Here is a 114,751-nt window from a genome sequence, read left to right as displayed (position 1 = left end):
GGTGCCCGGCTTGCGGATGCGCACCGGCAGCGGGCGCAGCCCGGCGGTGAGCAGCGGGATGGCCAGTGCCAGCACCGTGCCCAGCACGAAGTGGCCCGCGCTCAGGCTGCGGTTGAGCAGCAGCCACAGGCCCAGGAGCGCCAGCGAGAGCAGCGGGGCCGGCACCAGGCGCCGCAATGGACCCGGGCGTGGCGGCATGGCGGGGGCGTTGGACGCCGCAGGTTGAGCAGGTTGGGTCATGGCTTGTCCCCCGGTGGCGTGGTTTCAGGCATCGCCGCAGGCGAAGCCGCGACGGGAGCAGCGGTCATCACCGCACGCACGTAAGTGCTGGGCGCATGCAGGGCATCGGCCGTGGCCTGGGCGTAGCGCATCACCGCCCCAGCCTGCCACACCAGCGCCACGCAAGCCAGCAGCAGCAGCGCAATGGGCAGCCCCTCCAGCACCAAAAGCTGCGGTGAAGCACGGCCCTGGGCCGACCAGAAATGGCGAATGCCCGCGCGTGTGAGTGCCAGCAGCGCCAGCAGCCCCGAGCTCACCAGCAACGCCACCAGCATCCAGCCCGCAGCGCCCAGGCGGATGCCCTGGGCCGCGCCCAGCCCCAGCGGGTTGAGCAGTGCGTGGATCATGGCGAACTTGCCCACAAAACCGGGCAAGGGCGGCAGGCCCGCAATGACCAGCGTGCAGGCCATGAACGCCAGGCCCAGAAAGGCCGCTGCGGCGGGGATGACCTGGCCGATCAGCGCCTGTTCCTTGTCGTCCAGGTTCATGCCCTCGGTGGGCACCAGGTCGGCCGACAGAAAGGGTGCGTCGTCGGTCTGCTCATACGGAGCGAGGTTGGCACCGTTGTTGCGCCAGCGGTCGATCAGGTCGGTGAGCAGGAACAGCGCACTCACAGCCAGGGTAGAACTGAGCAGGTAGTACAGCAGTCCACCCGTGAGCAGGTTTTGCCCAAAGCCCACGGCGGCCAGCAGGGTGCCCGACGACAGCACGGCGCTGAACCCTGCCAGGTGCCCCAGCCGCTGCGAACCCAGCATGCCAATGGCACCAAAGGCCATGGTCAGCATGCCGCCGCCAATGAGCCACTGGCTGCCAAACAGCGCGGATTCACCGGCCTCGGCGCCAAACAGCAGCGTCCACAGCCGCAGCACGCTGTACACGCCCACCTTGGTCATGAGCGCGAAAAGCGCACCCACGGGTGCCGTGGCCGCGCTGTAGGCAGGCACCAGCCAGAAGTTGAGCGGCCACACGGCGGCCTTGATGAGGAACGCGACCGCCAGAATGGCCGCGGCCGCATGCAGCAGCCCCCGGTCTGCCACGGCCACACCCGCAATGCTCTGGGCCAGGTCGGCCATGTTGAGCGTGCCGGTGATGCCGTAGAGCATCGACACCCCGATGAGGAACAGCGAAGAGGCGGCGAGGTTGATGGCGATGTAGTGCAGCCCCGCCGACACGCGCGGGCGGCCCGAGCCATGCAGCAGCAGCCCGTAGGACGCCGCCAGCATGATCTCGAAGAACACAAACAGGTTGAACAGGTCGGCCGTGAGGAACGCGCCGGCCAGCCCCATGAGCTGGAACTGGAACAGCGGGTGAAAGTGCACACCCGCCCGGTGCCAGCGCGCGGCCGAGAACAGCACCGTGGCGAGCGCCACGGTGCTGGTCAGCACCAGCATCATGGCCGACAGGCGGTCGATGACCAGCACGATGCCGAACGGCGCCGGCCAGTTGCCCGGCAGGTACACGCCCAGGCTGGTCTGCACGCTGGGCTCCTTGGCCTGCACCAGCAGCAACACAGCCACCACCAGGCCGACCAGGGTCGATGTGATGTTGAGCGTGACCTTGGTGCGCTGGCGTTCCTCGCGCAGCAGCAGCATGAGCCCGGCCGTGAGCAGGGGCAGCGCAATGGGCGCGAGGATCAGGTGCGGCATGAGCCGCTCAAGCAGCATGTGCATGAATGTCATGTCATTTGTCCAAGGCGCTGCGCATGAAACTGGCACGCCCCAGGCCGGGGCAGCCAAGCAAGGGCCGCCCCGCAGCGAGGGCTGCGTCCCCCTGCCCGCAGCGCACAGCGCTGCGAGAGCGGGGGGAAGCGGCGAAGCCGCTCAGGGGGGTGTTCTCTAGTCATGGCATTTCCTGCACGTCTTTACCCTTGGTGCCGTCCACATGGTCGGTGCCCGCCATGCCACGCGATGCCAGCAACACCACGAGGAAGAGGGCGGTCATGGCAAAGCCGATGACGATGGCCGTGAGCGTGAGTGCCTGGGGCATGGGGTCGGCATAGTGGGCCAGGTCTTGCGGCACCCCGGGCTGCAGCACGGGCTCTTTGTCAATCGCGAGGCCCAGGCGGCCCATGCTGAAAATGAAGAGGTTGACCGCGTACGACAGCAGCGACAGGCCCATGATGACCTGGAAGGTGCGGGGCCGCAGCAGCAGCCACACGCCGGAACCTGTGAGCACGCCGATGGCCAGGGCCAGTATCAGTTCCATGGACCTTCTCCCGGTGTGGCGGCGGCCTGGGCTTCTTCGGCCGCGCGTGCGTTGTTGTAGCGGTGGCTGCGCACCGACTGATGGGCAATGCCGGTGAGGATGAGCATGGTGGAGCCCACCACCAGGGTGAACACGCCGATGTCGAAGAACAGCGCGCTGGCCACGTGGATCTCACCCACCACGGGCAGCGAAAAATGCGCCGTGTGGCTGGTCAAAAACGGATAGCCCCAGGCCAGTGCGCCCAGGCCCGTGGCCAGTGCGGCGAGCAGGCCCACACCGATCCAGCGGCGCGGGTACAGCGGCAGATGCGCCTCGACCCACGAGGTGCCCGAGACGATGTACTGCAGCAGCAGGGCCACCGAGAACACCAGCCCCGCCACAAAGCCGCCGCCGGGCTCGTTGTGGCCGCGCATGAAGAGGTAGACCGCTACCAGCGTGGCAAACGGCAGCATCAGCCGCACCAGCACGGCGGGCACCATGAGGTAGCCCACGGCGGTGTCGGCAGTCTGGCGTGGGTTGGCGAGGTCGGTGTCCACATCGGCGGGCAGTGCGCGCTGCTGGGGCGGCAGGTCCATCACCTCGCGCGCAGGGCGGAAGCGCCGCAGCAGCGCATACACCGTGAGCGCCACAATGCCGAGCACCACGATCTCGCCAAAGGTGTCAAAGCCCCGGAAGTCCACCAGCATGACGTTGACCACGTTGGTGCCGCCCCCTTCGGAAAGCGCACGCTCCAGGAAGAAGGTGGAGGTGCTGTCGGGGAAGGGGCGGCTCATCATCGCGAACGACAGCAGGGCCATGCCACCCCCTGCGGCCAACGTCAACGCCATGTCGCGGTAGCGGCGCAGCTGGGTGCGGCGCTCTTCGGCCAGCGTGGGCACGCGCAGGCTCTCGTCGCGCCGCGGCAGCCAGCGCAGGCCCAGCAGAATGAGGATGGTGGTCACCACCTCCACCACGATCTGTGTGAGCGCCAGGTCGGGCGCCGAGAACCACAGGAAGGTCAGGCACACGCACAGCCCGGAGCCACCCAGCAGCGTCAGTGCCGCCAGCCGGTGGTATTTGGCCTGCCAGGCTGCCGCCACGGCGCACACGGCACCCAGCAACCACAGCAGCGCAAAGGCGGGGGACAGCGGCAGCTGCATCCGGTCGCCAATGGGCAGGCCCCGCGCCCACAGGGGCAGGGTGCCCGCCACCAGCGCAGCGCACACCAGCCACAGCATCTGCCACTGCAGGCGACCAGTGCCCAGCAGGCGGCGGCCATTGCGGCCCATCAGGCTGAGCACGGCCAGCGTGGCCTCAAAGGCCCGCTGGCCGCTGATGCGGCGCATGACGGGTGGCGCATCGATGGCACCCTTTTCGCGCTGCCAGCGCAGCAGTGCGTAGAGCGCGATGCCCCCGCCCAAAGCCACCAGGCTCATCACAAAGGGGGTGTTGAACCCATGCCAGACCGCCAGGCTGTACGTGGGCAGCTCGCCCCCCACCACGGGCCGCGCGGCAGCGGCCAGGTAGGCCCCCACCGACCACGCGGGCAACGTGCCCACCACGAGGCAGGCCAGCACCAGCAGTTCGACCGGAACGCGCATCCAGTGCGGCGGCTCATGGGGCGGGCGCGGCAGGTCGGTGGCGGGCGGGCCAAAGAACACATCCACCGTGAAGCGCAGCGAGTACGCCACGCTGAACATGCCGGCCACCGTGGCGGCCACCGGCAGCAGCCATTCGAGCAATGGCGTGGTGTTCACGTACACCGTCTCGGCAAAGAACATTTCCTTGGACAGGAAGCCATTGAGCAGCGGCACGCCCGCCATGGCTGCACTGGCCACCATGGCCAGGGTGGCGGTGATCGGCATCATGGTGCGCAGGCCCGACAGGCGCCGGATGTCCCGCGTGCCGCTTTCATGGTCCACGATGCCCACGGCCATGAACAGCGAGGCCTTGAAGGTGGCGTGGTTCATGATGTGGAACACGGCCGCCACGGCGGCCAGCGGGCTGTTCAGGCCCAGCAGCAGGGTGATGAGGCCCAGGTGCGAAATGGTCGAGTACGCCAGCAGCCCCTTGAGGTCGTTCTGGAACATGGCCGCGTAGCCGCCCACCAGCAAGGTGGCCAGGCCCGCGCCGCCCACCAGCCAGAACCACTGCTCGGTGCCCGCCAGCGCGGGCCACAGGCGCGCCAGCAGAAACACGCCCGCTTTGACCATGGTGGCCGAATGCAGGTAGGCCGACACAGGGGTGGGCGCAGCCATGGCGTGGGGCAGCCAGAAGTGGAAGGGGAACTGCGCGCTTTTGGTGAGCGCGCCCAGCAGAATCAGTACGAGCGCGGTGGTGTACAGCGCGTGGTTCTGGATGAGCTGGCCGGCGGCGAGCACATGATCGAGGTCGTAGCTGCCAACGATGTGCCCCAGCACCAGCATGCCCGCCAGCATGGCCAGCCCCCCTGTGCCGGTGACGGTGAGCGCCATGCGCGCCCCGCGCCGCGCATCCTTGCGGTGGTGCCAGTAGCCGATCAGCAGGAAGGAAAACAGGCTGGTCAGCTCCCAGAAAAACGCAATCTGGATGATGTTGCCCGACAGCACCACGCCTGCCATCGCACCCATGAAGGCCAGAAAAAACGAGAAGAAGCGCGGCACCGGGTCGGCCGCAGACATGTAGTAGCGCGCATACAGCACCACCAGGCTGCCCACGCCCAGCACCAGCATGCAGAACATCCAGGCAAAGCCGTCCATGCGGATGACGAGGTTCAGGCCCAGCGCGGGCAGCCAGGCCAGCTCTTGCCGGATCACGCCGCCGTCTGCAATCTGCGGGAAGTAGAGCGCCACCTGCACGGTGCAGAACAGGGCGATGAGTCCTGCCAGGGTGGACTCGGTATTGCGGGCGTTGGAGGGCAGAACCGCTGCCAGCAGGCTGCCGATGAAGGGAAGAAGGATGAGCGTGATCAGGGGCATGCGCGATTGATTCTAGGGCGTGTCCCCCTTCAATTCCCCCACGCGCTGGCGGTGCAATGCGGATGGATGCCCGACAAAGCAGACGCCGCATTGCGCAGCCAGCCCGAAGGGAAAGCCGGCCAAGCCACACATTGCGTCGTTGCCCTTCGCTTGTGTAGCCACGCTACACGGCGCTCAGGGCGCCTGGCACTGCACGGCCTGGATGGCTTTCGCGTGGGGGAATTGAAGAGGAACACGCCCTGGGGGCAGCGCCTAAAAACCCTGCCCGCCCCTTGCTGTCGCGCATGCCCTGCCGCAAAAAAACAAGCCCGCTGGAGCGGGCTTGCTACTTGTGAAGCGTGCTTAGTTTTTGCTAGCGCCGGTTGCCGGTGCTGGCGCGGCCGGTGCCGCAGTCGCCGTGGCGGGTGGTGTGGCTGGCGTGGTTGCCGTTGCGGCCTCCTTGTCAGCGCTGCCACGGGCCTTGCGGTCTGCTGCCTGGGAGCTGCTGTGCTTTTTACTGGATTTGGCTTCTGCCTTGGCGGCGGCTGCTGCGCTGTACTTCTTGCCGTTGACGGTCAGGCCCTCTTTGGAGAAGTTGACGGCACTCTTGTTGCCCACGCCGCCCACACGGCCGATGAAGTCGGCCCAGTCCTTGAAGGGGGCACTCTGGCGCTCCTGGAGGATGCGGCCCGACAGGCCGGGCCCGATGCCCTTGATTCCGTCCAGTTCGGCCTCGGTGGCGGTGTTCACATCCACGGCGGCCCAGGTGGCGGTGGCGAGCAGCGTGGCAACCAGCAGGGTCAGCAGTTTCTTCAGCATGGCAAGGGTCTTACAGCGTTGGGGATGAAGGCTTGGGTCAGAGTTCTTCGACGCGGCGTGCGGGGTAGCTGTCCCAGGTCTGGCAGCCGGGGCATTGCCAGAAATGCTGGCGCGCCTCGAAGCCACAGGCCGCGCATCGGTAGCGGGTCAGGGGCTTGACGGCATGGTCCAGGGCACGTTGAACCTGGGGGTGGAATTCTTCGTGTTCCAGCTTTTCGGTAGCCAGCCATTTGGCGGCAGCGACCAGGGAGCGCTCCTTGTCCAGGTGCTCCACATAACGCTGGCGGGCGGATGGGCGGGTGGCCTCGTCGGCGGCTTCCATGGCCACGATGCTTTCCAGCACGTCCAGCGAAGGCGCTTGCGCATAGTGCGCCTGCAAAAGGGCATGCACTTCCTGGGTGCGGCCGGTAGCGGTGGCAGCCTCGACCATCAGCGGGGCGGCCAGGGGCAGCGCTGCGGGGTTGCGCTCGCCCAGCGCCTTGAGTGTGGACAGCACGGCAGCCGGCTGACCCATCAGGCGTTGCAGGCGCGCCAGTTCAATGCGCGCGCGCGCGGCCTCGGGAGCCGCGGCCACTGCCTGGTCCAGCAGGGCCTGAGCGCCCGGCAGGTCGCCTTGCGCGCTCAGCGCCAGCGCCTGCTCGCACAGGTAGTGGGCTTGCCGGGTGCTGAAGTCGCCCTGATCGGCGTCGTGCATCTTGCGGGCAATGGTGGCGGCATGGGGCCAGTCGCGCGAACGTTCGTAGATGGCCAGCAGCGCCAGGCGGGCCTGGGCCTCGAACGGGGTGCCCTCCAGGCGCTGCAGCGCATCTTCGGCGCGGTCGAGCAGCCCGGCCTTGAGGAAGTCGAGCGCCAGCGCATGCTGGGCGCGTTCGCGGTCAGTACGGCTCAGGTCGCCGCGAGAGAGCAGGTGCTCGTGCACACGCACGGCACGGTCGTATTCGCCCCGGCGGCGAAACAGGTTGCCCAGGGCGAAGTGCAGCTCGGAGGTGTCGGGGTCGTTCTGCACGGCCTCGATGAAGGCGTCGATGGCTTGGTCCTGCTGCTCGTTGAGCAGGAAGTTCAGACCCTTGAAGTACGCCTTTGGGGCGCGGCGGTTTTCGGCGCGCAGCTGGCGCAGGTCAAACCGCGACGCCAGCCAGCCCAGCACAAAGGCCAGGGGCAAGCCCAGCAGTATCCAACTCAGGTCAAATTCCATGGATCGAAGGCAGGTCAGGAGGTGGTGGGGGCGCTGCCGGGGTGGCGCTGGCGGCGGGGGCCGTTACGGGCGTTGGTGCAACCACGACTGCTGCCTGGGCGCGGCGTGCAGCGTTGCGGTGGCGCCACCAGCGCGGCACCATGCCCAAGGCCCCAACGACCAGACCTGCGGCAAATGCGGTCAGCACCACCAGCACCAGCGGCGCACGCCATTGCGTGCCAAAGAAGAAATGCACGGTCGCATCCTGCTGGTTGTTCAGCGCGAAGGCGAAGAGCGTAAAAAAAATGGCTGCCTTGAGCAGCCACAGGAGGTATTTCATCGGTCTCCCCAGTGGTGGGGCGATTCTAAGAGCTTGGCGCAGGGGGCCTGTGGATGCCGTCTCTCAGGTCAATACAAGTCAAAACGGCAGCAGGCGCTAGTGAATCATGCGCTTGCCGCTATCAATTTGATATCAGTTGCCCAGGGTGCCCGTTGCGGGCGGTGCCTTTTCTTCCATTTCGGCCGTGCGTTTGTCGACGGCTTCGCGCAGGGCCTTGCCCGGCTTGAAATGGGGCACACGCTTTTCGGGAATGGCCACGGCCTCGCCGCTGCGTGGATTGCGGCCCATGCGGGGAGGGCGGTGGTTGACCGAGAAGCTGCCAAAGCCCCGGATCTCGATGCGGTGCCCGCGCACCAGGGCCTCGCCCACGGCGTCCAGAATGGTCTTGACGGCGTATTCGGCATCGCGGTGGGTGAGCTGGCCGAAACGGGCGGCCAGTTCTTCGACGAGGTCTGAGCGGGTCATGGAATCTTGGGACATAGGCAGTCTTGGCTGAAAAAAGAGCGGGCGCCGAGGCGCCCGCTGTCTGACCGTTTAACGGGTCAGCGCTTTACTTTTCCGAGTTGTCCAGCTTGGCGCGCAGCAGGGCGCCCAGGCTGGTCGTGCCGGCGCTTTCGCGGCTCGATTGCTGGCTCAGGTTGGCCATGGCGCCTTGTTCGTCAGCCATGTCCTTTTGCTTGATCGACAGCTGGATGTTGCGGGTCTTGCGATCCACGTTCACCACCACGGCCGTGACTTCGTCGCCTTCCTTGAGCACGTTGCGGGCATCTTCCACGCGGTCGCGGGAGATTTCCGAAGCGCGCAGGTAGCCCACGATGTCTTCGCCGAGGTCGATTTCAGCGCCACGGGCGTCCACGGTCTTGACCTTGCCGGTCACCGTCTGGCCCTTGTCGTTCACGGTCACGAAGGTCGTGAATGGGTCGCCGTCGAGCTGCTTGATGCCCAGCGAGATGCGTTCGCGGTCCACGTCCACGGCCAGCACGATCGCTTCCACTTCCTGGCCCTTCTTGTAGTTGCGAACAGCGGCTTCGCCGGGTTCGTTCCACGACAGGTCAGACAGGTGCACCAGGCCGTCGATGCCGGCAGCCAGGCCCACGAACACGCCGAAGTCGGTGATCGACTTGATCGGACCCTTGACGCGGTCGCCGCGCTTCGTGTCCTGTGCGAATTCTTGCCATGGGTTGGCCTTGCACTGCTTCATGCCCAGGCTGATGCGGCGCTTGTCTTCGTCGATTTCCAGAACCATGACTTCGACTTCGTCGCCCAGCGAAACCAGCTTGGCGGGAGCGATGTTCTTGTTGGTCCAGTCCATTTCAGACACGTGCACCAGGCCTTCGATGCCGGGTTCGAGTTCCACGAATGCGCCGTAGTCGGCAATGTTCGTGATCTTGCCGAACAGGCGGGTGCCTTGGGGGTAGCGGCGGTTCACGCCCATCCATGGGTCGTCGCCCATTTGCTTCAGACCCAGCGAGACACGGTTCTTTTCAGTGTCGAACTTCAGGATCTTGGCAGTGATTTCCTGGCCAGCGGTCACCACTTCGGAGGGGTGACGCACGCGGCGCCATGCCATGTCGGTGATGTGCAGCAGGCCGTCGATGCCGCCCAGGTCCACGAACGCACCGTATTCGGTGATGTTCTTGACCACGCCTTGAACGATGGAGCCTTCCTTCAGGGTTTCCATCAGCTTGGCGCGCTCTTCGCCCATGGAGGCTTCCACAACAGCGCGGCGGCTCAGCACCACGTTGTTGCGCTTGCGGTCCAGCTTGATGACCTTGAATTCCATGGTCTTGTTTTCGTACGGCGTCAGATCCTTGATCGGACGGGTATCGATCAGCGAGCCGGGCAGGAATGCGCGGATGCCGTTGACCAGAACGGTCAGACCGCCCTTGACCTTGCCGCTGGTCGTGCCAGTGACGAATTCGCCGGATTCCAGGGCTTTTTCCAGGCTCATCCAGGAAGCCAGACGCTTGGCGGTGTCGCGCGACAGGATGGTGTCGCCGTAGCCGTTTTCGATGGAGCCAATGGCCACCGACACGAAGTCACCCACTTGGACTTCGACTTCGCCCTTGTCGTTCTTGAACTCTTCCAGCGGCACGTAGGCTTCGGACTTGAGGCCAGCGTTCACGACCACGAAGTTGTGCTCAACGCGCACGACTTCAGCGGTGATGACTTCGCCTGGGCGCATTTCCGTGCGCTGCAAGGATTCTTCAAAAAGGGCGGCAAAAGATTCGGACATGTGTTTCCTTGCCACAAACAGGATTCCGGCAGCACCATTGCTACCGTTTTTATAGCTGCTTGCGGTGGTTTTTTGCGGCAGAGCCGCGGGTTAGGTTATCGATCCACACAACCTGCGCGCTGACGCGCGATGGGGGCTGCGTGGGCCTGTGGCAAGGCCTTTCGGCACTGCCTGGAGCCCGAAGGCTCCACGTTGTCAGCGCTGCGCAGAAGCTGCGAAGGGCTGGCGCTCCTGCCACCAGGCCAAGACCTTTTCGACGGCTTGTTCAATCGTCAAATCGGAGTTGTCCAGGACCAGAGCGTCTTGCGCGGGCTTCAAGGGAGCAACGCTGCGGGAACTGTCCCGGGCGTCGCGCGCCTCCAAATCTGCGCGAAGGTCTTCGATACTAGCCGAAAAACCCTTAGAAATCAACTGCTTATAACGGCGTTCCGCGCGGCAGGCGGCGCTGGCCGTGAGATACACCTTCAACGGTGCCTCGGGGAAGATCACGGTGCCCATGTCGCGACCATCGGCCACCAGCCCCGGCAGGCGCTGGAAGCTATGTTGCAGGTCCACCAGCGCCGTGCGCACGGCAGGCAGGGCGGACACGCGGGACGCGTTCATACCGGCTTCTTCGGTGCGGATGGCCTCGGTCACGTCGTCGCTGCCCAGCCACACCTTGCCACCCTCAAACCGCACCGGCAGCGTCTGGGCCAGGGTGGCGATACGGGCTTCGTGGTCCGCATCGATGGCGAAACCCGCCCGCAGCGCGGCGAGGGCGGTGATGCGGTACATCGCGCCGGAATCCAAAAAGCGATAGCCCAGCCGTTGCGCCACCGCCGCCGCCACCGTGCCCTTGCCCGAGGCTGTGGGGCCGTCAATGCAGATCACCGGGATGTGAGAGGTTTCGACCTGGGCGACCGAGAACAGCGCCTCGAAATAGTCCGGGAAGGTCTTGGCTACGCACTTGGGATCTTCGATGCGCACCGGCAGACGCGCCGGATTGAAGGCGGCCAGCGAGAAGCACATGGCCACGCGGTGGTCGTCGTAGGTGTGGATGCTGGCGGCTTTCCAGTCAGCGGACTGGGCGGGAGGCGTCACGCGGATGTAGTCCGCACCTTCCTCCACCGTGGCGCCGAGCTTGCGCAGCTCGGTGGCCATGGCGGCGATGCGGTCGGTTTCCTTCACGCGCCAGCTGGCGATGTTGGTCAGCGTGGTCGTGCCCTCGGCATACAGGGCCATCACGGCCAGCGTCATGGCCGCATCAGGGATGTGGTTGCAGTCCAGGTCAATGGCCTTGAGGGGCCAGGCGCCGCGTTCGATCTGCAGCCAGTTGGGGCCCCCGGTGATCACCGCGCCCATGGCCCGGGCCGCTTCGACAAAGCGAATATCGCCCTGGATCGAGTCGAGGCCCACGCCTTGTATCTTGATGCCGGATTTGGCATCTTTTTGGCCAGTAGCACCAGTCGCTATTGCTCCAAGCGCTATGAAATAGCTAGCGGATGAGGCGTCTGCCTCCACATGAATACTGCCGGGCGACTGGTAGCGGCTACCCGCCGCGATGGTGAAGCGCTGCCAGTTCTGGTGCTCGACCACGATGCCAAACCGCGCCAGCAGCTGCAGCGTGATGGCGATGTAGGGCTTGGAGATCAGCTCGCCCACCACCTCGATCACGATGGCCTGCTCGCCGGCCGCCAGCGGCAGCGCCATGAGCAGGGCAGTGAGGAATTGGCTGGACACATCGCCGCGCACGCGGATGGGCTCTGCCAGCGCCAGCGAAGGCACGCCCTGGCCGTGGGCGATCCTGAGTGGTGGGTAGCCGTCGTTGCCCAGGTAGTCAATCTGGCAGCCCAGCTGGCGCAGCGCATCGATGAGATCGCCAATGGGGCGCTCGTGCATGCGCGGCACGCCAGACAGCTCGAACTCGCCGCCCAGCAGCGCCAGCGCCGCCGTGAGCGGGCGCATGGCCGTGCCCGCATTGCCCAAGAACAGCTTGGCGGGGGATTGGGGCAGGAGGCCCCCCAGGCCCGTGATGCGCACGGTGCTGCCCGCTTCATCCACTGTGCACCCGATCTGGCGCAGAGCGTCCAGCATCACGCGCGTGTCGTCGGACGCGAGCAGGTCGTGCACGGTGGTGGTGCCATTGCTCAGCGCTGCCAGCAGCAGCACCCGGTTGGAGATGCTCTTGGAGCCCGGCAGGTGGACTTCGCCTGCAGCGGCTTGCAGAGGGGGCAGATCAAGGAATGCGGTGCTGTACATCAGTGTCTTTCGTCCATTTGCGCAAGTGCCCGCCGCAACTGGCGCGTCCAAGGCCAGTGCCACCGTGGAGCTGGCTTTGCCAGCCCACGGGTGGCGTCCCCCTTGGGGGAAGGCGCCGCAGGCGACTCAGGGGGTTACTTCCGCTTCGCGCCCATGCGCCAATGCGCACGGGTTTCGCTGGCCAAGGTCAGCATGTCTTCAAGCGCCTGGGCATTGCCTTTTTCCATGGCCTGCTCGATGTTGCGCAGGGCCTGCTGGAACAGCTTGGACTGGGCAATCAGCTCGTCCCGGTTGGACAGCAGGATGTCGCGCCACACCTTGGGGTCGCTGGCGGCAATGCGGGTGAAGTCGCGGAACCCGGGGCCTGCGAGGGACAGAAAGTCGTCACCGTGCGTCTGGCCCGTGATGCTGTTCATCATGGCAAACGCCAGCAAATGGGGCAGGTGGCTGACGGCGGCAAAGGCCGCGTCGTGCGACTCCGGCGACATGCTGGTCACGCGGCAGCCCAGCGCAGTCCAGATCTTTTCGGCGTCCTGCAGCTGGGCCGTCAGGGTGCGCTCGGTGGGAGTCAGGATCACCTGGCGCCCGCTGTACAGGTCGGCTTCGGCGTGTTCCACCCCTGACACTTCCCGCCCCGTGATGGGGTGTGCGGGCACGAAGGAGCCCACCTGGTCCCGCAGCGAACGCTGTGCGGCCTGCACTACATCGGACTTGGTCGATCCCACGTCCATGATGAGCATCTGGGGGGTGACAAGGTGCTTGATGGCCTTGAGGGTGGCCTCGGTGGCTGCCACGGGGACTGCCACCAGCACAATGTCTGCGCCCGCCACGGCCAGTAGCGCGGAAGGCGCCTCGACGTCGATCACGCCCAGCTGGCGGGCGCGGTCGGTGGTTGAGGGCGACTTGCTGTAGCCCACCACGCGTTTGACCAACCCGGCCTTCTTCATGGCCAGGGCGAATGAGCCTCCCATGAGCCCACAGCCGATCAGTCCCAATTGTTCAAACATGGCGGCCGCTCCTCAGGATGACACGGGGTAAGTGCCCAGGACCTTGTAGAACGCACACAGGCTGCGCAGTTCTTCCAGCGCCCGTGCCACGTGGGGCTGGGCGGGGTGGCCGTCGAGATCGATGTAGAAGTAGTACTCCCACTGGCCCGTGCGGGCAGGGCGCGACTCAAAGCGCGTCATGGACACGCCGTGCGTCTTGAGCGGCACCAGCAGGTCGTGCACGGCGCCGGGGCGGTTGGGCACCGACACCACGAGGCTGGTGCAATCCTTGCCCGAAGGAGGCGGCGTCTGCAGCGTGTGGGGCAGGCAGATGATGGCGAAGCGGGTACGGTTGTAGGCGTCGTCCTGGATGGCGTGGGAGACAATGTGCAAGCCAAACTGGGTGGCCGCACGCTCGCTGGAGAGTGCTGCCCAGGCCGGGTTGGTGGTGGCCAGTCGCGCACCTTCGGCATTGCTGGACACCGGGCGGCGCTCGGCATGCGGCAGGTGCTTGGACAACCACGCCTGGCACTGTGCGAGTGCTTGCGGATGGGCCAGCACCACCTCGATGCCTTCGAGCGAGTTGCTGGTGCGCAGCAGGTTGTGGCGCACCAGCAGGCTGACCTCGCCCACCACATGCGTAGGGGTGTGCAGGAACAAGTCCAGCGAGCGTGTGACCACGCCCTCGGTGGAGTTCTCTACGCCCACCACGCCATATTGGGCACTGCCCGCCGCCGTGGCGTGGAACACCTCGTCGAAGTTGGCGCAGTACATCAGGTCGGCGGCACCGCCGAAGAATTCAATCGCGGCCTGCTCGCAGAACGTGCCCTCGGGGCCCAGCACGGCCACACGCTGGGGTGATTCGAGGGCCAGGCAAGCAGACATGATCTCGCGCCAGATCGCCGCCACGTGCGCACCCTTGAGCGGGCCCGGGTTGGCGTTGGTGATCTTGTCGATGACCTGCGCCACACGGTCGGGGCGGAAGAAGGGCGTGCCTTCACGTTTCTTGACTTCACCCACCTGTTCGGCCACCAGCGCCCTCTGGTTCAGCAGCGTGAGCAGTTGCTGGTCGATGCTGTCGATCTGCACGCGCAGGCTGGCGAGGTCGGGTGAGGCTTGCGGATTGTTCATGGACGGTGGGGTAGCGGTGCGTGCTCTGGGAGCCGTTTTTTTGTTGCTGTCGTATCGGGTGCGCGCTCAGGCGTGCTTTTGCTCAAATTCTCGCATGTAGTCCACCAGCGCCTGCACGCCCGCCAATGGCATGGCGTTGTAGATGCTGGCGCGCATGCCTCCCACGGACTTGTGGCCTTTGAGCTGCAGCAGCCCGCGCTCCTTGGCACCGGCCAGGAATGCGTCGTTACGGCTTTCGTCACGCAGGAAGAACGGGACGTTCATGCGCGAGCGGCAGTTGGCCGCCACCTTGTTGACGTACAGCTGCGATTGGTCGATGGCGTTGTATAGCAGCGTGGCCTTGGCAATGTTGCGCTGCTCCATGGCGGCCACGCCGGTCAGGCTGCCTTCTGTCTGGCGCTTGAGCCACTGGAAGGTCAGCCCAGCGACGTAGATGCCCCAGGTGGGTGGCGTGTTGTACATCGACTGGTTGTCGGCCACGATTTTGTAGTCGAAAGCGCTGGGGCAGGCGGGCAGGGCATGGCCCAGCAGGTCCTCGCGCACGATCACCAGCGTGAGGCCTGCGGGCCCCAGGTTCTTTTGCGCTCCGCCAAAGGCAAGGCCCACGCGGCTCCAGTCCACGGGCCGCGAGGCCACGTGCGAGGAGAAGTCGATCACCAGCGGCGCATCGCTGCCCAGCGCCTTGAGGTCGGGCAGCTGGTGGAACTCGGTGCCGTGGATGGTTTCGTTGCTGCACAGGTGCAGGTAGCTCGCGCCCCGACTCACTGTCCACGAAGCTGGGTCCGGCACGGTGGTATAGCCCGTCTCTTCACCCGTGGCAACGATGTTGACTTCGGACGCATATTTGCGTGCTTCCTTTTGCGACTTCTGGCTCCAGCTGCCGGTCACCACAAAATCGACCACGCCGGCACGCGACAGGTTGAGCGGAACGATGGCGTTTTCGGCCAAGCCACCACCTTGCATGAAGAGGATCTTGAAATGCGACGGCACGGCCAGCAGCTCGCGCAGGTCGGCTTCCGCCTTTTCGTAGATGGACAGAAACTCCTTGCCGCGGTGGCTCATTTCCATCACGCCCATGCCGCTGCCGTGCCAGTCCAGCATCTCGGCGGCGGCTTGTTGCAGGACTTCGGAGGGGATGGCGGCGGGGCCTGCGGAGAAGTTGTAAGGGCGTGTCATGTTAGGGACTAAAAATGCATCAGGCGCTTATTCAATAAGCGCCTGATGCTTTGCTTTTGATAGCATTGGCGGGGCGTTTTCACGCCCTGCGGTGGTCAGGCGTCGGGGGCTTCAGGTGCGGAGGAATTGCCACCGTCCGGGCTTGCATCCCCATCAGCTTCTGCATCCGTCACATTGGCGTCGTTCTCAACAATGCGCTGCAAGCCACTGAGCTTGGAGCCTTCGTCCAGTGCGATCAACGTCACGCCCTGCGTGGCACGACCCAGTTCGCGGATCTCGCTCACGCGGGTGCGCACCAGCACGCCCTTGTCGGTGATCAGCATGATCTCGTCGTCCGCGTGCACCAGTGTGGCGGCAACGACCTTGCCGTTGCGCTCGCTCTGCTGGATGGCGATCATGCCCTTGGTACCACGGCCATGGCGGGTGTATTCGGTGATGCTGGTGCGCTTGCCGTAGCCGTTTTCGGTGGCGGTCAACACACTCTGCGTTTCGTCTTCGGCGACCAGCATGGCGATCACGCTCTGACCGTCTTCCAGCATCATGCCGCGCACGCCACGTGCCGCACGGCCCAGGGGGCGCACATCGTTTTCGTCGAAGCGCACGGCCTTACCACCGTCGCTGAACAACATCACGTCGTGCTTGCCATCGGTGAGGGCGGCACCGATCAGGTAGTCGCCGTCATCCAGGTTCACGGCAATGATGCCGCCCTTGCGCGGATTGCTGAACTCGTCCAGTGCCGTCTTCTTCACGGTGCCCATGCTGGTGGCCATGAACACGTAGCGGTCCGCAGGGAAGCTGCGCATGTCGCCGGTGAGCGGCAGTACCACGTTGATCTTTTCGCCGTCCTGCAGCGGGAACATGTTGACGATGGGGCGGCCACGCGAGCCGCGCGAGCCTGCCGGCACTTCCCACACCTTGAGCCAATACAGGCGGCCACGGTTGGAGAAGCACAAGATGTAGTCGTGTGTGTTGGCGATGAAGAGCTGGTCGATCCAGTCGTCTTCCTTTGTCGCGGTCGCCTGCTTGCCGCGTCCGCCACGCTTTTGGGCACGGTATTCGGACAGGGGCTGGCTCTTGATGTAGCCGGTGTGGGACAGCGTCACCACCATGTCGGTGGGGGTGATCAGGTCCTCAGTGGAGAGATCCTGTGCGCTGTATTCAACGATGGAGCGACGTGCGCCCAGCTTGTGCTGGCCGAACTCCTGCTTGATGGAGGTGAGTTCGTCGCCGATGATGACCGACACGCGCTCGGGCTTGGCCAGGATGTCCAGCAGGTCTTCGATGACCGCCATGACTTCCTTGTACTCGGCGACGATCTTGTCCTGCTCCAGGCCTGTCAGGCGCTGCAGTCGCATCTGCAGGATTTCCTGGGCCTGCGTTTCCGACAACCGGTACAGGCCGTCCTGGCCCATGCCGAATTCCTTTTCCAGGCCGTCGGGGCGATAGTCGTCGGCGTTGATCACACCGCCATCGGCACGCGTGCGCGTGAGCATCTCGCGCACCAGCTTGCTGTCCCAGGGGCGGGCCATCAGCTCAGCCTTGGCCACAGGCGGCGTGGGCGCGTTGCGAATGATGGCGATGAAGTCGTCGATGTTGGCCAAGGCCACGGCCAAGCCTTCCAGCACATGGCCACGGTCGCGTGCCTTGCGCAGCTCGAACACCGTGCGGCGAGTCACCACTTCGCGGCGGTGCTGCAGGAAGACGCTGATCAGATCCTTCAGGTTGCACAGGCGGGGCTGGCCGTCAATCAGCGCCACCATGTTCATGCCGAACGTGTCCTGCAGCTGCGTCTGCTTGTACAGGTTGTTGAGCACCACCTCGGGCACTTCACCGCGCTTGAGTTCGATCACCAAGCGCATGCCGGATTTGTCCGACTCGTCCTGGATGTGGCTGATGCCTTCGATCTTCTTTTCGTGCACCAGCTCGGCCATACGCTCCTGCAGCGTCTTCTTGTTGACCTGGTAGGGCAGCTCGTCCACGATGATCGCCTGGCGCTGGCCGCGGTCGATGTCCTCAAAGTGGCACTTGGCACGCATCACCACCTTGCCGCGTCCGGTGCGGTAGCCATCCTTCACGCCGTTGATGCCGTAGATGATGCCGGCGGTGGGGAAGTCTGGGGCCGGGATGATTTCCATCAACTCATCGATGGTCGTCTCGGGATTGCGCAGCATGTGCAGGCACGCATCGACCACTTCGTTGAGGTTATGTGGCGGAATGTTGGTGGCCATACCCACCGCAATACCTGCCGATCCATTCACCAGCAAGTTGGGCAGCTTGCTGGGCAATACCAACGGTTCTTTCTCGCTGCCGTCGTAGTTGGGGCCGAAATCGACCGTTTCCTTGTCAATATCTCCCAGCATTTCATGGGCGATTTTGGCCAGGCGGATTTCGGTGTATCGCATGGCCGCAGCGTTGTCGCCGTCCACGGATCCGAAATTACCTTGTCCATCCACCAGCATGTGGCGCAACGAGAAGTCCTGCGCCATACGCACAATGGTGTCGTACACCGCAGAGTCCCCGTGCGGGTGGTATTTACCGATCACGTCGCCCACGATACGAGCCGACTTTTTATATGGCCGGTTCCAGTCGTTATTGAGCTCATGCATGGCGAAAAGAACGCGGCGGTGCACAGGCTTCAAGCCGTCACGCGCGTCGGGCAGTGCACGACCCACAATCACGCTCATCGCGTAATCGAGGTAACTGCGCCGCATCTCTTCTTCGAGGCTGATCGGCAGGGTTTCTTTGGCAAACTGGGTCATTGGGACGGCGGGGGCGGCAAAGGAGAGCCATTTTAGGCGTAAGACCGTGTAGCGACGGCGCAACATATCGAAGCAATTCAGGTTTTGTCCTACGGGCCCCGACCAGCGCGCGCAGCTTTTGCCCTGTTACGTATGGCACAATCGTTTGAACGCTTAGGGTGGTGGTCACCCCAGGCGTCCTGATTCGCAGCGCGGCTGCGGCTTTTTCCCCAAGAGGAGAACCATGAAGAAACTGAACAAAGTGGCGATGTTGTTTGCCTCTGCAGCGCTCGCAACCGCCGCTGGCGCACAAACCGTTGACAACTGGCGCGATGCTTCTGGCCAACTGGTCTGGAAGAACGGTACCAACGAATACTGCTGGCGCGATGCCAACTGGACGCCTGCTACGGCAGCTCCTGGCTGCGACGGCGCAATCGCTGCTCCCGCTCCTGCCGCTGCACCAGCTGCTGCTGCTCCAGCACCCGCTGCCGCCCCTGCACCTGCTCCCGCACCAGCTCCTGCAGTCGCCACCAAGGTGACCTACGCTGCTGACGCCTTCTTCGACTTCGACAAGTCGGTGCTCAAGCCAGAAGGCAAGGCCAAGCTGGACGACCTGGTTTCCAAGGTCAAGGGCATCAATCTGGAAGTGATCATTGCTGTGGGTCACACTGACTCCGTCGGCTCTGATGCTTACAACCAGAAGCTGTCGGTGCGTCGTTCGGAAGCCGTGAAGGCTTACTTGGTGTCCAAGGGCATCGAAAAGAACCGCGTGTACACCGAAGGCAAGGGCGAAAAGCAACCCGTGGCTGACAACAAGACCGCCGAAGGCCGTGCGAAGAACCGTCGCGTGGAAATCGAAGTGGTTGGCACCCGCGCCGCTCAGTAATCTTCGGATTGCTTCACAAAAAAGCCCCGCTTGCGGGGCTTTTTTGCGTCTGGGGCTTTTCGCGCTCTCCCTTCATGGACAATCAGCGACATGATCGAAACCGTCAATGCAGATCCGGCCGAACTGGCCAAGTTTTCCGAATTGGCCCACCGATGGTGGGACCCTGACAGTGAATTTCGTCCCTTGCACCAGATCAACCCGCTGCGGCTTGACTGGATTCATGGGCTGAGCGCCTTGACCGGCAAGCGTGTGCTAGATGTGGGCTGTGGCGGGGGCATTCTGACCGACTCCATGGCGCGCAAGGGGGCAGATGTGCTGGGTATTGACCTGGCAACCAAGGCGTTGCGCGTGGCGCAGTTGCATGCTCTGGAGGCTGGAACCCAAAACGTGCAGTACCGTGAGATCAGCGCTGAAGCGATGGCCTTGGAGCAACCTGCTGGTTTTGATGTGGTGACCTGCATGGAAATGCTGGAGCATGTTCCGGATCCCGCCTCGGTGGTCCGCGCATGCGCCACCTTGGTCAAACCCGGGGGCTGGGTCTTCTTCTCCACCATCAATCGCAACGCCAAGGCGTTTATGCTGGCCATTGTGGGCGCGGAATACGTGCTTAACATGCTGCCGCGCGGCACCCACGAATACGCCAAGATGATCCGCCCCAGCGAGCTTGCAGGGCATTGCCGCAGTGCGGGCTTGGATGTTCTGCACACCAAGGGCCTGGAATACAACCCCCTCACGCGTCGCTATTGGCTCAGCGCCAACACCAGCGTCAACTACCTGTTTGCCGCGCGTCGCCTGGGCTGATATGGCTACCGTTTTTCATGGCATTCGCGCAGTCCTTTTTGATTTGGATGGGACTCTGATCGACAGCGCACCAGACTTGGGGGCGGCCGCAGACAAAATGCGCACCGACCGAGGTCTGCCTTCGCTGCCCCCGGCCCGATATCGCCCGATGGCGGGAGCAGGCGCCCGCGGCATGCTGGCAGAAGCCTTTGGCATGGGGCCAGATCACCCAGACTTTGCCGTCATGCGCGAAGAGTTTTTCGTGAACTATGAAACTCGCATGACCGAGCAGACCACCATTTTTGAAGGTGTGCCTGAATTGGTTCGCCAGATTCTCGAACGTAACATGACGTGGGGTGTGGTCACCAACAAGGCTGCCCGCTTTACCGAACCCCTGACCCAGGCCATTCCGCTGTTTGCCACCGCTTCGGCAGTGGTCAGTGGCGACACCACGCCACACGCCAAGCCCCATCCAGCACCCCTGCTGGAAGCGGCTGCGCGGTTGTGTGTGCCGCCGGAGCAGTGCATTTATGTGGGTGATGACGAGCGTGACATCGTGGCAGGTCTGGCGGCAGGCATGGGTACAGTGGCCGCCATCTACGGCTATTTGGGCGCCAGGACCGACCCTGCAGAGTGGGGCGCGCACGCCGCAATTAAATCTCCCAGCGAGCTCTTGCAATTGCTCGCGAACACCTAAAATAAGAAGTCTAGGGGCTGTCCTGGTTTCGACGTGGGTTCGGGATCAGTGTGGTGCATGTCGAGCTTGAGTCACGCTCGTAAATCTCGATTTAACAAACTAACTGCAAACGACGAACGTTTCGCACTCGCTGCTTAATTGCCAGTGAGCCTTGCAACAGTTGGCCGATGGGCTGGGCAAGGGGGTTCTGAGCAATCAGTGCCTCCCGGCTGCAAGGATAATTACATGGGCTGGCTTCCATCCGGGTACCTTGGGTGGAGGCGAGAAAATAGGGTGCTGGCGGCCCATGTAGCGTGCGACTGCGCGACATGGGTAGCGAGATCCAAATCAGACCGCTAAACATGTAGATCTGCCTGACGAAGGCTTGCGGACGCGGGTTCAATTCCCGCCAGCTCCACCATAACCCCATCCAAGGGCGTCCACACTAATCCAGTGGACGCCCTTTTTCTTTGGTGAATCAATGACTTGCAGTCCATGGCCGTCTACAGCCGTCCATGCCCAGCCAAGCAAAAGTGGGGGTACAAGTGGGGGTACAAACGCAGAAATCTGGTGAAATCGGTGTTTTGTACCCCCACTTTCCCTCTGTAGAAGGGGGTTCGCCATAGGGGAATCTGTACCCCCACCGGCTACCTTCATCCATCGTTTTGTACCCCCATGCTGACTGACCTTGAGTGCCGCAACGCCGTATGTCCCCCCGAGCGCAAGCAAGCGCGATTTAGTGATTCGGCCGGGCTCTATCTTCAAGTCAGCCCGAACGGCTCCAAGCGCTGGTTTCTCAAGTACCGGGTCAACAACAAGGAAAAGCAGCTCGCTTTGGGCAGCTACCCGGCTGTTTCCCTGACGGCTGCACGCCGGGCCAGGGATGCCGCCAAGCACCAAAAGGCCACCGGGGTCGATCCGGTGCAGGCCCGAAAAGTGGAAAAGCTCAAGGCGACCAACCCCGAGGGAGACTCTTTTCAGGTGGTCGCGCTGGAATGGCACACCAAACAGAGCCCAGTTTGGAGCGAAGGGCACGCTGCACGAGCGCTTCGCCAGTTCGAGCGCGATCTGTTTCCGTGGTTGGGCGAGCGCAGATTGGTCGATATCAAGCCTGTAGAGTTGTTGGCCACCCTGCGAAAGATCGAAGAACGTGGTGCGATAGAGACAGCAGACCGGGGTTTGATGCTGGCCAGACAGGTGTGGCGCTACGGCGTGGCCACAGGACGGGTAGGGCGGGACATCACTGGTGACCTCAAAGGGGCGCTGTCGCCATACCGGGGGCGGCATTTTGCGGCCATCACCGACCCGACCAAGCTGGGGGAGCTGTTGCGCGCCATACAGGCGTACCGGGGCGGGCCTGTCGTGCGCGCTGCATTGCAGCTTGCACCCCTTCTGTTCCAGCGACCGGGCGAACTACGTGCCGCCACCTGGGCAGAAATCAATTTCGACGCGGCGTTGTGGACGATCCCCGCCGCTCGCATGAAGCGCGGCAAGGATGGCAAGGAGCATGGCGAGCCACATCTGGTGCCTTTGCCCAAGCAAGCCGTGGCCGTCTTGCAGGAGCTGCACCCGTTGACCGGCCGGGGTGCCATGGTGTTCCCAGGCGAGCGCAACCACGACCGCCCCATCTCTGAAAACTCTGTGCGTACCGCATTGATCTCCATGGGCTACACGCCCGATGTGCACACATGGCACGGCTTCCGGGCCACAGCCCGCACCATGCTCGCGGAGCGCTTGGACGTGGACCCCTTGGTGATCGAGGCCCAACTGGCCCATGCCGTGAAGGATGCCAACGGCCGCGCGTACAACCGCACGCAGTACATGGCCCACCGCACAAAGATGATGCAGCGCTGGGCCGACTACCTGGACGAGCTGCGCGCCGGTTCGGCCGAGGGCTGATCTGTCGGCCGCAGCACGCGCCGAACCCCCACACCATCCACCTATAACGCCTGTTGTTACCTGCCCTGGCCAAGCTCCTGCACGTGCGGGTGGGGCAGGGCGGCCCAGGCCCCCTCAAGGTGAGCGCAACCCTTGGCGCGCTGTCGAGACCCCGCCGCGCCTGCTGGCTTCGTGCGTTGATTTCGTCGGGGGTGCCGCCTGGGTGCATCGCCAAGCCTGACGCGGGCTTGCGGGACGCTACAGGGCTCCTTTTGCTGTCGGGAATTGACGGAGTTTTGAGGCCGTGTGTCGGGTGGCTCCGGAGCCTGTGACGTAACGGGAAGAACCTTTTTCAAACTAGAAATACTTGGAATCAACTACCTACAAACACACCAATGAAGACCAGTTTGTAGGCTTTGTAGGTAGTTCTTTTCGGGTATCTCAAATTTGAATTGGTATGGGTTCCCGCAGGGTCTAGTCCGGTGCCCTGGGCAAAACACTTGCTCGCGCTTCGACGGTCGGTAAACCCTCCAAAGCCTACAAACCCCACCAAGCGGCGGCCACCCGGAAGGTTTGGCGATGGCGTCTCCGGGTGTCTCGAATTTGATTTGGTGCAGGTTCCGGCGGGGTGCAGGCCGGTTCCTTGCGCAAAACACTTGCTCGCGCTTCGATGGTCGGTAAACCCTCCAAAGCCTACAAACCCCACCAAGTGGCGACCACCCCGAAGGTTTTGCAGATGGCGTCTCCGGATTTCTCGAATTTTATTTGGTGCAGGTTCCGGCGGGGTGCAGGCCGGTGCCCTGCGCAAAACACTTGCTCGCGCTTCGACGGTCGGTAAACCCTTCAAAGCCTACAAACCCCACCAAGCAGTCGAAGGCACTGACCTGGCGCGGTTGCTTGTTTCCATTTGCGCGCGTTTTGTCGGAAAAAAACCCTTCAAAACCCACCAAACCCACCAAGGCCGAGCCGCGCTACCATCCCACTATGATTGGTTCAACGTCATCTTGGCTGCGCTGGGTAGGGTGTTGTAGGTGAAGGCTAAACAACCGGCACGCCGGGTGGTCGGTCTGCTGTCCCCATGAGCACATGGCAAAAACCGACAAAATTGTGACCAGCTCGAAGCGCATGGCCCGTTCTGCGTAAAGCAAGGGTGAAGCGACTTCATCTGCACTTGGACTGCATGTTGCAGCGATCCTGGCTGTGGAATCCGGCGTCGTGACGCAGAGAATTTTCACCGTCCCATGTGCAGATATCTCTATCTAACGACTGCGGACGGTGATCTGTAGTGAGCGTCAGGCCGAGTCCTAACTCATTAAATAATCAAAGATGCCTCCGTCTCTGCTATGGAGGCATTTAGCCGAACGCTGGCTATATTTTCTAGATCAGGCCACCGCAGGTGCCTCTTGTTTCGCTTTAAACATGGCGGACTCATCGACATCGAGCACGCCGGAAAAGAAAATGGAACTCTCTGACATAGGACGCGGATAAAAATGGTACGTCAGATGATCTTTTATGAGCTCCAACTGAGGTGGGCTGGACAGGTATGCAAGTAATTCTTGGGAAGTAGGGCGCTCTCCTGACCAGAGTCTATGGATAACCTTCCTCACCTTTTTAATACCGTTCTCCCAGTGGAACTCGGAAATGGTACTTTCTTCGAAGAATTTTCCTAGTGCTGAATAATCGGAAACATAGACGTCGTCCACGGGCGTTCTGGAGTAGGTCATGGAATTCAATATCATTGGCACCACCTTCAGATCGGAGAGCTTCCGTGCGAATAGCGACTCAACTACCTCAGGACGGGAATTTAATCCATATTCTAGGCGTTTAACCTGTTTAACTGTATCGTCGATAAATTTACTATAGCGCAGTGCCTGCACCTCGCTATTTCCCGACAGTGAAGTGTTCTTGCATTCGATTATAAATAAAGTGTCGTCCAGCAAAAGTAAAGCATCGTATTCGTAAGGAGCGTTATCTACGCTGAAGTTGGCCGCTTTACATGGGTAGCCTCGCGCCTGGAAGAACGAGACCACCTTATTTTCAAAACCTTTCCCTTTTTTTTCAAACTGCGTATCGAGTGAGCTCAATCTGGAAAAAAGTACGTTAGGAACGTTTGCGGATATGAAGGCATCTGCGAGTAATGAGTATTTTTCGTCCTGCGAGTAGATTAAGGGTGAGTCGTAGAGATCACGGCTGTCCTGACCGAATGTTAAATGTTTAATAAGTGTGGAAATACATGCGTCGGGAATTTGGTAATCGCTGAAACCCCGCTCCAGGGCTATTTTGTCAAGTGTTACCAAGCAGGAGTCGGTCCGTTTTTCATCTGCAATCAGTTTTAGTGAGCAGTATCCTCGTACCCACTCCCGCAGCGTCAGTCCGTGATAGCGCGTTTGATCTGAAAAAACGTCAAACGACAAAATATCTGCTAATGCCGCAAGGGTAATTGCTTCTTCCTCTGAAACGAATAGCCCCTCTGATAGCTTGGGCGCTGTCGCTCCTTCGGTCATAACGGGAATTTTTGAGCCCATCCCTTGTGTAAGCCGAACTGTGTTCTGCATTGCCCAAGAATGAAGTCTACGGTTTGCCATGTAGTCGTAAATCTCAACGTCAGTAGGTGTACGATGAAAAACTATAGGGTCCCCGAATTTCGAATAGATGCCTTCTGGAAGAGTGTTACGAGGGATGCTAGATTTTTCTATGCTGGTGATTTCGCCACCAAAGAACAGCGTTCGGTTTGCGATGTCCTCAAGAGCGCTCCAGGTGATCGCGTAGAGTTGAATGGAGCCTGCTTTGAAAACATGCTCATCGGTGATCGTGACTTTCGGTGGCGCGACCAGCGTGCCTCCTATAAGCAAACTGTGCTCAAAAGAGAGCATTTTCAACGTCAAGCTCGACGTGGTGATGATGTTGGAATATGCAACATCCAGATTTATTTCATTGCCGTCTGGATCTTTGAAAATTACCATTTCTGGCATCGAAAACGGCGTCTTGCTCTTAGCCTTCGCGCTAATCTGTTCCATCGCCCGATCGCGTGCATCGCGGAGAATGTTGAACTCTTGTGATGCTCTTTCGATATGGCTCCAGAATTGAATATCTTTTGGAAAATTAGAGATGTCGCACTTTGGGAGCGACGAACGAGTTTCATCAAAGCACTGCTCAATTTTTTGAATCTTGTCGCGCAGATCCAGGGCAAACGCCCGTGCCTCCGTGTGTTGGCTAGTTATGGCTGGAGCATTAAGGAGCGAGTCGTAAAATTTATTGCGCTTAGCACGATTTCCGCGAATCTGAAAAGCCCCGGGCTGTTTTAGTTTTGCTGCCAATGCAGCTGCAACAGCTTTAGTGCTGAGGTGTTTCGCAGCCTCAAGTGCTTGAGATAATTCAAAATTTTCAAGAGCTTTTTTAAAATTGTTAATGTGTTCATCGTAATCAGTGTTCATTAATTTTCCCTAAATTTTGATGTGTGTAGACAAGGCGACTACCCAGCCTGTCTGTATATAAATGTCTTCAGGGTGAGTGTCCGGGAGTCTCTAGCTCTCTGGCTTGCAGCCTGAGGCCCACGCCTCAGTTAAGGCGATTGGAAAACGACGTGCAGCGCTGCTGCCCACGTCCATTTTCATCTATACATCCACCGCATTTTTAACGCCTTCAACCCCATCTCGCGAACAGCAACGGCAGCAGCTAGTGCTGCATCACTGCAAGACTGTCTGGGGTTGTTTCAGGCTGGTCACCCAGAGGGGCTGATGGATCGTTGGTGACCGTACTCGTCGAGCCTACTCTCTCACTCCGAAGCTCATTTGACTGCATTGCGCTGAGTGCGCGACCACGGCGCGCCCGTCGTTTTCGCGGCCACTTTCTCCACCACTAACTGTGGGGAGCGCAGCCACAGCATAGGTTTCTTGGCTTTCAGCAGTCCACACAAGACCATAGGGACATGCAAAGAACAGCCACGCAAACCACACCCATCCAAGCCGGTCCCGGCCCGTCCGATGTGCGCCCGTACCGCGAGCGCTTGCTACGTATTGACGATGTGTGCTTTATGACCGGCCTGGGCCGCAGCACCATCTATGCCAAGGTCAAGGCCGGAGACTTCCCCAGCGCCGTGCAACTGCACGGCACCTGCGTGGCGTGGCGCGAAACCCAGGTGGATGCATGGATCGCGGCACGGCCTGCAGTTCAGACACAGGGGGCCGCATGAGAGCCACCTCGATGTTCTACCGCTGCCCGCACTGTCAGGCGCCTTCGACCATCCGGCACAGCGCCCAATCGTCCGCGATCCTGCGCGAGATGATTTATCAGTGCACTGACGCTGAATGCGGCCACACCTTCGTCGTACATGCCGAGGCCGTCCGCACGCTGTCGCCATCGGCCAAGCCTGACCCGCTGGTGTACCTGCCCATCAGCGAAAACACGCGCCGCGCGGTAACCGAGCAGCCCTCGATTGCGCAGCCAGGCGGCGCGCCGGGTGTGCGCGTCGCGGCAAAAATTAAGGAGGCCAGACGTGCTGCTCCCCTCTGATCGCTGCCACCTCGTTGCACAAAACATTGCGCGGCACATGCGAGCCGGGCTACACTGCCGCGTCACGTCAAAAAAAGGCGTGATCGGGATTGGCGTCCCGGTGCACCTCTGCGACGCAAGCCGCAGACTCTCCCGCAGAGTACCTGCGGCTTGTTCGTTCGTGCCTCCAGTTTTTGGCGGCTCGGACAGGGAGCCGCAAGGCTCGCCGGTTCTCGCAAGAGGTGCCCGGTACGCCAACCTGTTCGAGCTGCCGCCCTCCATTGGCGTGGGGGTCGGTGGTTTTTGCAAACCGCACCTCTTGGAGGCCATCATGGCTGACCGCATCCCCGCACGCGCACCTGCCGCGTGCACACCCTCGCCCGAACTGGGCACCCCCGACCCCATCCAACTGCACGCCACCGCGCACAACGCGCTGGGCACTGCGCTGCACCACCTGTGCCAGCCGCACGTGGACGCCGCCCGCGCACGCCGCAAGGTGATGCAGGCCCTGGCCGCACTGCGCGGCCTGGACGTGGCTTTGAGCCTGGAGGGGTAACCATGCACACGACCACCCACAACGCTGCCCGCGAGGCAGTGCAGGCGGAGCTTTGCCTGCCGCAACTGGTGCTCGAAGCCCAGGACTTCACCGAATCCCTGCGCACCGTGCTGCGCGCCTGCCATGCCGTTGCATCGCTGGCCGCAGGCGTCACCAATCCACACGCCACCGTCAACATGGACGGCCTGGGCGAGCTGCTGCACCTGCATAGCGACGTCATGGAGCAGCGCCTGGACGCCATCGGCGTGCGGCTCGATGCAGTACGCACGGCCACCGGCGGCCGCGACACCAGCGACCGCGCCCGCCATCTGGCCATGGACGCGAGCGACCAGCACACCCACATGTGCCAAGCCCAGCTTGCGTTCGAGGCCGTTGCCGACATGGCGCCGTGCGCGGCCGACACCCTTACCGGCGAGAACCTTGCGGCCGCGCTGCGCCTGCTGGCCGATGCCATGGCCGAACGCACCGCTGCCATGGACGACATGCTCGACGCACTGCACGCCGTGCTGGTGCAGGAAGGCCAGCCAGCATGAGCGCAGCAGGCGCAAGGCACGCCTACGAAGTGAACCGGGCGCGCATCGCCAGCCTGTGGGCCGAAGCGCGGCCGGTGTCGGCCGACGATGCGGCCAGCCGCTACCTCGCCCGGAGTGGTGTTGCGCTGGGAGCGTGGCCACAAGCCTTGCGCCTGCATCCTGCGCTCGACTACTGGCACATGCAGGCCGACCGCAAGCCGGTGTGCCTGGGCCAGTTCCCCGCGCTGTTATCGCTGTTCGAGGTGGACACCTACCCGCGCGGCTTGCAGGGCGCACCAGTTCCTCACGCGGTGGCGCTGCAGCGCATCTACCTTGCGGCCGATGGATCGCTGGCACCCGTGCCCGCGCCCATCAAGCTGACCGGCAAGGCAGGCCCGGCGCTGGGCGCGTGTGCCCGGCTGGCCCCTGCAGACGGCGCCAGCCGCGTGATGGGCATGGCCGTGGGCATCGCCACCGCGCTGCGCATCGCCCAGGCCGCACGCATGCCGGTGTGGGCCGTGCCCGATGCGGCGCTGCTCGCGCATGCCCGCTGGCCCCGTGGCCTGCGGCACCTGCATGTGTTCGTGGACACCCGCGACCCCGGCCAATGGCGCAGCGCGGCCGAGCTGGCGCGCAAGGCCACCGCCTGCGGCCTGCAGGTCTTCCCGATGGTGGCCGACATGGCCCACGCCGAAGGCGACCACACCGTCCCCCAATTCACCGCCACCCGGCTTTAGAAAACGATCCCCCCATGGCTACAAAGAAGGCCAGCGCACCAAGCACGGGCGCTGCAAAAAACACCCCATCCGCGCCACCCGCTGGCGCCCTGCAGTTCACCGTCTTCACCGCCACGGTCCCCGACCGATTGACCAAGGTTCTGACCCTGGCCCCCGATGGCACGCTGCACAAGGAAAGCGCCGCCAACATGATGCGCGGCAGCGCGGTGCGAACGGTTGCGCACGGCCTGCAGGAACTGGCCGATGTGCTCGAAGGTTTGGACCCCGCCCAGGCCACGAGCTGGGGCGTGTGCGATGGCAGCGTGGGCAAGCCGTTGCCCATCGTGCCCGAGCGCGAAGTGGCAGAAACACCCGGCGCCATATCGCGCACCCGCAGGCACTTCGCCTACCCAGTCGGCCCCGGCGTGCTGATGCTCGACCATGACGGCGCACCCGATGGCGAGCTGTCTGCGGATGTGTTCCGCCAGCGCCTGATAGAAGCCTGCCCGGCGCTGGCCGATGCGCCCATGCTCTGGCGCCCGAGCTGTTCGGCAGGCGTGTGCACGGCAGATGGCCGCGAGCTGTCTGCGATGACCCGGCATCGTTTGTATATCCCCGTGCGCGACGCCTCGCGCATCCCCGAGGCCGGGCGCGCTCTGGTGCAATTGCTCTGGGCTGCAGGCCATGGCTGGTTCGACGTAGGCCGCGCCGGGCAGGCGCTGGAACGCACCCTGATCGACGCCAGCGTGTGGCAGCCTGAGCGGCTGGACTTCTGCGCGCCGCCGCTGCTGGGCAAGAGCCTGCAGCGGCCGCATGCCGCGCCCCGCATCTTTGGCGACCCGCTGGCCCTGTTCGACCTCGCGCTGATCCCGCACGATGCCGACACCCACAAGCAGGCCCAGGCGCTCAAGAAGGCCGCGCGGGTTCAATTGGCAGGCCAGTGCGCAGCCCAGCGCGAGCGCTGGGTGGCGACCAATGCCCCCGCCCTGGCCAAGCGCCGGGGCATCCCCGTGGACAAGGCCCGCGACGTGCTGCAGCGCGCCAGCGCCCAGCGGGTATTGATGGGCGACTTCGTTCTGATGGCAGAGCAGGGCAAGCCCGTCTCCGTGGGTGAAATCCTTGACCGCCCCGAGCGCTGGCACAACGCCCAGTTTGCCGACCCGCTGGACCCGGACACCGACACCCGCGTGGCGGTTGTCAACCTCAAGAGCGGGCAGCGCCCCTACCTGTTCACCCACCGCCACGGCGGCATGCGCTTTGAACTGCTGCGCCAGAGCGCCCGCATTCAGGTGGGGCGCGGCATGCGCGTGGCCACGACCGATGCGGTCCTGGCGGTACTGCAGGACCGCGGCGAGCTGTTCGACTACGGCGAGGGCGCTGTGGCCTATGTGAGCGACGGCAAGGCCCGGCCTGTCACGCCTGACTGGCTCACCGACCATATGGGCCGGGTGTGCGAGTTCTATTCGATGCGCCACCGCCGCAAGGCCGATGGCGAGGAAGCACCCGAGGAAGGCCCGGAAGATGCGCCCCTGAGCGTGGCCCGCGCCATCCTGGCCAAGCATGGCGAGCGAGGATTCAAGAAGCTGGTGGCCGTGGTGACCGCGCCCACCCTGCGCATCGACGGCAGCATCCTGGACCGCCCTGGCCACGATGAAAACTCCGGCCTGCTGTTCTACTGCGAACACCCGAACCCGCCGCGCGTGCCGGTCAAACCGACCGTGCAGGACGCCCTGGCCGCGCTGCGCTTCTTGTGGGCACCGCTGGCCCTGTTCCCGCTGGTGGATGCCGTGGCCAACGGCGTGGCGCTGCACGGCCTGCTATCGGCAGCGCTGCGGGCCAGCCTTCCGACTGCGCCCGGCGTGGGCTTTGATGCGCCTGCGGCCGGGAGCGGCAAGACCTTGCTGGCTCGCTGCATCGGCATCCTGGCCATGGGCTCTGAGCCTTCGATTCTTCCCCCGGCCGACACCGACGAAGAAACCAGAAAGCGCCTGTTTGCGGTGCTGCGCGAAGGCCAGCGCGTAGTCCTTTGGGACAACGTGCGCGAGCCCTTGGGCTCTGCATCGCTCGATGCCTTCCTGACCGCCCCCACGTTTGCCGACCGGGTGTTGGGCAGCAGCGAAACCATCACCTTGCCCAACCGGGCCTTGTTCATTGCCACGGGCAACAACCTGCGCATGACTTCGGACACCTGCCGAAGGGTGCTGACAGCCCGCATCGATGCGCAGAGCGAGACACCGTACACGCGGGACTTCTCGTTCGACCCAGCGCAGATGGTGCAGACCGACCGGCTGGCCTACGTGGTGGCTGCGCTGACCATCGTGCGGGCCTACATCACCGCAGGGCGCCCCAAGATGGCCAAGGGCCGCACGGCCAGCTTCGAGCATTGGGACGATCTGGTGAGGCAGCCCATCTGCTGGCTGGCGCAGCAGGTGGCCACCCTGGCAGGAACGCCCGAAGCACAGGGCCTGCCAATGCTGGCCGACCCCATGGAAGCGGCCGCCCGCGCCTTCGAGCAAGACCCGGAAACCACCAAGCTGCGCGCGCTGGTGGAGGCATGGTTTGCAGCGTTTGGGCCGGACCAGACCACGGTGGGCGGCGCCATCCGGCGCAGCGATACCGATGCGCTGCTGGCCATGGCCATGGATGACATTGCAGGGCAGGCGGGCAAGATCAATTCGCGCATGCTGGGGCGCTGGATCGAGCGCATGCAGGGGCGCATCGTGGACGGCAAAAGGTTCGTGCGCATCGGGCACCGTGCAGGGTTGCTGCACTGGGCGGTGCACCAGTCGGCAAGCCGGAACCTTGCGGCCGAGGCTATGCCTGCGGCCGACGACGTGGCCACGTTCTGAGGGGGCGGCATGAGCGACACCAAGACCGCCGCCGCTGCGCTGCTGGAACGGCTGCGCCACAAGGGCCTGCACCTGTCGGCCACGGCCGAGGGCTCGCTGCAGGTGTGGCCCGCCGTGTGGCTCGATGAAGCCACCAGCGAACTGATCCGGCAGCACAAGCCCGGGTTGCTGGCGCTGCTGTCGGCCGCAGCCGTGGATGTGCTGGAGGACGACCGCCACCGCTGCCGCGACTGCTACCACCTGCAGCGCAAGGGCAACTGCGCCATGGCCGCGCAGGGCCGTCTGCCGGGCGTTCCCGAGTGGTACACGCCGCACAAGGACGTGCTGCAGCGCTGCCATCGGTTCTGCGCCCTGCCGTACTGAGCATGGCCATGCACACCGACAAGCCAACCCCCATGACGGATGCAGAGCGGCAGCGCAAGCACCGGCTCAAGCGCCAGCGCGAGCTGCAGGCGCTGCGCGCTGTGGTGCCCGCCACCGCGCAGGAACGCGAGAGCGTGGCCCAGGTGCAGCGCCTTGCGGTCCAGCTCGACAAGGCCACGCGCACTGCGGCCGCGCTGCAGGCGCGTGTTCAAGCGCTGGAGGTCGGGCAGGGCGATCTGCAGGCCCTGCGCGAGGCCGTGCGTTCCCTGATGCCGAAGCTGACCCCGGCCGCGCAGCAGGTGGCGCGCAGGCATCTGGAGGGTTGCGGGGCAGGGCAGTGGCTCGCACCCGAGGAACCGCCACAGCCTGTGGCCGCGCCGCCTTCAACCCTTTCTTCCCGCGTGTTTTTTTAACCCCAGTCCACCAAGGAGTGATTCATGACGTTCGATGTTCAACACCACGCCCGCAGCGCCCAGGCTGCGCTGCACGAAGCCCTGGCCGAGCTGGCCCGCGCACGCACGGCCTACGACAACGATGCAGGCCCCAGGTTCGCCCAGGCCAAGGCCGCGCAGGAGCTGCTGGGCCGCAAGATCAAGGCGGCAGAAGAGGAAGCCGATGCGGCTTCGGATGCGTTCCATGCGGCGTTCGCAAGTGGTGGGTATGAGACCAGCGATGCAGCCACGCGCAGTGCACTCAACCGCAAGAACGATGCGCAGGCCATGGCCGAGGTGATGCGGGTGGCCCAGGCCAAGGGAGCCAAGGAACTGCAGGCGCTCGCGGCCGAGGCCAGCAGGCAAGCGCATACCTATGCGGCCGCGTATGAGCGGGCCTACACGGCGCACGCGCGGGCCGAGGGCTACAAGGTGCTGCAGGAGGCCGGGGAGGCTGTGGCCAGGGCCATGGCGCTGGCGGCGCATGCACCTTGCAACACCAGCGTGCATGAGGATTCAATGGGGCGCCCGCCCAGCTCTGCAGCCCTGCGCGAGGAAATGGTGGCGGCGCGGTGGGCGTTCATCCTCGATGGTTTGAAGGCGATGGCCGAAGGGCTGCCCGAGTACAACGCGCGGCCGCAGGTGGAGGCGTTGGGGGTGTTCGACCTGGGGGCGCTGACGGCGCAGGATGTGCTGACGCCTGCGCAGATTCACAAGGTGCGGCGGGGTGGGGAGGTGGTGCTGTAGGGCGTGTGGCCCGAAGGGGGCAATCATCAGTTTTGTCAGAAAAAATTCGCTGACAGCGAAATTTGTTTGCACTGTTGTCCGGCTTTCATCTATACTGGCGCCGGGTTAACAGAGATAACTGTCGTTTTACTTGGGACGTGTAAGCGTCCTGTGGGGTCGTAAGACCCTGTGCATTCGCGCCACCCGCGCACCATGGGGCCGCCCACGTAGCTCCACGATGCCGAGCGGTGCGAGCCCATCCGGGACGACTCCCGGATGGGCTGTTGAGAGATTATGGGGATACCGCCGTTTGCTCTGCTCGGTTGCGGACGACAGCCACGGCAAATGCATTTCGCATTTGTTGATTGGTGCAGCCAAGGAGAACTGTCCATGAACAAGGACATTCACGATACCCACAAACGGCGGGAGTTGAAGAAGCAGCGTTCTCGCTGGGTTCGTCCGGAAACGATCAAGACGGCCATTTTGGCCTTGCGCTTGGTTGATATCCTGGCACGAATTATCAGCAAGTTCCTGTAACTCTTCGGCTCCCCCTTTTTTCAACATGGGAATAATCATGCTACATAGAGCACTAAGGTTGCTGAGAACCTATCACCAGCTCTCTCAAATCGAACTCGCAAAGCGCCTTGGAATCTCTAATTCTTATCTGAGTGAATTGGAGAAGGGGGATGGTAAAGAGCCTACGCTTGATTTGTTGAGCAAATACTCAGAAATATTTAAAATGCCGGTCTCCTCAATCCTGCTTTTCTCCGAGCAGATCGATTCCGGCATGAGGCCTGGGGCAAAATTGCGGGTGGTAGCGGCCGACAAGATACTTCGACTTTTGGAGTGGCTTGAGGAGCGAGATAATGTCAAGACTCCGGCGTAAACGCTATTTAATCGATCAATCTGCTTTGTATCGAATTAGGGGTAAAGGGCAATTTAAGGCAATAATAGGAATCGAATGGGATAGTGTTCCTTCCCTTTTGGAAGCAAATCTTTTTCGGGTTTGGCTGAATGATAAAGGGCGCGAAATTCAACAGCCCATCGGTAAGCTTGAGAAGCTACATAAGCGGATCGGTGATTTGCTTGCACGCATTGAGCTGCCTGATTACCTTTTTTCTCAACGTGGTCGCTCATATGCGGACAATGCACGGCAGCATGTTGGTGAAATACCGTTGATAAAGACTGATATTCACAAGTTCTATCCAAGCACCACTAGGGCAATGGTGTATAGGATGTTCGTTGAAGATTTTCAGTGTGCCGAGGATGTAGCAGGGCGGCTGGCTGATATCTGTTGTTATCGGCAGGCTCACCTGCCGACTGGTAGTGCTGTGAGCGGGCGTATTGCTTTCTTCGCGGCGCGGCAAATGTTTGACAGCATTTCAAGCTTGGCAACCAGTCAAGGTTGCAATATGACAGCTTACGTTGATGACATTACTATTTCCGGAGAGGCTGCATCCAAGACGCTTTTGGGTGAAGTCCGGAAAATAGTTCATCAATATGGTCTAAAGACAAAACAGGCAAAATCAAAAACATTTTCTGCAACAGCAGCCAAGCCTGTGACTGGGGCCGTAATTGCAGGGGATCAGCTCCGGCTGCCAAACGTGCGCCATAAAAAAATTCACGAGGTGCGGCAGGAGCTAGCGGCAGCGCCCAATCTTGAAAAGCCTCGTATTCAGCGAGCATTGCGTGGGCGACTCCAGGAAGCTAAGCAAATACTTGGGTGAGTCCGGTATTGCCAGTGTGTCCCTTGAGCTGGCTAAAAAACTAAGAAGACGGATCAGCGCGAAGCGGCTGCGGCTGTTTCGAGCTTTTTTGTTGGTCACCGTGCGACCGGCCTAAGTGACCACTATCAAGTGCTCACTGACGCTTGCGGCTTATTGAGCTTTGTCGCTCCTTGATGGCGGAATCCATCGCAGACAACTCGGCGGCCACTGCAGGCGTTATGGCTGTTTCGTGCTCCTGCACCAGCTTCTGGAATGCTTCGAACGCGGCATAGCAATACTTGCACTGCTGCTCAAGCAATTCGACAACAAGGGGCAATGTCAACGGCCCTATGCCACCAAAGCCATAGCTCACCACCTTCGATGCGGGATTGACGCGGCGGGTAACTAAGCCGGTCTGGCCTATGACAATACGGGGCGAGAAGCGATGGTTGTAGCGGTTGCGGAAATCGTGAGTCCCCGCTTGATAGGTCTTGTCACCTACCCGCTCCAACCTAAGCTTGAACTTCCCGTATTGCTTCCACGCCTTGCCGGCCTTGTCCGCCTGCAGGAAGTAGATTTCATCGTCCAGTGGTAGGTCGTCCTTCCAGCCCTTAACTTTGGTCCTCCCAGCTTGGTGGCAAAGGTGAGCGGCAGCGAAAATGAACCGCGAGCGGATAACGTACGGCAGGTTCAATGCGAGAGTGCCGAGTGGTTCGATGAAATCAACTGCGACATCGATCTTGCCGTCATCGTCGAGGGAGTCCACGACGTCTCGCCAAGCCTTAAGTTGATGCGTGTAGCGCGTCAAGCCGTTGACTACGTTTGCCAGCTCACTAGAGAACTCTTGGAACATCTCAGCATAGGCTGCCCACGTGAACGGAAGCTTCGGCGGCAAGTTCCCCCATTCATAGGGCATGTGTTTGCCGGTGAAAGCTACGGCCTTCAAGGCTGCGTGATATTGGCGGTAGCGGTAGACAGTCATCGTGTGGTCATGGTCTCAGTCTGTTTCCAGTTAACGCCTCGCAGTGTGGCCGAATGCGGCCATGCCATCAACGCATGCACGTCTGGGTGCGTTGCGACCAGCACCGCGCGCCTCGGCCAAACTGGCTAGCGGATAGCAGCTCTTACCCCCATCGCCATCGTACGAATATGGAAGTGCCCGGGCGCGCAAGCCGCCTTTCATCTTTAGGTCGGGTGACACCAGCCATTGCCAATGAGAGTTCTCCGCTCAGGTGGGAGGTTTCCAGAGACTTTGTTTTGAGTGCCTTGCGGCTGACGTGGATTGGTAGGGTTTGGTGGGTTTTGAGGGGTTTTTTTCCGACGAAACGCGCGCTTGTGAAAAGAGCAGCGGGCAACTCGCAGACTTGCAGGCAGGGCAAATTGGTGGGGTTTGTAGGCTTTGGCGGGTTTACTGACCGTCGAAGCGCGAGCAAGTGAAAACGCCAGAGACCCGAATTTGCAACCTTCACCCCGGGGCCGATTGGTGGGGTTTGTAGGCTTTGAGGGGTTTGCCGACCGTCCAAGCGCGAGCAAGTGTTTTTTCTGTGGCCGCGCACTGCGCGCTATCCTGCCGCCAGCGCTGTTTGGTCGGTAGCCAAACTGGGGTGGGGGTACAAGCGGGGGTACAGTGAAAAAACTGAATTGCGGAAACCTAGCATCTATGCGGGTTTGCGGGCTTCATTCAGTAGCCGCCAGCCCAAACATAAACCCCCAACTGGTAACGGTTGGGGGTTTTTCTTTTCCCACTGATTTTGTACTGCTGCGCAAGGATAGTTGCTTCCGTTCGCCCTTACCGAACTATTCGATGCACCTCCTGGCTCTGAGGCGTGACGTCTTTGAACCATGTCCCTCAATGGCAATCCGCAGTGGCTGTATATCCCCGGCTTCGCGTTGTAAACCCCTGAAAAAATCGGCTAACACGCTGCCGTTCGCGCAGTCAACCACCTGTCAACGTGCTTCGCCAACACAGCCCAAGAAACAAAATGAAATAAACCGAAACTGGCTCGAGACCACGTTCCAAGCCGCTGCGCGCACCATCAGGGTCATGTTCCATACCGTCTTTGAAAGGACAGCATCATGAAACCCTGGATCAAGAAAACGCTGATGGGCATTTTTGGTGCGTCCATCGCGGTGGGTGGGCTGACGGCCTGCTCCAGCGGGCACCACCAGCGCGGCCCGATGACTGCGGAAAAGATGGCGGAAGTGCGCGGCAAGATGGTGGACCGGGTGAGCAGCAAGCTGGATCTGAACGAGGTACAAAAGACCAAGCTCAATGCCTTGGCCGATCAACTGGAAGCCCAGCGCGCAGCGTTCGTCGGCAAGACGGCAGACCCCCGAGCCGAGGTGCAGGCCATTGTGGCGGGCGACAAGTTTGATCGGGTGCGGGCGCAGTCCCTGCTCGAAGACAAGACGCGTGCGGTGCAGGCCCACAGTCCCGCGGTGGTCAATGCGATGGCCGACTTCTATGACAGCCTGAACCCTGACCAGCAGCAAAAAGTGCGCGAGCTGATGCAGCGTCGCAAGGGCTGGATGGCCCGCGGGTGATGGGCGGGGAGCATTGCATGTCACCCACGCTGGAACCTATCCACCGCCTCGCCCAGGGCGTTCGTGTGCACGGGCCCGCGCTGCTGTCGGGCATGCCGGAGCCTCACGATGAGCTGATGTCGCTGGTCTGGGGGCCGCGCTTTGACCGCGAGCATGCGATGGGCCTGGTCGCTCGCCAGCCCTCGGTGGCGGCCCACACGCTGCCTGCCCTGCTGGCGGCTGCCGACCATTTTGATGCGCTCCATGCCGGTGCGCAGGGCCGTTTGCGGCGACTCATCGTGCGACACCGCGCATTGTGTGCGGCTGGCGCTTCTGTCGATACCGCCCTTGGGGAGCGCGCCTGACGGTGTGAGAATTGCTCATGCACCGCATATTGTTGATTGACGACGACGCGCAGTTGGGCGCTCCCCTGGCCACTTACTTCCAGCGTTTTGAACTGGAACTCGTTCATGCACTTCGGCCCAGCGACGGCTTGGCACAGCTGACGGCCGGCGGGTTTGACGCTGCCATCCTCGACGTGATGCTGCCCGAGATGGACGGGTTTGAGCTGTGCCGCACCATCCGCAAGCAGGGCGACCTGCCCATCGTGATGCTGACCGCGCGCGGCGAGGTGATGGACCGGGTGGTGGGGCTGGAGCTGGGGGCTGACGACTATCTGCCCAAGCCCTTTGAGCCACGTGAACTGGTGGCGCGCCTGCAGACGGTGTTGCGCCGGCGCAGGGCGCCGGGGCAAGGCGTTGCCGTGGGCGCGCTGGAGTTCGAGGGCCTGTCCATCGACGCAGCGCGCCGCAGTGTGCAGCGCCATGGTGTGGTTGTGGAGCTGACCGGCACGGAGTTCGACCTGTTGCACCTGCTGGCGCGCGAGCCCGGCAAGGTCTTCAGCCGCGACGACATCCTGAACCAGCTGCGTGGTCATGAGGCCGAGCTGTACACCCGCGCGGTGGACATCGTAGTGAGCCGGTTGCGCAAAAAGCTGGAGCCGCTGGACTGCATCAAGACATTGCGCAACGTGGGCTACTCCCTGGCTTTGCGCCGCGCTGCCCCATGAAGCAGATTTGTTCTCCCATTCACGACCCGAACTGCCCCTGGCACCGCCGGGCGCGCCACGCGGTAGGGCATTCGCTGCGCATTCGGCTGGTGCTGGTGTTCATGGCACTGGCCGTGACTGTGGCGGTCACGTTCATGGGCGGGGTGCAAAAGGCCGTGTCCGTAGGCTGGCGCGAGGCTGCGCGGCCGCTGCTGATGGACTATGTGGACCGCCTTGCCGCCGAGATTGGCAGCCCGCCGAGCATTGAGCGCGCGCAGGCGATTGCCAATCGCCTGCCACTGACTTTGCGCATCGACGGGCCGCAGATCCACTGGGCATCGCACCCCGACCAGCAGAACCCCGACTGGGTGAGCGACAAGGTCCGCCAGGAAGATCGCTGGACCGGGGACGAGAACGGGCACAGCCTGCTGCGCCGCACGACGGCAGATGGGCACCATATCGAGTTCGGCCTGAACGCGCTGTCCTGGGACAAGCGCCCGCGCATTGCGTGGGGCACGCTGACCGTGCTGCTGCTGCTCACGGCGCTGGCCTATGTATATGTGCGGCATCTGTTGCGTCCGCTGGACGACATCCGCCAGGGCGCGCAGCGCTTTGGCAACGGCAACTTTGCCCAGCCCATACCGGTGCGGCATGCCCACCGGCCGGACGAGCTGGGCCAGCTGGCCGAGACCATCAACACCATGGGGGATGACATCCACCAGATGCTGGAGGCCAAGCGTGCACTGTTGTTGGCGATGAGCCATGAGCTGCGCAGCCCGCTCACGCGGGCCCGCCTGAACACGGAGCTGCTGCCCGAAACGACCGATGTGCAACCACAGCGCCTGGCGCTCATGCGCGACCTGGGTGAAATGGCGGGCCTCATCACCGACCTGCTGGAAAGCGAGCGCCTGGCGGGCCGCCATGCGGCGCTGCACCGCGAGCCCACCGATGTCACCGAGCTGGCGCGCGAAGTGGTGGCCGACCTGTGTTCCCGCCATGCCGGGGCCGCCAACATTGCCTTTCAAGTGGCGCCGGACTTGCCCTCGGTGCGGCTGGACCGATCCCGCCTGCGGCTTTTGCTGCGCAACCTGCTGGACAACAGCTTGCGCCACAGTGAGTCTGGTGCCTTCCCCCCTGAGCTGCATTTGCGGCTGGCGGATGAGGGGAGGGTGCTGGAACTGGAGGTGCGTGACCATGGGCGCGGTGTGCCCCCCGAGCACCTGCCACACCTGGCCCAGGCGTTCTACCGCCCGGACACCGCACGCCAACGTGCCACCGGCGGCGTCGGACTGGGTTTATACCTGTGCCGGCTGGTGGCGCAGGCGCACGACGGGCAATTGCACATGCGCAATGCAGAGCCTGGCCTGTCGGTCACCGTGCGTTTGCCGGTGGTGGAATAGGTCGCGAGCCGGTGGCATAGACAGGTTGGCCTCTGCGCTGGCAGGTGGCGTCGCACCGACGCGGCCAGGCCAGCGCACAGGCCTGGTGCAATGGGGAAGTGGACCTGCCAGCGGCCATGTCCGGCTTCTCAACGCAAATTGATGGCTTTTTTGCGCTGTGGCGCAGGTGTTTATTGCCTTGATAGCTATCAAATCAGGAGTTGTTTCTGGTGTCTGGGACCACCAGAGAACACACCATCCTCCCTGGCCCCGTTCTTGCTGAAGATCGACACCCCCTCGCATGAGTCGGATTTTTCAGTGTTTACCCTGTATATACAGGTATGCTGAAACTGTCATCATGGCTTCCGGTACGCAGGTGCGTTCCGGTGGGCAGGGCCAAGGTACTTTCTTCAAACAGGAGCAGATGATGACTCGATCGGTTGTGAAATGGACGTCGCTGGCAGCGGCAGCAGCATGCATGATGGCCCTGGCCGCACCGGCCCAGGCGCAGGACACCAAGATTGTGCTGGGCATGTCCGGCTGGACAGGTTTTGCACCGCTCACGCTGGCCGACAAGGCTGGCATCTTCAAGAAGAACGGCCTGGATGTGGAGATCAAGATGATTCCGCAGAAGGACCGCCACCTGGCCCTGGCCTCCAAGTCCATCCAGTGCGCCGCCACCACGGTCGAGACGCACGTCGCCTGGAACGCCAACGGCGTGCCGATCGTGCAGATCTTCCAGATGGACAAGTCCTACGGCGCCGACGGCATTGCGGTGCGCGGCGACATCAAGGGCTTTGCCGACCTCAAGGGCAAGACCATCGGTGTGGATGCGCCCGGCACCGCCCCGTACTTCGGCCTGGCCTGGATGCTGAGCAAGAACGGCATGAGCCTCAAGGACGTGAAGACCACCACGCTGTCGCCCCAAGCGGCCGCGCAGGCCTTCGTGGCCGGGCAAAACGATGCCGCCATGACGTACGAGCCCTATCTGTCTACCGTGCGCGACAACCCTGCGGCCGGCAAGATTTTGGCCACCACGCTCGACTACCCCATGGTGATGGACACCGTGGGCTGCGACCCCACCTGGCTCAAGGCCAACGGCAAGGCCGCACAGGCACTGGCCAATTCGTACTTCCAGGCGCTGGACATGATCAAGGCCGACCCGACCAAGTCCAACGAGACCATGGGCGCTGCGGTCAAGCAGACGGGCGAGCAGTTCGCCAAGTCGTCGTCCTTCCTGCGCTGGCAGGACAAGGCCGCCAACCAGAAGTTCTTCGCGGGCGAGCTGACCACGTTCATGAAGGACGCCACGGCCATCCTGCTGGAGGCCGGCATCATCCGCAAGGCGCCTGAAGACCTGGCCGTCACCTTCGACGCGAGCTTCATCAAGTAAATAGACGGAAGAAGAGCGCTCCATGTCCGCCGTGCAACCCCTGTCCGTTACCGAGCCAAAACCCGAGCAAAAAGCCGGACCACATGCCCCCGCGCGCCGGCGCTCGCTGGCCCCGCTGGAGCCTGTGAGCAGCCGATCCCGCTGGATGCTGGGGCTGGCCTTTTTCGCCCTTTTCGTGGCGGTGTGGGCGTTCTTCACATTGGGCGGCTTCGTGTCGCCCACCTTCCTGGCCAGCCCCGTCACCATGGTGAAGGAAGGCTGGCTGTTGTTCACCGAGTACGGCTTCATCAAAGACATCGGCATGACCATCTGGCGTGTGGTCGGTGGCTTCATCCTGGCCGCCATCATTGCCGTGCCGCTGGGCATTGCGATGGGCGCGTACAAGGGCATCGAGGCGTTCTTTGAGCCCTTCGTCTCGTTTTGCCGCTACCTGCCTGCGTCTGCCTTCATCCCGCTGTTGATCCTGTGGGCTGGGATTGGCGAGGCGCAGAAGATCCTGGTCATCTTCATCGGTTCGGTCTTCCAGATCACCCTGATGGTGGCCGTCACCGTGGGTGGTGCGCGGCGTGACCTGGTGGAAGCTGCTTACACCCTGGGCGCGGGCCACAAGGGCATCGTCACGCGCGTGCTCATCCCTGGCGCTGCGCCCGAGATCGCCGAGACCCTGCGCCTGGTGCTGGGCTGGGCCTGGACCTATGTGATCGTGGCCGAGCTGATCGGCTCGTCCAGCGGTATCGGCCACATGATTACCGACAGCCAGTCGCTGCTCAACACCGGGCAGATCATCTTCGGCATCATCATCATCGGCCTCATCGGGCTGGTGTCCGACTTCGCCTTCAAGGCGCTCAACCACCGTCTGTTTGCCTGGAGTTTTGTGCGATGAGCAGCGTATCCATCCAAGCCGTCTCGCGTGTCTTCGAGACTGCCAAAGGCCAGCGCACGCAGGCGCTGCAGCCGGTCGATTTCGAGGTGAAGGACAACGACTTCGTGACCATCCTGGGCCCCTCGGGCTGCGGCAAGTCCACGCTGCTGCGCATCGTGGCGGGGCTGGACCACGCCACCAGCGGCCGCGTGCTGCTGGATGGGGTGCCCGTCGAAGGCCCCGGCGCCGACCGCGGCATGGTATTCCAGAGCTACACGTTGTTCCCCTGGCTCACCATCGAGCAGAACATCCGCTTTGGCCTGCGCGAACGCGGTATGCCCGAGGCACAGCAAAAGGAACGCGCCGCGTACTTCATCGCCAAGGTCGGCCTGCGCGGCTTTGAGCAGCACTTTCCCAAGCAGCTGTCGGGCGGCATGCAGCAGCGCACCGCCATTGCGCGCGCATTGGCCAACGACCCCAAGATTCTGCTGATGGATGAGCCCTTCGGCGCGCTCGACAACCAGACCCGCGTGCTCATGCAAGAGCTGCTGCTGGGCATCTGGGAGGCCGAGCGCAAGACCGTGCTCTTCGTCACCCACGACATCGACGAAGCCATCTTCATGGCCAACCGCGTCGCCGTGTTCAGCGCCCGGCCCGGCCGCATCAAGACCGAGCTGGCGGTGGACTTGCCGCGCCCGCGCCACTACACGATCAAAACGAGCCCCGAGTTCATGGACCTCAAGGCGCGCCTCACCGAAGAGATCCGCGCTGAATCCATGGCGGCGGACCTGCACTGATCTGAACCCGCACCAGCCCCGCATCCACACATGAGCGCCCGTCCTTCCCGCCGCACCGCAGCCACTGCCCCGCGCAGCGCCACGCCCGCCAAGGCGCTGGTCGCCGTGGCTGCACCCGCGCAAGCCATGGCGCTGTACGAGCAGGTCAAGGACCACATCTCGCGCAAGATCCAGGAAGGCATCTGGCGTGCGGGCGACCGCCTGCCATCCGAGAACGAGCTGGTCACCCAGTTCGGCATCTCGCGCATGACGGTGAACCGCGCGCTGCGCGAACTGGTGGAGCAGGGCCGCATCGTGCGCGTGGCGGGCGTGGGTAGTTTTGTGGCCGAGGACAAGCCCCAGTCCACGTTGTTGCAGATTGCCAATTTGGCCAGCGAAATCCGTCAGCGCGGGCACGACTACCGCTGTGACGTGCTCACGGTGGAACGCACCTCCGCCACGCTGGAAGTGGCCGCCGCGCTGGACCTGCGCACGGGCGAGTCGGTGTTTCACTCGCTGTGCATCCACCGCGAGGACGGCCTGCCCGTACAACTGGAAGACCGCCACGTGAACCCGCGCCAGGTGCCCCAGTTCGTCGCGCAGGACTTCACACTGCTGCAACCCTCCGAATACCTGGTGCGCAACGTGCCCTTCGACCAGATCGAGCATGTGGTCGATGCCGTCATGCCCACCGCCGAGCAGGCCGCGCTGCTGGAGATGTCTCCGCAGGAGCCCTGCCTGCTGCTCACCCGCCGCACCTGGTCGCGCGGCGTGCCGATCACCGTGGTGCGGTGTTTGCACCCTGCCACCCGCTACCGTTTGGGCAGCCGCTTCCGCGCCGACGGCAATCCCGTCGCCGGTTGAAAGTTTTCGCCAAAAGCACAGATTTTTTCGCTTGTACCTACTTGTATATACAGGATCAACGCCATGACACACAACGCTTCATCCCTCACCCTGCACCCCGGCCGCGTCACGCTGGCCGAGCTGCGCCGCATCCACGCGGGCCCTGTGCAACTGGTGCTCGATGCGTCGGCCCGCGCGGGTTTGCAGAAGTCCCTGGCCACGGTGCAGCGCATCGTCGATGAAGACCAGGTCGTCTATGGCATCAACACCGGCTTTGGCAAGCTCGCCAGCACCAAGATTGCGCACGAGCGCCTGGCCGAGCTGCAGCGCAATCTGGTGCTGTCGCACAGCGTGGGCACGGGCGATGCGCTGCCCGACGACGTGGTGCGCCTCATCCTGGCCACCAAGGCCGTGAGTCTGGCGCGCGGCCACTCGGGCGTGCGCCCCGAGCTGGTGGATGCGTTGCTGGCCCTGGCCAACGCCAACGTGCTGCCGGTGATTCCGGCCAAGGGCTCGGTGGGCGCGTCGGGCGACCTGGCGCCGCTGGCGCACATGGCTTGTGTGCTGATTGGTGAAGGCCAGGCCAAGGTGGACGGCAAGGTGGTGCCGGGGGCAGAGGCCATGCGCTCCATCGGTTTGCAGCCGTTTGTGCTGGGCCCCAAGGAAGGGCTGGCGCTGCTCAACGGCACGCAGGTGTCCACCGCACTTGCACTGGCCGGGCTGTTTGGCGCCGAGAGCGTCTTTGCCGCCGCGCTGGTTGCGGGCTGCCTGTCGCTCGAAGCCATCAAGGGTTCGGTCAAACCCTTTGATGCACGCATTCACGAGGCACGTGGCCAGGCCGGGCAGATCGCCGTGGCCGCTGCCGTGCGTGCGCTGCTCGACGGCAGCGCCATCGACCCTTCGCACCCGAACTGCGGCCGCGTGCAAGACCCGTACTCCATCCGCTGCGTGCCGCAGGTGATGGGCGCTTGCCTGGACAACCTGCACCACGCCGCGCGCGTGCTGACCATTGAGGCCAATGCGGCTTCCGACAACCCCCTGGTGTTCGACAACGGGGACGTGATTTCCGGCGGCAACTTCCACGCCGAGCCCGTGGCTTTTGTGGCCGACATCATTGCGCTGGCCGTGGCCGAGATCGGTGCGATTTCTGAACGCCGCCTGTCGCTGCTGCTGGACCCGGGCCTCTCGGGTCTGCCCGCCTTCCTGATCCTCGACAGCGGCGTGAACTCGGGCTTCATGATCGCCCAGGTCACCGCCGCCGCATTGGCGGCCGAGAACCAGTGCCTGGCCAACCCCAGCAGCGTGACCAGCCTGCCCACATCGGCTAACCAGGAGGACCATGTCTCCATGGCCACCTACGGCGCGCGCCGCCTGGGCGACATGGTGCGCAATGCGGCGGTGATGGTCGGCATCGAGGCCATGGCCGCTGCGCAAGGCATGGAATTCGACCGCACCCTGAAATCCTCTCCGCTGATCGAAGCGCAATTCGCCGCCATCCGCGAGCGCGTGGCCTACCTGGAGCAGGACCGCTACCTCGCCCCCGACATCGAAGCCATGCGCGCATGGGCCCAGCAGTCCGCCTGGCCTGCAGCACTCACGCAATGCCTGCCCAGCTTCGCCTGATTTTCTCTACGCATACCCCATTGATTCACAGGAGCCCACCATGAACGCCAACGACGCCATCATCGCCGCCGCCTCCAACACCGACCCCCGCCACGACGCCAGCCGCGTGATCCGCGCGCCGCGCGGCAGCCAGCTTACTTGCAAGAGCTGGCTCACCGAAGCGGCCTATCGCATGATCCAAAACAACCTCGACCCCGAGGTGGCCGAGCGCCCCCAGGACCTGGTGGTGTACGGCGGCATTGGCCGTGCCGCGCGCAACTGGGAGTGTTTTGACCAGATCCTCGCCTCGCTCAAGGACCTGAACGACGACGAGACCCTGCTCATTCAGTCCGGCAAGCCCGTGGGCGTGTTCAAGACCCATGCCAACGCGCCCCGCGTGCTGCTGGCCAACAGCAACCTGGTGCCCAAGTGGGCCAACTGGGAACACTTCAGCGAGCTGGACCAGAAGGGCCTGTTCATGTACGGCCAGATGACCGCCGGCAGCTGGATCTACATCGGCACGCAAGGCATCGTGCAAGGCACGTACGAGACCTTTGCCGAGGCGGGACGCAAGCACTTTGGCGGCTCGCTCGAAGGGCGCTGGATCTTGACCGCTGGCCTGGGCGGCATGGGCGGCGCGCAGCCGCTGGCCGCTACCTTTGCGGGCGCGGTGTCGCTTAACATCGAATGCCAGCAAAGCAGCATCGACTTCCGCCTGCGCACACGCTACGTGGACAAGCAGGCGCGCGACATTGACCACGCGTTCGAGCTGATCCAGCAGCACACGGCGGCCAAGGAGGCGGTGTCGATCGCCCTGCTGGGCAACGCCGCAGAAATCCTGCCCGAGCTGGTGCGCCGTGCCAAGGCCGGCGGCCTCAAGCCCGACCTGGTGACAGACCAAACCTCGGCCCACGACCTCGTCAACGGCTACTTGCCCGCAGGTTGGACGGTGGCCCAGTGGCGTGCCGCGCAGCAGGACGTGACACAGCACGAGGTGCTGAAGAAGGCCGCTGCCAAGTCCTGCGCCGTGCATGTGCAGGCCATGCTCGACTTCCAGCACATGGGCATCCCGGTGGTGGACTACGGCAACAACATTCGCCAGGTGGCGTTTGACGAAGGCGTGAAGAACGCGTTCGACTTCCCCGGCTTTGTGCCCGCCTATATCCGCCCCCTGTTCTGCGAAGGCAAGGGCCCGTTCCGCTGGGTGGCCCTGTCGGGTGACCCGGAAGACATCCGCAAGACCGACGCCAAGATCAAGGAGCTGTTCCCCGAGAACAAGCACGTGCACCGCTGGCTCGACATGGCGGGTGAGCGCATCGCCTTCCAGGGGCTGCCCGCGCGCATCTGCTGGCTGGGCCTGGGCGAGCGCCACATTGCGGGCCTGGCCTTCAATGAGATGGTGAAGAACGGTGAGCTCAAGGCCCCCATCGTGATCGGCCGCGACCACCTGGACACCGGCAGCGTGGCCAGCCCCAACCGCGAGACCGAAGGCATGAAGGACGGCACCGACGCCGTGAGCGACTGGCCGCTGCTCAACGCGCTGCTCAACACCTCGGGTGGCGCCACCTGGGTCAGCCTGCACCACGGCGGGGGCGTGGGCATGGGTTACTCCCAGCACTCGGGCATGGTCATCGTGGCCGACGGCACTGAAGCCGCGGCCCAGCGCCTTGCCAATGTGCTGGTCAACGACTGCGGCAGCGGCGTGATGCGCCATGCCGATGCGGGCTACGAACTGGCGGTGGAGACGGCCAAGAAGCAGGGCCTGAAGCTGCCCATGGTGAAGTGAAGGTGCGAGGTAGGGAATGACAGGAATGTGAAAAAAGGGAACTACATTCCCATTCGTTGGGAATGTTGGGTTTGAATGCCGCTGCAATCCTTTGATACTGAGTCCATGCCAACCCGTGGACCCACCTCCGTTGCCGCCGCCGACCGTGTTCTGCACGTGCTGGCGGTGCTGGCGCAGCACGGGCAGCCCATGTCGGCTGCCGAGCTGGTGGAGGCCACGGGCCTGGCGCGCAGCACGCTGTACCGGCAGCTGGCGCGGCTCAAGCTGTGGGGCTTTGTGCTGGAGAGCAGCGGGCACTACGCGCCCGGGCCGCTCAGCCTGCAACTGGCGCTGGGCTTTGACATGGCGTCGCATCTGGTGCACCACGCGCGGCCGGACATGCAGGCCCTGGCCCGGCAGTCCCACGAGAGCGTGGGGCTGGTGGTGGCCGTGAATGACAGTGTGGTGTGCCTGGACATGGTGGACAGCACGCAGGCCCTGCGCTGCTCGTTTGAAAAAGGGCGCAGCGTACCGCTGCGCGCGGGTGCATCCGCCAAGTGCCTGCTTGCCCACGTGGCCTCGGCCACGCGCAATGCCATTCTGGATCTGCACTACGGCGCAGACACTGCTGAGCGCCAGGCGGCGCTGACCGAGCTGGAAGGCATTGCCAAGGCGGGTTACGCCGTCAGCTCCGGCGAAGTGGATGCCGGTGTCTGGGGCGTCAGCGTGCCCGTGTTCGGTTCTCCCCGGCAGGCCGCCGGAGCCATCACCCTGATGGCCCCGATCTTGCGGGCCCAGGGGCAGGAGACCGCACTCACCGGCATGGCCGTCGTCGCCGCAGCGCGCATTTCCCGTCAACTCACTTCTCCCTGATTTCCCTCACCCCTCCTCAGGAGCTTTCCCCATGAACCTTCGCCGCAACCTTCTTCTGGCCAGCCTGGCCGCCGCAGCCTTCTGCACCACGGGTGCACAGGCCCAGGACAACGTCCTGCGTGTGGGCACCGATGCCACGTTCCCGCCCATGGAGTTTGTCGAGAACGGCAAACGCACGGGCTTCGACATCGAGCTGGTGGAGGCCATTGCCAAGACCATGGGCAAGCAGGTCGAGTGGGTGGACATCGACTTCAAGGGCCTGATTCCCGGCCTGATTTCTAAGCGTTTTGACATGGCGGTCTCGGCCATCTACATCACCGACGAGCGCAAGAAGGTGGTGGACTTCACCGACTCCTACTATGCCGGTGGCCTGGTGGTGATGGTGAAGGCCGACAACAAGGCCATCAACAAGCTGGCCGACCTGGACGGCAAGAAGGTCAGCGTGCAGGTGGGCACCAAGTCGGTGGCGTACCTGACCGAGAAATTCCCCAAGGTGCAGCGTGTCGAGGTCGAAAAGAACCAGGAGATGTTCAACCTGGTGGACATCGGCCGCGCTGATGCTGCCGTGACCGGCAAACCCGCCGCGTTCCAGTATGTGCGCACCCGTCCCGGCCTGCGCGTGCTCGACGAGCAGCTCACCACCGAAGAGTACGGCATGGCCCTGCGCAAGGACACGCCTGAGCTGACGAAGGCCGTCAACGGTGCCATCACCAAGCTCAAGGCCGATGGCACCTATGCGGCCATCGTCAAGAAGTGGTTCAGCAACAGCGCTGCCAAGTAAACCGCAGCCACATGTTGCCGAACTGAGCCATGGAACTCGATTTTTCTCCTGTCTGGGCCGGGTTGCCCCAGTTGCTGGCGGGTGCGCTGGTCACTGTGGAAATCACGGCTGCCTCGCTGCTGCTGGGCTGTGTCATGGGCCTGCTGGTGGGCATTGGCCGCCTGAACCCCAAGCGCCGCGTGGTCTACGCCCTGTGCACCGCCTACGTGGCCGCCATCCGGGGCACGCCGCTGCTGGTGCAGCTGTTCATCCTGTTCTTTGGCCTGCCGCAGTTCGGCATCCTGCTGCCCGCTTTTGTGTGCGGCGTGATCGGCCTGGGCATCTACTCGGGCGCCTATGTGTCCGAGGTGGTGCGCGGCGCCATCCAGTCCATCGACAAGGGACAGATGGAGGCGGCGCGTTCCATTGGCATGTCCTCGGGCCTGGCCATGCGCACCGTGGTGCTGCCACAGGCCGTGGTGCGCATGATTCCGCCACTGGGCAATGAGTTCATCGCGCTGATCAAGAACTCGGCGCTGGTGTCGCTGCTCACCATCCACGACCTGATGCACGAAGGGCAGAAGATCATCAGTGTGTCGTATCGCTCGCTGGAGGTGTACCTGGCGATTGCGGTGGTGTATTTCATCCTCACGGGTGTCACTTCGTTGGTGCTGCGCCGCATGGAGTTGCGCCTGCGTGCCGGGGGGATGGTGCAATGAAGAAAAATTCTGTGATGACCGGAGCAAGCCCATCCGCCGAGCCCATCGTGCGCATTCGCGGACTGCGCAAGTCGTTTGGCAACCATGTGGTGCTGAACGGCATCGACTTTGACGTACTGCCGTCGCAGGTGGTGGTGGTCATCGGGCCCAGCGGCTCGGGCAAGAGCACCTTTCTGCGCTGCTGCAACGGGCTGGAGCAGCCCGAAGGCGGCACGGTCGAGATCTGTGGTCGCACACTGGTGCAGGACGGCCGCATGCTGCCCGACCATGACCTGAACGCACTGCGCGAAGAAGTGGGCATGGTGTTCCAATCGTTCAACCTGTTTCCGCACCTGTCGGTGCTCGACAACGTCACGCTGGGTCCGCGCAAGCTGCGCGGCCTCTCGCGCAAGGAGGCCGAGGAGCGCGCACAGGCCCTGCTGACCAAGGTGGGCCTGGCGCACAAGGCTTTGGCCATGCCTGCCAGCCTGTCGGGCGGGCAAAAGCAGCGTGTGGCCATTGCCCGCGCACTGGCCATGGAGCCGCGCGTGATGCTGTTCGACGAGCCCACGTCGGCGCTGGACCCGGAGCTCGTGGGCGAGGTGTTGCAGGTCATGAAGCTGCTGGCCAGCGAAGGCATGACCATGATGGTCGTGACGCACGAAATGGACTTTGCACGCGAGGTGGGCGATGTGGTCGTGGTGATGGACGGCGGCGGCATCATTGAGGCCGGTGCCCCCGCCACCATCTTCACCAACCCCACGCAGGAGCGCACGCGCTCCTTCCTGCAGGCGGTGCTCACGCGCGCCTGAGGCTGGGTGTGCGTGATGGACGACAACGGTCAATAGCCTACAAGGAGACAGCTCGTATGCACCCGGTTTCACCTGCCAGTGACCTGAGCCAACAACAGCACTTTCAACAGCGCTTGCAGGAGCGCCTGACCGCCGACGACATCGCGCGGTTTGACCGCGACGGCGCCATCTGCATCAAGCAGCTGCTCACGCCCGAAGAGGTAGCGCTGCTGCGCGACGGCATCGACGCCAACCTGGCCGCGCCCAGCCCGCGAGCCAAAGTGGCGAGCAGGCCGGATGACCCGGGCCGCTTCTTCGAGGACTTCTGCAACTGGCAGGACATCCCGCAGTTTGGCCGCTTTGTGCGCGAAACGCCGCTGGCCCTGGCCGCGCAGCGCCTGATGCAGTCACGCACTGTGCGGCTGTACCACGACCATGTGCTGGTGAAGGAGCCTGGCACGCGCCAGAAGACGCCCTGGCACCAGGACCAGCCCTACTACAACATTGACGGCCAGCAGAACATCAGCATGTGGATTCCGGTCGATCCAGTGTCGCGCGCGGCCACGCTCGAATTTGTGGCTGGTTCGCACAAGGGCCCCTGGCTCATGCCGCGCACCTTCATGGACAACCAGGCCAAGTGGTTCCCTGAAGGCAGCCTGCAGGACCTGCCCAACGTCGAGGCCAATCGCGACGCTTTTCCCATCGTGGGCTGGGAGATCGAGCCGGGCGACGTGGTGTGTTTTCACATGCTCACGCTGCATGCGTCCGGCGGGGTGGAGGGGCCCAATCGGCGCCGCGTGTTCTCGGTGCGGTTCTTGGGCGACGACACGCGCCACGCGCCAAGGCCGTGGAAGACCTCGCCCGAGTTCCCGGGGCTGGCGGACCAGCTGCCCGCTGGGGCAGCCATGGACCACCCGCTGTTCCCGCTGCTGGTGGACGGGAACGGTTTGCCGCAGGGTGAACGGGCGTGAAGCAGTTTCTGGACCTGGCCTCCACGCCCCCGGTGCCCTGGAAGAACGGCGGCGGCAGCACACGCGAGCTGGCGTGCTGGCCGCCCGGCGCGGGCATGGACAGCTTTGCATGGCGCGTGAGCGTTGCCACCATTGCAAGCCCCGGGCCGTTCTCGGCCTTTGTGGGAGTGGATCGGCAAATCATGTTGCTGGATGGCGATGGCGTACATCTGCAAGGCGCAGAAGGACATTGGCAGCACGCGCTGACGAACCGCTGGGAGCCGTTTGCGTTCTCCGGCGAAGAGCCGGTGGACTGCCGCATGCTGGGCGGTGTTTCTACCGACTTCAACCTGATGCTGCGCCGGGGTGAGTGGACCGGGAACCTGAAGGTGCTGCGCGATGCGCCGCCGCCCGCTGAGGGGGCTGCAGCGGGCCTGTGCATGGTGCTGCAGGGCACCTGGCGATGCGAGGACTGCGATACCCACCAAGTGCGGATGCTGGCAGTGGGGCAGGGTCTGTGGTGGGTGAACGAAGGGGGCGAAGCAGCGCCGTCGATCACCCCTGTGCGCCGCGCCGAAAGCGGTGGGTCTGCCGACGATGCACCCGTGCTGGCCTGGGTGGCCTTGCGCAGGGGCTCTGCACCATAATTTGAATCAAATGGGCTGCAAGCGCTAGTGGAATATGCTCCATTAGCTATATAAACGATAGCAATTCAATCCATGAACACAGCAGCAGGTAGCAACAAGCAGGGCGTTGTCCCGCCAGCATCTTCCGCACCCAGTGCCGATGGCGTGTGGACCAACCTGCGGCCCGTGGCCGCGTTGTGGGCGACGGATGTGCCGGTGCCTGAGTGCACGCTGGCGTGTGTGGTGGTGCAGGGCGGCGCCGTGCAGTGGGTGGGCCCGCAGGCCCAGGTGCCAGCAGCCTTTGCGGCCTTGCCTCGCATTGACGGCAGGGGCGCCGTCACCACCCCCGGTCTGGTCGATTGCCACACCCACCTGGTGTACGGTGGGCTGCGCGCCAACGAGTTCGCGATGCGGCTGGCGGGTGCGACGTATGAAGAGGTGGCCAAGGCGGGCGGGGGCATCGTGTCGTCGGTGCGCGCCACGCGCGAGGCCAGCGAAGACGAGCTTTTTGCCCTGGCCGCGCCGCGCCTGCAGGCGCTGCTGGACGAGGGCGTGTGTGCCATCGAGATCAAGTCCGGCTACGGACTGGCGCTGGAGCACGAACGCAAGCAGCTGCGCGTGGCCCGCCGCCTGGGCGAGGCCTTTGGCGTCACGGTGCGCACCACCTTCCTCGGCGCGCATGCGCTGCCGCCCGAATATGCAGGCCAACCTGAAGGTAGCCAGGACTACACCAACCTCGTCTGCAACGACATGCTGCCCGCACTGGCGGCCGAAGGCCTGGTGGATGCCGTGGATGTGTTCTGCGAACGCATCGCCTTTACGCTGGCCGAGACCGAGCAGGTCTTCCAGGCCGCACGCAAGCTCGGCATCCCCGTCAAGCTGCATGCGGAGCAACTGTCCGACATGGGCGGCTCGGCACTCGCTGCGCGCTACGGTGCGCTGTCGTGTGACCACATCGAGCACCTGTCGGCCGACGGCATCGCTGCGATGAAAGCTGCAGGCACTGTGGCCGTGCTGCTGCCCGGCGCCTACTACACGCTGCGCGACACGCACCTGCCGCCCATCGCGGCACTGCGCGCAGCGGGTGTGCCCATGGCTGTCTCCACCGACCACAACCCGGGTACCTCGCCCGCGCTGAGCCTGCTGCTCATGGCCAACATGGCCTGCACGCTGTTCCGTCTGACAGTGCCCGAGGCGCTGGCGGGCATCACCACCCACGCCGCACGAGCGCTCGGCCTGCAAGACACCCACGGCCTCATCGCATCCGGCAGGCCCGCTCACTTTGTGCTGTGGCCGGTGGGCGAGGCGGCCGAACTGGCCTACTGGCTGGGCCAAAAGCCTGCCTGCACCATCGTGCGGCAAGGGCGCATTCACGGAGTCTTGCCATGACGCAACAACTGTTCGCCGCCGATGCACTGCTGCCCACGGGCTGGGCGCGCAACGTGCTGATCACATGGGATGGGGCAGGGCGCATCACTGCCGTCACGCCCAACGCCCAGCCAAACGGCACCTCTGTGGCCTCGGGCCCCGTGCTGCCCGGCATGCCCAACCTGCACTCGCACGCCTTCCAGCGCGCGTTTGTGGGCCTGACCGAATACCGGGGCGAAAGCCAGGACAGCTTCTGGAGCTGGCGCAACCTGATGTACCGCTTTGCGGCACGCATTACGCCCGAGTCGCTGGAGGCCATTGCGACCTGGCTGTATGTGGAGATGCTAGAGGCGGGCTACACCAGCGTGTGCGAGTTCCACTACGTGCACCACGACCAGGATGGCACACCGTATGCCGACGATGCCACGCTGTCGCTGGCACTGCTGCGCGCGGCGCAGAATGCGGGCATCGGCATCACGCTGCTGCCGGTGCTGTACCAGACGAGTGGTTTTGGTGCCAAGCCACCGCGTGCGGACCAGGCCCGCTTCATTCGCAGCACGGACAACATGCTCTCATTGCTGGAGCGCCTTGCACCCGCTGCAAGAGCGCAAGCGGCCGTTTTGGGGCTGGCGCCGCACTCGCTGCGCGCGGTGCCACCCGGCAGTCTGGAAGTTGCGGTGCAGGGCCTCACGGCGCTCAACGCGCAGGCGCCCATTCACATCCACATTGCCGAGCAGACGCAAGAGGTTCAGGATTGTGTGGCCTGGAGCGGCCAGCGCCCGGTGCAGTGGCTACTGGAGAACGCCCCCGTGGACGAGCGCTGGTGCCTGGTGCACGCCACGCACATGACACCGCAGGAGTACCAGGACGCAGCGCGCACGGGCGCCGTGGCAGGCATCTGCCCCACCACCGAGGCCAACCTGGGCGATGGCATCTTCGACATGCCGCTGTGGCTGCAGCACGGCGGGCGCTGGGGCGTGGGCTCGGACAGCCATGCCTGCGTGAATGCGGCAGAGGAATTGCTGATGCTCGAATACGGCCAGCGCCTGTCGCTGCGCCAGCGCAATGTGCTGGCCACCGCTGTGCAACCCGAGGTGGCCACGGCCATGACCTTGCAGGCCGTTCAGGGCGGGGCGCAGGCCGCGGGCCGCGCCATTGGGGGCCTCGCCGTGGGCCAGCAGGCCGACCTGGTGGCGCTGGATGCGCAGCACCTGGCGCTGCGCGATTTGCCTGCGCACAGCATGCTGTCGGCCCACGTGTTTGGCAGCCACCGCACCTCAGCCATCGACAGCGTGTGGGTGGCGGGGCAGCGGCGCATCGCCAGTGGCCGGCACACGCTGCATGGCGCCGCGGCCCATGCGTTCGTGGCCGCGCGCTCGGCCACCATTGCACCCGATTGACGCGTCCGATTGAATTCCTACCCCTGAGCTTGTGATGACAGATACCTCTCCACCTCCTTTTGTCTTTTACCCCGGCACGGCGCCGCTGCTGGTGTCGATGCCCCATGCCGGTACCTATGTGCCGCCAGCGCTCGCTGCGCGCTTCACCGATGAGGCCCGCCAGGTGCCCGACACCGACTGGCACATGGAGCGCCTCTATGCGTTCGCCAAGGACCTGGGCGCGTCCATCCTCGTGGCCACGCACTCGCGCTATGTGGTCGATCTGAACCGCCCGCCGGATGGGACCAGCCTCTACCCTGACCAAAGCGTCACCGGCCTGTGCCCGGTCGATACGTTTGACGACACGCCCATCTATGCCCGGGGCGATGTGCCCGATGATGCCGAGGTGGCCGCGCGCCGCGATGCCGTCTGGGTGCCGTACCACGCGCAACTGCGTGCCGAGCTAGACCGCATCCGCGCGCAGCATGGTGTGGCGGTGCTGTGGGACGCACACTCCATCCGCTCGGTGCTGCCGCGCTTCTTTGAAGGCAAGTTGCCCGACCTGAACCTGGGGACGGCCAACGGCGAAAGCTGCGATCCGGCGCTGGCGCAGGAGCTGTTGTCCATCGCCAAAGAGGCCCAGGGCTACACCGCAGTGCTCAACGGTCGCTTCAAGGGCGGGCACATCACGCGCCACTATGGGCAGCCCGCGCAGAACATCCACGCGGTGCAGCTGGAGATGACGCAGTGCAGCTACATGCAAGAAGCCTTGCCGTTTGACTATCTGCCCGATGTCGCGGCGGGCGTGCAGCCGCACCTGCGCCGCATGCTGCAGGCCACGCTGGCTTTTGCGGCAGCGCAATCAGTTTGAAATGGGCACCCCGCGGCGGGAGGGATCGGTGCTAGTATGAACTGGTCGGTCCACCATGGACCGCCGTCAGGGCCCGCATTCACGCAAGGGCCCGTTGTAGCGGGAGGAGCCGCGCCCCATGGACCCCACCGCTTACTACTACATGCCCCTGTTCAAGCCCGGCGCGTTTGTGCAATGGAACCACCAGCGCGAAACCGTGAGCCATGTGGTGGTGCGCCGCAACTCTCTCATGGTGTATCTGGTGGGGCACGAATCCCCCGTTCACCCTGAAGCGCTGCACGTGGCACCCACCGCCTTCCGGCTCACGCGCGCGCCAGACCGTTTGTGAGCGCGGCGCCCCGGCCGAAGGGCTACTGGGCTGATGGGCTGAAGGTCAGCCGCCAGTGCACTGTGCCATCGCCTCGCCCAGCTGGATGGGGCGCGTGGGCGACCACTGCGGGTTGAACTGCAGCGGCCCCTGTGGGAACAGCATCACCACGGTGGAGCCGAGCAAGAAGCGGCCCATTTCCTCACCTTGCTGCAGGCTCACCTGGCCCTTGGCGTAGTCCCACTGCCGCAGCGTGCCGGTGCGCGGCGGGATCACCTGCCCATGCCACACGGTGGCCATGCTGCCCACGATGGTGGCGCCCACGAGTACCAGCACGAACGGACCCTGGGTCGATTCAAAAAAGCACACCACACGCTCATTGCGCGCGAACAGGCCGGGCACGCCGCGTGCCGTGGTGGGATTGACCGAAAACAGGTCGCCCGGCACATGCACCATGCGCGTGAGCTCGCCCGCGCAAGGCATGTGGATGCGGTGGTAGTCGCGCGGGCTCAGGTACAGCGTGGCGAAGTGGCCGTTGTCAAAACGGGCTGCGGCGGCCGCATCGCCACCCACCAGGGCGGTGGTGGAGTAGGTGTGCCCCTTGGCCTGGAAAACCTGGTCCTTGGCGATGGGGCCAAACTGGCTGATCGCACCGTCCACAGGGCAGATCAAATCGGCCTGGGCCAGCGGGCGGGCGCCGGGCTTCAGCGCCCGCGTGAAGAAGTCATTGAACGACGTGTAGCTGGCAATGTCGGGGTTGGCCGCCTCGGCCATGTTGACGTTGTAGCGACCCACGAACCAGCGGATCACCGAGGTGGTGAGGCCGCCCAGCCGGGCCGATGCGAACTTGCCCGCCAGGGTGGTCAGTGCGCGTTTGGGAAGAGCGTATTGGGGCAGTACGGCGAGGCGATCGGACAAAACGTTCTTCCTGAGTCGATAGAGCGAATGATTCTAACGACGGGGGGGCTGCTCGCGACCCGGGTTATCAAGTGTGCGTGTGCATGCGGTGGATGGAGTCTGGCACTCCTGGTAGCTAGGTGATAAATTTGAAATTATTATCAAATTTATTGATTTCTCCGTTTCAAACAATTACATTTACTCCATCAAGGCACACCCGCACGAAAGTCGGGGTCGCAAAGCCACCGGTCTAACCCCTTTTGAATGGGCATGGCAGCGGGGTTGCCACGGTTCTCCAGGGTGTTTGCTTGGGGGGTGCTCCAGGGCGCGTCGGCAATCCTCACAGGTGTTTGCATCCCGGCTTTCTTCGGTGTGTGCGGTGTGATTCCCGCATGTCATGGAGAACAGAATGCCAACGCAGACCCGCCGTCACCTTTTCACTCGCAAGCCCCAGCATGCTCGCTGGGCGTTGCTCTCTGTCGTTCCCTTGGTTGTCTTGGGGTGCGGCGGCTCTGCCGACACGGAAGGGCTTAGCGACGTGGCCTCCACCACCACAACGCTGCAAGTGTCTGCCGAGATGTTGCCGCCAGAGGTGGAAAGCTTGGGGGCGCAGCCCACGTTCCACATAGCGCCAGTGGTGCTAGAGGCTCCTGACGACATGGACGTGCGGGATGCCAACCAGTCCGCGCGGAGTGCGCCCAAGTCGCAGCCGGTGCCGGAGATGTTCAAGGCATTGTCCACCCGCCGTCTCACACCCTCCACCCTGGAGGAGGTGCAGGAGAAGTCGGCGAATATGACCTGGACGGCGCCCAAGGATGCGCTGGCAGCGCCTCTCGCAGGTACCGGTGTGGTCACCACCTATTCGGTCGCTCAGGTACGCGCGGCCTACGGCTTCGGGGCGTTGCCCGCTGTAGGCTCCAAGCCGTCCGGAGCCCAAGCCGCTCAACTGGGGGCAGGGCAGACGGTGTATGTCATTGGAGCGAAGCACAACCCCAACGTGGCAGCCGAACTGGCAGCTTTTAATCAGAAGTTCGGGTTGCCCACCTGTGCTGCCAAGGTGTTGCCAGTAACCACTGGGCTGCCCCTGGCCGCTGCCTCCCCTGCAGCGGGTTGCGAATTGTGGGTGGCTTACAGCACAGCATCTGGCGGCATTTCTGGCGTGGCGCCCGCATACGACGCCGGGTGGGCGACGGAAATCGCGTTGGACGTTCAGTGGGTGCATGCGATTGCACCGCTGGCACGTATCGTTCTTGTGGAGGCGCCCGACGCATCGGTGAACAGCTTGCTGGGCGCCGTTCGGCTGGCCAACACCATGGGGCCGGGAGTGGTGTCCATGAGCTTCGGTGCGCAGGAAGGTGCATGGACAGCCTCTGTGGACTCTGCTTTTACTGCCGCGGGAATGACCTATCTGGCGGCGACCGGCGATTCTGGCGCAGGGGTGAACTGGCCTTCAGTTTCTTCCAATGTCATCGCGGTGGGCGGCACAACGCTGACCTATTCCGGCAGCGGGGCTCGCAGTGAGGTGAGCTGGTCGGGCACGGGTGGTGGTACCAGCGGCTTCATCGCCGTGCCGGCGTACCAGAAGTCGTCTGTGCCGGGTACTGGCTCGCTGGTGCGTCGCACGGTGGCTGATGTGGCCATGAATGCCGACCCTGCCACCGGGCAGTACGTGGCGGTGATGCAGCCAGGAAGCAGTGCTGTGCAATGGATCAGTGCAGGCGGTACCAGCCTGGCAGCACCCATGTGGGCCGGACTTGTAGCAGTCGCCAACGCAGGCAGGCAGCAAGCTGCGCGACCAGTGATGGGCGGTGGGCACGCGTTGCTCTATGGGCAGATTGGCGCAGTGGCATCGAACTATGCGAGCAGTTTTTCCGACATTCGCTTGGGCAGCCACGGCGTCTGCGGTACTTGCTCGGCCGGGCCTGGCTATGACCAGTTGACAGGCCTGGGTACTCCCAATGCCGGCGCGCTGGTGGGCTTGCTGGCTGGCGCTGCAGCACCTGCGCCAGCGCCGGTGGTCACATCGGCCAGTATCAGCGGTACCGTAGGTGCGGCACTGACCTTCACTGTGTCCGTCAACGCTCCCAACCCCGTGACTCTGAGCCTTGCCGGTGCGCCCACTGGCATGTCGATCAGTGCTGCCGGTGTGGTGTCGTGGCCGGCTCCTGTGGCAGGGGCCTACGCCGTCACCGTTGTGGCAAAGGACACCAAGACGGGGCTCACTGGGCAGGGGGTTTACAACATCAACGTGATCGCTCCGGTGGCCCCGACGATCGAAAGCGCGAGCATTGCAGGCCGCCCTGGTGTCGCTCTGTCTTTCAAGGCGAATGTCAGCGCTGTCAATCCGGTGGCGTATTCCCTTGCAGGGGCTCCATCGGGAATGCTTGTGGCTGCAGATGGTGTGGTGAGCTGGCCCAAACCGGTGGCTGGTACGTACAGCGTGACCTTGACGGCGAAGGACACCAAGACGGGCTTGTCGGGCAAGGGCGTCTTCACGGTCAAGATCGCGACGGCAGGGCCGGTGATCACGGCCTCAGCCATGGTGGGCGTAGCCGGTCAACCGCTGTCCGGCAGCATCAACATCACCTCGCCGGGCGCTACCTCGCTCTCCGTCTCCATCACCGGTGTGCCATTGGGCATGGGCTTTGCTGTGTCCGGAAGCACTATCACGGCCAACTGGCCCAAGCCGGTGGCTGGCAGCTATCAGCTGGTGGTCACAGCCAAAGACTCGGCGGGTTTGTCCGCACAGCTGAATGTGCCGGTGACGATCAGCCCGCGCTAGGAGGTCGAGCCGCTACGCGGCCACCGAGCTCCTGCTTTATCCCAGGCTGGCTGTAGCCGGTGCGCTCAAACCCCGAGGTACTGCTCCAGCAGCAGGGGCTGCGCATGCAGTGCGTCCGAGCTGCCGTCAAACACCACCTGGCCCTTGACCAGGATGATGTTGCGGTCGGTGATCTGCGTGACGTGCTTCCAGTTCTTGTCCACGATCACGCTGCTGATGCCGCTGTCCTTGATGAGGCTGCAGATGCGCCAGATCTCGCGTGCGATCAGCGGCGCCAGGCCCTCGGTGGCTTCATCGAGGATGAGCACGTCGGGGTTGGTCATCAGCGCGCGGCCGATGGTGAGCATCTGCTGTTCGCCACCGCTGAGCTGCTGGCCGCCGTGGCCCAGGCGCTCCTTCAGGCGCGGAAAGGTCTCCAGCACGCGCTCGTAGGTCCAGTCGCGCTGCCCACGTGTGCCGGCGCGGGCGGCCATCTGCAGGTTCTCGACCACGCTCAGGTTGCCGAAGATGCCCCGGCCCTCGGGCACGTAGGCAATGCCCAGCCGGGCCACTTCGTAGGGCGGCTTGCCGGTCATGTCGCGGCCGGCCACGGCCACGCTGCCCGAGCGAGGCTTGACCAGGCCCATCAGCGACTTGAGCAGGGTGCTCTTGCCCATGCCGTTGCGGCCCATGAGGCCGATGGTCTCGCCCCGGCCCACGGTGAAATCAATGCCGTGCAGGATGTGGCTGCTGCCGTAGAAGGTGTGGATGCCCTTGGCATCGATCCATGGAGTGGTCATCTCAGTGGTCCTCCCCCAGGTAGGCGGCCTGCACGGTGGCATCGGCACGCACCTCGGGCGGTGTGCCATGCGCAATCACCTCGCCGTTGACCATCACCGTCAGGCGGTCGGCCAGCGCAAACACGGCATCCATGTCGTGCTCGACCAGCATCATGGCGTGGGCGGGCTTGAGGCGCTGCAACAGCTCCACCATGCGCTCGGCCTCGGCCACGCCCATGCCGGCCAGGGGCTCGTCGAGCAGCAGCACCTGCGGCTCGGTGGCCAGGGTCATCGCAATTTCCAGCTGGCGCTGCTCGCCGTGGCTCATGGCTCCCGCGATGGCCGTGCGCCGGTCTTTGAGGCCTGACAGCTCGATAGCGCTTTCAAGACGTGCGCTGGTTGCTCTGTTTTTGATAGTGTCCGAGCGGGTGTCCTGGCACCAGCGCAACGGGTTCCAGGGCTGCTGCGCATCGCGCGATTGAGCCGCCAGGCGCACGTTTTCGTGCACGGTGAGCGGCAGGAAGATGTTGGTCTTCTGGTAGCTGCGGCCCAGGCCCTGACGCGAAATGCGCTCGGGCGCCCAGCCGGTCACATTGGTGCCGCCCAGCAGCACCTGGCCTGAGGTGGGGGGCAGGTCGCCCGAGAGCAGGTTGGTCAGCGTGGACTTGCCCGCGCCGTTGGGGCCGATCACCGCGTGGATCTTGCCCCGCCACAGCTCCACCGAAACACCATTGACGGCGGCCAGGCCGCCAAAGCGTTTGGTGACCTTCTGTGCGGACAACAGGACTTCAGCCATGGTGCGATCCCTCCAAAGCCTTGGCTGCGCTCCGCTGCGCAAACACGCCCAGCAGCCCGCGCGGCGCGGCCACCACCACCAGCACGATGAAGCCTCCCATCAGAAGCTGCCAGTGTTTGCTGATGTCCTTGAAGACGTGCAGCAGGTACTCGAAGGCAAACGCACCCACGATGGCGCCTGCAAAGTTGCCCATGCCGCCCAGAATGACCATCATGATGGCGTGCGCGCTCATGTGAAAGCCCATGAGCTCAGGATTCACATAGCCGGTCTGCGCGCCCCACAGGTAACCCGCCAGGCCCGCCAGCGCCCCCGCGATGGTGAAGGCGGTGAGTTTGTAGCCCCGTGTGCCAAAGCCCATGGCGCGCATGCGGTGCTCATTGATGCGGATGCCCGCCAGCGCGCGGCCCAGCGGGCTCCACAGCAGGCGGCGCAGCAGCACGTACACCAGCACCACCAGCGCCAGCGTGAAGTAGTAGAAGGTCTTGCGTCCCTCCAGATCGAACGGCAGCCAGCCGAACAGCGACGCATCAGGCCGGAAGTTGATGTACAGGCCGTCTGATCCCCCCAGCACCTTGTTGTCGAAGAACAGGTAGAAGACCATCTGCGCAAAGGCCATGGTGACCATGATGAAGTAGATGCCGTGGGTGCGCACCACAAAGAACCCGATCACCAGCGCCACCAGGCCCGACACAGCCACGGCCAGCGGCAGCGACCACCACAGGCTGACCGGCATATCCGCCGGGGTGAGAAACGCGAGAGCGTAGCCTGCTACGCCAAAGTACGCCGCATGGCCCAGTGATACCAGCCCGGTCACGCCCTGCAGCAGATCCAGGCTCATGGCAAAGATGGCCATGATCATCATGCGGGTGACCATTTGTACGTAGAAGTCGCTGCCCACCACGGGGAATAGCAGCAGCGCAGCCAGCCCCAGTGCCAGGGCGAACTGCACGCTGCGCGGCAGCACTTCGATATTGGCGCGGGGGGTGCTCATGAGTTGCCGCCGGGCCGCCCCAAGGCAGCGAAGGCCCCCACGGGGGGCAGCGAGATACATGAAGTGACGAGCGTGGGGGGAGTCATTGTTTAAACAGGCCTTCAGGTTTCCACAGCAGCACCGCCGCCATCAGCATGTAGACCAGCATGCCCGCTGCCTGCGGCAGCAGCACCTTGCCAAACGTATCGACAAAGCCCACAAGCAGCGCCGCAATCAGCGCTCCCCGCACTGAGCCTATGCCACCAATCACCACCACCACAAAGCACATGATGAGGACCGACGAGCCCATGTTCGGGTACACGCTGGATACCGGTGCAGCCACCATGCCCGCGACGGCCGCCAGGCCCACGCCCAACGCGAAGACGATCGCATGGATGAGCTTGATGTTCACGCCCAGCGACTCGGCCATGTCGCGGTTGAAGGCGCCCGCGCGGATCTTCATGCCCAAACGCGTCTTGGAGATCAGCAGGTACAGCGCCACAGCCAGCGCGATGCACACGCCCGATATGAACAGCCGGTAGACCGGGTAGGAGAGGGTGTCGGTGAGCGGGATCGACCAGTCCAGTACCTTGGGGATGGGCACGCCGTGCACATCGTCGCCCCACAGGATGGAGCGCAGTTCTTCAAAGATGTAGATCAGCCCGAAGGTCAGCAACACCTGGTCCAGGTGGTCGCGGTGGTAGAAGTGGCGAAAGAGCAGCCATTCAAGCGCCAGCCCGAAGACCACCGACAGCAGCGCGCCACCCACGATGGCCAACGCCAGGCTGCCGAAATGCCCTGAGAGCGAATACGCGAGGTAAGCACCGAGCATGTAAAAGCTGCCGTGCGCCAGGTTCACCACGCCCATGATCCCGAAGATCAGCGTGAGCCCGGCCGCCAACATGAACAGCAGCAGGCCGTATTGAACGCTGTTGAGCAGCTGGATCAGGAAGGTGGCGAAGTCCATGAATGTGGTGATGTTGGCGGCCTGCCGATGTGGCTGGTAGCCACTGGTGAGAGGGGCTTTGTGCGGGCGATGTACCCGTGGAGTTGGTAACTGGCGCGGCCCTATCGAGGGCAGCCGGGCAAGGGCCGCCCCGCAGCGAGGGCTGCATCCCCCTGCCCGCTGCGCGCAGCGCTGCGAGAACGGGGGGAAGGCGCGCGGCGCCTCAGGGGGGTGTTATCCCATCCTGCAACCGGCGCCGCTGTCGGCCAGCGCCTTGGCGGCTACGCCGATCACCTTGTTTTCCTTGTTCTCGACGCGGCGCAGGTAGATGTCCTGCACGGGGTTGTGCGACTTGCTCATCGTCCACTTGCCGCGTGGGCTGTCGATGACTGCGCTTTCCATCGCCTTGATGACGGCCGGTTTGGCAGAAAGGTCGCCCTTGACCGCGTTGGCGCCCTGCACCAGCAGCAGGCCGGTGTCGTAGCCTTGCACGGCATACACGTCGGGCTGGCTGCGAAAGGCCTTGGCGTATTCCAAGCGGAACTGCTTATTGCGCGGCGTGTCCAGCGAATCGCTGTAGTGCATGGTGGTGATGATGCCGTCGGCCGCGGGGCCTGCAGCGTCCAGCACGCCCTCGGTGAGGAAGCCCGAGCCGTACAGCGGAATCTTGTCCTTGAGGCCGGCCGCCGCATAGTCCTTGATGAACTTGGCCGCGCCGCCACCGGCGAAGAAGCAGGCCACGGCATCAGGCTTGAGGGCAGCGATCTCGGTCAGAAGCGCCTGGAATTCGACGTTGGGGAAGGGCAGGCCCAGCTCCTTGACGATGGTGCCGCCGGCCTTGGTGTAGCTTTCCTTGAACCCCTCAAAAGCCTCGTCACCAGCAGCGTACTTCCAGGTGATCCATACGGCCTTCTTGTGGCCCTTTTCGACCATGGCCTTGCCCAGTGCCAGCGTGGGCTGGGAGTTGCTGAACGAAGTGCGGAATACATTGGGCGCGCACAGCGCGCGGGTGGCGGCGTGCACGCCCGCGTTGGGGATGAGGTTGAGCACACCGGTGTCGCGCGCCACCTTCTGAATGCCCATCTGCACGCCCGAGTGCACAGTGCCAATCAGCACATCCACCTTGTCGCGCTGGACCAGCTTGCTGGCGTTTTCCACGCCCTTGCTGGGCTCGGACTCGTCATCGACCTTGAACCATTCGATCTCGCGGCCGCCGAGCTTGCCGCCTTGCTGGTCGATGGCCAGGCGCACGCCGTTTTCGATGGCCACACCCAGTTGAGCAAAGGTGCCGGTGTAGGGCAACATGAACCCCACGCGCACCTTGCCGCTTTGAGCACGCACGATGGAGGGCAGCAGCAGGCCCGTGGATGCTGCGCCAACGAGGGCGGCACTGCGGCTGATGACGAGGCGGCGGGTGGTCATGGGACTTGTCTCCTTTGTTTAGGCTTAAAGTAATTTACTGCAAGCGTTCGGTGGTGAATACCTATGGGTTACCCGTACCGGCGCTGGCGTGCGGTTCTACGTGCATGGGTCGTTGCTTCCATGCCTTCTTTATCTTCGTTGTCTTCGCTGCTTGAAGCTCGCCGGATCCAGGCGACATGGCTGCGAACGTTGATGGCTACCGCAGCCAGGGGGTAAATTTGAAACATGAATTAAAATGCATGTATTGAATTTTTGTGCAGTATAGATCGTGTTTTTTGGATTCGGGTGGCCGATTTGAACCTGCGTTGTAGGTAGTTTCCAGCAGGGAGGCGGTAGCGGCGCCGACCGGTGCCCGGAGGTGTTCAACGGACCGATGACCTCTCGCGCTCCTGCAGCATGGCTCTGCCTGCACAATCGCGGACTGATCATCGGCCCCGTCGCATATGGAAGGACGTCTTGCCGGGGTGATAGCAGTGTTGACTGCACGGCGCCCGCCACCATCCAGTCAGCGCCGAGTTGATGCAGGTTGCGGTTGCATCCGCATTTTTATTCTTTATGCCTCCTTCTTCCCCCTCCGACCTTTCTCCTTCTGTACCGTCACGGCCGCCATTGGTGGCGCGCCTGGCCGAATGGCTGCGGCATTTCTGGCCCGCCCCGCTGGGTATTGATGGCAAAGAGCGCCTTCGCTTTGTGGTGGGCGCGGTAATCGGTGTGCTGCTCACGGCATGGCTCAGCCGTTGGTGGGCCCAGGGGAATGGCACTGGACCGTGGATGGTGGCTTCTCTGGGCGCCAGTGCCGTGCTGGTGTTTGGCATGCCCTCCAGCCCGCTGGCGCAGCCCTGGCCAGTGTTGGGTGGCAGCACCTTGTCGGCGCTGGTGGGGGCGGTCTGCTGTGCGTTGATTCCGGACAAGGCCCTGGCGGGGGCTGTGGCAGTGGGGCTGGCCATCGCGCTCATGGTGCCATTGCGTTGTCTGCATCCTCCGGGTGGGGCCATGGCGTTGTACGTGGTGTTGACCTCTGGCGATGGGTGGCACCTTGCGGCATTCCCGGTGTTGTTCAACGTCGTACTCCTGTTGATCGCCGCCGTGGTCTACAACGGTTTGACAGGCCGTCGCTACCCACATCCTCAGCGTGTCACGCCGCGGGTGGCAACGAGTCAGGGCGCTTTCACTGCGTCGGATGTCGATGCGGCGCTGGCCCATTACAACCAGGTGCTCGACGTGAGCCGGGCAGATTTAGAGGGGTTGTTGCACCTGGCGGGCCGTGCTGCTTTCCAGAGAACCCTGGGAGAGTTGCGCTGCGCGGACATCATGTCCAGTCCGCCTCACGCTGTGGAGGCCGGCGTGTCGCTGAAGGAGGCGTGGGCCCTGATGCGTTTGCAGCAAATCAAGGCGCTGCCGGTGGTGGATGCGCAGCGCCAGGTGATTGGTATCGTGACGGTGGCCGACTTCATGCGGCTGGCCAACCTGGACACCCATGAAGGGCTTGGGCAGCGGTTGCGCACACTGGTCATGGGGCGTGGTGGGCAACCCCAGGCAGTGGGCGAGATCATGTCCTACCCGGTCCAGGTGGCGCGCTCGGCCCAGCATGCGATGGACCTTGTGCCGCTCTTTTCGCAGGGCGGACACCATCACATTCCCATCGTGGATGATGTAGATCACCTCGTTGGCATCATCACCCAGACCGACCTCGTGCGTACCCTGGCCTCGGCGGTGCAAGGCCGATAGCGGATGGTTTTCGAGGTTCTGGCTGCGAGCGCTGCGCCCGCGCCACAGGGCAGACCGGGTGTCCCATAGGCAAAACATGGCTTGTCGCGGTACAATTGACAGGCTTTGCACAGCGCTGACGCCTGTTCATTGAAGCCGTCTCCCGGCCCTCTGCCTGATCTGCGCCCTGGGTGCAGCGACTCCCACCGCCCGCCATGCACCGTGTGTCGAGTTTCGACAACGCTGCAGCTGCCGTGGTGAATGCAATAAAACCGCTCAGGCGCCGACCACAGAACATTTGCTTTGAAGAGATAGAGAAACACATGGCCAAAGAAGAACTCATTGAAATGCAGGGCTCCGTCACGGAAGTCTTGCCCGACTCGCGATTTCGCGTCACGCTGGACAACGGCCACCAACTGATTGCCTACACCGGCGGCAAGATGCGCAAGCACCACATCCGTATCCTGGCTGGTGACAAAGTGTCCCTGGAGATGTCGCCTTACGACCTGACCAAGGGCCGCATCACGTTCCGCCACCTCGCCGGTCGCGGTCCTGGCCCTTCCTCCAGCCGCTGATCTTTCCGTTTTCGGTCCGTGGCAGACCGAGGCGGTTCTATAGTTTTTTCTGGTTCGTCTCTTGCCACGTCGCGTTCGCGCGACCGCTCCCTCCTGCGATCTCTTCGCCCTGCTACTTTCTAAAAAAAGTCAAAAAAGCAGGCGATGAGCCGAAAACAGGGGAATTGGCGGGTTAGAATACGAGCTGTCGGAGCGTAGCGCAGCCTGGTAGCGCATCTGCTTTGGGAGCAGAGGGTCGCGAGTTCGAATCCCGCCGCTCCGACCAATGTTTGAAGGCCTTGCAGCAAATGCTGCAAGGCCTTTTTTCTTGCCCCGCCTGGTGCCTTTCAACGCAGAGGCGATCGGGGTCTCGGGGGCGAGCGGAAATGGGCTATTCACCGCCTTCGTTTCCAGCAGGCTCGCGGAATCTACGTACCATTGTGGCCATCGCCGGTTGGCTCCCATTCGCACCGCCCCTGCCGTTTACCGCGCACGGTGCTTGCTGGTATCTCCATGACCTTCTCTGTGCTCTCTAAAGCCGCTGCCGTACCGTTGCCCCAGTCCGAAGCGCTTGCCCTGCCTGCAGTGCAGCGATACGACGCGGTCGATGCTCTGAGGGGAGTCGCCATGGTGTGGATGACGGTGTTCCACTTCTGTTTTGATCTGAGCCACTTCGGCTTGTGGTCACAGAACTTTCGTGTGGATCCGTTCTGGACCACGCAGCGCACCTTCATCGTGAGTCTTTTCCTGTTTTGCGCGGGACTGAGCCAGGCCATTGCGTTGCATCAGGGGCAGGGCTGGCACCGGTTTGGGCGCCGATGGGTGCAGATCGCCGGGTGTGCGCTGCTGGTGTCCGCGGGGTCGTTTGTGATGTTTCCGGCCAGCTTCATCTATTTCGGTGTGCTGCATGGCATGGCGGTGATGTTGCTCATTGCGCGCTGTACGGCAGGGTGGGGGCGCTGGCTGTGGCTGGCCGGACTGGTGGCGGTGGCCTTGCCGTGGGCTGCGCAGCAGCTTCTGGCGGGGGTATGGGCCGATGCCGCACCCTGGTTCAATGGGCGAGCCCTGAATTGGCTGGGGTTGGTGTCCCGCAAACCGTTCACGGAAGACTATGTGCCCGTGTTGCCATGGTTGGGTGTGCTCTGGTGGGGGCTCGCTGCAGGTCAATGGGCCATGCGCGCGCGCAGGGGCTGGTTGCAATGGCCGCTACCCGTGGTGGTGCGGCCTCTGGCGACACTGGGGCGATGGAGCCTGAGCTATTACATGCTCCACCAACCGGTGATGATCGGCCTGCTGATGGCTGTGGTGTGGCTGATGGGGCGGACCTGAGCCTCGTCGAACTGTCTGGCCTTGCTAAACAGGCCGAGCCATAAAAAAACGCGACCGAGGTCGCGTTTTTTGTGGCCATGACGGCTGGGGGGCCGAGTGGCTTATTCCACCTTGGCCTTGGCGCGCAGGTCTTCCTGGAACTTGGCCAGCTTTTGCTGCTGCAGTTGCTGCGCCACTTGGGGCTTGACTTCTTCGAGCTTGGGCAGCTCTGCCTGGCGCACATCGTCTAGGCGGATGATGTGCCAGCCAAACTGGCTCTTCACGGGCGTCTCTGTCATCTTGCCCTTTTCGAGCTTGACCAGCGCTTCGGTGAACTCGCTCACGTAGCTCGATGGGTTGGCCCAGTCGAGGTCGCCGCCCTTTGCGCCGGAGCCTGGGTCCTTGGATTGCTTCTTGGCGATGTCTTCAAACTTGGCGCCCTTCTTGATGGACGCGATGATGGCCTTGGCGTCGGCTTCCTTTTCCACCAGGATGTGGCGGGCCTTGTATTCCTTGCCGCTGTTGGCTGCCACGAACTTGTCGTATTCGGCCTGGATTTCAGCGTCGGTGACGGGGTTCGTCTTTTGGAAGTCGGCGAACAGTTCGCGGATCAGGATGGCCTGGCGTGCCAGGTCCAGCTGGGCCTTGTAGTCTGCCGAGGTTTCCAGGCCGCGCTTTTGAGCTTCCTGCATGAAGATTTCACGGGCAATGACTTCTTCCTTGATCTGGCCTTCGATGTCGGGCGTCACGGGGCGGCCCGAGCGTTCGACCTGCTGCTTGAGCGCTTCGACGCGCTCCTTGGGAACTGCCTTGCCGTTAACAATGGCGACATTCTGGGCGGAAACGGGCAGGGCCAACGTGCCCAGCACGGCAGCGGCAACGAGGCCGGACAGGAGCTGTTTCTTCATGCGGAATCCAAAAAATGAGGGGTTGTTTGCCGACTGAAATCCGGCAGATGTTGACTTGAGGCCGGCTCAGAGAACTTCAATGGCGAGGGCGTGAACGCCTTGGTCAATAAATTCTTGCAGCGCATCATACACAAGGCGGTGTTGGGCCACGCGGGAGCGTCCTGTAAAGAAAGGTGACGAAATTCGCACCCGAAAATGGGTGCCGAATCCCGTGCCGTTGGCGCCCGCATGGCCTGCGTGGGCGGCGCTTTCGTCCAGCACCTCCAGGTGGCTGGGGGTGAGGCGGTCGGCCAGTGTCTGGTGCATCTGGTCTGCGATGGAGTTCATGGGCTTCACACTCGTTCAGGTGGTGGGCTCGTCGCCCTTGAGGTGGGGCGCAATGTAGATACCCTGCGCCACCAGGAAGACCAGCGGAAACGCATAGCCCCACAGCTTGAAGTCCACCCAGGCTTCGGTGCTGAAGTTCATCACCACGTACGCGTTGATGGCGGACATGAAGGCGCAGTAGATGATCCAGGCCACGTTCAGCCGCTGCCAGACGGCGTCGGGCAAGTCCAGCTGGCTGCCCAGCAGCATCTTGAGGAAATTCTTTTTGAGCGCCCAGAGCGCCACCGCCAGGGCCACCGACATAGCGCCATAGAGCACTGTGGGTTTCCATTTGATGAACCGGTCGTCCTGCAGGACCAGCGTGAGCGTGCCAAACAGCAGGATCAGCACCAGGGTGACCTTGTGCATGGTCTGCAGGCGCCGGTCGATGGCGTAGATGATGGCCATCTGCAAGGCCGTGGCCGCCATGAGCACGGCGGTGCCTACGTAGATGCCGTAGAACTTGTAGGCCCCGAAGAACAGCAGGATGGGGAAAAAGTCGATCAGAATTTTCATGGAGTCAGCAAGGAGTCCCGGGCTTCAGCGGTCGCCGGACTCGAAGTCCAGCGAGGCCGAGTTCATGCAATACCGCAGCCCGGTGGGCGCTGGGCCATCTTCAAACACATGGCCCAGGTGCGCCCCGCATTGTGCACACACCGTTTCGGTGCGGACCATGCCATGGCTGCGGTCCACGATTTCGGTGATGGCGCCGGGGATGGCTTCGGAAAAGCTGGGCCAGCCGCAGCCCGCGTCAAACTTGGTGACCGAGTCGAACAGCTTGGCGCCGCAGCAGACGCAGTGGTAGCTGCCGTCGGCCCAGTGGGCTTCGTACTTGCCGGTGAAGGGGCGCTCGGTGGCGGCATGGCGCGTGACCTGGAAGGCCACGGGTTCTGCGCCTTTTTCGCGCAGTACGGCTTGCCATTCGGCGTCAGTCTTCTGGATGGGATGGGTCATGATGAACAGCTGATCTCGATGGAAGACGCCCAGTCGGGCGGGAAGGCGGCGTAGGCGTCATGCCCCGGGTGCTCGTCAAACGGGCGCTCCAGCAGCCGCTGCAGGGTTTGGAGTTCACCGAAGTCGCCAAGTTTCGCCGCACGAATGGCCTGTTCGCCCAGGTGGTTGCGCAGCACGAACTTGGGATTGGTTTTGAGCATCAAATCGGCTTGATGCGCTACATCCATATGCCTTGATTGCTCTGAATATAGTAGCAGCCATTGGTCCAGGCCAGCACGGTCTACAAACAGGTCGCGCACGGGCTCCTTGTCTTGGGTGCCCACGGCCTGCGACAGGCGGCGCCAGAAGATGGGGTAATCCACCCGGTTCTGGGCCAGCAGCAGCAAGATGCCGTCGATGAGAGCGCCATCGCCGTCGCTGGCCTCCCGCAGCCCCAGCTTGGCGCGCATGCGGGCCATGAAGGCCTCGGGGAAAACCGTCTTGTAAGACTCCAGGGCCTGCTTGGCCAGTTCCTGGTCGCCGATCAGGGGCAGCAGCGCCTGCGCCAGGCAAAACAGATTCCAGTACGCCACATTGGGCTGGCGGTTGTAGGCGTAACGGCCTTGCGAGTCGCTGTGGTTGCACACGTGGCCGGGCACAAACGCGTCGAGAAACTGAAACGGCCCGTAGTCAATCGTCAGGCCCAGGATGCTCATGTTGTCGGTGTTCATCACCCCATGGCAAAAGCCGACCGCCTGCCATTGCGCCATGAGGCGTGCGGTGCGCTCGCTCACGGCCTGCAGCAGGGCGGCGTACGGGTTGCCTGCCAGGTCGGTGCTGTCCCGGCATTCGGGGTAGTAGCGGTCGATGACGTAGTCGGCCAGCGTTTGCAGCGCGGCATCCTGGCCGTTGGCAGCAAAGTGCTCGAAATGACCAAAACGCACAAAGCTGCGTGCCACGCGGGTGACGACGGCAGCGGTCTCGATTTCTTCGCGGCGGACGTGCGCGGGAGAGCCGGTGATGCACAGCGCGCGCGATGTCGGCACACCCAGGCCGTGCATGGCTTCGCTGCACAAAAACTCGCGGATGCTGGAGCGCAATACCGCACGGCCATCGCCCATGCGAGAGTAGGGCGTGCGGCCAGCACCCTTGAGCTGGACTTCCCACCCCGTAGCCGTCTCCCCGAGCAAGATGGCGCGCCCATCGCCCAGCTGACCGGCCCAGACGCCAAACTGGTGTCCGCTGTACACGCTGGCCAGGGGGCGCGAGCCTGCCAGCAGGCGGTTGCCGGTGAAGGCCTGCAGGGCCTCATCGCTGCGCAAGGCGGCTTCATCCAGCCCGAGCAGTTGCGCTACGGCGGGGCTGGTGCCTACCCAATGGGGCGTGGGCAGAGGGGTGGGGCGCAGTTCGGTGAAAAAGTCGGTGCCCAGCGCGGCGAAGCGGTGGTTCCAGGCGAAGCCCAGGTCGGTGTGGGCGTCGCTGTCGGCAGTCAGGGTCATGGGCTGGATTGTCTCGCAGGCCGGATGCCCCGGCGCCCACAGGGCCATGGCAGGGCGGGGATAGCCTGCACCGCGACCGCTACAACAACGCTGCCGCCGTCAGGCAGGCCGGGCCTGACGCAGGCTGTAATAGCTGCTGGCGGTATTGGCCTGGGGGCATGCCAAACCAGCGCTTGCAGGCGCGAAACAGGTTGCTCTGGTCGCTGAACCCCAGCTGGTCCGCCACCTCGGCCAGGCTGCGGCGCGGGTCGGCCAGGTATTGGCGGGCCAGCTCGCTGCGGGTGTCGTCCAGCAGTTGCTGAAAACTCACCGACTCTGCCTGCAGCCGGCGCTGCAAGGTTCGATCGGTGAGGTGCAGGCGCGCAGCCACGTCCTCGCGCCGGGGTTCACCGAGGTGCAGCATGCGCGATATCTCGGTGCGCACCTTGGCGCTGACCAGCGATTGGCCCAACGGGCCCAGTTGTCCCAGCTCGGCCTCCACCAGTTGTTCGTGCAGCGCCCACAGGCTCGGGTTATGGGTGGGAATGGGTTGCAGCAGGTCGGCTTCGGCCATCAGAAAGCGGTTTACCGGCTGGCCAAAGCGGGGGGGTACGCCAAATGCCGCGCGATGCCGCGTGTCGTCGGCCGGCGCTGGGGTGACCAGCTCCACGGCCAGGGGCGTGAGGTCGCGCCGGGTGAGCCAATCGCACAGCGTCAGCAGGGTCAGCACCGCAAACTCCACCCGCTGTCGCGGTATGGGGCGCGAGGCGCCGATGTGGTTGAGCACCATCCAGTAACCGCGTGGGTCTCGCTCCATCGAGAACGTGGTGGCGTCCGAGATCAGCGCCATGTGCCGGTCCAAGTGCCTGAAGCCTTCGAGAAGGTTGGGCCCCGAGGCCAGTGCGTGGCCGACCAGGTCCAGCTTGCCGTAGCGCGCGGCCAGCTGGCGGTCCAGGCCCAGCCCCGGGCGGTCGTAGTGCTGGGCTGCGGCCTCCCACAAGCGGCTGACGCGGTCCACATCCACGCGGGTGTGGGGGTGTTGCAGGCTCTCCAGGTCGATGTCGGCCTGCGCGCACAGGGCTTGCACCGGCAGACCTTCGGCTGCAAACAGCTCCGCAATGCCGCGCACCCAGGCGGCAGAGCTGGTGCGCTGCGGCAGTGGGTTCATGGGCAAGCCCCTGTCTCAGGGTTTACGCGCGGGTGGTGTTCTGAAGTCACTGTTTTGGTGTGGTTGCGATAGTGGGTTGTGGGCCGGGCGTTTCCACAATCGGCGCCGAGGTCGGTCCCAGGCGCGAGTGTGATGCGTTCTGCAGGCCCGCCCCATTCCTGAAAACCCCGAAGGAGACAAACAACATGGCCTATTTTGCAAAGAGCCTGCGCTGGGGCGCAGCCTGTCTCGCCGTTGTGATGACCACGGCGTGTGGTGGTTCTGGCGGTACGCCGCCCGAACTGCGCGAAACCCGCTATGGCATGGTGCGCGGTACGGATGACAGCACCACCAGCGGCACCTATGCCTGGAAGGGCGTTCCCTACGCACAACCCCCCGTGGGTGCCCTGCGCTGGCAGCCGCCTGCAGAGCCCGCCGCCTGGACGGGCGAGCGCAGCGCCACCCGGTTTGGCAGTGCGTGCCTGCAGATGGGCCGCATTTACGGACCCGGGGCCAACAACCGCTTTGACGACACGATTGGCCAGACGCTGAACACCCCGCTGGGCAGCGAAGACTGCCTGACCCTCAACATCTGGCGTCCGGCCACCGCGCAGGACAACCTGCCAGTGCTGGTCTTTATCCACGGTGGCAGTGCCATCTCGGGCTACACCGCCGACCCGGTGTACGACGGCGCCGCGCTGGCCAAGTCGGCCAATGCCATCGTGGTCACAGCCAACTATCGGCTGGATGTGCTGGGGTATCTGCAGTTGCCTGCCCTGCATGCCGGCAACAACGGCAATGGAAGCAGCGGAGGCGGCAGCACCTATACCGGCAACTACGCGCTGCTGGACGTCGTGCAGGCGCTGCGGTTCGTCCAGGGCAACATCGCCCGGTTTGGCGGCAATGCGAGCAACGTCACGTTGATGGGGCAGTCGGCGGGGGCCATCAATGCCTTGGCGCTGCTGACCGCACCGCAGGCCACCGGGCTCTTCCACAAATTGGTACCGATCAGCGGCGGGATCTCCTTGGCGTCGAACCTGCCCGCCGGGTCCATCCCCACGCTCAACCCGGTCTCCCGCTACGCCGCACAGGCCAGCCAGTTGCTGGCGCATCTGGCCGTGGCCGATGGCCTGGCACCTGGCCTGCCCGAAGCCCAGGCCCTGGTGGCCAGCTGGCCCCCCACGCAGGTGGCCAGTTACCTGCGTGGCAAGGATGCGCGGGTCGTCTTGCAGACGGTGCTGGCAAAGGGGCTGACAGGTTCTGGCCCGATCCCGGACGGTGTGGTGGTTCCGGCCGATCCGATCACGGAGATTTCTGCGGGCCGCTATCAGAAAGTGCCTGTTTTGTCCGGCTACACGGCCGAGGAGGGCAAGCTGTTTGCCCCGTTCCTGGTGCTGCTGGGCGGCAAGCCCGGCATGAAGATCGGCGATGCCGAGCGCTTTGCGATGATGCAGCGCTTCGACCCTGATGCCACCACCACCCTCACTGCGGCGGACATTCTGGATGCGTCCTACCTGCCGGTGACAGCCCCGGGCACGGGCTATAACGCACGCACCCAGATGCTGGGTAATGTGTTCATTGGCGCCAGCCGCGACAACCTGCTGAACGCCCTGCGCAGCCAGCAGAGCAATGTGTGGAACTACCAGTTCAACTGGGCCCAGCAGCCCGCACCGTGGAACGATGTGTACGGCGCGGCCCATGCGTTCGACCTGCCCTTTGTGTTTGGCAACTTCGGTCCCTCGGTGTTTGCGAAGGCGACCAACAGCACCGCCAACCAGCCGGGGCGCCTGGCCCTGTCGCGGGCCATGATGGACAGCCTGCGCGCCTTTGTGCACACCGGCGATCCCAACAACGCCACGCTGGGCCAGACCTGGCAGCCGTGGCCCCGCAAGTTCATCTTTGATGCAGACCAGAAGGCGGTGCGCCTGAGCGTGCAATGACCCTCGTGCTGCAGATGTCGAACAGACCCCGGCCGAATGCGGGTGTTCAGTGCGCGGCCGTGGCGGCGAGGTATGCGTTCAGCGCCTCGTCGTCCACGATGGCCACGCGCCCGAAGTCCAGCGACACAATGCCCATGCCCTCCAGCGACTGCAGCACCTTGTTCACGGTCTGCCGCGACAGGCCCACCAGCTGGCCCAGCTCTTCCTGCGTGAGGTTGAGCCGCCGGGTGCTGCGCCAGAACAGGCGGCTGAGGTACAGCGCCACGCGGTGCTCGGTGGACTGGGTGCGCCCGGCCTCGATGATGGTCATGGCCTGGCCCAGCCGCATGTTCAGATGCAGCACCAGGAACTGGTTGAACGCCAGGCTGGTCTCGCGCAGCGTGGCAAACAGCGGCAGGGGCAGGCACAGCAGGGTGGTGGGGCGCAGTGCCACCACGTGGTACCGGCGGGGCTCGGGCTTCATGGCCGAGCCCTCGCCAAACCATTCACCGTCAGGCACGCCGATGAAGGCGGACGACCGGCCCTTGCTGGTGGGGCTCTGCAGCATCACCAGACCCGACAGCACGGCATGCCAGCCCCGCACGGCGCTGCCGGCGGGCATCATCACCGCGCCCTTGTCGGCCTGCTCGGCAAACACCTCTTCGCGCAGCCGCTCCTGCATGGCGGCAGGCAGGCCCGCGAACCAGGGCTGGGCGGCAATGAATCGTTGGGCGGAAGGGGCAGCGCAAAGCATGGGCCCGATTGTCGCTGCAGCGGTGCCGGCGGTTCAGGGTATTCCCTTGCCCTTTGTCAGTGGGACGACAAGTGTTGGCAGCCATGCCCGCCGGGCGCACACTCCGCAGCGGTTCACGGGGTTCGGCGACTTTGCAGCCGTGCCGCCACCGGTGCCGCGCCAGTGCGGTGGTACGGCGTGCGCGGGTTCATCCCAGCGGCGTGCGGGGGCACGACGCGGGCGACACCCGGACGCCGATACGCGCGCTACGATGACCGTTCCATTCACTACAACATCCAAGGAGTATTCATGCTGGGCTTGATGCAGAGTCAACCGTTGCTGATTTCGTCGCTGATCGAATTCGCAGAGCGCCACCACGGCGACGCCGAAATCGTGTCCCGACGGGTGGAGGGGGACATCCATCGCTACACGTACCGCGACCTCGCAGCACGTGCCCGCCGCCTGGCCAACGCGCTGGATGACCTGAAGCTCCAGTTCAGCGACCGGGTGGCCACGCTGGCCTGGAACGGCTATCGCCACATGGAGATGTATTTCGGCGTGAGCGGATCGGGCCGCGTGCTGCACACCGTCAACCCGCGCCTGCACCCCGACCAGATCGCCTGGATCATCAACCACGCAGAAGACCAGGTGCTGTGCTTTTACACCACCTTCCTGCCCCTGGTGCAGGCGGTGCATGCCAAGTGCCCCACCGTCAAGAAGTGGGTCGCCCTTTGTGACGCCGACAAGCTGCCGGCCGACACCGGCATCCCCGGCCTGACCAGCTACGAAGCCTGGATTGGTGCGCAGTCTTCGGACTACGCATGGCCTGAGTTCGATGAGAACTCTGCATCGAGCATGTGCTACACCAGCGGCACCACAGGCAACCCCAAGGCCGCGCTGTACAGCCACCGCTCCACCACGCTGCACGCCTACGCTGCGGCGCTGCCTGATGTCATGTGCCTCTCGGCCCGCGACTCGGTGCTGCCCGTGGTGCCCATGTTCCACGTCAATGCCTGGGGCATTCCGTACTCGGCCGCGCTCACTGGCTGCAAGCTGGTGTTCCCCGGCCCGGCGATGGATGGCAAGTCGATCTACGAATTGATCGAAGCGGAGAAGGTCAGCTACGCGGCGGGCGTGCCCACCGTGTGGCAGATGATGCTGGGCCACATGAAGCCTGCGGGCCTCAAGTTCTCCACACTGCGCCGCACGGTGATCGGCGGATCGGCTTGCCCGCCCGCCATGATCCACGCCTTCAAGGAAGACTACGGTGTGGAGGTGCTGCACGCCTGGGGCATGACCGAGATGAGCCCGCTGGGAACGCTGTGCACGCTGAAGAACAAGCACCTCGTCATGTCCAAGGACGAGCAGATGAAGATCCTGCAAAAGCAGGGCCGTGCGATCTATGGCGTGGACATGAAGATCGTGGGTGGCGACGGCAACGAGCTGCCCTGGGACGGCAAGACCTATGGCGACCTGCTGGTCAAGGGCCCCTGGATCGTGGGCAGCTACTTCAAGGGCGAGGGCGGTGACCCGCTGATGCGCGACGCGCAGGGCAGGGGCTGGTTCCCCACCGGTGACGTGGCCACCATCGACGCCGACGGCTTCATGCAGATCACCGACCGCAGCAAGGACGTGATCAAGTCCGGTGGCGAATGGATCAGCTCCATCGACATCGAGAACATTGCGATGGCCCACCCAGCCATTGCCATGGCGGCGTGTGTGGGTATGCCGCATCCCAAGTGGGACGAGCGCCCCATCGTGGCCGTGGTCAAGCGGCCTGGCGCAGAGGTAACGCGCGAAGCGCTGCTGGCCTTCTACGAAGGCAAGACGGCCAAGTGGCAGATCCCTGACGACGTGGTGTTTGTCGATGCCATTCCGCTCGGTGCCACCGGCAAGATGCTCAAGACCAAGCTGCGTGAGCAGCTCAAGGATTACAAGCTTCCCGGCCTGTGATCAGGGTGGGGCAATGCATGTGCGCGCATCGCTTGCGAGCGCCATTTTTTGCACTGCCCCAGGCTGGTGCGCGCTCGGGGGAGCGCAGCGCCAGTCACGTGTGCGACGCTGGTAGGGGCAATCCCTGAGCATCGCTTTGTTGCAACGCGGTACGCTGCGTTGTGTCGATTTACAAGGAGACAAAAGCATGAAGTTCGCTATTAAGGCTGTAGCAGCCTCGGTAATCTTGGCAAGCGCTGGCGGGGCCTTCGCTCAAAAGGGCGAGACGGTCAAAATCGCCTGGCTCGACCCCCTGTCTGGCCTGATGGCGGCCGTGGGAACGAACCAGCTCAAGAGCTTCCAGTTCATCGCTGAAGAGTTCAACAAGAAGAACCCTGCCGGCGTCAAATTTGAAATCATCGGCATCGACAACAAACTCAGCCCTCAGGAAACCACCAGCGCCCTGCGCTCGGCCATGGACCAGGGCGCGCGCTACGTGGTGCAGGGCAACGGCTCTGGTCCCGCACTGGCCATCATGGACGCGCTCGAAAAGCACAACGCACGCAATCCCGGCAAGGAAGTCCTGTTCCTGAACTACGCTGCCGTGGACCCAGACCTCACCAACAGCAAGTGCAGCTACTGGCACTTCCGTCTGGATGCAGACACCTCCATGAAGATGGAAGCGCTGACGACCTACATGAAGGACCTGCCAGAGGTCAAGAAGGTCTACCTGATCAACCAGAACTACTCGCACGGCCACCAGGTCTCCAAGTTCGCCAAGGAGATGATGCAGCGCAAGCGCCCCGACGTGCAGTTTGTGGGTGACGATCTGCACCCCCTGGCCCAGGTGCGCGACTTCTCGCCCTACATCGCCAAGATCAAGGCATCGGGCGCTGACAGCGTGATCACCGGCAACTGGGGTTCTGACCTGGCACTGCTAATCAAGGCCGCTAACGACGCGGGCCTGAACAACGTCAACTTCTACACCTACTACGGCTCTGTCACCGGCAGCCCCACTGCCATGGGCTCTGCCGCTGCAGGCCGCGTTTACATGGTGGCTTACGCCCACATGAACCTGCCGGGCGAGCTCAACAAGATCGTGGTGGACTACAAGAAGAAGTTCAACGACGACATGTACACCGGCGCCGTGTACCACGCCTTCACCATGCTGTCCGAAGGTTTCGTGAAAGCCAAGTCCACCGACCCCGTCAAGGTGGCCGCAGCGTTTGAAGGCATGAAGTTCAAGAGCTTCAACGGGGAAGTCGAGATGCGCAAGACCGACCACCAGTTGCAGCAGGGCCTGTTCATTTCCAAGTGGGAAAAGGCCGGCGGCAAGTACCCCATCGACTCGGAAAACACCGGCTATACCTTCGTGCCGCTGAAGTACTACGAGCCCTACGTGGCCAGCACGCCCACGTCGTGCCAGATGAAGCGCCCCTAAATCCGGCGCTGGCGTTTCGGCGCCAGAACTTCGAGGCCCGACGTACTCGGGCCTTTTTTTTCCCTCCGTGATGAAAAATTCCAATGAATCCTGAGTTTTTCGTGATCTCTTTGCTGAACGGCGTGAGCTACGGGCTCCTGCTGTTCATGCTGAGTTCCGGCCTCACGCTGATCTTCAGCATGATGGGCGTGCTCAACTTCGCACACACCAGCTTCTACATGCTGGGTGCCTATTTCGCGTTCACCATCTCCGGGGTGGTGGGCTTTTGGCCTGCGCTGGTGCTGGCACCGCTTGTGGTGTTTGTGCTGGGGGCTGCGTTCGAGCGCTATGCCCTGCGCCGGGTGCACAAGTTTGGCCATGTGCCCGAGCTGCTGGTCACGTTCGGGCTGTCGTACCTGATTCTGGAAGTCGTGCAGCTGGTTTGGGGTCGCTCCACGGTGCCTTACGGCCTGCCAGAGCAATTGCAGGGCCCGCTGTTCTCGCTGTACGGCACGCAGTTTCCCAAGTCGCGTTCGTTTGTGATGCTGGTGGCGCTGCTGATGCTGCTGTCGGTGTGGCTGCTGCTCACACGCACCCGCATCGGGCTGGTGATCCAGGCGGCTCTCAAGTACCCCGAAATGGTGGAGGCGCTGGGCCACAACGTACCGCGTGTCTTCATGCTGGTGTTTGGTGGCGGCGCCGCGCTGGCGGGCCTGGCGGGCGTGATCGGCGGCAACACCTATGTGACCGAGCCTGCGATGGCGGCGTCTGTCGGCTCCATCATCTTCGTGGTGGTGGTGGTGGGCGGCATGGGTTCGCTGGCAGGGGCCTTCATTGCCTCGCTGCTGATCGGCGTGGTACAGACCTTTGCCGTGGCGCTGGACTACTCGCTGATCCACGTCTTCAAGGCCGTGGGTGTGGCGGTGACCGACCAGACCTTTGGCTATCCCTTGCTCAAGCTCACTATTTCCCAGGTGGCGCCCATCCTGCCGTACCTGTTCCTCGTGCTGATCCTGATCTTCCGCCCCAAGGGCCTTTTGGGCACGCGGGAGGACTGATGCCATGAATTCAACCACTCATCCTGTCTCCAGTGCCACGTCGCACTACCGGTTCAAGCCCTGGAACGTCGGGCGCTTCGTGATCTGGACGCTGTTTGCCGCAGCACTGATCGTGGCGCCCATGCTGTTTCGCAGCAGCCTGGCGCTGACCATGCTCTCGCAGATCGGCTACCTCATCATCATCTGCCTGTCCTACAACATGTTGTTGGGGCAGGGCGGCATGCTGAGCTTCGGCCATGCCGTGTACACCGGTTTGGGTTCGTTCATAGCCATCCACGCCATGAACATGGCAAGCAAAGGCAGCTTCAGCATTCCGCTGGTGCTGATCCCCATCGTGGGCGGGCTGGCGGGGGCGTTCTTTGCCATCTTGCTGGGCTTCGTCACGACCAAGAAGTCCGGCACCACATTCGCCATGATCACGCTGGGCATTGGCGAGCTGGTGGCTTCGATGGCGCTGATGTTCCCCGAGTTCTTCGGGGGCGAAGGCGGCATCACCACCGACCGCGTGTATGGCCAGTCGTTCTTCGGCATCACCTTCGGTCCTGCCATTCAGGTGTACTACCTGATCGCCGTGTACTGCTTCGTGTGCACCGCGGCGATGTTTGCCTTCACCGGCACACCGCTGGGCCGCATCCTGAACGCAGTGCGCGACAACCCCGAGCGTGTGGAGTTCATTGGCTACAACACGCAGCGGGTGCGCTACTTCGCCTTCATCATTGCGGGCTTTTTTGCCGGCATTGGTGGTGGTCTGGCCACCATCAACTTCGAGATCGTGACGGGTGCCGACAGCCTGAACGTGGTGCGTTCGGGTGGCTACCTGCTGTTCACCTTCCTGGGCGGTGCCACCTTCTTCTTCGGCCCCATCATTGGTGCCGTGCTGCTGGTGCTGGCGTCTGTGCTGCTGTCTGAGCTGTCCAAGGCCTGGCTGCTGTATCTGGGCCTGGTGTTCCTGTTCATGGTGATGTATGCGCCCGGTGGCGTGGCCAGCCTGATCATGATGAACCTGCGCTTGGCCAAGTTCGGCAAGCTGCGCCAGCTGTGGACCTCTTACCTTGCGCTGGGCGGTACTGCCCTGGTGGGTGTGATGGGCGCAGCCTGCATGATCGAGATGACCTACCACCTGCAGCTCAATGCCGCGCTGGGGCCAGAGTTGACCTTCCTCGGCGCCACGCTCAACGCCAAGGGCTTTACCAGCTGGTTTGGTGCGGTGTTTGTGATGGTGACGGGCTTTGCCCTGTTTGAACTCTGCCGCCGCCAATTTGTGCGCCAGTGGAGCAGGATCCAGGAAGAAATAGAACATGAAATCAAGCGCGGGGAGGCTTTGTAACCATGGCGGCTGACAACGCAACCTATGCGCTCGAACTGCGCGACTTGCGCAAGAGCTTTGGCAAGACCGAGATCATCCGCGGCGCCAACTTGGCCGTCGCGCCCGGTGAGCGCGTGGCCATCATCGGCCCCAACGGCGCGGGCAAGTCCACGCTGTTCAATCTGATCAGCGGGCGCTTTGCGCCCACCAGCGGCGATGTGATCCTGAATGGCCAGCGCATCAACGGCATGGCACCGTACGAGATCAACCGGCGCGGGCTCTCGCGCAGCTTCCAGATCACCAACATCTTTCCCAAGCTGTCGGTGTTCGAAAACCTGCGGTGCGGCGTGCTGTGGAGCATGGGCTACAAGTACACGTTCCTGCGCTTCCTGTCGAACCTGCACGATGCCAACGAGCGCGCCAAGCAGCTCATGGAAATGATCAAGCTCGACAAGAAGCGCGACACGCTGGCGATGAACCTGACCTACGCTGAGCAGCGCGCGCTTGAGATTGGCATCACCATCGCGGGCGGTGCCAATGTGATCCTGCTGGACGAACCGACGGCCGGCATGAGCAAGACCGAGACCTCACGCTTCATCCACCTCATCAAGGAAGTGACCGAAGGCCGCACGCTGCTGACGGTGGAGCACGACATGGGCGTGGTGTTCGGCCTGGCCGACAAGATCGCTGTGGTGGTGTACGGCGAGGTGATTGCCTTTGACACGCCCGACAAGGTGCGCGCCAACCAGCGCGTGCAAGAGGCCTATCTGGGCTCGGTCGTTGCGGATGAGCAAGGGGCGGGACACTGACATGCTGAAAATCGAAAATCTCCACGCCTATTACGGCAAGAGCCATGTGCTGCATGGCGTGACCTTTGATGTACAACCCGGTGAAATCGTGGCCCTGCTGGGGCGCAACGGTTCGGGCCGCTCCACCACCGCCAAGGCCATCATGGGTCTGGTGGACTGGGAGGGCACACTCAACTGGAAGGGGCAGGACCTCAATGGCAGGAAGGCCTACGAGATCGCCCACCTGGGGGTGGGTTATGTGCCCGAAAGCCGCGATGTGTTCCCCAACCTCACCGTGCACCAGAACCTGATGCTCGGCCAAAAGGGCAGTGGCAAGAACAGCCGCTGGTCGTTTGACGACATGTACGAGATGTTCCCCCGACTCAAGGAGCGCCAGCACACCGAGGCGGGCGTGATGTCGGGCGGCGAGCAGCAGATGTTGACCCTGTGCCGCACGCTCATGGGTGACCCGGACCTCATCATCATCGACGAGCCCACCGAGGGTCTGGCACCCAAGATCGTCGAGCTGGTGGGGCAGTACCTGCAGACCATCAAGTCGCGCGGCATCTCGGTGCTGTTGATCGAGCAGAAGCTGACCATTGCCATGAAGATCTCGGACCGCGCGCTGGTCATGGGGCATGGCTCGATCGTGTTCCAGGGCACACCGGACAGCCTGCGGGCCGACAACTACATCCGCAAGGAATGGCTTGAAGTCTGACGATTTCTGAAAAACCATGGCCAAAAGAGGCGCCCGATAGCTGAAGGCGCCTCTTTTTTTGCTCTACCAAATGTTGCACTGCAAACCCCCTTGTCCCGCCCGGGACAAATTGACACGCCAAATGGGTTTGAAGTCTCTACAATAAAAACGCACGATCGTTCTTTTTCACTTTCCAAGGAACAACAGCACCATGACCGCTGAATACAAAGTCCACGGCTCCGTTGCCGTGATCACCATGGCCAACCCTCCCGTCAACGGACTCGGTCTGGCGACCCGCCAGGGCATCGTGGACGGCCTTGGCCGTGCCAATGCCGATGCAGCGGTCACGTCCATCGTGATCACTGGTGCCGGTGGTGCGTTCTCTGGCGGCGCCGACATCAAGGAGTTCGGCACCGACAAGTCGCTGCAAGAACCCAACCTGCTGTCGGTGATTGCCGCCATTGAAAACTCGGCAAAGCCCGTCGTGGCCGCCATGCACAGCGTGGCCATGGGCGGCGGGCTGGAGCTGGCCCTGGGTTGTCACTACCGCATTGCGGCGCCTGGCTGCTCGATTGCACTGCCCGAAGTCAAGCTGGGCCTGATCCCTGGCGCAGGCGGTACGCAGCGCCTGCCCCGCGTGATTGGTGTGGAAGCCGCGCTCAACCTCATTGTGAGCGGCGAGCCCGTCAAGAGCGAAATGATCGGCGCCGTGCCCGGCCAGAAGCTGTTTGACAAGATGGCCGCGTCGGCCGAATCGCTGGCCGCAGAAGCCCTGGCGTTTGCCCAGAGCGTGGCCGATGCCCGTCCGCTGCCCCTGGTGCGCAACTTCCCCTGCAAGCACCCCGAAGGCGATGCGTACTTTCAGTTCGCGCGCAACATGGTCAAGGGCATGGCCAAGAACTTCCCCGCGCCCGCCAAGTGCGTGGACGCGGTCGAAGCGGCCACCAAGAAGAAGTTCGCCGAAGGCATGCTGGTCGAGCGCGAAATCTTCATCAACCTGATGTGGACGCCCGAGTCGCGTGCACTGCGCCATTTGTTCATGGCTGAGCGTGCGGCGAGCAAGATCCCTGACGTCGCATCCGACACCCCCAAGCGCGACATCAAGCTGGTGGGCGTGATTGGCGCGGGCACCATGGGCGGCGGCATTTCCATGAACTTCCTGAACGCGGGTATCCCCGTCAAGATCCTGGAGATGAAGCAGGAAGCCCTGGACCGTGGCGTGGCCACGATCAAGAAGAACTACGAAGCCCAGGTCAAGAAGGGCAAGCTCAAGCAGGACAAGTACGAGCAGCGCATGGCCCTGCTGAGCACCACGCTGAGCTACGACGATCTCAAGGACTGCGACCTCATCATCGAAGCCGTGTTTGAAGAGATGGGCGTCAAGGAAGCCGTGTTCAAGCAACTCGACGCTGTGGCCAAGCCCGGCGCCATCCTGGCCTCCAACACCTCCACGCTCGACGTGGACAAGATCGCCGCCTTCACCAAGCGTCCGCAGGACGTGGTGGGCATGCACTTCTTCAGCCCTGCCAACGTGATGAAGCTGCTGGAAGTGGTGCGTGGCAAGGAGACCGCCAAGGACGTGCTGGCCACCGTGATGGCCATCGGCAAGAAGATCAAGAAGACTTCAGTGGTCTCGGGCGTGTGCGATGGTTTCATCGGCAACCGCATGATCGAGCAGTACAGCCGCCAGGCTGGCTTCCTGCTGGACGAAGGCTGCACGCCCCAGCAGGTGGACAAGGCCATCGAAAAGTTTGGCTTTGCCATGGGCCCGTTCCGCATGGGCGACCTGGCGGGCAACGACATTGGCTGGGCCATCCGCAAGCGCCGCTCCGTCGAACGTGCCGATATGAAGTACAGCCGCACGGCCGACAAGCTGTGTGAACTGGGCCGCTTCGGCCAGAAGACCGGCGCAGGCTGGTACGACTACCAGGCCGGCAAGCGCGACGCGATCCCGAGCGACCTGGTCAACAAGATGATCGAAGACCACCGCAAGGAGCTGGGCATCACGCCGCGCAAGATTTCGGACGAAGAAATTGTGCAGCGCCTGGTGTTCGCACTGGTCAACGAAGGCGCGCACATCCTGGAAGACGGCATTGCCAGCAAGTCCGGCGACATCGACATGGTGTACCTGACCGGCTACGGCTTCCCCATCCACCGTGGCGGCCCCATGCACTACGCCAGCGAAGTGGGTCTGTTCAACGTGGTGCAGGCCATGGACCGTTTTGCCAAGAACCCGCTGGACGACGCAGCGTTCTGGAAGCCCGCTCCGCTGCTGGCCAAGCTGGCCGCCGAAGGCAAGGCCTTCCAGTAAGCCGCATCCACAGACACCGAATCAAAGGAATTCACATGACCTCCGCAGTGATTGTTTCCACCGCCCGCACGCCGCTCGCCAAGAGCTGGAAGGGTTCGTTCAACATGACGCACGGCGCCACCCTCGGCGGCCATGCCGTGCAGCACGCCGTTTTGCGCGCCGGCATTGATGGCGCTGACGTGGACGACGTCATCATGGGTTGCGCCACGCCCGAAGGCGCCACCGGCAGCAACATCGCGCGCCAGATCGCCTTGAAGGCCGGTCTGCCCATCACCGCTTCCGGCGTCACGGTCAACCGCTTCTGCTCTTCGGGCCTGCAGACCATTGCGATGGCAGCTCAGCGCATCATCGCTGGCGAAGCCGATGTGTTCGTGGCCGGTGGCGTTGAAAGCATCTCCTGCGTGCAGCAGGAAATGAACCTGCACATGATCCAGGACCTGGCTCTGGCCAAGCAAAAGCCTGAGATTTACTGGAGCATGCTGCAGACCGCCGAGCAGGTGGCCAAGCGCTACAACATCGGCCGCGAAGCCATGGACGAGTACGGTGCAGGCAGCCAGCAAAAGGCCTGTGCCGCTCAGGCCAACGGCTTGTTCGATGCAGAAATCGCCCCCATCACCGTGACGGCCGGTGTGGCTGACAAGACGCTGGGCCTGATCACCAAGCAAGTGACGGTGAGCAAGGACGAAGGCACACGCGAAGGCACGACGGTGGAGGCCATCAGTGGCCTGCGGTCGGCACTGCCCGGTGGCTTGATCTCGGCCGGCAATGCCAGCCAGTTCTCTGACGGCGCCGGTGCCTGCGTGATCACCAGCGAAGAGTACGCCAGCAAGAAGGGCCTCAAGCCCCTGGGCCGTTTCCTCGGCTTTGCGGTGGCCGGTTGTGAGCCTGACGAAATGGGCATCGGCCCTGTGTTTGCCGTGCCCAAGGTGCTGAAGAAGCTGGGCCTCACGGTGCAGGACATTGACCTGTGGGAGCTGAACGAAGCCTTCGCCGTGCAGGTGCTGTACTGCCGCGACAAGCTGGGCATCCCGGCGGACCGTCTGAACGTGAATGGCGGCGCCATCGCTCTGGGCCACCCCTACGGTGTGTCGGGCCAGCGCCTCACAGGCCACGCCCTCATCGAAGGCAAGCGCCGTGGCGCCAAGAAGGTGTGCGTGACGATGTGCATTGGCGGCGGCATGGGCGCTGCGGGCATTTTCGAGGTGCTGTAAGCCATGTCCGGGCAGGCCTCGTCGCCACCGCGCACCGACATCCCCGATGTCGTGGTGTCGCCCGAGGTCTTCCTGGCCATGGGGCGTGAGGTACTGGCATCGCAGCCGTTCAGCATCCTGGTGGGGGCGCGGCTGCATGCCTTGTCCCCAGGGCACTGCGAGCTGCACCTGCCCATCACGCCCCAGTTGCTGCAACAGCATGGTTTTGTGCACGGGGGCGTGCTGAGCTATGTGGCCGACAACGCCCTGACCTACGCGGGAGGCACCGCGATGCGGGTGCCCGTGGTGACCTCCGAGTTCAAGATCAACTACCTGCGCCCTGCGGTGGGCGAACTGCTCATCGCCCGTGCGCAGGCGGTGCACCATGGCCGCGCGCAGGCGGTTTGCCGCTGCGATGTGTTGGTGGTGCAGGCAGGCACCGAAAAGCTGTGCGCCGTGGCGCAAGGCACCATTGCCGCACTGCCACCGCGCGAAGACGCGGCACCGTCGCCCGCTGGCGCCTGATGGTGGCAAGGGATGGGAGCATGTTCCTCCTCACTCCTGCGCCGTTTACTCCTTATTTGATAGCTGCTGGCGCATGATTTATCTGCGCCTGGGGCTGTTTTAACCCTGAAATGCCATGAGCCTACGTCCCACCGTCGATTTCCTGCTCTACCAGTGGCTGAACGCCGAGAAGCTGCAAGCCCGCGAGCGCTTTGCAGACCACTCCCGCGAGACCTTCGATGCCGTGCTCGACACCTCCGAGCGCATCGCGCGCGAGAAGTACGCGCCCTTCAACCGCGTGGTGGACACCGAAGAACCCCGCACCGAGACCGAGCCCGACGGCACGCTGCGCGTGGTGCTGCCGCAAGCCACCTACGAAGCACGGCGCGCCTATGCAGAGTCGGGCCTGCTGAGCGCCGCGCAGGACTACGACATTGGCGGCATGCAGCTGCCCTACACGGTGGAGGCGGCGGCCAACAGCTTTTTCGCGGCCGCCTCGATCAGCATTGGGTCCAACCTGCTGACCTCGGGCAATGCCAACCTGCTCATGGTGCATGGCACCGACCTGCAAAAGCAGGTGTTTGCGCTCAATGAATTCAACGGCCGCTGGTCGGGCACCATGTGCCTGTCGGAGCCGCAGGCGGGCTCGTCCCTGTCCGACGTAGCCACACGCGCCGTGCCGGATGGCGAGGGCTTTGAGAGCGACCCGCTGGGTCCCCGCTACCGCCTCAAGGGCAACAAGATGTGGATCAGCTCGGGCGACCATGAGCTGACCGAAAACATCGTGCACCTGGTGCTGGCCAAGATCCCGGGGCCAGACGGCAAGCTGGTGCCGGGTACCAAGGGCATCTCGCTGTTCATCGTGCCCAAGAAGCTGGTGGACACCCACGGTCAGCTGACCGGCGTGCGCAACGACGTGGCGCTGGCGGGCCTGAACCACAAGCTGGGCTGGCGCGGCACCACCAACACGCTGCTGAACTTTGGCGAGGGCAAGTACCCCGTGGATGGCCAGGCAGGCGCCGTAGGCTATCTGGTCGGCCAGCCCGGCAAGGGCCTGCACTGCATGTTCCACATGATGAACGAGGCGCGCATTGGCATCGGCATGGCCGCCACCATGCTGGGCCTGGCGGGCTATTACGCCAGCCTGGACTACGCCAAGAACCGCCCCCAGGGCCGGCCCGTGCAGGGCCCCAAGGACGGCGCGGCGGCCGTGGTCAAGGACGCAGCCCAGCCCCAGGTGCGCATCGTCGAGCACGCAGACGTCAAGCGCATGCTGCTCGCGCAAAAGTCGTACGGCGAGGGCGCGCTCGCGCTCAACCTGTTCTGCGCGCGGCTGGTGGACGAGCAACACACGGGCGATGCCGCTGCGGCCGACGAAGCCCGCCTGCTGCTGGAGGTGCTGACCCCCATCGCCAAGAGCTGGCCCAGCGAATGGTGCCTGGAGGCCAACAGCCTGGCCATCCAGATCCACGGCGGCTACGGCTACACGCGCGACTTTCCGGTGGAGCAGTACTGGCGCGACAACCGCCTGAACATGATCCACGAAGGCACCCACGGCATCCAGGCCATGGACCTGCTGGGCCGCAAGGTGCTGATGGAAGGCGGTCGTGGCCTGCAACTGCTGGCCGGGCGCATCAACGCCACCATCGAGCGCGCCATCCAGGTGCCCGCGCTGGCCGCCCATGCCAACGCGCTGGGCAAGGCGCTGCAGGACGTGGGCGCTGCCACCAAGGCCGCCTGGGCCACGGGCGAACCCGCTGATGCGCTGTCCAACGCCGTGCCCTACATGCAGGCCTTTGGCCACACGGTGCTGGCCTGGGTGTGGCTGGACGTGGCGCTGGCCACCCTGGCGGCCGATGCAGCCCTGGCGCAGCCCGCCAGCGTGGGCCGCATGGGCGCCATGCGCTTTTTCTTCCATTACGAGCTGCCCAAGATCGGCGCCTGGCTTCAAGTGGTCAGCACGCGCGACGCGACCTGCGCCAGCTTTCCTGAAGAGGCGTTCTGATGGCCGCTGCGCACACCCTGCAGCGCTTGCACAAAATCATCTGGGCGCTGATCTACGGCGGCCTGCTCACGCTGGTGCTGGGCATTGCCACCGCCCGCACCGACGCGGCCACGGGCTGGGTGCTGATGGTGGGTGGGGGCGTGGTGGCGGCAGTGGGCGTGGTGCTGATCGCCGTGCGTGCGCGGCTCAAGGCCGACCCCCAGGGCTGACGCTGCGGCACCGCGGTAGCCACCTGGCGGGCCCCGTGCGGAGCGGACGCGGCGGCGACACAATGCAGCCTTCTGGCGCCGCACAATGGCTGCCTGTATTCCACCCCCTGGCTGGCGCATTCCAGCGCCGGGCTGTGGTCCGAGAACATCCATCGACTGGCGAAAATCCAAGGAGACATTCACATGACACGCACCATCCAACAACTGTTTGACCTGACGGGCAAGACCGCCCTGGTGACCGGCGGCTCGCGCGGCCTGGGCCTGCAACTGGCCCACGCGCTGGGCGAGGCGGGCGCCAAGATCGTGCTCAGCTCGCGCAAGGCGTCTGACCTGGAAGAAGCCACGGCCGACCTGCAAGCCGCAGGCATCGACGCGCGCTGGATTGCCGCCGACTGCGCCAAGGAAGAGGACATCCGCCGCCTGGCCGACGAGACCTTGCAGCGCCTGGGCCATGTGGACATCCTGGTCAACAACGCGGGCGCGGCCTGGGGCTCTCCGGCTGAAGACCACCCCGTGGAGGCCTGGGACAAGGTGATGAACCTTAACGTGCGTGGGTACTTCATCCTGAGCCAGCACATCGCCAAGCACAGCATGATCGGCCGCCGCAGCGGCAGCATCATCAATGTGGCGTCCATCGCCGGCCTGGGCGGCAACCCCAAGGGCATGAACACCATTGCTTACAACACCTCCAAGGGCGCGGTGATCAACTTCACCCGGGCGCTGGCGGCCGAATGGGGGGCCTACAACATCCGCGTCAACGCGATCTGCCCGGGCTTCTTCCCGAGCAAGATGACGGTGGGCACCCTCAAGGCCATGGGCGAAGAGGCATTGGCCGCACACGCCCCGCTGGGCCGCCTGGGCGATGATGAAGACCTGAAGGGCCTGTGTGCGCTGTATGCGTCGGATGCAGGCAAGCACATCACCGGCCAATGGCTGGCGGTGGACGGCGGCGTGAGCATTGTGACTGGCGGGTGAACATCCCCCTGAGCGGCTGTGCCGCTTCCCCCTTCTCTCGAATCGCTGCGCGATTCGGGAAGGGGGACGACGCAATCGCTGCGGGGCGGCCCTTGCTCTGCGTCCCTCGCCTGTGCCGCGCCCGTTGCGACCTACATTTCCAAAGGAACAAACCTTGATCAGTTTTGGTGTCGAAATCCCCTTTGTCAGCCACCTGGGCTTCACGCTGCACCGCATGGAGGACGGCGAGTCCGAGCTGCGTTACGAAGCCAAGCCTGAGCACCTGAACTCGTTTGCCGTGACCCACGGCGGCGCGTCGATGACGCTGCTGGACGTGACCATGGCGACGGCCGCGCGCAGCGTGACGCCGGACATGGGTGTGGTCACCATCGAGATGAAGACCAGCTTCATGCAGCCCGCGCGCGGGCCGCTGGTGGCCAAGGGGCGGTTGATTCACCGCACGGCCACCATGGCGTTCACCGAGGGCACGGTGTACGACGCCCAAGGCAAGGTGTGCTGCCACGCCACCGGCACGTTCAAGTACGTCAAGCGCCTGCCGGTGGACGGGCGCAATGTGAATGATCTCAAGGTCATCTCCACCGACTGAGCCAGTGGTTGAGGTCGCCAGCAGTTTTTAAAGCCTTTTTGCCTGCAAGCGCAATGTATATATGCGTTGGCAGCTATCAAAAACATAGTGTTGAATTTTCTGAAGGAGCTTTCCATGCCACGCAACCAACAAATCGTTCTCGACAACCGTCCCCAGGGCGAAGCGGTGGCCAGCAACTTCAAGCTGGTCGCGACCGACACGCCCGCGCTGCAGGACGGCCAGGTGCTGGTACGCCACCACTACCTGAGCCTGGACCCCTACATGCGCGGCCGCATGAACGAGAGCAAGAGCTACGCGGCGTCGCAGGGCCTGGGCGAGGTCATGATTGGCGGCACCGTGGGCGAGGTGGCCGAGAGCAAGCACCCCAAGTACGCTGTGGGCGACAAGGTGGTGGGCATGGGCGGCTGGCAGGAATACAGCGTGGTCAATGCCGACCAGCCCGGCGCGCTGCGCAAGGTCGATACGACCCATGTGCCGCTGTCGCACTACCTGGGCGCCGTGGGCATGCCGGGTGTCACGGCCTGGTACGGCCTGGTCAAGATCATTGCGCCCAAGGAAGGCGACACCGTGGTGGTGAGCGCCGCCACGGGCGCCGTGGGCAGCGCCTTTGCCGCGCTGGCCAAGGCCCGTGGCTGCCGCGCGGTGGGCATTGCGGGCGGTGCCGACAAGTGCAAGTACGCAGTGGAAGAACTGGGCTTTGACGCCTGCATCGACTACAAGCAACACAGCGACGTGAAGGCCATGTCCAAGGCCCTGAAGGAAGCGTGCCCCAACGGCATCGATGGCTACTTCGAGAACGTGGGCGGCTGGATCATGGACGCCGTCATGCTGCGTATGAACGCCTTCAGCCGCATCGCCCTGTGCGGCATGATCGCCGGCTACGACGGCGCACCGCTGCCCATGACCAACCCCGCGCTCATGCTCATCAACCGCATGAAGGTCGAAGGTTTCATCGTCAGCGAGCACATGGAAGTCTGGCCTGATGCCCTCAAGGAGCTGGGTACGCTGGTCGGCACCGGCAAGCTGCGCCCGCGCGAAACCATTGCCCAAGGCATTGCCGCCGCGCCCGAGGCCTTCCTGGGCCTGCTCAAGGGCAAGAACTTTGGCAAGCAACTGGTCAAGCTGATCTGATGATGCTGAAGTGGACCTGGGCCCGCTTCGATGACCTGGGCGTGCATGCGCTGCATGACGCCCTGGCCCTGCGCTGCAAGGTGTTCATCCTGGAGCAGGGCCCCTACCAGGACCCGGACGAAGCGGACAAAAAGTCCTACCACCTGCTGGGCTACGACGAGGCGGGTGCGCTGCAAGCCTGCCTGCGCGTGGTGGACCCGGGCGTAAACTACCCCGAGCCCTCCATTGGCCGCGTGGTCACCGCCAAGGAGGCGCGCGGCAACGGCACAGGCCGGGCGCTGATGCAGGAGGGCATTGCCCGCTGCAGCCAGGCGTGGCCGGACCGGGGCATTCGCATCAGTGCGCAAGCGCACCTGCGGGGCTTCTACGGCAGCCTGGGTTTTGAGGCGGTGTCCGACGAATACCTGGAAGACGATATCCCGCACCTTGAAATGCTGCGAAAGGCGGGCTGACGCAGCCGCAGCCCCTTCGATCATTCACACAGCCCACCCGTGAAGGAGCCGACATGACCTTGCCCACCGCCACCCTGGCGCGTACCCATGACGTCTTCAACCAGAGCACGCCGTGGGCGGATGTGAACCTGTTCACCACCAACCAGCCGCTGCAGGACGCGCTGAGCTTGCATGCACCTGGCCTGCATGTGGAGGGCCTCACCGCGCTGGGCGCCGAGATGGGCTCGGCAGAGATGCTGGCCCACGCGCGCCTGGCCAACACCCACAAGCCCCAGCTGCGCACGCACGACCGCTTCGGCCACCGCACGGATGTGGTGGAGTTCCACCCCAGCTACCACGCGCTGATGGGCGCCGCGCTGCGCCACGGCCTGCATGCCACGCCCTGGTCGCGCCAGGACACGGGCCACGCGCATGTGGAGCGCGCGGCGGGCTTCATGCTGTTCACCGAGGCCGAGCCCTCGGTGCTGTGCCCCGTGTCGATGAGCTACGCCGTGACCCCGGCACTGCGAGGCAATTCAGCAGTATGGGCGGACTGGAGCAAGGGTTTGGCAAGCACGCAGTACGACCCGCGCCTGGCACTGTTCTCGCAGAAATCCGCGCTCACCATGGGCATGGGCATGACCGAAAAGCAGGGCGGATCGGACGTGCGTGCCAACACCACACAGGCTGTCTACGACGGCGACGATGTCTGGGGTGCGCGCTACCGCATCACGGGGCACAAGTGGTTCTTCTCCGCCCCCATGTGCGATGCGTTCCTGATCCTGGCGCAGGCGCCCGGCGGGCTCACCTGCTTCTTCCTGCCGCGTGTGTTGCCTGATGGTGGCGAAGGGGCGGTCAACACCATTCGCATCCAGCGCCTGAAAGACAAGCTGGGCAACCACGCCAATGCCAGCTCCGAGGTCGAGTTCATCGGCGCGATGGCCTGGCGCGTGGGCGAAGAGGGCCGGGGTGTGGCGCAGATCCTGGAGATGGGCACCATGACGCGGCTGGACTGCGCGCTGGGCACCAGCGGCCTCATGCGGCAGGCGCTCAGCATTGCGCTGCACCACACGCGCCAGCGCTCGGCCTTTGGCAAAAAGCTCATCGAACAGCCACTGATGCGCAATGTGCTGGCCGACCTCGCGCTCGAAAGTGAGGCAGCCACTGCGCTCTCCATCAGGCTTGCAAGCGCTTTTGATCGCAAAGAGAAAAGCGAGCACGAAGCCGTGATGGCCCGCCTGCTCACGCCCGTCGCCAAGTTCTGGGTGTGCAAGCGCGGCAGCGTGTTTGCGCAGGAGGCCATGGAATGCCTGGGCGGCAACGGCTATGTGGAGGAGGGCGGTGAAGGCGTCATGGCTCGCATCTACCGCGAGATGCCGCTCAACTCCATCTGGGAAGGCGCGGGCAACATCATGGCGCTGGATTTGATGCGCGCCGTGCGCCGCGCCGACACCGCTGCCGCGCTGGACGCCGAACTGGCACCCGCACGCGGCGCCCACCCGGCGCTGGACCGTCTGGCCGGCGCACTGCCCCTGCGTGTAGACGCCATGACCACCGAGGCCGAGGCCCGGCGACTCGCCCAGGATGTAGCGTTGGCAGTGCAGGCGGCCCTGTTGCTGCGCAGTGCGCCCGGCGCAGTGTTCCGAGCGTTTTGCGACTCGCGCCTCTCCGGTGACTGGGGCTACAGCTTTGGCACGCTGGGCGCGGGTGTCAACCTTGACGCCATCTTGGATCGCGCACTTCCGGCCTGAGCCATCCCACAGAATTTTGCGGAGAAACCCATGTCCCACCTCATCCTGCACCACTACCCCTCGTCCCCGTTTTCCGAAAAGATCCGTGCGGTGCTTGGCTTCAAGCAGCTGGCCTGGAAGTCCGTCATCATCCCCAGCGTCATGCCCAAGCCCGATGTGGTGGCGCTGACCGGCGGGTATCGCAAGACGCCGTTCTTGCAGATCGGCGCCGACATCTATTGCGACTCGGCCCTGATCTGCGATGTGCTGGAGCATGAGCATCCCGAACCCGTGCTGTATCCGCCGCACCTCAAAGGCGTGTCGCGCGTGTTTGCGCAGTGGGCCGACACCACGCTGTTCTGGGCTGCCATGGCCTACAACCTGCAGCCCAAGGGCGCCGCCGTGTTGTTTGCCAACCTGCCGCCGGCGGCCGCGCAAGTGTTTGGTGAAGACCGCCGCGAGATGAGCGCAGGCATGCAGCGCCTGCGCCCGGCCGATGCCACGGCTGCCTACCGCTCGTACCTGCGGCGTATTGCGCACATGGCCGAGGAACACGACTTCCTGTTCGGCGCCGAGCCTTGCCTGGCCGACTTTGCGGCCTACCACCCGCTGTGGTTCACGCGCGAGTGTGTGCCCGTGATGGCCGACATCTTTGCCGCCACACCCGCCGTGCTGGAGTGGATGGACCGCATCGCTGCGCTGGGCCACGGCCGCATGGAGAAGTTCAGTGCCGCCGACGCCATCACCGTGGCCGCGGGCATGGAGCCGCTGCCGCTGACCGACGACGTGTTCCAGGACGAGCACGGCATCCCGCTGGGTACCCAGGTCACGATTGCCGCCGAGAGCTTTGGCACAGAGCCCACGGAAGGCGAGCTGATTGCCGCCACCCGCACACGCTACACGCTGCGCCGTACCGACCCGCGTGCGGGCACGGTGCACGTTCACTTCCCCCGCATTGGCTACGTGCTGCGGCCGGTGGCGCCCTGAACAACGGCAGCCTTTTTGATCGCACCGCCCCCGATGCGCTCTGCGTGTTCGGGCGGCGTTGGCCGAAGCCGTGTGTCGGCATCAGCGCCCTCCCGTGTTTCACGACTGCACCCCATCATCCATCGACAACCCCTAGGAGACACAAAACATGATCGACAACTTTGCCGGCAAAACCGCCGTCCTCACCGGCGCAGGCTCGGGCTTTGGCCTGGAATGCGCGCGCATTGGCGCCCGCCTGGGCATGAACCTGGTGCTGGTCGATGTGCAGCAGGACGCGCTCGACGCTGCAGCGGCCGAGATGCAGGCCGCAGGCGCCCAGGTGCTGGCGCGCAAGGTGGACGTGTCGAACGCCGCCCAGATGGAGCAACTCGCCGCCGACGTGCAGCAGCGCTTTGGCGCACCGCACCTGGTGTTCAACAACGCGGGCGTGGGCGCGGGCGGCCTGGTGTGGGAAAACTCGGTCAAGGACTGGGAGTGGGTGCTGGGCGTGAACCTGTGGGGTGTGGTGCACGGCGTGCGCCTGTTCACCCCCATGATGCTGGCAGCGGCCAAGGCCGACCCCACTTGGCGCGGCCACATCATCAACACCGCCAGCATGGCGGGCCTGCTGGCGGCGCCCAACATGGGCATCTACAACGTGAGCAAGCACGCAGTGGTCAGCCTGTCGGAAACGCTGTACCAGGATTTGTCGCTGGTCACTGACCAGATCGGCGCCAGCGTGTTGTGCCCGTTCTTTGTGCCCACCGGCATCAACCAGAGCCACCGCAACCGCCCCGGCGACCTGCCTGCCGAAAAGCCCACCAAGAGCCAGCTCATCGGCCAGGCGATGAGCGACAAGGCCGTGGGCAGTGGCAAGGTGACTGCTTCCGAGGTCGCGCAAAAGGTCTTCGACGCTGCTGCCCAGGGCCAGTTCTACATCTACAGCCACCCCAAGGCCCTGGCCTCGGTGCAGACGCGCATGGAAGACGTGATGATGGGCCGCAACCCCACCGACCCGTTTGCCGCCAAGCCCGAGCTGGGTGCACAGTTGCGGGCAGCGCTGAGGGCTGATTGAGCCAGAGGCGCTTGATTTACATGCCCTGAATGCTATTCAAAAGGTAGCAAATGGCCGCAGAGCTGCACGCCAACGACACGGCGCACCGCCCCACAGGCGGCTATGCGCTGTTCCCCACGGCCATCGACCACTGCGGCATTGCATGGCGGGGGGCGCTGCTGGTGGGGGTGCAGTTGCCGGAAGACGCGGGCGAGGTGGCAACGCGTGCCCGCATGCAGCGCCGGTTTCCGCAGCTCGCCGAAGGTGCGATGCCACCCGATGTGGCAGCCTGGGCAGCACGCGTGGCGGCCCTGCTTGAAGGTGCGCAGGACGACCTGCGTGATGTGCCCCTGGCGCTCGACGCCGTGCCTCCCTTTCACGCCCGCGTGTACGAGCTGGCCCGCCGCATTCCACCCGGCAAAACCATGACCTATGGCGAGATGGCTGCCGCATTGGGCGAGCCGGGTGCTGCGCGTGCCGTGGGCCAGGCGTTGGGCCACAACCCGTTTGCGCCTGTGGTGCCGTGCCACCGTATCCTGGCGGCGAACGGCAAGACAGGCGGTTTTTCGGCCGGTGGCGGCGCCACCACCAAGATGCGCATGCTGGACATCGAGGGCGCGTTTGCGCACGAGACCCTGGCGCTGTTTGCACCCAGGGGCTGAAGGGGTTCAGCCGCGCTTTTTGAGCAGGGGCGACCCCGCGCTGGCCATGGCCAGCTCGTGCGTGGTGTTCAGCAGGGCAGGGCCCAGGGCCTGCATGCGCTCGGGCGTCAGGCGCACCAGTGGGCCCGCAATGGTCACCACCCCGATCACCGGGCCGTTGCCTTGCCGGATGGGTGCGGCCATGGCCGTCATGGCCGGAGCAAACACCTCGACGATGGTGCTGAAGCCCTGCTGCCGTGCGGTGCGCAGGTAGGCCAGCAGGGCCTTCACGGTGGTGGGGGCGTTGGGGCCGTAGTCCTCGGGTTTGCCAAAGCCCTGGCGCGCCACCAGGGCCAGGGCCTCTTCATCGCTCATCGTGGACAGCCAGGCATGGCCGGCCGAGCTGCACGACAGGTTGACCGACAGGCCCATGTCCGGGTCGTAGCGCAGGCCGCGCACGGCCCCTTGCGCCTTGGCCACAAAGGTCAGCGCATCACCGTCCACCACCGCCAGACGCACCAGCTCGCCAGATTCGGCGGCCAGCCGGTCCAGCAGGGGCTGGGCAATGTCCACCACGCCCGTGGCGCTCAGATAGCCCAGGCCCAGCGACACCAGCTTGATGGTGAGCATGTAGTTGCCCTGGCTCTGGTCCTGCCGCACGTAGCCGCAACGGATCAACTCGGCCAGCAGGCGGTGCGTGGCGCTCAGTGGCATGTCCAGTTCGGAGGCCAGGCTCGACAGGGCCTTGCCTTCCGGGTGCGGTGCAAGATGCTCCAGGACTTTGAAACTGCGTTCAAGGATGCTGCTCATGGCGGGGGCTCTTCGTGATCGTGAACCGGTTTTTCCAGGATACCCAAGCGCTGGTTCTTCGGGCGCAATGTATCAAAAATTGTTAAAGGGTTTCTACTGTGGAAACGGTTTCCACTTTATTCATACGATGCAGTTCCCGATGCACTCCGGGCTTGGTGTGCACATTGCTGGTTTCTTTTTGTTGGAGAAGTCCCTGTGAAAAAAACTGCTTGCCTTCTGGCGGCCGCTGGCCTGTCCTTCTTGATGGCGCTGCCCGCCGCCGCGCAGCAGGAGCGCGTGATCCGCTTCGGGCACCTGAACAATGCCGACCATCCCGTGAGCTTTGGCGTCAAGCGTTTTGGCGAACTGCTGGCGGCCAAGAGCGGCGGCAAGATGAAGGTGATGGAGTTCCCCGCCTCGCAGCTGGGCAACGAGATGCAGCAGCAGTCGGCGTTGCAGGGCGGTGTGCAGCAGATGTCGGCCCCGGCGACCACCTCGCTGGCCGGCATCGTCAAGGAATTCGGGTTGGTTGACTTCCCCTTCTCGGTGGCCAACTTTGCGCAGGCCGATGCGCTGCTCGACGGCCCCCTGGGCCAGGCGCTGATCGCCCGATTGCCCGAGAAGGGCCTGGTGGCCCTGGGCTACTGGGACCTCGGTTTTCGCAACGTGACCAACAGCAGGCGCCCCATCACCAAGGCCGATGACTTCGATGGACTCAAGCTGCGCGTGATCCCCAACCCGGTGTTCCTGGAGACCTTCAAGGCCTTCAAGGCCAACCCCGTGCCCATGCCGTTTGCCGAGCTGTATGGCGCGCTGGAAGCCAAGGCCGTGGACGGCCAGGAGAACCCCTATGCCGTGATCCTGTCGAACAAGATGTTCGAGGTGCAGAAGTACGTGAGCGCTACCAACCACGTGTACGCCGCCAACATCGTGCTGGTGAGCAAGAAGTTCTGGGACCAGCTCACCCCCGCTGAGCAGAAGATGATGCACGACGCTGCCAACGAGTCGCGTGGCTACCAGCGCCAGGTGAGCCGCGCTGCAGCGCAGCGTTCGGTGGGGGACCTGCAGGCCAAAGGCATGGCCTACAACGAGATCACGCCCGCCGAGCTGGCGCGCATGCAGCAGATCGCCAAGCCCGTGATCGAGAAGTTCGCGGCCACCTATGACCCGGCGATTGTGAAGCTCTACAACGACGAACTCACCCGCATCCGCAAGTAAGCCACCTGGTCCGAAACCTATGAAAATTCTCATCCTCCACGGCCCCAACCTCAACCTGTTCGGGCGCCGCGAACCCCATATCTACGGCACCACCACGCTGGCCCAGATCAACGATCGTTTGCTCAAGCTCGCTACAGAGCTGGGTGTGGAGCTCGACATCGTGCAGTCCAACCATGAGGGCGCGCTGATCGACTTCCTGCACGCGAACATCGATGCAGCGCAGGGCGCACTCGTGAATCCTGCGGGGCTGACACAGCACGGCGTGCCGCTGCACGACGCCATCAAGGCCATGCCTTTCCCGGTGATCGAAGTGCACATGTCTAATATCGCCGCGCGCGAGGCCTGGCGCGCGCACTCCATCATCTCGCCCGCCGTCAAGGCCACGGTGCAGGGCTTCGGTCCCCACTCCTACCTGGCCGGGCTGCGGGCGCTGGTGGACAGCCTGCGCGAGGCCGCCCAGGTTGCCTGAGCGGTGCGGGCGCACGGTGGTGGGCGTTCAACGTGTCCTCTGAAAAGTCGTAGTCCAGTGATGGACCGGCGCTGGCTTCTGCCGTGCTGGTACCGAGCAGTGTTTGATTCGTTATTTTTGGATCAAATCGACCGCTAGTGCTTTGATTTATTGCGCTGTGCGCTATACAAATAGTAGCGTTGTAGTTGACTTCAACGCTACCCACCTCGCCAGTCGCTTTGCCAGCGAGGCCAGGCATCAGGTGGTGAGGTGCATGGGCAAAAATCAGACTGGCTGGGGTCTGTTCGACAGCGCACAGACGCGCAGCATGTGCCCCTTGTACAAGAGGATCGGAGCGTACCCGCCATGTGGTTGCGCCATTCACTTGTGTACCAGGAGCCGTCCATGTCCCATCCATCCAACCTTACCTCTGCGTGGGACACGTCTTCCGTGGGGCAGCCGGCAGACATATCGCTGCTGGAACTCTCCCATCTGGGTGAACACCTGGTGCATTGCGGCGCATTGCGGGGGCCGCTGGACCGGTTGCTCGGTGGCGCTGCATGGCTGCAGGCCCAGGTGGCAGAGCATGTGGTGACGGTTGCACTGCTGGTCACCTTGCTGGTGGGGGCTGTATCGCTGGTGCGGTAGGGCGCGCGCGCATGGGCTTACGCACACCATGGCCCTGGGTTCCCTACGCGATGGACCGCATGCTCGATGCCCGGGCAGGCTCGGTGCTGGAGCCCCTGCGGGCCGAAGTGTTTGGCGTGGCCCGCTTCGAAGAGCATGGCCGGCACCTCGGTTCCTCCCACGACGCAGGCAAGGCGCCCTTTGGCCGCACCACGTTTTACCCGCGTCTGCAGAGCAACATCCGCGCACTACGGGGCGCGTACCGCTACCTGTTTGACGCACCGCATGACGAGCATGCGATCAGCCCCGCCGCTGAATGGCTGTTTGACAACTTCCATTTGATCGAAAGCCAGCTCAAGGAGATCCGGGCCGGGCTACCGCCGCGTTACTACCGCTCGCTGCCCGTGCTCAAAGACGCTCCGCTGGTGGGCCTGCCGCGTGTGTACGGTGTGGCCTGGTCGTTTGTGGCCCATACCGACAGTGCGTTCGATGAATCGCTGCTCGTGCAGTACCTGAACGCTTACCAGGAGACCCGCGAGCTGAGCCAGGGCGAGCTGTGGGCGTTGCCCACCACGCTGCGCGTGGTGCTCATCGAAAACCTGCGCCGCCTGGCAGAGCGCCTGGCCAGCCACAAGGCCGCGCAGGAGCTGGCCAGCCTGTGCGCCGCCCGCAGCCAGGACCTGAACGGGCTGACACTGGATGCTGCCTGCGCCGCCATGGAGCGGCGTGGCGTGGCCCCGGTGTTCCTTGCCCACCTGGCGCAGTCGATGATGGGGCGCGGCGTGGTGGGCGGGCATGCCGCTGCAGGCACGCCATCGCCCGTGCAGCAGTGGTTGTTGTCCGCGGTGCCCGACCTGGTGGCGTTGCAGGCCCAGCAACAGATTAACCAGGCCGCCGACCAGCTGAGCATGGGCAATGCCGTTACCGCACTGCGGCGGGTGGGCGCTGCCGACTGGTCCGACATCATCAGCCAGACCAGCCTGGTGCTGCGCGCCATGCTGCAGTCGCCCGTGTTTGCGGCCGAGGACGAGTCCACCCGCAACACCACCTTGCATGGCATTGAAAACCTGTCAGCCCGCAGCGGGCAGGGCGAGGCCGCGGTGGCGCGGACGCTGCTATTGCTGATGTCGGGCGCAGACCGTGAGCCTCAGGATGAGACTGGGGCTGAACAGGCGTTGGCAGGCTATTGGCTGCAAGGCGCCGGGCGCGGCCAGCTGGAGCATGCCCTGGGCGTGCGCCGACATACCACCGATGTGTTGTCCCTGTGGCGTTCTGCGGTGGGTCTGTCGCGTGTGCCGTTGTACCTGGGCGCATTGCTGCTGGGCTCGCTCGGTCTGCTGGCCTGGCTGATGGCGCCCCTGTGGGGTGTGCAGGCGGGGCCCGATACCAGCGCAGCCCATCTTGCGGGCCTGGCGCTGGTCGCCGCTTTGTTGCTGCTGCCCGTCTCCGAGATCGTGGTAGCCGTGGTCAACCGGCTCATTGGCGAATCCGTCCGGCCCACCTACATGCCCCGCTACCTGCTGCCAGCGGGCATTCCGGTATCGGCACGTGTGCTGGTGGCGATCCCGGCGCTGCTCAGCAGCACCGGCACCATCGACCGGCTGGTGCACCGCCTGCACCTGCATTACCTGGCCAACCCCGAGCCCTGTGCGCAGTTTGCGCTGCTGACCGACGGTGTGGATGCCGATCTGCAAGACCTGCCCGAAGACGGCCCGCTGCTGGCCCATGCCCAGAGCCAGATGCAGGCCCTGAACCAGCAGCACCCCTTCACTCCAGGCAGTGCCCCGCGTTTTGTGCTGCTGCACCGCGCGCGCACCTACAGCCCTACGCAGCAGCAGTGGATCGGCTGGGAGCGCAAGCGCGGCAAGCTCGAACAGCTGGTGGCCGCACTCGCCACCGGGGGGCAGGGCGCCTTCCTGGACCTGGACGAACTCTCGCACCTCGCACCGCAGACCCGCTATGTGCTCACGCTGGACAGCGATACGCAGCTGCCCCCGGGCCGCCTGCGCAGCCTGGTGGGTGTGGCTGAGCACCCCGAGAACCAGCCCCGGCTGGATGCCACAGGCCAGCGCGTGGTGCAGGGCTACGGCATCCTGCAGCCCCGGGTGCTGGCGCCACTGCCCACTTTTGCCACCACCTCGTTGTGGCAGTGGCTGTTTGCGGGCCAGCAGGGGCTGGACCCGTACAGCGCCATGACCTCCGACGTGTACCAGGATTTTTTTGCCGAAGGCAGCTTCACCGGCAAGGGCCTGCTGCATGTGGCCACCGTGCACGCCGTGCTGGGCGGGCGCCTGCCAGCCGACCAGGTGCTGAGCCACGACCTGCTCGAAGGTGCGCTGGCACGCTGCGCCGTGGTGAGCGATGTGACGCTGGTGGAGGCGGAGCCCGAACACAGCGATACCGCCGCCGCCCGCCTGCACCGCTGGACGCGGGGCGACTGGCAGCTGTGGCCCTTTCTGGTCCATGCCCAGCGCTGGGGCCTTTCGCCCATCAACCGCTGGAAGCTGCTGGACAACCTGCGCCGCTCGCTCGTGGCGCCCGCATCGCTGGTACTGGTGGTGCTGGCCCTGGCGGGGCTGGGCCTGCCTTTGGCCAGCACGCTGGCGCTGGTGGTGGCTGCCTATGTGGCTGCGCCCTTGATGGGCGCGCTGGCGGGCTGGGTGCCCAGCCGCTTTGGGCTGGTCGGCATGCGTTTTGTGCACGAAGCATCGGGCGACCTGTTGCGCGCCCTGGCCAGTGGTGTGTGGCACCTGGCCCTGCTGCCGCAGCAAGCGCTGCTGCTGGGCGATGCCGTGGTGCGCACCGTGCACCGGCAGGCCGTGAGCCGCTGGCACCTGCTGGAGTGGACCACGGCCGAGGCCGCGCAGAGCAGCCTGATCACAGGCCTGGCGGCCACGCTGCGCAGACACAAGGCGGCACCCTTGCTGGCGGTGGGCTGTGGCCTGGCACTGTGGGCCGGTGGAAACTTGGCGCCTTGGACTTTGGTGGGGCCGCTGCTCGCGCTGTGGGCGCTGTCGCCGCTGCTGGTGTGGCTGGCCAACTGCGTTCCGTCTGGTCGGGGCAACGCAACCTTGTCGGCGCAAGACCAGGACCTGCTGCACGGCGTGGCGCGAGACACCTGGCGATTGTTCGAGCGCTGTGTAGATGCCTCCAACCATCACCTGCCGCCCGACAACCTGCAGACCGCTCCGTATGAAATGGTGGCGCACCGTACCTCGCCCACCAACATCGGGCTGTACCTGCTGAGCGCCAGTTGTGCGCGCCGGTTCGGCTGGATCGGCACGCTGGAGCTGCTCGACCGGCTCGAAGCCACCCTCGCGACCCTGCAAGTGATGGAACGGCACCGGGGCCACTTCCTGAACTGGTACGACACCGAAACCCTGCAGCCTTTGCACCCTCGGTATGTGTCCACGGTGGACAGCGGTAACCTCTGCGCCCACCTTGTGGCCGTGGCGCAGGCCTGCCATGCGCTGGCGGCGCAGCCACTGTCACCGCTGGCGGGTGCTCAGGCCATCTGCACCTCGCTGGCGCGGCTGCAGCCCCGGCTGGGCATCCACCACCCCGGCATGCGCGGGTTGCACCACCCCTCTGCGCTGAGCCGCCTGCTTGGCATGCGCCCGCCAGACGCAGCGCATCTGCCAGAGGCCACGGCGTTTCGCGCGCTGCTGGCGCAGGCGCAGGACGAACTGCGCAGCATGGCCCAGCCACGCCACCCAGCCATCGTGCACAGCCCGCCGACGGAACAGGACGAACTGCTGTGGCTGCTGGCCGACCACCTGGCCACACTGCAGTCGGTGGACCGTGACCAGCAAGCAGCACACCACGGCGGCGCACCCGAGACCACGCGCCGCCTCATGGCCCTGGCCGAGGGGCTGGACGCCCTGGCCTGGCAGGCCGACTTCCGGTTTCTGTACCACCCCCGGCGGCACCTGCTGCACATTGGCTACCGGGTGGACGAGCAGCAGTTGGACACCTCGTTTTATGACCTGCTCGCGTCCGAGTCGCGCACTACCAGCCTCCTGGCTGTGGCCAAGGGCGACCTGCCGGTGAAACACTGGGCGGCCCTGGGGCGGCCGTTTTTCGCGAGCGGCCACCATGCGGTGCTGCGCTCGTGGTCGGGCTCGATGTTCGAGTACCTGATGCCCACGCTGGTCATGGCTGAGCCGTATCACAGCGCACTGGGCGAGGCCGGACGGACGGCCCTGCGCGAGCAGGTGGCGCTGGTGCAGGGGCTGGGCAAAGATATGCCCTGGGGCATTTCTGAATGCGCTTACGCTGGGCGCGACCACACCCTGGCGTACCAGTACGCGCCGCAGGGTGTGCCGCGCCTGGCCTTGCGCCGCACGCCGGTGGGCGAGATGGTGATTGCGCCCTATGCCACTGCGCTGGCCACGCAGGTGGATGCCCGCGCAGCCTGCGCCAACTTCCGCACCCTGGAAGCGCTGTCGGCCCGTGGGCGCTACGGCTTCTACGAGGCATTGGACTTCACGCCCGAACGGCAGACCCACGGCGAGCGGTTTACCCTGGTCAGCACCTACATGGCCCACCACCAGGGCATGACCATCGTGGCGCTGGCCAATGTGCTGCTCAGCGGCGTGGCCCAGCGCTGGGGCACGGCGCATGCCCGCATCGAGGCCGTGCTGCCGTTGCTGCAGGAGCGCGCCCCGCGCGAGCTGCCCACCTTGCAGGCCACACCGCCGCGACTGCCGCTGCATGCGCGCCAGCAAAAAACGCCCGACCATGTGCGCCCTGTCACCCCGGGCGCCCACGCGCTGGAGCCCACACACTTACTGGGCAACGGGCGCTACAGCGTCACACTGCGCGCCAACGGGGCAGGGTGGAGCCGCTGGCACCAGACGGGTGTCACCCGCTGGCGCGACGATGCGCTGCGGGATGCACATGGCAGCTTTCTGTATGTGCGGCAGATGGGCTCCAGCGTGCCCCTGTCCGTCACCAGCCACCCCGCTCCCGATGCGCGAGCGGTGTACGGCAGCATCTTCCACACCGACCGCGTGTGTTTTTATGCACTGTGGCCGGGGTTGCGCGTGCACGCCACGGTGTGGGTGAGCCCGGAAGACGACATCGAACTGCGCAAGGTGGTGGTGAGCAACCAGGGCGACACGGTGATCGAGCTGGAGCTGATCTCGGCCTTGGACATCACCCTGGCCACCCACGCGGCCGACGAGGCGCACCCGGCGTTCTCCAACCTTTTTATTGCCGCCGATTGGCTGCCTGCACAGCAGGCCCTGCGGTTTGTGCGCACCCCCCGCCTGGAGACCGAGGCCACGCTTCAGGCTGCACACTTTGTGGCCGATACCCAAGGTCATGTGCTGGGCCTGCGTTGCCAGACCGACCGGCAGCTCTGGCTGGGGCGCAACCACACGCCAGGCCAGCCGTTGGCGATGCTGGACTGTGTGCCGGAGGTGCCCGCCACGCTGGACACGGGCTTGGACCCGGTAGCCGCCATGGGCGTGATGCTGCGCATTGCGCCCGGCGCGCAGGCCTGTGTCACGTTTGCCACGGCGGCATCGCCAGACCCGGCCACGCTGCTGGCCATCATCGACAAGTACCGCCAGCCCAGCTATCTGGAGCGGGCATCGGCCATGTCGGCCACGCTCGCCAGCATCCAGTGGGCATCGCACCGCCCGCACCGCGACTACCTACCCGCGCTGCAGGCACTGACCACGGCGCTGGTGTTCACGCTGCCCAAGGTCCACAGCACCCACCTGGGTGTGCTGACCGAGGCCCAGGCCGCCCGCCCCGTGTGTGACCGGCGCACGCTGTGGCAACTGGGCCTGTCGGGTGACCGGCCCATTGTGCTGGTGATGGCCGGATCGCCCCAGGGCATGGGCCTGCTGCGCACGCTGGCCCAGGCGCTGCGCGAATGGGCGCATGGCGGCGTGGCCTGCGACCTGGTGGTGCTCAGCAGTGAATCGCACTCGTACCACATGCCCTTGCAGCGCGAGCTGACGCTGCTGCGCGTACACCACGATGCCGACCTCGCCACACACACCGGCCCGGCGGTGACCAGCCTGCGGGTGCTGCGGCTCGATGAGCTGTCGGCTGCACAGCTGGGCACCTTGGCGAGCCTGGCCCGCATCACCCTCCATGCCGATGGCCATGCCCTCATGCACCAGGTAAAGGCCTGGGTGGCGGCACATGGCGTGTCCATGGCCAGCCCTTGGCGTGGCGGTGCCACGGACGAAGTGCCCACGCACCAGGGCAGCGCCCCGGTGCTCGCGCCGGTGGGCGGTTTTGCACCTGCGACCGGTACCTTTGGGTTTGAGGTGTCGGCAACGCTGCGGCCTGCCAAACCCTGGGTCAATGTGCTGGCCAACGCGCAGCTGGGGACCATGGTGTCGGAAACTGGCGCGGGCAACACCTGGGCGCTCAACAGCCGCTTGAACCAGCTCACCGCATGGTCGAATGACCCGGTGGCTGACCCGCCCGCCGAATGGCTGTTGTTGCAGGACCGCCGTACGCGCGAGGTGTGGAGCCTGATGCCTTCGGCCTGGGGCGCTGCCGATGTGGTGTACGGCGTGGAGCACGCCCAGGGCAGCACCACCATCCGCCACCGCAGAGGCGCGCTGGAGGTGGAGGTGCGCTGGTGCGTGGATCCCATCACGGCCATCAAACAGGTGTTTGTGCAGGTGCGCAATCTGGGCAACCGGCGCGAGCACTTGCGCCTGGTGGGCATGGTGGAGTGGATGATGGGTGAAAAGCGCAGCGACCGCGCCACGCTGGCCACCGCACCGTGTTTTGCACCGCTGCCCGACGGCCGCTTGCTGGGCCTGTTGTGCACGCAGACCGAGGCGGCTGCGGGCTTGGGCGGGGGCACGGCCTTTTTCTGCGAAGCCTCGGCTGGGCCGGGCACGGACGACCGTGCCAACGACAGCCTGGACTGGACCTGCGACCGCCGCGAGTTCTTCGATGCCCAGGGCGATCTGGTGGTACCCCTGCAGCTGGGGCAGCGCAGCGGGTTTGGGCTGGACCCCTGTGCAGCCCTGTCGCGATTGGTGACCTTGCGGGCAGGGGCGGTGTTTGAGCGCGTGTACCTGATGGGCTACGCCCCCACCGAGGCTGCGGCACGCACGCTGGGTGCCCAGGCAATGGCCGTTGCGGCCCGCACGCGAGAGAAGGCCACCCTCGACCAGTGGAATCTGCTGCTGGGCGCGACGCAGGTGGCCACGCCCGATCCACTGTTCGACGTGCTGGTCAACCGCTGGCTGCTGTACCAGACGGTGTCTTCACGCCTGTTTGCCAAAGCGGGCTTTTACCAGGCGGGCGGTGCCACGGGCTACCGCGACCAGTTGCAGGATTCCATGGCGCTGGCCTGGGCGCAGCCGGGCACCTTGCGCGCGCAGATCGTGCTGTGCGCATCGCGCCAGTTTGAAGCGGGCGATGTGCAGCATTGGTGGCACACGCCGGGCGGGGCCGGGGTGCGCACCCATTTCTCGGATGACCTGTTGTGGTTGCCCTTTGCCTGCGCTCATTATCTGGAGCGCACTGCAGACCACGGTTTGCTGCAGGAGCAGGTGGCGTTCCTTGAAGGTTCTGCGATCCCCGACGGGGCGGAAGACATCTACGAATCCCCCAGCGCCAGCGCCACAACGGCCAGTGTGTACGAGCATGCCGCCCGCACCATAGACCGCAGCCTGCGCACCGGCGCACATGGCCTGCCGCTGATGGGCGGGGGCGACTGGAACGACGGCATGAACCGCGTGGGCGACGGTGGGCGCGGTGAATCGGTGTGGCTGGCGTGGTTCCTGTGCGCCATCGTCACCGACTGGATTCCGATCGCCCGCGATCATGGCGATTGGGAGCGCGTGCAGCGCTGGGACGCTGCCCTGACCGGCTGGCGCGTGGCACTGGAAAACCAGGCGTGGGACGGTGACTGGTACCAGCGCGCCTTTTTTGACGATGGCACGGCCCTGGGCAGCCACACGCGGGACGAGGGTCGCATTGACCTGATCGCGCAGGCCTGGGCAGTGCTCTCGGGCGCAGCAAAGCTTGCGCGGCAGCGCCAGGCCATGGACGCGGTCGAGGCGCATCTGATCAACCCCGCAGCAGGCTTGATCCAGCTCCTCATGCCCCCATTGCGCCATGCATCACCTAGCGCGGGTTACATCCAGGCCTACCCGCCCGGCGTGCGCGAGAACGGCGGGCAGTATGCCCATGGCGGCGTATGGGCGCTGATGGCCGCTGCAGAACTGGCGCTGCAGAAGCCTGAGCACCCCGGTGCGTTCGATGTGCCTTACCGTTACTTCACCTACCTGAGTCCGGCGCACCGCGCCCAGCACCCCGTCTGGGGGCCGGTGTATGCCGTCGAGCCCTATGTGATGGCGGCCGACATCTACAGCCAGCCGCCCTATGTGGGGCGCGGCGGCTGGAGTTGGTACACCGGAGCAGCAGGCTGGCTGCACCGAGCAGCGGTGGAGTCCATCGTGGGGCTGCAGATGCGGGCGCAAGAGCTGTTCTTCACGCCTTGTCTGCCGCCACACTGGCCGGGTTCAGAGCTGACGCTGGTGCGTTCAGGACGCACGCTGCGGTTTGTGCTGGTGCGCGTTGCCGCAGGAGCCTCAGCGGTCTTGCCGTCGAACGTCCCACCGGACGCCCGATGGTTGCAGGTGGGCGAGCGGCTACGCTGGGGTGACGGGCCCGATGGCCAGTGTTTTGTGATTCCGTTGCCTGGGTAGGGCATGCGCAGAGTGCATCTTTTGTGGGGCCTTGGTGCACCTTGACATCCGGCATTTGGTAATTGTGTGTATGTGCGATACCGTACAGACCTTGTTCGGCGCGCTGCCACAAACTTGCGGCATGCCCAGGCGGCAGGCAAGGCCGCAGGGGCACAGCACCGCGATACACCAAGGTTCCACCATCAAACGCTCCAATATCCCCCTTCAAAACCAGTTGCTGGCAGCCTTGCCCGAGCCAGACCTGCAGCGCTGGCTTCCATTGCTGGAACCTGTGGAACTGGCTTTGGGACAGGTGCTGTACGAATCGGGTGCGGCCATGCCGCACGTGTATTTCCCCACCAGTGCCATCGTGTCGCTGCTGTATGTGCTGGAGGATGGCGCGTCGGCGGAGATCGCGGTGGTGGGCTACGAGGGCTTGGTGGGCATATCGATCTTCATGGGCGGTGGAACCACGCCCAGCCGGGCAGTGGTGCAAAGTGCTGGGGCGGGATTTCGGCTGCGTGCGGACGTCATCAAATCCGAGTTTGAACATGCAGGACCGGTCATGCACCTGTTGCTGCGCTACACGCAGGCACTCATCACCCAGATGGCACAAACCGCCGTGTGCAACCGCCACCACTCGCTGGACCAGCAGCTGTGTCGCTGGCTGCTGCTGAGTCTGGACCGCTTGCCCAGCACCCAGTTGATCATGACGCAAGAGTTGATCGCCAACATGCTGGGCGTGCGGCGCGAAGGGGTGACCGAGGCCGCACTCAAGCTGCAGCGGTCGGGCCTCATCAGCTATGCGCGCGGGCACATCAACGTGCTGGACCGCCCGGGGCTGGAGCGCCGCACCTGCGAGTGCTATGAGGTGGTCAAAAAGGAATACGACCGACTGCTGCCATTGGTCGTAGCGAGCTAGGGGCGCCGACCTGGCAGACAGTGTGAATCGGTCCCCCTCTGATCCTGCGGGATGAAGACGTCGCACAGGGCCTGCACCCTGTGTGCGCTGGCAGACAGTCGCACCGCGCAAAGCCACCCACACTGGGCTCCACCTTGCGCAAGGCAAGGCATTGCGCAGGGGTCCTGGCGCTGCACTCCCGTGCAGTGCGGACAACAGCCCAAGGCCCCGCAATGCAAAGCAAAGACAACACCCTTCTTCAGCAACTGCCGACTGCGGCGCGCGAGCGTTTGCTGCAGCACTGCGAGCCCTTCGAGCTGGTACTTTCAGCCGAACTGAGCACCCGCGGCCGACCACTGGCGCATGCCCATTTCCCGACCGAAGGTTTTTTGTCGCTGGTCATTGATGTGGACAGCCACCCCCCGCTGGAAGTGGGGATGGTGGGGTCAGAGGCCATGCTGGGCTCGGAGCTGATCCTGGGGCTCGCAGCCACGCCGTGGCGGGCCCTGGTGCAGGGCGCCGGGTCTAGCTGGCGCATTGGCGCCAAACAGTTGCGTGCGCAGATCGACGCGATTCCCGAATTGGAGGCCTTGATTCAGGCCTGCCTGCTGGCGCGACTGCACCAGCAGACGCTGGCTGCAGCGTGCCAGCGCTATCACCTCATTGCCCCCCGCCTGGCGCGCTGGCTGCTGATGAGCCAGGACCGATCGTTGTCGGACTCGTTTCACCTCACGCAAGAATTCATGGCACTGATGCTGGGCGTGCGCCGCGTGGGAGTGACGGAGGCGGCGGGGCACTTTCAGGATGCGGGCCTGATCACCTACCAGCGGGGTGAACTCACCGTGCTCAACCGTAAAGCGTTGGAGGCCGAGGCCTGCAGTTGCTACGCAGCGGACAAGGCCATCTATCGTCGGTTGATGAAATACAGCAGCCCGTAGCTCGCCGGAGTTCTGGCTAAGGACTGCGGGTACCGGGTTGACTTCTCATTCACGGTTTGATCTGCAGATCGTCTTGAATGCTGCGAATGCCCAGCACGCTGTGGGCAATCGTCACCCAGCGGTTGGCGCGGGGCATGCCCTGTGGTTGCATGACATTGGGAGATTCAGGCGCCGGAATGGGTGGGGGCAGGGGGGAATCGGCATGCACTGCACTGGCGGGGGCGGAGTGCTCGTCGGCACCCGTTGGGGCGTGGCGTTCCTGGTAGAGCTGGCTGGGTACGGGAGCCAGCAACCGCTTGGCGCGCAGCGCCTGCAGGTCCGGCGTGTGGCCTTGGCGTACTGCCAGAGCCGGCGCGGTGCCATTGGAGAACATGAAACTGTCCACCGATTTCACACCGGACACGGTTTGCGCCACAAACACAGCCAGGTCGATCTGCGTGGGGTCTGCGGCCATGCCGCTGAGCAGCACCACGCCCTGGTGCGATTCCACACGGATGTTGTAGCTATTGACTACGGGTGACAGGATGAGTGCGGCCCGCACCCGCGAAGTGATCACGCCGTCTTCCAGGTAGGCCACCGGCGACGGGCTGGCGGGTGGCCACTCGGTCACCATATCGCTGCGCTTGCAGCCCTGCAGCGGCAGCAGTGCAAGCACCATCATCAGCGCAGAAAGGGCGGTGGGCAGCGGCTGTTGGTGACGCTGAAGTGTCGGGTGGCGCATGGTGAAAGATTCCCTGGAAAAGCCCGGTCGCCCAAGCGGGGTTGGCCGTGTCTTCACTGTGTGCCCCCGTGGTGCGTTTGTCTGTTCGTAACCGTACCCACCCAGGTGTGAGCAGCCGTTGCGGGCTGCGAAGCCAGGCTGATGGCTGCCGCAAGCCAGGGCCTCCAGCTCAAGGGTGCTGGTCCGGGCGGTCTGTGATGTCGGTACCTTCCGTTTTTCCAAACGCATACCCGCATCGTTCGCGCTTGGCGGCATACATGGCTGCGTCGGCACAGGCCAGCAGGGCGTCTGCCTGCGTGCCATGCTGGGGGCAGATGGCCACCCCGATGCTGGGGCGCACCAGCAGTTGCAGGTGGCCAATCTTCATGGGGCAACACACCGCCTGCAGCAGTTTGGCGCACAACTGGTGTAGCGGCGCTTCGTCCGCCACACCTCGGAGCAGGCAGGCAAACTCATCGCCGCCCAGGCGCACCACCAGGTCGCCATGGCGCACAGCGGCGTTCAGTCGCGCGGCTGTGATGCGCAATACCTCGTCGCCCACGCCGTGACCGTGGGTGTCGTTCACGGTCTTGAAGTTGTCGAGGTCGATGAACAACACCGTCGGTCCGGGTTGCAGGGAGTGCCTTTGGTCCAGCAAGTCTTCCAGGCGCTGTAGCAGATGGCGCCGGTTGGGCAGGTTGGTCAACTCGTCGTGCAGCGCCTGGTGTCGCGCCAGGCGCTCACCGTTGCGCACGCGGTCCAAATCGGCCAGCGCCTGGGTCAGTGCCGCCTGAGTGCCTTCCATGGTGCGCTCCAGGGCGTGGCGTTCTGCGGCTTCACGCGCCATTACCTGCAGCATCTGCTGCATGGCTGCCACACAGGTGCTCACACTGGGCTCGCCCAGGTTTTGATTGGCATGCGATGGGGGCGCCATCCACAGCCGGCCGTGCTGGGTGCTGGAGCCCTGTGCCCACTTCACTTGCAGCGAACGCAGCCACAGCTTCCAGCGCTGGACTTGTTCTGCTGTGGGCCAAGTGGCCGCCAGGGCCTTGCCCCACTCCCATGGTCTTTGGTTGCTGTCCATACGATTCATCAGGTGTTTCCGCCTCGCGGCACGAAGACGGTATGAGCCACAACACCGACGCCGCTCCGGTGTGCCTGCCTCACCAGGTCAAGCGGTTGGCGGGCCAGCCAAGGCATCTGAACAGTGATTTGCCAGTGCCAGAGTCTGCTTGCTGCAAGGGGCGTGTACCGTCTGGCAGCGCACATAAACGTGGTAGGCAGCGCTGGCAAGGTCAATGTTGCAGGTGTTACATTTGTTCGAAGCGTTAGCTGCCGCGGGCGCAGCGCCTTTGCAAAGCGCTTCAGGCCGTTGCCCAGCACCTTCCGTCCCCGCCAAGGAACCGTCCCATGTCACCAGAACGCCAACGGCTCATCCGCATGCTGTTCGACGAGTACATCGAGATGTATGCCGGACGCGATGCCCGGCTGGTGGATCGCTTCAGCGAGAACTTCAGCGGCTTTGCGGGCAGCAGCGACAAGCTCATCAAAACCCGCAGCGAATGGGTGGACATCACGCAGACCGACTTTGCGCAGGTGCCCGGGCGCATCGGCATCGAGGTGCTGGACCTGTTCCCGCAGGAACTGGGCGCCGATGTGCTGGCCGTGACCGCGTTTTTCCACATCCACCTGCCCAACCCCGACCCGCTGTTTGCCAGCGAGACCGCCCGCTTGGTGCTCGTCTTCCGGCAGGAGGGCGATGACTGGAAGATTGCGCACAGCAGCATCTCCATCCCGTATGGACTGGCCCGAGACGGCGAGGTGTACCCCGTCAGCCGCCTACAGCAGCGCAACCAGGAGCTGCAGACGTTGGTGGATGAGCGCACCCAGGCACTGGCCCTGGCCAACAACCAGCTGCAGCTGCTCAGCAACACCGACGGCCTGACCGGTATCGCCAACCGCCGCCATTTTGACCAGACCTTGGCCCATGAATGGGCTCGCGCACAACGGGCCCACGGACCACTGTCGCTGATCATGCTGGACGTGGATGTGTTCAAGCACTTCAATGACCACTACGGCCATCTGGCGGGCGATGCCTGCCTGAAATCCCTGGCCCTGACGCTGGCACAGACCGGGGGACGGCGCGATGGCGACCTGGTAGCGCGCTTTGGCGGCGAGGAGTTTGTGGTGCTGCTGCCCGGCGCCGATGCCCGGGTCGCCCTGGAGATGGCCCAGCACATCCAGCAAGCCATCCAGGCGCTGGCCTTGCCGCACGAGGGTGCGCCGTGGGGCATCGTGACGGTGAGCTTCGGCGTGGCCACCATGGCGCCACAGCGCGAGCAGTTGGCCGAAGAGCTGGTACGCCGCGCGGACCGCGCGATGTACCGTGCCAAGCAAGGCGGCCGCAACCGCATCGAGCAGGCGCCGGAGCAATAAAACGGGGTGGGTCGGGTTTTACCTGGCCGCCAGCCGAGCGAATTCTTCTGCCACACCCCGCACCGTGAGCGGCGCACAGCCTTCGGCATGGTTGCTGATGGTCACGAAGGCGTTCTGTCCACGGCCTGTGATGCCTGCGATCACTGCGGCCAGTGCCGCCCGGGTGTCCAGGTCCGGGTGGTGCAGGCGGTCGTAGGGTTCGTACATCCGCTCGGCCTCTTCATAGCCGTAGGGGCCGTGCACAGGGTTCAGGTTCCAGCGGCACACCAGCGGGCCCGGCCACAGAGCACGCAGCATGGGCAGTTGGTCGTGGAGCGGCGGCATCTTGGCATGCAGCCCCAGGCAATAGGTGGCGCCCGCTTCACGCAGCACGGCCGCAAAGTCGGGCGTCAGCCACTCGGGGTCGCGCACCTCCAGGGCAATCACCCCATCGGGCGCCAGTGGTGCCAGCGGGGGCAGGGCCAGCAGCATGGTACGCAGGCGATCCAGCAAGGCGGGCATGCGATCGAGCTGCGCCAGCGGCAGGGGGCTGAGCTGGAATACCAGCGCGCCTAGCTTGTGGCCCAGGCCCTGGAGCGCCGGCTCCACACATTCGCTGCGGGCCAGCTCGGGGCTGAGGAACGCCGGGTTGGGCTGGCGGCCGCGTCCGTCTTCGCTGCGCACCAGTGCATCCGTCACCACGCTGGGCGCCTTGACCACAAACCGGAAGTCGTCGGGCACTTGCGACGCATAGCGCTCGTATTGGCTCACCGTGAGCGGCCGGTAGAAGCTGCGGTCGATGCTTACCGTGCGCATCAGCGGGTGCTGGGCGTACACGGCCAGCCCCTGTTTGGACAGCTGCGTGTCGGAATGCTCGCCCTCCCACACCAGGCCTTTCCAGCCGGGGTAGGTCCAGCTGGATGTCCCCAGGCGAAGCTGTGGGGGCAGGGCAGCAGCCAAGGCTTCCAGAGCATCGTCCGGAACAATCGGGGCCACCGTGCCAGACCGGGTACGCCGTGCCGTGGACTCAGCGCCTTGCTTGGGTGATGGTGCCGATGGCCCGTTGGCCGGCACGTCTGCCGACGGGGGCTTGGGCAGCGTGTCGCCAAAAAGATCGTCTTGCATGCGCTGCGGTGGGGCGGTTTGGTGCGGTACGGCGGGGTAGGTTGCGCTACGAGCTGCCAAACAGCCCGCTCTCGTCCAGCAGGTCAAACGTGATCTGGGGGTGGGTGTCCATGCTTTTCTTGATGGCAGCCGGGATGGCCTGCCGTGTCTTGCGGCACAGGCCCGGCTGTTCGTGCACCAGGATCGCAATGCCCCGCAGGCTGCGCACCTCGTTCGGGCTTTGGGTGATGGACAGGCGAATGCCCAGTTGCTGCTCCATGCGCTCCTGCATCCTGCGCAGGTCGGCAAGACTGCCCAGGTTCTCCAGGCGCTCCAGCATCTTCTTTTCTTCGCTGCGCGTGAGCATCAGGATGCGCAGATCCCCCCCCGGTGCTTGCATCAACGCCTCCCGGTCGCACACGCAGGTGCCAGGGGGGCATTCGGTACGGATGGGGAAAGGTGGGAGGGACATGAAGCGGCGTGCGAACAGTCCTTCATTCTATGAAGGGCTGACCGTGTCGAGCGTGTGGCCACCCGCAAGTCCATGCGGCCCAACAACAAAAAGGGCTCCCAAAGGGAGCCCTTTTTGCCTGCCCGCCCCTGCGGTTCAGTTAACACTCCCCATGGCTGCAGCACCCGCACCGCGCGAAGTGCCACCACCATGGGAAGTCCCGCAACTGCTTCAATCCAACCCAAGCAGTTGGTCTGCCAAATTACATGGCGCTGAATTCGCCCGAAGGGATCTGGCCGGTGCGCA

The 114,751-nt window shown here is 64.1% G+C and carries 101 protein-coding genes, 1 tRNA gene, 1 other RNA gene and 1 riboswitch (1 of these 104 running past the window's edge); of the genes, 69 read left to right on the top strand and 34 right to left on the bottom strand.

All coding sequences use genetic code 11. The features are described 5' to 3' along the window. From ASD75_RS13450 to gyrA, 14 genes are all read right to left on the bottom strand, one after another. Positions 1 to 198: the beginning of a Na+/H+ antiporter subunit E gene (locus ASD75_RS13450; protein ID WP_056746714.1), read on the bottom strand. It extends 312 nt beyond the left edge of the window; only the first 198 of its 510 coding nucleotides appear in the window; it begins with the start codon at positions 196 to 198; its stop codon lies beyond the left edge, outside the window. Between the two features lie 38 nt (positions 199 to 236). Continuing rightward, positions 237 to 1,958, bottom strand: a complete 1,722-nt coding sequence (locus ASD75_RS13445) for a monovalent cation/H+ antiporter subunit D (protein WP_056746364.1) — start codon at positions 1,956 to 1,958, stop codon at positions 237 to 239. Positions 1,959 to 2,118: 160 nt separating this feature from the next. Continuing rightward, positions 2,119 to 2,484 carry a Na+/H+ antiporter subunit C gene (locus ASD75_RS13440; protein ID WP_015014440.1) on the bottom strand — a complete coding sequence of 122 codons (366 nt, stop codon included), beginning with the start codon at positions 2,482 to 2,484 and terminating at the stop codon, positions 2,119 to 2,121. Next, positions 2,475 to 5,420 (bottom strand): monovalent cation/H+ antiporter subunit A, encoded by a 2,946-nt coding sequence (locus ASD75_RS13435; protein ID WP_056746362.1) that lies wholly within the window; start codon positions 5,418 to 5,420, stop codon positions 2,475 to 2,477. The genes ASD75_RS13440 and ASD75_RS13435 overlap by 10 nt, the downstream gene beginning before the upstream one ends. Positions 5,421 to 5,762: 342 nt before the next feature. Next, the gene (locus ASD75_RS13430; protein ID WP_056746360.1) at positions 5,763 to 6,218 is read right to left on the bottom strand and encodes a helix-hairpin-helix domain-containing protein; all 456 of its coding nucleotides are present in this window, start codon (positions 6,216 to 6,218) and stop codon (positions 5,763 to 5,765) included. A gap of 37 nt (positions 6,219 to 6,255) precedes the next feature. After that, a complete protein-coding gene (gene lapB, locus ASD75_RS13425) occupies positions 6,256 to 7,413 on the bottom strand; it encodes a lipopolysaccharide assembly protein LapB (RefSeq protein ID WP_056746358.1) in 1,158 nt (385 codons plus the stop codon). Then, positions 7,403 to 7,732 (bottom strand): lipopolysaccharide assembly LapA domain-containing protein, encoded by a 330-nt coding sequence (locus ASD75_RS13420; RefSeq protein ID WP_056063651.1) that lies wholly within the window; start codon positions 7,730 to 7,732, stop codon positions 7,403 to 7,405. Before ASD75_RS13420 ends, lapB begins: the two co-directional genes overlap by 11 nt. A 132-nt stretch (positions 7,733 to 7,864) precedes the next feature. Next, positions 7,865 to 8,197 (bottom strand): integration host factor subunit beta, encoded by a 333-nt coding sequence (locus tag ASD75_RS13415; RefSeq protein WP_056065071.1) that lies wholly within the window; start codon positions 8,195 to 8,197, stop codon positions 7,865 to 7,867. Positions 8,198 to 8,282: 85 nt separating this feature from the next. After that, positions 8,283 to 9,968, bottom strand: coding sequence for a 30S ribosomal protein S1 (gene rpsA, locus ASD75_RS13410; RefSeq protein WP_056063647.1), 1,686 nt, complete (start codon positions 9,966 to 9,968; stop codon positions 8,283 to 8,285). 195 nt (positions 9,969 to 10,163) lie between these two features. Beyond that, the gene (locus tag ASD75_RS13405) at positions 10,164 to 12,206 is read right to left on the bottom strand and encodes a bifunctional 3-phosphoshikimate 1-carboxyvinyltransferase/cytidylate kinase (protein WP_056746356.1); all 2,043 of its coding nucleotides are present in this window, start codon (positions 12,204 to 12,206) and stop codon (positions 10,164 to 10,166) included. A 134-nt stretch (positions 12,207 to 12,340) separates the two neighbouring features. After that, positions 12,341 to 13,213, bottom strand: a complete 873-nt coding sequence (locus ASD75_RS13400) for a prephenate dehydrogenase (RefSeq protein WP_015014432.1) — start codon at positions 13,211 to 13,213, stop codon at positions 12,341 to 12,343. A gap of 12 nt (positions 13,214 to 13,225) precedes the next feature. Further along, entirely contained in the window at positions 13,226 to 14,323 is a 1,098-nt protein-coding gene (pheA, locus tag ASD75_RS13395) for a prephenate dehydratase (protein WP_056746355.1), read from the bottom strand. A 66-nt stretch (positions 14,324 to 14,389) separates the two neighbouring features. After that, complete coding sequence (serC, locus tag ASD75_RS13390) at positions 14,390 to 15,499, bottom strand: 3-phosphoserine/phosphohydroxythreonine transaminase (protein WP_056746353.1); 1,110 nt, start codon at positions 15,497 to 15,499, stop codon at positions 14,390 to 14,392. A 95-nt stretch (positions 15,500 to 15,594) separates the two neighbouring features. Then, on the bottom strand, positions 15,595 to 18,258 hold the full coding sequence (gyrA, locus tag ASD75_RS13385) for a DNA gyrase subunit A (RefSeq protein ID WP_056746352.1): 2,664 nt from the start codon (positions 18,256 to 18,258) through the stop codon (positions 15,595 to 15,597). A gap of 223 nt (positions 18,259 to 18,481) precedes the next feature. On the opposite strand from gyrA, the gene ompA reads away from it, so the two are divergent. The 5 genes from ompA (at position 18,482) to ASD75_RS13365 (ending at position 22,478) form a co-directional block, all read left to right on the top strand. Further along, positions 18,482 to 19,123, top strand: coding sequence for an outer membrane protein OmpA (gene ompA / locus ASD75_RS13380; RefSeq protein WP_056746349.1), 642 nt, complete (start codon positions 18,482 to 18,484; stop codon positions 19,121 to 19,123). A gap of 90 nt (positions 19,124 to 19,213) precedes the next feature. Then, on the top strand, positions 19,214 to 19,924 hold the full coding sequence (gene ubiG / locus ASD75_RS13375) for a bifunctional 2-polyprenyl-6-hydroxyphenol methylase/3-demethylubiquinol 3-O-methyltransferase UbiG (protein WP_056746346.1): 711 nt from the start codon (positions 19,214 to 19,216) through the stop codon (positions 19,922 to 19,924). A 1-nt stretch (position 19,925) separates the two neighbouring features. Next, positions 19,926 to 20,600, top strand: a complete 675-nt coding sequence (locus ASD75_RS13370) for an HAD family hydrolase (protein WP_056746344.1) — start codon at positions 19,926 to 19,928, stop codon at positions 20,598 to 20,600. A gap of 13 nt (positions 20,601 to 20,613) precedes the next feature. Next, positions 20,614 to 21,000, top strand: a transfer-messenger RNA (tmRNA) gene (gene ssrA / locus ASD75_RS23370). 254 nt (positions 21,001 to 21,254) lie between these two features. Next, complete coding sequence (locus ASD75_RS13365) at positions 21,255 to 22,478, top strand: site-specific integrase (RefSeq protein ID WP_056746342.1); 1,224 nt, start codon at positions 21,255 to 21,257, stop codon at positions 22,476 to 22,478. A gap of 1,361 nt (positions 22,479 to 23,839) precedes the next feature. Here ASD75_RS13365 and ASD75_RS13355 read toward each other — a convergent pair. Continuing rightward, a complete protein-coding gene (locus tag ASD75_RS13355; RefSeq protein WP_156401015.1) occupies positions 23,840 to 25,891 on the bottom strand; it encodes a hypothetical protein in 2,052 nt (683 codons plus the stop codon). A 494-nt stretch (positions 25,892 to 26,385) separates the two neighbouring features. Between ASD75_RS13355 and ASD75_RS13350 the strand changes: the two genes are divergently transcribed. From ASD75_RS13350 to ASD75_RS23360, 12 genes are all read left to right on the top strand, one after another. Next, complete coding sequence (locus ASD75_RS13350; RefSeq protein ID WP_055398388.1) at positions 26,386 to 26,649, top strand: AlpA family transcriptional regulator; 264 nt, start codon at positions 26,386 to 26,388, stop codon at positions 26,647 to 26,649. Then, entirely contained in the window at positions 26,646 to 26,969 is a 324-nt protein-coding gene (locus tag ASD75_RS23365; RefSeq protein WP_082565016.1) for an ogr/Delta-like zinc finger family protein, read from the top strand. The genes ASD75_RS13350 and ASD75_RS23365 overlap by 4 nt, the downstream gene beginning before the upstream one ends. A 310-nt stretch (positions 26,970 to 27,279) precedes the next feature. Further along, a complete protein-coding gene (locus tag ASD75_RS13340) occupies positions 27,280 to 27,504 on the top strand; it encodes a hypothetical protein (RefSeq protein ID WP_056746709.1) in 225 nt (74 codons plus the stop codon). A gap of 2 nt (positions 27,505 to 27,506) precedes the next feature. Beyond that, complete coding sequence (locus tag ASD75_RS13335) at positions 27,507 to 28,037, top strand: hypothetical protein (protein ID WP_056746336.1); 531 nt, start codon at positions 27,507 to 27,509, stop codon at positions 28,035 to 28,037. After that, positions 28,034 to 28,753, top strand: a complete 720-nt coding sequence (locus ASD75_RS13330; RefSeq protein WP_056746334.1) for a toprim domain-containing protein — start codon at positions 28,034 to 28,036, stop codon at positions 28,751 to 28,753. The genes ASD75_RS13335 and ASD75_RS13330 overlap by 4 nt, the downstream gene beginning before the upstream one ends. Before the next feature lie 14 nt (positions 28,754 to 28,767). After that, on the top strand, positions 28,768 to 31,581 hold the full coding sequence (locus ASD75_RS13325) for a hypothetical protein (protein WP_056746333.1): 2,814 nt from the start codon (positions 28,768 to 28,770) through the stop codon (positions 31,579 to 31,581). Positions 31,582 to 31,590: 9 nt separating this feature from the next. Further along, the gene (locus ASD75_RS13320) at positions 31,591 to 31,944 is read left to right on the top strand and encodes a hypothetical protein (RefSeq protein WP_056746331.1); all 354 of its coding nucleotides are present in this window, start codon (positions 31,591 to 31,593) and stop codon (positions 31,942 to 31,944) included. An 8-nt stretch (positions 31,945 to 31,952) separates the two neighbouring features. Further along, complete coding sequence (locus ASD75_RS13315; RefSeq protein WP_162251091.1) at positions 31,953 to 32,357, top strand: hypothetical protein; 405 nt, start codon at positions 31,953 to 31,955, stop codon at positions 32,355 to 32,357. 24 nt (positions 32,358 to 32,381) lie between these two features. Beyond that, positions 32,382 to 33,122 carry a hypothetical protein gene (locus ASD75_RS13310; protein WP_056746327.1) on the top strand — a complete coding sequence of 247 codons (741 nt, stop codon included), beginning with the start codon at positions 32,382 to 32,384 and terminating at the stop codon, positions 33,120 to 33,122. Positions 33,123 to 33,491: 369 nt separating this feature from the next. Further along, positions 33,492 to 33,638 carry a hypothetical protein gene (locus ASD75_RS23920; RefSeq protein WP_200947596.1) on the top strand — a complete coding sequence of 49 codons (147 nt, stop codon included), beginning with the start codon at positions 33,492 to 33,494 and terminating at the stop codon, positions 33,636 to 33,638. Between the two features lie 25 nt (positions 33,639 to 33,663). After that, on the top strand, positions 33,664 to 33,987 hold the full coding sequence (locus ASD75_RS13305) for a helix-turn-helix transcriptional regulator (RefSeq protein ID WP_369817485.1): 324 nt from the start codon (positions 33,664 to 33,666) through the stop codon (positions 33,985 to 33,987). Next, positions 33,968 to 34,828, top strand: coding sequence for a reverse transcriptase family protein (locus ASD75_RS23360; RefSeq protein ID WP_235511621.1), 861 nt, complete (start codon positions 33,968 to 33,970; stop codon positions 34,826 to 34,828). The genes ASD75_RS13305 and ASD75_RS23360 overlap by 20 nt, the downstream gene beginning before the upstream one ends. A gap of 133 nt (positions 34,829 to 34,961) precedes the next feature. Here the strand turns inward: ASD75_RS23360 and ASD75_RS13300 are convergent, their stop codons facing one another. Further along, positions 34,962 to 35,789 (bottom strand): hypothetical protein, encoded by an 828-nt coding sequence (locus tag ASD75_RS13300; RefSeq protein ID WP_200947595.1) that lies wholly within the window; start codon positions 35,787 to 35,789, stop codon positions 34,962 to 34,964. A 1,094-nt stretch (positions 35,790 to 36,883) separates the two neighbouring features. Between ASD75_RS13300 and ASD75_RS13295 the strand changes: the two genes are divergently transcribed. From ASD75_RS13295 to ASD75_RS13200, 20 genes are all read left to right on the top strand, one after another. Continuing rightward, positions 36,884 to 37,351 (top strand): Spy/CpxP family protein refolding chaperone, encoded by a 468-nt coding sequence (locus tag ASD75_RS13295; protein ID WP_056746325.1) that lies wholly within the window; start codon positions 36,884 to 36,886, stop codon positions 37,349 to 37,351. Between the two features lie 17 nt (positions 37,352 to 37,368). Continuing rightward, positions 37,369 to 37,695: a hypothetical protein gene (locus tag ASD75_RS13290; protein WP_056065068.1), complete on the top strand. Its 327-nt coding sequence runs from the start codon at positions 37,369 to 37,371 to the stop codon at positions 37,693 to 37,695. Between the two features lie 17 nt (positions 37,696 to 37,712). Then, positions 37,713 to 38,399 (top strand): response regulator transcription factor, encoded by a 687-nt coding sequence (locus ASD75_RS13285; RefSeq protein ID WP_056063622.1) that lies wholly within the window; start codon positions 37,713 to 37,715, stop codon positions 38,397 to 38,399. After that, positions 38,396 to 39,778 (top strand): cell wall metabolism sensor histidine kinase WalK, encoded by a 1,383-nt coding sequence (locus ASD75_RS13280; RefSeq protein WP_056746323.1) that lies wholly within the window; start codon positions 38,396 to 38,398, stop codon positions 39,776 to 39,778. The genes ASD75_RS13285 and ASD75_RS13280 overlap by 4 nt, the downstream gene beginning before the upstream one ends. A gap of 406 nt (positions 39,779 to 40,184) precedes the next feature. Beyond that, entirely contained in the window at positions 40,185 to 41,150 is a 966-nt protein-coding gene (locus ASD75_RS13275) for an ABC transporter substrate-binding protein (protein WP_056746704.1), read from the top strand. Between the two features lie 22 nt (positions 41,151 to 41,172). Beyond that, positions 41,173 to 42,033, top strand: a complete 861-nt coding sequence (locus ASD75_RS13270) for an ABC transporter permease (protein WP_056746321.1) — start codon at positions 41,173 to 41,175, stop codon at positions 42,031 to 42,033. After that, positions 42,030 to 42,809 (top strand): ABC transporter ATP-binding protein, encoded by a 780-nt coding sequence (locus tag ASD75_RS13265; protein WP_056746319.1) that lies wholly within the window; start codon positions 42,030 to 42,032, stop codon positions 42,807 to 42,809. The genes ASD75_RS13270 and ASD75_RS13265 overlap by 4 nt, the downstream gene beginning before the upstream one ends. 30 nt (positions 42,810 to 42,839) lie before the next feature. Next, positions 42,840 to 43,652, top strand: coding sequence for a histidine utilization repressor (gene hutC / locus ASD75_RS13260; protein ID WP_056746316.1), 813 nt, complete (start codon positions 42,840 to 42,842; stop codon positions 43,650 to 43,652). 63 nt (positions 43,653 to 43,715) lie between these two features. Next, entirely contained in the window at positions 43,716 to 45,254 is a 1,539-nt protein-coding gene (gene hutH / locus ASD75_RS13255) for a histidine ammonia-lyase (protein WP_056746314.1), read from the top strand. 40 nt (positions 45,255 to 45,294) lie between these two features. Then, complete coding sequence (gene hutU, locus ASD75_RS13250; protein ID WP_056746312.1) at positions 45,295 to 47,019, top strand: urocanate hydratase; 1,725 nt, start codon at positions 45,295 to 45,297, stop codon at positions 47,017 to 47,019. 105 nt (positions 47,020 to 47,124) lie between these two features. After that, complete coding sequence (locus tag ASD75_RS13245) at positions 47,125 to 47,871, top strand: IclR family transcriptional regulator (protein ID WP_235511620.1); 747 nt, start codon at positions 47,125 to 47,127, stop codon at positions 47,869 to 47,871. Between the two features lie 31 nt (positions 47,872 to 47,902). After that, a complete protein-coding gene (locus ASD75_RS13240; protein ID WP_010465677.1) occupies positions 47,903 to 48,652 on the top strand; it encodes a glutamine ABC transporter substrate-binding protein in 750 nt (249 codons plus the stop codon). Between the two features lie 29 nt (positions 48,653 to 48,681). Continuing rightward, positions 48,682 to 49,350: an amino acid ABC transporter permease gene (locus ASD75_RS13235; protein WP_010465675.1), complete on the top strand. Its 669-nt coding sequence runs from the start codon at positions 48,682 to 48,684 to the stop codon at positions 49,348 to 49,350. Positions 49,351 to 49,364: 14 nt separating this feature from the next. Beyond that, complete coding sequence (locus ASD75_RS13230) at positions 49,365 to 50,141, top strand: amino acid ABC transporter ATP-binding protein (RefSeq protein ID WP_056746702.1); 777 nt, start codon at positions 49,365 to 49,367, stop codon at positions 50,139 to 50,141. A 56-nt stretch (positions 50,142 to 50,197) separates the two neighbouring features. Next, positions 50,198 to 51,091, top strand: a complete 894-nt coding sequence (locus ASD75_RS13225; RefSeq protein ID WP_056746307.1) for a phytanoyl-CoA dioxygenase family protein — start codon at positions 50,198 to 50,200, stop codon at positions 51,089 to 51,091. Next, positions 51,088 to 51,717 (top strand): HutD family protein, encoded by a 630-nt coding sequence (locus ASD75_RS13220; protein WP_056746305.1) that lies wholly within the window; start codon positions 51,088 to 51,090, stop codon positions 51,715 to 51,717. Before ASD75_RS13225 ends, ASD75_RS13220 begins: the two co-directional genes overlap by 4 nt. Before the next feature lie 72 nt (positions 51,718 to 51,789). Continuing rightward, positions 51,790 to 53,085: an imidazolonepropionase gene (hutI, locus tag ASD75_RS13215; protein WP_056746303.1), complete on the top strand. Its 1,296-nt coding sequence runs from the start codon at positions 51,790 to 51,792 to the stop codon at positions 53,083 to 53,085. Beyond that, a complete protein-coding gene (locus ASD75_RS13210; RefSeq protein ID WP_056746300.1) occupies positions 53,082 to 54,464 on the top strand; it encodes a formimidoylglutamate deiminase in 1,383 nt (460 codons plus the stop codon). The genes hutI and ASD75_RS13210 overlap by 4 nt, the downstream gene beginning before the upstream one ends. Positions 54,465 to 54,498: 34 nt before the next feature. Next, positions 54,499 to 55,314 (top strand): N-formylglutamate deformylase, encoded by an 816-nt coding sequence (gene hutG / locus ASD75_RS13205; RefSeq protein ID WP_056746298.1) that lies wholly within the window; start codon positions 54,499 to 54,501, stop codon positions 55,312 to 55,314. Positions 55,315 to 55,432: 118 nt separating this feature from the next. Then, a complete protein-coding gene (locus tag ASD75_RS13200; protein ID WP_056746288.1) occupies positions 55,433 to 55,642 on the top strand; it encodes a hypothetical protein in 210 nt (69 codons plus the stop codon). A gap of 45 nt (positions 55,643 to 55,687) precedes the next feature. Here the strand turns inward: ASD75_RS13200 and asd are convergent, their stop codons facing one another. After that, complete coding sequence (asd, locus tag ASD75_RS13195) at positions 55,688 to 56,539, bottom strand: archaetidylserine decarboxylase (RefSeq protein WP_056746286.1); 852 nt, start codon at positions 56,537 to 56,539, stop codon at positions 55,688 to 55,690. A gap of 179 nt (positions 56,540 to 56,718) precedes the next feature. After that, positions 56,719 to 56,808, top strand: a riboswitch (cyclic di-GMP riboswitch). A gap of 248 nt (positions 56,809 to 57,056) precedes the next feature. Between asd and ASD75_RS13190 the strand changes: the two genes are divergently transcribed. Next, a complete protein-coding gene (locus tag ASD75_RS13190; RefSeq protein ID WP_369817484.1) occupies positions 57,057 to 59,300 on the top strand; it encodes a putative Ig domain-containing protein in 2,244 nt (747 codons plus the stop codon). A 65-nt stretch (positions 59,301 to 59,365) separates the two neighbouring features. On the opposite strand, the gene ASD75_RS13185 is transcribed toward ASD75_RS13190, so the two are convergent. The 5 genes from ASD75_RS13185 to ASD75_RS13165 all read right to left on the bottom strand — a co-directional run bounded on the left by ASD75_RS13185 (position 59,366) and on the right by ASD75_RS13165 (position 64,192). Continuing rightward, positions 59,366 to 60,079: an ABC transporter ATP-binding protein gene (locus tag ASD75_RS13185; RefSeq protein ID WP_056746282.1), complete on the bottom strand. Its 714-nt coding sequence runs from the start codon at positions 60,077 to 60,079 to the stop codon at positions 59,366 to 59,368. A 1-nt stretch (position 60,080) separates the two neighbouring features. Beyond that, positions 60,081 to 60,854, bottom strand: a complete 774-nt coding sequence (locus tag ASD75_RS13180; RefSeq protein WP_056746279.1) for an ABC transporter ATP-binding protein — start codon at positions 60,852 to 60,854, stop codon at positions 60,081 to 60,083. Next, positions 60,847 to 61,845 (bottom strand): branched-chain amino acid ABC transporter permease, encoded by a 999-nt coding sequence (locus ASD75_RS13175; RefSeq protein ID WP_056746277.1) that lies wholly within the window; start codon positions 61,843 to 61,845, stop codon positions 60,847 to 60,849. Before ASD75_RS13175 ends, ASD75_RS13180 begins: the two co-directional genes overlap by 8 nt. Positions 61,846 to 61,927: 82 nt before the next feature. Next, positions 61,928 to 62,791, bottom strand: a complete 864-nt coding sequence (locus ASD75_RS13170; protein ID WP_015014405.1) for a branched-chain amino acid ABC transporter permease — start codon at positions 62,789 to 62,791, stop codon at positions 61,928 to 61,930. Between the two features lie 213 nt (positions 62,792 to 63,004). Continuing rightward, positions 63,005 to 64,192 carry an ABC transporter substrate-binding protein gene (locus ASD75_RS13165; RefSeq protein WP_015014404.1) on the bottom strand — a complete coding sequence of 396 codons (1,188 nt, stop codon included), beginning with the start codon at positions 64,190 to 64,192 and terminating at the stop codon, positions 63,005 to 63,007. A gap of 555 nt (positions 64,193 to 64,747) precedes the next feature. Between ASD75_RS13165 and ASD75_RS13160 the strand changes: the two genes are divergently transcribed. From ASD75_RS13160 to ASD75_RS13145, 4 genes are all read left to right on the top strand, one after another. Then, complete coding sequence (locus tag ASD75_RS13160; protein ID WP_056746275.1) at positions 64,748 to 65,920, top strand: HPP family protein; 1,173 nt, start codon at positions 64,748 to 64,750, stop codon at positions 65,918 to 65,920. Between the two features lie 302 nt (positions 65,921 to 66,222). After that, positions 66,223 to 66,474, top strand: a complete 252-nt coding sequence (gene infA / locus ASD75_RS13155; protein ID WP_015014402.1) for a translation initiation factor IF-1 — start codon at positions 66,223 to 66,225, stop codon at positions 66,472 to 66,474. A 188-nt stretch (positions 66,475 to 66,662) separates the two neighbouring features. After that, positions 66,663 to 66,739, top strand: a tRNA-Pro gene (locus ASD75_RS13150). 227 nt (positions 66,740 to 66,966) lie between these two features. Further along, a complete protein-coding gene (locus ASD75_RS13145) occupies positions 66,967 to 67,782 on the top strand; it encodes a heparan-alpha-glucosaminide N-acetyltransferase (protein WP_255356272.1) in 816 nt (271 codons plus the stop codon). A gap of 101 nt (positions 67,783 to 67,883) precedes the next feature. On the opposite strand, the gene ASD75_RS13140 is transcribed toward ASD75_RS13145, so the two are convergent. The 6 genes from ASD75_RS13140 to ASD75_RS13115 all read right to left on the bottom strand — a co-directional run bounded on the left by ASD75_RS13140 (position 67,884) and on the right by ASD75_RS13115 (position 72,614). After that, positions 67,884 to 68,669 carry a peptidylprolyl isomerase gene (locus tag ASD75_RS13140; protein WP_056063551.1) on the bottom strand — a complete coding sequence of 262 codons (786 nt, stop codon included), beginning with the start codon at positions 68,667 to 68,669 and terminating at the stop codon, positions 67,884 to 67,886. Between the two features lie 66 nt (positions 68,670 to 68,735). Next, the gene (locus ASD75_RS13135; RefSeq protein ID WP_056746271.1) at positions 68,736 to 68,996 is read right to left on the bottom strand and encodes a BolA family transcriptional regulator; all 261 of its coding nucleotides are present in this window, start codon (positions 68,994 to 68,996) and stop codon (positions 68,736 to 68,738) included. Between the two features lie 15 nt (positions 68,997 to 69,011). Next, a complete protein-coding gene (locus ASD75_RS13130; protein WP_056063543.1) occupies positions 69,012 to 69,551 on the bottom strand; it encodes a septation protein A in 540 nt (179 codons plus the stop codon). Positions 69,552 to 69,575: 24 nt separating this feature from the next. Continuing rightward, a complete protein-coding gene (msrB, locus tag ASD75_RS13125; protein ID WP_056063540.1) occupies positions 69,576 to 69,989 on the bottom strand; it encodes a peptide-methionine (R)-S-oxide reductase MsrB in 414 nt (137 codons plus the stop codon). Further along, positions 69,986 to 71,467: a YdiU family protein gene (locus ASD75_RS13120; RefSeq protein WP_056746269.1), complete on the bottom strand. Its 1,482-nt coding sequence runs from the start codon at positions 71,465 to 71,467 to the stop codon at positions 69,986 to 69,988. Before ASD75_RS13120 ends, msrB begins: the two co-directional genes overlap by 4 nt. A gap of 79 nt (positions 71,468 to 71,546) precedes the next feature. After that, positions 71,547 to 72,614: an AraC family transcriptional regulator gene (locus ASD75_RS13115; protein WP_056746266.1), complete on the bottom strand. Its 1,068-nt coding sequence runs from the start codon at positions 72,612 to 72,614 to the stop codon at positions 71,547 to 71,549. Between the two features lie 185 nt (positions 72,615 to 72,799). On the opposite strand from ASD75_RS13115, the gene ASD75_RS13110 reads away from it, so the two are divergent. Further along, positions 72,800 to 74,533: a carboxylesterase/lipase family protein gene (locus ASD75_RS13110; RefSeq protein WP_056746263.1), complete on the top strand. Its 1,734-nt coding sequence runs from the start codon at positions 72,800 to 72,802 to the stop codon at positions 74,531 to 74,533. 46 nt (positions 74,534 to 74,579) lie between these two features. Here the strand turns inward: ASD75_RS13110 and ASD75_RS13105 are convergent, their stop codons facing one another. Beyond that, complete coding sequence (locus ASD75_RS13105) at positions 74,580 to 75,266, bottom strand: Crp/Fnr family transcriptional regulator (protein WP_056063530.1); 687 nt, start codon at positions 75,264 to 75,266, stop codon at positions 74,580 to 74,582. A gap of 288 nt (positions 75,267 to 75,554) precedes the next feature. Here ASD75_RS13105 and ASD75_RS13100 point away from each other — a divergent pair, with 288 nt between their 5' ends. From ASD75_RS13100 to ASD75_RS13010, 19 genes are all read left to right on the top strand, one after another. Then, entirely contained in the window at positions 75,555 to 77,198 is a 1,644-nt protein-coding gene (locus ASD75_RS13100) for a 3-(methylthio)propionyl-CoA ligase (RefSeq protein ID WP_056746261.1), read from the top strand. A gap of 187 nt (positions 77,199 to 77,385) precedes the next feature. Then, positions 77,386 to 78,618 (top strand): branched-chain amino acid ABC transporter substrate-binding protein, encoded by a 1,233-nt coding sequence (locus tag ASD75_RS13095; RefSeq protein ID WP_056063523.1) that lies wholly within the window; start codon positions 77,386 to 77,388, stop codon positions 78,616 to 78,618. 83 nt (positions 78,619 to 78,701) lie between these two features. Then, positions 78,702 to 79,655, top strand: coding sequence for a branched-chain amino acid ABC transporter permease (locus ASD75_RS13090; RefSeq protein WP_056063520.1), 954 nt, complete (start codon positions 78,702 to 78,704; stop codon positions 79,653 to 79,655). Positions 79,656 to 79,659: 4 nt separating this feature from the next. Further along, positions 79,660 to 80,982 carry a branched-chain amino acid ABC transporter permease gene (locus ASD75_RS13085; RefSeq protein WP_056746259.1) on the top strand — a complete coding sequence of 441 codons (1,323 nt, stop codon included), beginning with the start codon at positions 79,660 to 79,662 and terminating at the stop codon, positions 80,980 to 80,982. Positions 80,983 to 80,984: 2 nt separating this feature from the next. Further along, positions 80,985 to 81,770 carry an ABC transporter ATP-binding protein gene (locus tag ASD75_RS13080; RefSeq protein ID WP_015014388.1) on the top strand — a complete coding sequence of 262 codons (786 nt, stop codon included), beginning with the start codon at positions 80,985 to 80,987 and terminating at the stop codon, positions 81,768 to 81,770. Between the two features lies 1 nt (position 81,771). Then, a complete protein-coding gene (locus tag ASD75_RS13075) occupies positions 81,772 to 82,467 on the top strand; it encodes an ABC transporter ATP-binding protein (protein ID WP_056063513.1) in 696 nt (231 codons plus the stop codon). Positions 82,468 to 82,657: 190 nt separating this feature from the next. Continuing rightward, complete coding sequence (locus ASD75_RS13070) at positions 82,658 to 84,757, top strand: 3-hydroxyacyl-CoA dehydrogenase NAD-binding domain-containing protein (RefSeq protein ID WP_055394024.1); 2,100 nt, start codon at positions 82,658 to 82,660, stop codon at positions 84,755 to 84,757. A 35-nt stretch (positions 84,758 to 84,792) separates the two neighbouring features. Next, positions 84,793 to 85,968 (top strand): acetyl-CoA C-acyltransferase, encoded by a 1,176-nt coding sequence (locus ASD75_RS13065; RefSeq protein ID WP_056063507.1) that lies wholly within the window; start codon positions 84,793 to 84,795, stop codon positions 85,966 to 85,968. A gap of 3 nt (positions 85,969 to 85,971) precedes the next feature. Continuing rightward, complete coding sequence (locus ASD75_RS13060; protein WP_225581328.1) at positions 85,972 to 86,472, top strand: PaaI family thioesterase; 501 nt, start codon at positions 85,972 to 85,974, stop codon at positions 86,470 to 86,472. A gap of 115 nt (positions 86,473 to 86,587) precedes the next feature. Then, positions 86,588 to 88,456, top strand: coding sequence for an acyl-CoA dehydrogenase (locus ASD75_RS13055; protein WP_056746257.1), 1,869 nt, complete (start codon positions 86,588 to 86,590; stop codon positions 88,454 to 88,456). Then, entirely contained in the window at positions 88,456 to 88,665 is a 210-nt protein-coding gene (locus tag ASD75_RS13050; RefSeq protein WP_056063503.1) for a hypothetical protein, read from the top strand. Before ASD75_RS13055 ends, ASD75_RS13050 begins: the two co-directional genes overlap by 1 nt. A gap of 183 nt (positions 88,666 to 88,848) precedes the next feature. Further along, complete coding sequence (locus tag ASD75_RS13045) at positions 88,849 to 89,640, top strand: SDR family oxidoreductase (RefSeq protein ID WP_056063500.1); 792 nt, start codon at positions 88,849 to 88,851, stop codon at positions 89,638 to 89,640. 154 nt (positions 89,641 to 89,794) lie between these two features. Then, positions 89,795 to 90,226: a PaaI family thioesterase gene (locus ASD75_RS13040; protein WP_056063497.1), complete on the top strand. Its 432-nt coding sequence runs from the start codon at positions 89,795 to 89,797 to the stop codon at positions 90,224 to 90,226. Between the two features lie 114 nt (positions 90,227 to 90,340). After that, complete coding sequence (locus ASD75_RS13035) at positions 90,341 to 91,357, top strand: NADP-dependent oxidoreductase (protein ID WP_056746698.1); 1,017 nt, start codon at positions 90,341 to 90,343, stop codon at positions 91,355 to 91,357. Further along, complete coding sequence (locus ASD75_RS13030) at positions 91,357 to 91,809, top strand: GNAT family N-acetyltransferase (RefSeq protein WP_056746255.1); 453 nt, start codon at positions 91,357 to 91,359, stop codon at positions 91,807 to 91,809. Before ASD75_RS13035 ends, ASD75_RS13030 begins: the two co-directional genes overlap by 1 nt. 53 nt (positions 91,810 to 91,862) lie before the next feature. Then, the gene (locus tag ASD75_RS13025) at positions 91,863 to 93,539 is read left to right on the top strand and encodes an isovaleryl-CoA dehydrogenase (protein ID WP_056746253.1); all 1,677 of its coding nucleotides are present in this window, start codon (positions 91,863 to 91,865) and stop codon (positions 93,537 to 93,539) included. A gap of 30 nt (positions 93,540 to 93,569) precedes the next feature. Further along, positions 93,570 to 94,505 (top strand): glutathione S-transferase family protein, encoded by a 936-nt coding sequence (locus ASD75_RS13020; protein WP_056746251.1) that lies wholly within the window; start codon positions 93,570 to 93,572, stop codon positions 94,503 to 94,505. A gap of 148 nt (positions 94,506 to 94,653) precedes the next feature. Continuing rightward, on the top strand, positions 94,654 to 95,559 hold the full coding sequence (locus ASD75_RS13015) for an SDR family oxidoreductase (protein WP_056746250.1): 906 nt from the start codon (positions 94,654 to 94,656) through the stop codon (positions 95,557 to 95,559). A gap of 50 nt (positions 95,560 to 95,609) precedes the next feature. Next, positions 95,610 to 96,200 carry a methylated-DNA--[protein]-cysteine S-methyltransferase gene (locus ASD75_RS13010; RefSeq protein ID WP_056746248.1) on the top strand — a complete coding sequence of 197 codons (591 nt, stop codon included), beginning with the start codon at positions 95,610 to 95,612 and terminating at the stop codon, positions 96,198 to 96,200. 6 nt (positions 96,201 to 96,206) lie between these two features. Here ASD75_RS13010 and ASD75_RS13005 read toward each other — a convergent pair whose 3' ends face one another. Then, a complete protein-coding gene (locus ASD75_RS13005; protein ID WP_056746246.1) occupies positions 96,207 to 96,989 on the bottom strand; it encodes an IclR family transcriptional regulator in 783 nt (260 codons plus the stop codon). Between the two features lie 243 nt (positions 96,990 to 97,232). Between ASD75_RS13005 and ASD75_RS13000 the strand changes: the two genes are divergently transcribed. The 6 genes from ASD75_RS13000 (at position 97,233) to ASD75_RS12975 (ending at position 109,775) form a co-directional block, all read left to right on the top strand. Then, entirely contained in the window at positions 97,233 to 98,186 is a 954-nt protein-coding gene (locus tag ASD75_RS13000; protein WP_056746695.1) for a TRAP transporter substrate-binding protein, read from the top strand. A 19-nt stretch (positions 98,187 to 98,205) separates the two neighbouring features. Continuing rightward, entirely contained in the window at positions 98,206 to 98,655 is a 450-nt protein-coding gene (locus ASD75_RS12995; RefSeq protein ID WP_056746244.1) for a type II 3-dehydroquinate dehydratase, read from the top strand. A gap of 384 nt (positions 98,656 to 99,039) precedes the next feature. Further along, the gene (locus ASD75_RS12990) at positions 99,040 to 99,282 is read left to right on the top strand and encodes a hypothetical protein (RefSeq protein WP_056746242.1); all 243 of its coding nucleotides are present in this window, start codon (positions 99,040 to 99,042) and stop codon (positions 99,280 to 99,282) included. Between the two features lie 59 nt (positions 99,283 to 99,341). Then, a complete protein-coding gene (locus ASD75_RS12985) occupies positions 99,342 to 107,957 on the top strand; it encodes a GH36-type glycosyl hydrolase domain-containing protein (RefSeq protein WP_056746693.1) in 8,616 nt (2,871 codons plus the stop codon). A gap of 226 nt (positions 107,958 to 108,183) precedes the next feature. Further along, positions 108,184 to 108,858, top strand: coding sequence for a Crp/Fnr family transcriptional regulator (locus ASD75_RS12980; protein WP_056746691.1), 675 nt, complete (start codon positions 108,184 to 108,186; stop codon positions 108,856 to 108,858). A gap of 212 nt (positions 108,859 to 109,070) precedes the next feature. Further along, the gene (locus ASD75_RS12975) at positions 109,071 to 109,775 is read left to right on the top strand and encodes a Crp/Fnr family transcriptional regulator (protein WP_056746240.1); all 705 of its coding nucleotides are present in this window, start codon (positions 109,071 to 109,073) and stop codon (positions 109,773 to 109,775) included. A 49-nt stretch (positions 109,776 to 109,824) separates the two neighbouring features. Here ASD75_RS12975 and ASD75_RS12970 read toward each other — a convergent pair whose 3' ends face one another. Both ASD75_RS12970 and ASD75_RS12965 read right to left on the bottom strand, forming a co-directional pair. Continuing rightward, entirely contained in the window at positions 109,825 to 110,496 is a 672-nt protein-coding gene (locus ASD75_RS12970) for a BON domain-containing protein (RefSeq protein WP_056746237.1), read from the bottom strand. A 169-nt stretch (positions 110,497 to 110,665) separates the two neighbouring features. Then, positions 110,666 to 111,568 (bottom strand): GGDEF domain-containing protein, encoded by a 903-nt coding sequence (locus ASD75_RS12965; RefSeq protein ID WP_235511619.1) that lies wholly within the window; start codon positions 111,566 to 111,568, stop codon positions 110,666 to 110,668. A 317-nt stretch (positions 111,569 to 111,885) separates the two neighbouring features. On the opposite strand from ASD75_RS12965, the gene ASD75_RS12960 reads away from it, so the two are divergent. Beyond that, the gene (locus tag ASD75_RS12960) at positions 111,886 to 112,911 is read left to right on the top strand and encodes a diguanylate cyclase (protein WP_056746233.1); all 1,026 of its coding nucleotides are present in this window, start codon (positions 111,886 to 111,888) and stop codon (positions 112,909 to 112,911) included. An 18-nt stretch (positions 112,912 to 112,929) separates the two neighbouring features. Here the strand turns inward: ASD75_RS12960 and ASD75_RS12955 are convergent, their stop codons facing one another. Both ASD75_RS12955 and ASD75_RS12950 read right to left on the bottom strand, forming a co-directional pair. After that, positions 112,930 to 114,015, bottom strand: coding sequence for a DUF72 domain-containing protein (locus ASD75_RS12955; RefSeq protein ID WP_056746231.1), 1,086 nt, complete (start codon positions 114,013 to 114,015; stop codon positions 112,930 to 112,932). 46 nt (positions 114,016 to 114,061) lie between these two features. Beyond that, positions 114,062 to 114,466 (bottom strand): hypothetical protein, encoded by a 405-nt coding sequence (locus ASD75_RS12950; RefSeq protein ID WP_056746228.1) that lies wholly within the window; start codon positions 114,464 to 114,466, stop codon positions 114,062 to 114,064. Positions 114,467 to 114,751: the final 285 nt, after the last annotated feature.

The organism is Acidovorax sp. Root568 (assembly GCF_001427445.1).
GTDB classification, from domain to species: Bacteria; Pseudomonadota; Gammaproteobacteria; order Burkholderiales; family Burkholderiaceae_C; genus Acidovorax; species Acidovorax delafieldii.
The sequence above is the reverse complement of the archived record's forward strand: the minus strand, read 5'-3'. Positions and strand labels throughout refer to the sequence as shown.

Bases quoted from the DNA above. Each gene is read 5' to 3' on its own strand.
- ASD75_RS13445 (WP_056746364.1), bottom strand. From the start codon at position 1,958: ATGACATTCATGCACATGCTGCTTGAGCGGCTCATGCCGCACCTGATC.
- ASD75_RS13440 (WP_015014440.1), bottom strand. From the start codon at position 2,484: ATGGAACTGATACTGGCCCTGGCCATCGGCGTGCTCACAGGTTCCGGC.
- ASD75_RS13435 (WP_056746362.1), bottom strand. From the start codon at position 5,420: ATGCCCCTGATCACGCTCATCCTTCTTCCCTTCATCGGCAGCCTGCTG.
- ASD75_RS13430 (WP_056746360.1), bottom strand. From the start codon at position 6,218: ATGCTGAAGAAACTGCTGACCCTGCTGGTTGCCACGCTGCTCGCCACC.
- lapB (WP_056746358.1), bottom strand. From the start codon at position 7,413: ATGGAATTTGACCTGAGTTGGATACTGCTGGGCTTGCCCCTGGCCTTT.
- ASD75_RS13420 (WP_056063651.1), bottom strand. From the start codon at position 7,732: ATGAAATACCTCCTGTGGCTGCTCAAGGCAGCCATTTTTTTTACGCTC.
- ASD75_RS13415 (WP_056065071.1), bottom strand. From the start codon at position 8,197: ATGACCCGCTCAGACCTCGTCGAAGAACTGGCCGCCCGTTTCGGCCAG.
- rpsA (WP_056063647.1), bottom strand. From the start codon at position 9,968: ATGTCCGAATCTTTTGCCGCCCTTTTTGAAGAATCCTTGCAGCGCACG.
- ASD75_RS13405 (WP_056746356.1), bottom strand. From the start codon at position 12,206: ATGTACAGCACCGCATTCCTTGATCTGCCCCCTCTGCAAGCCGCTGCA.
- ASD75_RS13400 (WP_015014432.1), bottom strand. From the start codon at position 13,213: ATGTTTGAACAATTGGGACTGATCGGCTGTGGGCTCATGGGAGGCTCA.
- pheA (WP_056746355.1), bottom strand. From the start codon at position 14,323: ATGAACAATCCGCAAGCCTCACCCGACCTCGCCAGCCTGCGCGTGCAG.
- serC (WP_056746353.1), bottom strand. From the start codon at position 15,499: ATGACACGCCCTTACAACTTCTCCGCAGGCCCCGCCGCCATCCCCTCC.
- gyrA (WP_056746352.1), bottom strand. From the start codon at position 18,258: ATGACCCAGTTTGCCAAAGAAACCCTGCCGATCAGCCTCGAAGAAGAG.
- ompA (WP_056746349.1), top strand. From the start codon at position 18,482: ATGAAGAAACTGAACAAAGTGGCGATGTTGTTTGCCTCTGCAGCGCTC.
- ubiG (WP_056746346.1), top strand. From the start codon at position 19,214: ATGATCGAAACCGTCAATGCAGATCCGGCCGAACTGGCCAAGTTTTCC.
- ASD75_RS13370 (WP_056746344.1), top strand. From the start codon at position 19,926: ATGGCTACCGTTTTTCATGGCATTCGCGCAGTCCTTTTTGATTTGGAT.
- ASD75_RS13365 (WP_056746342.1), top strand. From the start codon at position 21,255: ATGCTGACTGACCTTGAGTGCCGCAACGCCGTATGTCCCCCCGAGCGC.
- ASD75_RS13355 (WP_156401015.1), bottom strand. From the start codon at position 25,891: ATGAACACTGATTACGATGAACACATTAACAATTTTAAAAAAGCTCTT.
- ASD75_RS13350 (WP_055398388.1), top strand. From the start codon at position 26,386: ATGCAAAGAACAGCCACGCAAACCACACCCATCCAAGCCGGTCCCGGC.
- ASD75_RS23365 (WP_082565016.1), top strand. From the start codon at position 26,646: ATGAGAGCCACCTCGATGTTCTACCGCTGCCCGCACTGTCAGGCGCCT.
- ASD75_RS13340 (WP_056746709.1), top strand. From the start codon at position 27,280: ATGGCTGACCGCATCCCCGCACGCGCACCTGCCGCGTGCACACCCTCG.
- ASD75_RS13335 (WP_056746336.1), top strand. From the start codon at position 27,507: ATGCACACGACCACCCACAACGCTGCCCGCGAGGCAGTGCAGGCGGAG.
- ASD75_RS13330 (WP_056746334.1), top strand. From the start codon at position 28,034: ATGAGCGCAGCAGGCGCAAGGCACGCCTACGAAGTGAACCGGGCGCGC.
- ASD75_RS13325 (WP_056746333.1), top strand. From the start codon at position 28,768: ATGGCTACAAAGAAGGCCAGCGCACCAAGCACGGGCGCTGCAAAAAAC.
- ASD75_RS13320 (WP_056746331.1), top strand. From the start codon at position 31,591: ATGAGCGACACCAAGACCGCCGCCGCTGCGCTGCTGGAACGGCTGCGC.
- ASD75_RS13315 (WP_162251091.1), top strand. From the start codon at position 31,953: ATGCACACCGACAAGCCAACCCCCATGACGGATGCAGAGCGGCAGCGC.
- ASD75_RS13310 (WP_056746327.1), top strand. From the start codon at position 32,382: ATGACGTTCGATGTTCAACACCACGCCCGCAGCGCCCAGGCTGCGCTG.
- ASD75_RS23920 (WP_200947596.1), top strand. From the start codon at position 33,492: ATGAACAAGGACATTCACGATACCCACAAACGGCGGGAGTTGAAGAAG.
- ASD75_RS13305 (WP_369817485.1), top strand. From the start codon at position 33,664: ATGGGAATAATCATGCTACATAGAGCACTAAGGTTGCTGAGAACCTAT.
- ASD75_RS23360 (WP_235511621.1), top strand. From the start codon at position 33,968: ATGTCAAGACTCCGGCGTAAACGCTATTTAATCGATCAATCTGCTTTG.
- ASD75_RS13300 (WP_200947595.1), bottom strand. From the start codon at position 35,789: ATGACTGTCTACCGCTACCGCCAATATCACGCAGCCTTGAAGGCCGTA.
- ASD75_RS13295 (WP_056746325.1), top strand. From the start codon at position 36,884: ATGAAACCCTGGATCAAGAAAACGCTGATGGGCATTTTTGGTGCGTCC.
- ASD75_RS13290 (WP_056065068.1), top strand. From the start codon at position 37,369: ATGTCACCCACGCTGGAACCTATCCACCGCCTCGCCCAGGGCGTTCGT.
- ASD75_RS13285 (WP_056063622.1), top strand. From the start codon at position 37,713: ATGCACCGCATATTGTTGATTGACGACGACGCGCAGTTGGGCGCTCCC.
- ASD75_RS13280 (WP_056746323.1), top strand. From the start codon at position 38,396: ATGAAGCAGATTTGTTCTCCCATTCACGACCCGAACTGCCCCTGGCAC.
- ASD75_RS13275 (WP_056746704.1), top strand. From the start codon at position 40,185: ATGACTCGATCGGTTGTGAAATGGACGTCGCTGGCAGCGGCAGCAGCA.
- ASD75_RS13270 (WP_056746321.1), top strand. From the start codon at position 41,173: ATGTCCGCCGTGCAACCCCTGTCCGTTACCGAGCCAAAACCCGAGCAA.
- ASD75_RS13265 (WP_056746319.1), top strand. From the start codon at position 42,030: ATGAGCAGCGTATCCATCCAAGCCGTCTCGCGTGTCTTCGAGACTGCC.
- hutC (WP_056746316.1), top strand. From the start codon at position 42,840: ATGAGCGCCCGTCCTTCCCGCCGCACCGCAGCCACTGCCCCGCGCAGC.
- hutH (WP_056746314.1), top strand. From the start codon at position 43,716: ATGACACACAACGCTTCATCCCTCACCCTGCACCCCGGCCGCGTCACG.
- hutU (WP_056746312.1), top strand. From the start codon at position 45,295: ATGAACGCCAACGACGCCATCATCGCCGCCGCCTCCAACACCGACCCC.
- ASD75_RS13245 (WP_235511620.1), top strand. From the start codon at position 47,125: ATGCCAACCCGTGGACCCACCTCCGTTGCCGCCGCCGACCGTGTTCTG.
- ASD75_RS13240 (WP_010465677.1), top strand. From the start codon at position 47,903: ATGAACCTTCGCCGCAACCTTCTTCTGGCCAGCCTGGCCGCCGCAGCC.
- ASD75_RS13235 (WP_010465675.1), top strand. From the start codon at position 48,682: ATGGAACTCGATTTTTCTCCTGTCTGGGCCGGGTTGCCCCAGTTGCTG.
- ASD75_RS13230 (WP_056746702.1), top strand. From the start codon at position 49,365: ATGACCGGAGCAAGCCCATCCGCCGAGCCCATCGTGCGCATTCGCGGA.
- ASD75_RS13225 (WP_056746307.1), top strand. From the start codon at position 50,198: ATGCACCCGGTTTCACCTGCCAGTGACCTGAGCCAACAACAGCACTTT.
- hutI (WP_056746303.1), top strand. From the start codon at position 51,790: ATGAACACAGCAGCAGGTAGCAACAAGCAGGGCGTTGTCCCGCCAGCA.
- ASD75_RS13210 (WP_056746300.1), top strand. From the start codon at position 53,082: ATGACGCAACAACTGTTCGCCGCCGATGCACTGCTGCCCACGGGCTGG.
- hutG (WP_056746298.1), top strand. From the start codon at position 54,499: ATGACAGATACCTCTCCACCTCCTTTTGTCTTTTACCCCGGCACGGCG.
- ASD75_RS13200 (WP_056746288.1), top strand. From the start codon at position 55,433: ATGGACCCCACCGCTTACTACTACATGCCCCTGTTCAAGCCCGGCGCG.
- ASD75_RS13185 (WP_056746282.1), bottom strand. From the start codon at position 60,079: ATGACCACTCCATGGATCGATGCCAAGGGCATCCACACCTTCTACGGC.
- ASD75_RS13180 (WP_056746279.1), bottom strand. From the start codon at position 60,854: ATGGCTGAAGTCCTGTTGTCCGCACAGAAGGTCACCAAACGCTTTGGC.
- ASD75_RS13175 (WP_056746277.1), bottom strand. From the start codon at position 61,845: ATGAGCACCCCCCGCGCCAATATCGAAGTGCTGCCGCGCAGCGTGCAG.
- ASD75_RS13170 (WP_015014405.1), bottom strand. From the start codon at position 62,791: ATGGACTTCGCCACCTTCCTGATCCAGCTGCTCAACAGCGTTCAATAC.
- ASD75_RS13165 (WP_015014404.1), bottom strand. From the start codon at position 64,192: ATGACCACCCGCCGCCTCGTCATCAGCCGCAGTGCCGCCCTCGTTGGC.
- ASD75_RS13160 (WP_056746275.1), top strand. From the start codon at position 64,748: ATGCCTCCTTCTTCCCCCTCCGACCTTTCTCCTTCTGTACCGTCACGG.
- infA (WP_015014402.1), top strand. From the start codon at position 66,223: ATGGCCAAAGAAGAACTCATTGAAATGCAGGGCTCCGTCACGGAAGTC.
- ASD75_RS13145 (WP_255356272.1), top strand. From the start codon at position 66,967: ATGACCTTCTCTGTGCTCTCTAAAGCCGCTGCCGTACCGTTGCCCCAG.
- ASD75_RS13140 (WP_056063551.1), bottom strand. From the start codon at position 68,669: ATGAAGAAACAGCTCCTGTCCGGCCTCGTTGCCGCTGCCGTGCTGGGC.
- ASD75_RS13135 (WP_056746271.1), bottom strand. From the start codon at position 68,996: ATGAACTCCATCGCAGACCAGATGCACCAGACACTGGCCGACCGCCTC.
- ASD75_RS13130 (WP_056063543.1), bottom strand. From the start codon at position 69,551: ATGAAAATTCTGATCGACTTTTTCCCCATCCTGCTGTTCTTCGGGGCC.
- msrB (WP_056063540.1), bottom strand. From the start codon at position 69,989: ATGACCCATCCCATCCAGAAGACTGACGCCGAATGGCAAGCCGTACTG.
- ASD75_RS13120 (WP_056746269.1), bottom strand. From the start codon at position 71,467: ATGACCCTGACTGCCGACAGCGACGCCCACACCGACCTGGGCTTCGCC.
- ASD75_RS13115 (WP_056746266.1), bottom strand. From the start codon at position 72,614: ATGAACCCACTGCCGCAGCGCACCAGCTCTGCCGCCTGGGTGCGCGGC.
- ASD75_RS13110 (WP_056746263.1), top strand. From the start codon at position 72,800: ATGGCCTATTTTGCAAAGAGCCTGCGCTGGGGCGCAGCCTGTCTCGCC.
- ASD75_RS13105 (WP_056063530.1), bottom strand. From the start codon at position 75,266: ATGCTTTGCGCTGCCCCTTCCGCCCAACGATTCATTGCCGCCCAGCCC.
- ASD75_RS13100 (WP_056746261.1), top strand. From the start codon at position 75,555: ATGCTGGGCTTGATGCAGAGTCAACCGTTGCTGATTTCGTCGCTGATC.
- ASD75_RS13095 (WP_056063523.1), top strand. From the start codon at position 77,386: ATGAAGTTCGCTATTAAGGCTGTAGCAGCCTCGGTAATCTTGGCAAGC.
- ASD75_RS13090 (WP_056063520.1), top strand. From the start codon at position 78,702: ATGAATCCTGAGTTTTTCGTGATCTCTTTGCTGAACGGCGTGAGCTAC.
- ASD75_RS13085 (WP_056746259.1), top strand. From the start codon at position 79,660: ATGAATTCAACCACTCATCCTGTCTCCAGTGCCACGTCGCACTACCGG.
- ASD75_RS13080 (WP_015014388.1), top strand. From the start codon at position 80,985: ATGGCGGCTGACAACGCAACCTATGCGCTCGAACTGCGCGACTTGCGC.
- ASD75_RS13075 (WP_056063513.1), top strand. From the start codon at position 81,772: ATGCTGAAAATCGAAAATCTCCACGCCTATTACGGCAAGAGCCATGTG.
- ASD75_RS13070 (WP_055394024.1), top strand. From the start codon at position 82,658: ATGACCGCTGAATACAAAGTCCACGGCTCCGTTGCCGTGATCACCATG.
- ASD75_RS13065 (WP_056063507.1), top strand. From the start codon at position 84,793: ATGACCTCCGCAGTGATTGTTTCCACCGCCCGCACGCCGCTCGCCAAG.
- ASD75_RS13060 (WP_225581328.1), top strand. From the start codon at position 85,972: ATGTCCGGGCAGGCCTCGTCGCCACCGCGCACCGACATCCCCGATGTC.
- ASD75_RS13055 (WP_056746257.1), top strand. From the start codon at position 86,588: ATGAGCCTACGTCCCACCGTCGATTTCCTGCTCTACCAGTGGCTGAAC.
- ASD75_RS13050 (WP_056063503.1), top strand. From the start codon at position 88,456: ATGGCCGCTGCGCACACCCTGCAGCGCTTGCACAAAATCATCTGGGCG.
- ASD75_RS13045 (WP_056063500.1), top strand. From the start codon at position 88,849: ATGACACGCACCATCCAACAACTGTTTGACCTGACGGGCAAGACCGCC.
- ASD75_RS13035 (WP_056746698.1), top strand. From the start codon at position 90,341: ATGCCACGCAACCAACAAATCGTTCTCGACAACCGTCCCCAGGGCGAA.
- ASD75_RS13030 (WP_056746255.1), top strand. From the start codon at position 91,357: ATGATGCTGAAGTGGACCTGGGCCCGCTTCGATGACCTGGGCGTGCAT.
- ASD75_RS13025 (WP_056746253.1), top strand. From the start codon at position 91,863: ATGACCTTGCCCACCGCCACCCTGGCGCGTACCCATGACGTCTTCAAC.
- ASD75_RS13020 (WP_056746251.1), top strand. From the start codon at position 93,570: ATGTCCCACCTCATCCTGCACCACTACCCCTCGTCCCCGTTTTCCGAA.
- ASD75_RS13015 (WP_056746250.1), top strand. From the start codon at position 94,654: ATGATCGACAACTTTGCCGGCAAAACCGCCGTCCTCACCGGCGCAGGC.
- ASD75_RS13010 (WP_056746248.1), top strand. From the start codon at position 95,610: ATGGCCGCAGAGCTGCACGCCAACGACACGGCGCACCGCCCCACAGGC.
- ASD75_RS13005 (WP_056746246.1), bottom strand. From the start codon at position 96,989: ATGAGCAGCATCCTTGAACGCAGTTTCAAAGTCCTGGAGCATCTTGCA.
- ASD75_RS13000 (WP_056746695.1), top strand. From the start codon at position 97,233: ATGGCGCTGCCCGCCGCCGCGCAGCAGGAGCGCGTGATCCGCTTCGGG.
- ASD75_RS12995 (WP_056746244.1), top strand. From the start codon at position 98,206: ATGAAAATTCTCATCCTCCACGGCCCCAACCTCAACCTGTTCGGGCGC.
- ASD75_RS12990 (WP_056746242.1), top strand. From the start codon at position 99,040: ATGTCCCATCCATCCAACCTTACCTCTGCGTGGGACACGTCTTCCGTG.
- ASD75_RS12985 (WP_056746693.1), top strand. From the start codon at position 99,342: ATGCTCGATGCCCGGGCAGGCTCGGTGCTGGAGCCCCTGCGGGCCGAA.
- ASD75_RS12975 (WP_056746240.1), top strand. From the start codon at position 109,071: ATGCAAAGCAAAGACAACACCCTTCTTCAGCAACTGCCGACTGCGGCG.
- ASD75_RS12970 (WP_056746237.1), bottom strand. From the start codon at position 110,496: ATGCGCCACCCGACACTTCAGCGTCACCAACAGCCGCTGCCCACCGCC.
- ASD75_RS12965 (WP_235511619.1), bottom strand. From the start codon at position 111,568: ATGAATCGTATGGACAGCAACCAAAGACCATGGGAGTGGGGCAAGGCC.
- ASD75_RS12960 (WP_056746233.1), top strand. From the start codon at position 111,886: ATGTCACCAGAACGCCAACGGCTCATCCGCATGCTGTTCGACGAGTAC.
- ASD75_RS12955 (WP_056746231.1), bottom strand. From the start codon at position 114,015: ATGCAAGACGATCTTTTTGGCGACACGCTGCCCAAGCCCCCGTCGGCA.
- ASD75_RS12950 (WP_056746228.1), bottom strand. From the start codon at position 114,466: ATGTCCCTCCCACCTTTCCCCATCCGTACCGAATGCCCCCCTGGCACC.